Origin of the sequence: Paenibacillus sanfengchensis, assembly GCF_036864765.1 — a bacterium.
Lineage (GTDB): Bacteria > Bacillota > Bacilli > Paenibacillales > Paenibacillaceae > Fontibacillus > Fontibacillus sanfengchensis.
In genome coordinates this window covers 1-115,343 of record NZ_JBAGJC010000006.1, presented here as the reverse complement: position 1 = coordinate 115,343, position 115,343 = coordinate 1, and the positions used below count along the sequence as shown (strand labels likewise).

At 54.7% G+C, this 115,343-nt stretch carries 110 protein-coding genes, 2 pseudogenes and 1 riboswitch (1 of these 113 running past the window's edge); of the genes and pseudogenes, 80 read left to right on the top strand and 32 right to left on the bottom strand.

What is annotated here, in order from left to right; all coding sequences use genetic code 11:
• Positions 1-777 carry the 3' portion of an ABC transporter substrate-binding protein gene (locus tag V4U84_RS14910; protein ID WP_334074775.1) on the top strand. It extends 486 nt beyond the left edge of the window, so only the last 777 of its 1,263 coding nucleotides appear in the window; its start codon lies off the left edge, out of view; the stop codon is at positions 775-777.
• An 894-nt stretch (positions 778-1,671) separates the two neighbouring features.
• Here V4U84_RS14910 and V4U84_RS14905 read toward each other — a convergent pair.
• Positions 1,672-2,793 carry an FAD:protein FMN transferase gene (locus V4U84_RS14905; RefSeq protein ID WP_334074774.1) on the bottom strand — a complete coding sequence of 374 codons (1,122 nt, stop codon included), beginning with the start codon at positions 2,791-2,793 and terminating at the stop codon, positions 1,672-1,674.
• A gap of 236 nt (positions 2,794-3,029) precedes the next feature.
• Between V4U84_RS14905 and V4U84_RS14900 the strand changes: the two genes are divergently transcribed.
• The 8 genes from V4U84_RS14900 (at position 3,030) to V4U84_RS14865 (ending at position 11,170) form a co-directional block, all read left to right on the top strand.
• Positions 3,030-3,422, top strand: a complete 393-nt coding sequence (locus tag V4U84_RS14900) for a NusG domain II-containing protein (RefSeq protein ID WP_334074773.1) — start codon at positions 3,030-3,032, stop codon at positions 3,420-3,422.
• Positions 3,406-3,960 carry a Gx transporter family protein gene (locus V4U84_RS14895; RefSeq protein WP_334074772.1) on the top strand — a complete coding sequence of 185 codons (555 nt, stop codon included), beginning with the start codon at positions 3,406-3,408 and terminating at the stop codon, positions 3,958-3,960. Before V4U84_RS14900 ends, V4U84_RS14895 begins: the two co-directional genes overlap by 17 nt.
• A gap of 40 nt (positions 3,961-4,000) precedes the next feature.
• Positions 4,001-4,837 carry an ATP-binding cassette domain-containing protein gene (locus tag V4U84_RS14890; RefSeq protein WP_334074771.1) on the top strand — a complete coding sequence of 279 codons (837 nt, stop codon included), beginning with the start codon at positions 4,001-4,003 and terminating at the stop codon, positions 4,835-4,837.
• Entirely contained in the window at positions 4,813-5,709 is an 897-nt protein-coding gene (locus V4U84_RS14885; protein ID WP_334074770.1) for an energy-coupling factor transporter ATPase, read from the top strand. Before V4U84_RS14890 ends, V4U84_RS14885 begins: the two co-directional genes overlap by 25 nt.
• Before the next feature lie 2 nt (positions 5,710-5,711).
• On the top strand, positions 5,712-6,512 hold the full coding sequence (locus tag V4U84_RS14880; RefSeq protein WP_334074769.1) for an energy-coupling factor transporter transmembrane component T family protein: 801 nt from the start codon (positions 5,712-5,714) through the stop codon (positions 6,510-6,512).
• A gap of 46 nt (positions 6,513-6,558) precedes the next feature.
• Positions 6,559-8,559, top strand: coding sequence for a peptidase U32 family protein (locus tag V4U84_RS14875; protein WP_334074768.1), 2,001 nt, complete (start codon positions 6,559-6,561; stop codon positions 8,557-8,559).
• A 417-nt stretch (positions 8,560-8,976) separates the two neighbouring features.
• Complete coding sequence (locus V4U84_RS14870; protein ID WP_334074767.1) at positions 8,977-10,314, top strand: aspartate aminotransferase family protein; 1,338 nt, start codon at positions 8,977-8,979, stop codon at positions 10,312-10,314.
• Positions 10,298-11,170, top strand: coding sequence for a UbiA-like polyprenyltransferase (locus tag V4U84_RS14865; RefSeq protein WP_334074766.1), 873 nt, complete (start codon positions 10,298-10,300; stop codon positions 11,168-11,170). Before V4U84_RS14870 ends, V4U84_RS14865 begins: the two co-directional genes overlap by 17 nt.
• Positions 11,171-11,406: 236 nt before the next feature.
• Here the strand turns inward: V4U84_RS14865 and V4U84_RS14860 are convergent, their stop codons facing one another.
• From V4U84_RS14860 to V4U84_RS14840, 5 genes are all read right to left on the bottom strand, one after another.
• A complete protein-coding gene (locus tag V4U84_RS14860; protein ID WP_334074765.1) occupies positions 11,407-12,399 on the bottom strand; it encodes a polyprenyl synthetase family protein in 993 nt (330 codons plus the stop codon).
• Between the two features lie 30 nt (positions 12,400-12,429).
• A complete protein-coding gene (locus V4U84_RS14855) occupies positions 12,430-12,876 on the bottom strand; it encodes a hypothetical protein (RefSeq protein WP_334074764.1) in 447 nt (148 codons plus the stop codon).
• 136 nt (positions 12,877-13,012) lie between these two features.
• On the bottom strand, positions 13,013-14,890 hold the full coding sequence (locus tag V4U84_RS14850) for an FAD-dependent oxidoreductase (RefSeq protein WP_334074763.1): 1,878 nt from the start codon (positions 14,888-14,890) through the stop codon (positions 13,013-13,015).
• 61 nt (positions 14,891-14,951) lie between these two features.
• The gene (locus tag V4U84_RS14845; protein WP_334074762.1) at positions 14,952-15,857 is read right to left on the bottom strand and encodes an FMN-binding protein; all 906 of its coding nucleotides are present in this window, start codon (positions 15,855-15,857) and stop codon (positions 14,952-14,954) included.
• A gap of 282 nt (positions 15,858-16,139) precedes the next feature.
• Positions 16,140-17,681 (bottom strand): potassium/proton antiporter, encoded by a 1,542-nt coding sequence (locus V4U84_RS14840; protein ID WP_334074761.1) that lies wholly within the window; start codon positions 17,679-17,681, stop codon positions 16,140-16,142.
• A 163-nt stretch (positions 17,682-17,844) separates the two neighbouring features.
• Here V4U84_RS14840 and V4U84_RS14835 point away from each other — a divergent pair, with 163 nt between their 5' ends.
• The 5 genes from V4U84_RS14835 to V4U84_RS14815 all read left to right on the top strand — a co-directional run bounded on the left by V4U84_RS14835 (position 17,845) and on the right by V4U84_RS14815 (position 22,059).
• Entirely contained in the window at positions 17,845-19,353 is a 1,509-nt protein-coding gene (locus V4U84_RS14835; protein ID WP_334074760.1) for an HD-GYP domain-containing protein, read from the top strand.
• Between the two features lie 145 nt (positions 19,354-19,498).
• On the top strand, positions 19,499-19,699 hold the full coding sequence (locus tag V4U84_RS14830) for a CsbD family protein (protein WP_334074759.1): 201 nt from the start codon (positions 19,499-19,501) through the stop codon (positions 19,697-19,699).
• Between the two features lie 36 nt (positions 19,700-19,735).
• Complete coding sequence (locus tag V4U84_RS14825; protein WP_334074758.1) at positions 19,736-20,005, top strand: hypothetical protein; 270 nt, start codon at positions 19,736-19,738, stop codon at positions 20,003-20,005.
• A 124-nt stretch (positions 20,006-20,129) separates the two neighbouring features.
• A complete protein-coding gene (locus tag V4U84_RS14820; protein WP_334074757.1) occupies positions 20,130-21,557 on the top strand; it encodes an ATP-binding protein in 1,428 nt (475 codons plus the stop codon).
• 124 nt (positions 21,558-21,681) lie between these two features.
• Complete coding sequence (locus V4U84_RS14815) at positions 21,682-22,059, top strand: RidA family protein (protein WP_334074756.1); 378 nt, start codon at positions 21,682-21,684, stop codon at positions 22,057-22,059.
• Positions 22,060-22,903: 844 nt separating this feature from the next.
• Here V4U84_RS14815 and V4U84_RS14810 read toward each other — a convergent pair.
• Positions 22,904-23,668, bottom strand: coding sequence for a tryptophan-rich sensory protein (locus V4U84_RS14810; protein ID WP_334074755.1), 765 nt, complete (start codon positions 23,666-23,668; stop codon positions 22,904-22,906).
• 228 nt (positions 23,669-23,896) lie between these two features.
• Between V4U84_RS14810 and V4U84_RS14805 the strand changes: the two genes are divergently transcribed.
• On the top strand, positions 23,897-27,037 hold the full coding sequence (locus V4U84_RS14805) for a DEAD/DEAH box helicase (RefSeq protein ID WP_334074754.1): 3,141 nt from the start codon (positions 23,897-23,899) through the stop codon (positions 27,035-27,037).
• Entirely contained in the window at positions 27,034-27,900 is an 867-nt protein-coding gene (locus V4U84_RS14800; RefSeq protein ID WP_334074753.1) for a hypothetical protein, read from the top strand. Before V4U84_RS14805 ends, V4U84_RS14800 begins: the two co-directional genes overlap by 4 nt.
• Before the next feature lie 85 nt (positions 27,901-27,985).
• Here the strand turns inward: V4U84_RS14800 and V4U84_RS14795 are convergent, their stop codons facing one another.
• Both V4U84_RS14795 and V4U84_RS14790 read right to left on the bottom strand, forming a co-directional pair.
• On the bottom strand, positions 27,986-28,690 hold the full coding sequence (locus V4U84_RS14795; RefSeq protein WP_416367250.1) for a GTP pyrophosphokinase: 705 nt from the start codon (positions 28,688-28,690) through the stop codon (positions 27,986-27,988).
• A gap of 146 nt (positions 28,691-28,836) precedes the next feature.
• Positions 28,837-29,208 carry a hypothetical protein gene (locus tag V4U84_RS14790; protein WP_334074751.1) on the bottom strand — a complete coding sequence of 124 codons (372 nt, stop codon included), beginning with the start codon at positions 29,206-29,208 and terminating at the stop codon, positions 28,837-28,839.
• A gap of 215 nt (positions 29,209-29,423) precedes the next feature.
• On the opposite strand from V4U84_RS14790, the gene V4U84_RS14785 reads away from it, so the two are divergent.
• The 4 genes from V4U84_RS14785 to V4U84_RS14770 all read left to right on the top strand — a co-directional run bounded on the left by V4U84_RS14785 (position 29,424) and on the right by V4U84_RS14770 (position 33,067).
• Positions 29,424-30,167 carry a zinc-ribbon domain-containing protein gene (locus V4U84_RS14785; protein WP_334074750.1) on the top strand — a complete coding sequence of 248 codons (744 nt, stop codon included), beginning with the start codon at positions 29,424-29,426 and terminating at the stop codon, positions 30,165-30,167.
• 252 nt (positions 30,168-30,419) lie between these two features.
• Positions 30,420-30,725, top strand: coding sequence for a hypothetical protein (locus tag V4U84_RS14780; protein WP_334074749.1), 306 nt, complete (start codon positions 30,420-30,422; stop codon positions 30,723-30,725).
• Positions 30,726-30,810: 85 nt separating this feature from the next.
• Positions 30,811-30,910: riboswitch (purine riboswitch) on the top strand.
• Positions 30,911-31,083: 173 nt separating this feature from the next.
• Positions 31,084-31,671: a xanthine phosphoribosyltransferase gene (locus V4U84_RS14775; RefSeq protein WP_334074748.1), complete on the top strand. Its 588-nt coding sequence runs from the start codon at positions 31,084-31,086 to the stop codon at positions 31,669-31,671.
• Between the two features lie 67 nt (positions 31,672-31,738).
• Entirely contained in the window at positions 31,739-33,067 is a 1,329-nt protein-coding gene (locus V4U84_RS14770) for a nucleobase:cation symporter-2 family protein (RefSeq protein WP_334074747.1), read from the top strand.
• Positions 33,068-33,161: 94 nt separating this feature from the next.
• Here the strand turns inward: V4U84_RS14770 and V4U84_RS14765 are convergent, their stop codons facing one another.
• Genes V4U84_RS14765 through V4U84_RS14755 form a run of 3 tightly spaced genes read right to left on the bottom strand, consistent with a single transcriptional unit; the run spans position 33,162 to position 35,698 of the window.
• Complete coding sequence (locus tag V4U84_RS14765; RefSeq protein ID WP_334074746.1) at positions 33,162-33,500, bottom strand: DUF4870 domain-containing protein; 339 nt, start codon at positions 33,498-33,500, stop codon at positions 33,162-33,164.
• Between the two features lie 39 nt (positions 33,501-33,539).
• Entirely contained in the window at positions 33,540-34,724 is a 1,185-nt protein-coding gene (locus V4U84_RS14760) for an MGDG synthase family glycosyltransferase (RefSeq protein ID WP_334077437.1), read from the bottom strand.
• Between the two features lie 14 nt (positions 34,725-34,738).
• Positions 34,739-35,698: a serine hydrolase domain-containing protein gene (locus tag V4U84_RS14755; RefSeq protein WP_334074744.1), complete on the bottom strand. Its 960-nt coding sequence runs from the start codon at positions 35,696-35,698 to the stop codon at positions 34,739-34,741.
• Between the two features lie 395 nt (positions 35,699-36,093).
• On the opposite strand from V4U84_RS14755, the gene V4U84_RS14750 reads away from it, so the two are divergent.
• From V4U84_RS14750 to V4U84_RS14655, 20 genes are all read left to right on the top strand, one after another.
• Positions 36,094-36,282 (top strand): hypothetical protein, encoded by a 189-nt coding sequence (locus V4U84_RS14750; RefSeq protein ID WP_148455660.1) that lies wholly within the window; start codon positions 36,094-36,096, stop codon positions 36,280-36,282.
• Positions 36,283-36,443: 161 nt separating this feature from the next.
• Positions 36,444-37,193: a type I methionyl aminopeptidase gene (gene map, locus V4U84_RS14745; protein ID WP_334074743.1), complete on the top strand. Its 750-nt coding sequence runs from the start codon at positions 36,444-36,446 to the stop codon at positions 37,191-37,193.
• A 736-nt stretch (positions 37,194-37,929) separates the two neighbouring features.
• On the top strand, positions 37,930-38,988 hold the full coding sequence (gene coxB / locus V4U84_RS14740) for a cytochrome c oxidase subunit II (RefSeq protein WP_334074742.1): 1,059 nt from the start codon (positions 37,930-37,932) through the stop codon (positions 38,986-38,988).
• Positions 38,989-39,084: 96 nt separating this feature from the next.
• On the top strand, positions 39,085-40,935 hold the full coding sequence (ctaD, locus tag V4U84_RS14735; RefSeq protein WP_334074925.1) for a cytochrome c oxidase subunit I: 1,851 nt from the start codon (positions 39,085-39,087) through the stop codon (positions 40,933-40,935).
• A complete protein-coding gene (locus tag V4U84_RS14730) occupies positions 40,932-41,561 on the top strand; it encodes a cytochrome (ubi)quinol oxidase subunit III (RefSeq protein ID WP_334074741.1) in 630 nt (209 codons plus the stop codon). Before ctaD ends, V4U84_RS14730 begins: the two co-directional genes overlap by 4 nt.
• A 1-nt stretch (position 41,562) precedes the next feature.
• Positions 41,563-41,880: a cytochrome C oxidase subunit IV family protein gene (locus V4U84_RS14725; RefSeq protein WP_334074740.1), complete on the top strand. Its 318-nt coding sequence runs from the start codon at positions 41,563-41,565 to the stop codon at positions 41,878-41,880.
• 108 nt (positions 41,881-41,988) lie between these two features.
• Positions 41,989-42,900 carry a cytochrome c oxidase assembly factor CtaG gene (gene ctaG / locus V4U84_RS14720; RefSeq protein WP_334074739.1) on the top strand — a complete coding sequence of 304 codons (912 nt, stop codon included), beginning with the start codon at positions 41,989-41,991 and terminating at the stop codon, positions 42,898-42,900.
• A 28-nt stretch (positions 42,901-42,928) separates the two neighbouring features.
• Positions 42,929-43,393: a DUF420 domain-containing protein gene (locus tag V4U84_RS14715; RefSeq protein WP_334074738.1), complete on the top strand. Its 465-nt coding sequence runs from the start codon at positions 42,929-42,931 to the stop codon at positions 43,391-43,393.
• A gap of 601 nt (positions 43,394-43,994) precedes the next feature.
• Positions 43,995-44,723 carry a hypothetical protein gene (locus tag V4U84_RS14710; RefSeq protein WP_334074737.1) on the top strand — a complete coding sequence of 243 codons (729 nt, stop codon included), beginning with the start codon at positions 43,995-43,997 and terminating at the stop codon, positions 44,721-44,723.
• Positions 44,724-44,765: 42 nt separating this feature from the next.
• Positions 44,766-45,179 carry a GntR family transcriptional regulator gene (locus V4U84_RS14705; RefSeq protein ID WP_334074924.1) on the top strand — a complete coding sequence of 138 codons (414 nt, stop codon included), beginning with the start codon at positions 44,766-44,768 and terminating at the stop codon, positions 45,177-45,179.
• Positions 45,176-46,096: an ABC transporter ATP-binding protein gene (locus tag V4U84_RS14700; RefSeq protein ID WP_334074736.1), complete on the top strand. Its 921-nt coding sequence runs from the start codon at positions 45,176-45,178 to the stop codon at positions 46,094-46,096. Before V4U84_RS14705 ends, V4U84_RS14700 begins: the two co-directional genes overlap by 4 nt.
• Before the next feature lie 17 nt (positions 46,097-46,113).
• A complete protein-coding gene (locus tag V4U84_RS14695) occupies positions 46,114-47,019 on the top strand; it encodes an ABC transporter ATP-binding protein (RefSeq protein ID WP_334074735.1) in 906 nt (301 codons plus the stop codon).
• Positions 47,012-48,295, top strand: a complete 1,284-nt coding sequence (locus V4U84_RS14690) for an ABC transporter permease (protein ID WP_334074734.1) — start codon at positions 47,012-47,014, stop codon at positions 48,293-48,295. The genes V4U84_RS14695 and V4U84_RS14690 overlap by 8 nt, the downstream gene beginning before the upstream one ends.
• Before the next feature lie 83 nt (positions 48,296-48,378).
• The gene (locus V4U84_RS14685; RefSeq protein WP_334074733.1) at positions 48,379-48,711 is read left to right on the top strand and encodes an antibiotic biosynthesis monooxygenase family protein; all 333 of its coding nucleotides are present in this window, start codon (positions 48,379-48,381) and stop codon (positions 48,709-48,711) included.
• Between the two features lie 297 nt (positions 48,712-49,008).
• On the top strand, positions 49,009-49,593 hold the full coding sequence (locus tag V4U84_RS14680) for an NAD(P)H-dependent oxidoreductase (protein ID WP_334074732.1): 585 nt from the start codon (positions 49,009-49,011) through the stop codon (positions 49,591-49,593).
• Between the two features lie 118 nt (positions 49,594-49,711).
• Complete coding sequence (locus V4U84_RS14675; RefSeq protein ID WP_334074731.1) at positions 49,712-50,191, top strand: low molecular weight protein-tyrosine-phosphatase; 480 nt, start codon at positions 49,712-49,714, stop codon at positions 50,189-50,191.
• Between the two features lie 384 nt (positions 50,192-50,575).
• Positions 50,576-50,836, top strand: a complete 261-nt coding sequence (locus V4U84_RS14670; RefSeq protein ID WP_334074730.1) for a metal-sensitive transcriptional regulator — start codon at positions 50,576-50,578, stop codon at positions 50,834-50,836.
• Positions 50,837-50,869: 33 nt separating this feature from the next.
• Entirely contained in the window at positions 50,870-51,181 is a 312-nt protein-coding gene (locus V4U84_RS14665) for a rhodanese-like domain-containing protein (protein WP_334074729.1), read from the top strand.
• Between the two features lie 3 nt (positions 51,182-51,184).
• Positions 51,185-51,544 carry a rhodanese-like domain-containing protein gene (locus V4U84_RS14660; RefSeq protein WP_334074728.1) on the top strand — a complete coding sequence of 120 codons (360 nt, stop codon included), beginning with the start codon at positions 51,185-51,187 and terminating at the stop codon, positions 51,542-51,544.
• A 163-nt stretch (positions 51,545-51,707) separates the two neighbouring features.
• Positions 51,708-52,847: a phosphodiester glycosidase family protein gene (locus V4U84_RS14655; RefSeq protein ID WP_334077516.1), complete on the top strand. Its 1,140-nt coding sequence runs from the start codon at positions 51,708-51,710 to the stop codon at positions 52,845-52,847.
• A gap of 81 nt (positions 52,848-52,928) precedes the next feature.
• Here V4U84_RS14655 and V4U84_RS14650 read toward each other — a convergent pair whose 3' ends face one another.
• From V4U84_RS14650 to V4U84_RS14635, 4 genes are all read right to left on the bottom strand, one after another.
• Positions 52,929-53,636 carry an AIM24 family protein gene (locus V4U84_RS14650; RefSeq protein WP_334074727.1) on the bottom strand — a complete coding sequence of 236 codons (708 nt, stop codon included), beginning with the start codon at positions 53,634-53,636 and terminating at the stop codon, positions 52,929-52,931.
• A 44-nt stretch (positions 53,637-53,680) separates the two neighbouring features.
• Entirely contained in the window at positions 53,681-54,103 is a 423-nt protein-coding gene (locus V4U84_RS14645) for a hypothetical protein (RefSeq protein ID WP_334077436.1), read from the bottom strand.
• Positions 54,104-54,262: 159 nt separating this feature from the next.
• Positions 54,263-55,126: a DegV family protein gene (locus V4U84_RS14640; protein ID WP_334074725.1), complete on the bottom strand. Its 864-nt coding sequence runs from the start codon at positions 55,124-55,126 to the stop codon at positions 54,263-54,265.
• Between the two features lie 129 nt (positions 55,127-55,255).
• Complete coding sequence (locus tag V4U84_RS14635) at positions 55,256-56,161, bottom strand: AraC family transcriptional regulator (RefSeq protein WP_334074724.1); 906 nt, start codon at positions 56,159-56,161, stop codon at positions 55,256-55,258.
• Positions 56,162-56,320: 159 nt separating this feature from the next.
• Between V4U84_RS14635 and V4U84_RS14630 the strand changes: the two genes are divergently transcribed.
• A complete protein-coding gene (locus V4U84_RS14630) occupies positions 56,321-57,709 on the top strand; it encodes an MATE family efflux transporter (protein WP_334074723.1) in 1,389 nt (462 codons plus the stop codon).
• A gap of 83 nt (positions 57,710-57,792) precedes the next feature.
• On the opposite strand, the gene V4U84_RS14625 is transcribed toward V4U84_RS14630, so the two are convergent.
• A complete protein-coding gene (locus V4U84_RS14625) occupies positions 57,793-59,673 on the bottom strand; it encodes an LTA synthase family protein (RefSeq protein ID WP_334077435.1) in 1,881 nt (626 codons plus the stop codon).
• 605 nt (positions 59,674-60,278) lie between these two features.
• Between V4U84_RS14625 and V4U84_RS14620 the strand changes: the two genes are divergently transcribed.
• Positions 60,279-62,402 carry an endonuclease MutS2 gene (locus V4U84_RS14620; protein WP_334074721.1) on the top strand — a complete coding sequence of 708 codons (2,124 nt, stop codon included), beginning with the start codon at positions 60,279-60,281 and terminating at the stop codon, positions 62,400-62,402.
• A 323-nt stretch (positions 62,403-62,725) separates the two neighbouring features.
• Here the strand turns inward: V4U84_RS14620 and V4U84_RS14615 are convergent, their stop codons facing one another.
• Positions 62,726-63,226, bottom strand: coding sequence for a GAF domain-containing protein (locus tag V4U84_RS14615; protein WP_334074720.1), 501 nt, complete (start codon positions 63,224-63,226; stop codon positions 62,726-62,728).
• A gap of 120 nt (positions 63,227-63,346) precedes the next feature.
• On the opposite strand from V4U84_RS14615, the gene V4U84_RS14610 reads away from it, so the two are divergent.
• Positions 63,347-63,649: a hypothetical protein gene (locus V4U84_RS14610; RefSeq protein WP_334074922.1), complete on the top strand. Its 303-nt coding sequence runs from the start codon at positions 63,347-63,349 to the stop codon at positions 63,647-63,649.
• A 190-nt stretch (positions 63,650-63,839) separates the two neighbouring features.
• The gene (locus V4U84_RS14605; protein WP_334074719.1) at positions 63,840-64,073 is read left to right on the top strand and encodes an aspartyl-phosphate phosphatase Spo0E family protein; all 234 of its coding nucleotides are present in this window, start codon (positions 63,840-63,842) and stop codon (positions 64,071-64,073) included.
• On the opposite strand, the gene V4U84_RS14600 is transcribed toward V4U84_RS14605, so the two are convergent.
• Positions 64,064-65,041: an alpha/beta hydrolase gene (locus tag V4U84_RS14600; RefSeq protein WP_334074718.1), complete on the bottom strand. Its 978-nt coding sequence runs from the start codon at positions 65,039-65,041 to the stop codon at positions 64,064-64,066. The genes V4U84_RS14605 and V4U84_RS14600 overlap by 10 nt on opposite strands.
• Positions 65,042-65,279: 238 nt before the next feature.
• On the opposite strand from V4U84_RS14600, the gene V4U84_RS14595 reads away from it, so the two are divergent.
• From V4U84_RS14595 to V4U84_RS14560, 8 genes and pseudogenes are all read left to right on the top strand, one after another.
• Positions 65,280-65,861, top strand: coding sequence for a GNAT family N-acetyltransferase (locus V4U84_RS14595; RefSeq protein WP_334074717.1), 582 nt, complete (start codon positions 65,280-65,282; stop codon positions 65,859-65,861).
• A 2-nt stretch (positions 65,862-65,863) separates the two neighbouring features.
• Entirely contained in the window at positions 65,864-66,616 is a 753-nt protein-coding gene (locus tag V4U84_RS14590; protein ID WP_334074716.1) for an energy-coupling factor transporter transmembrane component T family protein, read from the top strand.
• A gap of 91 nt (positions 66,617-66,707) precedes the next feature.
• Positions 66,708-67,310: an ECF transporter S component gene (locus V4U84_RS14585; RefSeq protein WP_334074715.1), complete on the top strand. Its 603-nt coding sequence runs from the start codon at positions 66,708-66,710 to the stop codon at positions 67,308-67,310.
• Positions 67,311-67,772, top strand: a pseudogene (locus tag V4U84_RS26930) (ATP-binding cassette domain-containing protein); the annotation flags it as partial.
• Positions 67,773-67,907: 135 nt separating this feature from the next.
• On the top strand, positions 67,908-68,855 hold the full coding sequence (locus tag V4U84_RS14575; RefSeq protein ID WP_334074713.1) for an energy-coupling factor ABC transporter ATP-binding protein: 948 nt from the start codon (positions 67,908-67,910) through the stop codon (positions 68,853-68,855).
• Positions 68,856-68,974: 119 nt separating this feature from the next.
• Positions 68,975-70,462 carry an MDR family MFS transporter gene (locus tag V4U84_RS14570; protein WP_334074712.1) on the top strand — a complete coding sequence of 496 codons (1,488 nt, stop codon included), beginning with the start codon at positions 68,975-68,977 and terminating at the stop codon, positions 70,460-70,462.
• A 46-nt stretch (positions 70,463-70,508) separates the two neighbouring features.
• On the top strand, positions 70,509-70,853 hold the full coding sequence (locus tag V4U84_RS14565; protein WP_334074711.1) for a hypothetical protein: 345 nt from the start codon (positions 70,509-70,511) through the stop codon (positions 70,851-70,853).
• A gap of 18 nt (positions 70,854-70,871) precedes the next feature.
• Positions 70,872-71,045 carry a hypothetical protein gene (locus V4U84_RS14560; RefSeq protein WP_334074710.1) on the top strand — a complete coding sequence of 58 codons (174 nt, stop codon included), beginning with the start codon at positions 70,872-70,874 and terminating at the stop codon, positions 71,043-71,045.
• Between the two features lie 626 nt (positions 71,046-71,671).
• Here the strand turns inward: V4U84_RS14560 and V4U84_RS14555 are convergent.
• Entirely contained in the window at positions 71,672-72,139 is a 468-nt protein-coding gene (locus V4U84_RS14555) for a MarR family winged helix-turn-helix transcriptional regulator (protein WP_334074921.1), read from the bottom strand.
• 271 nt (positions 72,140-72,410) lie between these two features.
• Between V4U84_RS14555 and V4U84_RS14550 the strand changes: the two genes are divergently transcribed.
• The 3 genes from V4U84_RS14550 to V4U84_RS14540 all read left to right on the top strand — a co-directional run bounded on the left by V4U84_RS14550 (position 72,411) and on the right by V4U84_RS14540 (position 75,756).
• On the top strand, positions 72,411-73,703 hold the full coding sequence (locus tag V4U84_RS14550) for an MFS transporter (protein WP_334074709.1): 1,293 nt from the start codon (positions 72,411-72,413) through the stop codon (positions 73,701-73,703).
• Positions 73,704-73,771: 68 nt separating this feature from the next.
• Positions 73,772-74,473 (top strand): ABC transporter ATP-binding protein, encoded by a 702-nt coding sequence (locus V4U84_RS14545; protein ID WP_334074708.1) that lies wholly within the window; start codon positions 73,772-73,774, stop codon positions 74,471-74,473.
• Positions 74,474-74,487: 14 nt separating this feature from the next.
• Positions 74,488-75,756 (top strand): ABC transporter permease, encoded by a 1,269-nt coding sequence (locus V4U84_RS14540; RefSeq protein ID WP_334074707.1) that lies wholly within the window; start codon positions 74,488-74,490, stop codon positions 75,754-75,756.
• On the opposite strand, the gene V4U84_RS14535 is transcribed toward V4U84_RS14540, so the two are convergent.
• A complete protein-coding gene (locus V4U84_RS14535) occupies positions 75,753-77,033 on the bottom strand; it encodes a BaiN/RdsA family NAD(P)/FAD-dependent oxidoreductase (protein WP_334074706.1) in 1,281 nt (426 codons plus the stop codon). The genes V4U84_RS14540 and V4U84_RS14535 overlap by 4 nt on opposite strands.
• Positions 77,034-77,184: 151 nt before the next feature.
• Between V4U84_RS14535 and V4U84_RS14530 the strand changes: the two genes are divergently transcribed.
• The 6 genes from V4U84_RS14530 to V4U84_RS14505 all read left to right on the top strand — a co-directional run bounded on the left by V4U84_RS14530 (position 77,185) and on the right by V4U84_RS14505 (position 83,413).
• Entirely contained in the window at positions 77,185-78,918 is a 1,734-nt protein-coding gene (locus tag V4U84_RS14530) for a two-component system sensor histidine kinase NtrB (RefSeq protein WP_334074705.1), read from the top strand.
• 124 nt (positions 78,919-79,042) lie between these two features.
• Positions 79,043-79,477 carry a BrxA/BrxB family bacilliredoxin gene (locus tag V4U84_RS14525; protein WP_148455736.1) on the top strand — a complete coding sequence of 145 codons (435 nt, stop codon included), beginning with the start codon at positions 79,043-79,045 and terminating at the stop codon, positions 79,475-79,477.
• 320 nt (positions 79,478-79,797) lie between these two features.
• Entirely contained in the window at positions 79,798-80,436 is a 639-nt protein-coding gene (locus tag V4U84_RS14520; protein ID WP_334074704.1) for a YIP1 family protein, read from the top strand.
• 24 nt (positions 80,437-80,460) lie between these two features.
• Positions 80,461-81,528, top strand: coding sequence for an efflux RND transporter periplasmic adaptor subunit (locus V4U84_RS14515; RefSeq protein ID WP_334074703.1), 1,068 nt, complete (start codon positions 80,461-80,463; stop codon positions 81,526-81,528).
• Positions 81,525-82,214, top strand: coding sequence for an ABC transporter ATP-binding protein (locus V4U84_RS14510; RefSeq protein WP_334074702.1), 690 nt, complete (start codon positions 81,525-81,527; stop codon positions 82,212-82,214). The genes V4U84_RS14515 and V4U84_RS14510 overlap by 4 nt, the downstream gene beginning before the upstream one ends.
• A complete protein-coding gene (locus V4U84_RS14505; protein WP_334074701.1) occupies positions 82,211-83,413 on the top strand; it encodes an ABC transporter permease in 1,203 nt (400 codons plus the stop codon). Before V4U84_RS14510 ends, V4U84_RS14505 begins: the two co-directional genes overlap by 4 nt.
• Positions 83,414-83,776: 363 nt before the next feature.
• Here V4U84_RS14505 and V4U84_RS14500 read toward each other — a convergent pair whose 3' ends face one another.
• Together V4U84_RS14500 and V4U84_RS14495 are read right to left on the bottom strand one after the other, a co-directional pair.
• Positions 83,777-84,682 (bottom strand): AraC family transcriptional regulator, encoded by a 906-nt coding sequence (locus tag V4U84_RS14500; RefSeq protein WP_334077434.1) that lies wholly within the window; start codon positions 84,680-84,682, stop codon positions 83,777-83,779.
• Positions 84,683-84,742: 60 nt separating this feature from the next.
• Positions 84,743-85,609 (bottom strand): alpha/beta hydrolase family protein, encoded by an 867-nt coding sequence (locus V4U84_RS14495; RefSeq protein WP_334077433.1) that lies wholly within the window; start codon positions 85,607-85,609, stop codon positions 84,743-84,745.
• A gap of 210 nt (positions 85,610-85,819) precedes the next feature.
• On the opposite strand from V4U84_RS14495, the gene acpS reads away from it, so the two are divergent.
• Both acpS and mutY read left to right on the top strand, forming a co-directional pair.
• Positions 85,820-86,209, top strand: coding sequence for a holo-ACP synthase (gene acpS / locus V4U84_RS14490; protein WP_334077432.1), 390 nt, complete (start codon positions 85,820-85,822; stop codon positions 86,207-86,209).
• Between the two features lie 12 nt (positions 86,210-86,221).
• Entirely contained in the window at positions 86,222-87,499 is a 1,278-nt protein-coding gene (mutY, locus tag V4U84_RS14485) for an A/G-specific adenine glycosylase (RefSeq protein WP_334074697.1), read from the top strand.
• A 666-nt stretch (positions 87,500-88,165) separates the two neighbouring features.
• On the opposite strand, the gene V4U84_RS14480 is transcribed toward mutY, so the two are convergent.
• On the bottom strand, positions 88,166-88,387 hold the full coding sequence (locus tag V4U84_RS14480) for a hypothetical protein (protein ID WP_334074696.1): 222 nt from the start codon (positions 88,385-88,387) through the stop codon (positions 88,166-88,168).
• Between the two features lie 486 nt (positions 88,388-88,873).
• Here V4U84_RS14480 and V4U84_RS14475 point away from each other — a divergent pair, with 486 nt between their 5' ends.
• The 7 genes and pseudogenes from V4U84_RS14475 to folE all read left to right on the top strand — a co-directional run bounded on the left by V4U84_RS14475 (position 88,874) and on the right by folE (position 93,786).
• Positions 88,874-89,317 carry a GNAT family N-acetyltransferase gene (locus V4U84_RS14475; RefSeq protein ID WP_334074920.1) on the top strand — a complete coding sequence of 148 codons (444 nt, stop codon included), beginning with the start codon at positions 88,874-88,876 and terminating at the stop codon, positions 89,315-89,317.
• Between the two features lie 133 nt (positions 89,318-89,450).
• On the top strand, positions 89,451-90,053 hold the full coding sequence (gene lepB, locus V4U84_RS14470; protein ID WP_334074695.1) for a signal peptidase I: 603 nt from the start codon (positions 89,451-89,453) through the stop codon (positions 90,051-90,053).
• 24 nt (positions 90,054-90,077) lie between these two features.
• Entirely contained in the window at positions 90,078-90,521 is a 444-nt protein-coding gene (gene rnhA / locus V4U84_RS14465; protein WP_213508480.1) for a ribonuclease HI, read from the top strand.
• Between the two features lie 55 nt (positions 90,522-90,576).
• Positions 90,577-91,758, top strand: a pseudogene (queG, locus tag V4U84_RS14460) (tRNA epoxyqueuosine(34) reductase QueG); the annotation flags it as partial.
• 28 nt (positions 91,759-91,786) lie between these two features.
• The gene (locus V4U84_RS14455) at positions 91,787-92,821 is read left to right on the top strand and encodes an HD-GYP domain-containing protein (protein ID WP_334074694.1); all 1,035 of its coding nucleotides are present in this window, start codon (positions 91,787-91,789) and stop codon (positions 92,819-92,821) included.
• 88 nt (positions 92,822-92,909) lie between these two features.
• Positions 92,910-93,146, top strand: a complete 237-nt coding sequence (locus tag V4U84_RS14450; RefSeq protein WP_148455762.1) for a YneF family protein — start codon at positions 92,910-92,912, stop codon at positions 93,144-93,146.
• Positions 93,147-93,192: 46 nt separating this feature from the next.
• Positions 93,193-93,786, top strand: coding sequence for a GTP cyclohydrolase I FolE (folE, locus tag V4U84_RS14445; RefSeq protein ID WP_334074693.1), 594 nt, complete (start codon positions 93,193-93,195; stop codon positions 93,784-93,786).
• Between the two features lie 94 nt (positions 93,787-93,880).
• Here the strand turns inward: folE and V4U84_RS14440 are convergent, their stop codons facing one another.
• Entirely contained in the window at positions 93,881-95,158 is a 1,278-nt protein-coding gene (locus V4U84_RS14440; protein WP_334074692.1) for a Fe-Mn family superoxide dismutase, read from the bottom strand.
• A gap of 63 nt (positions 95,159-95,221) precedes the next feature.
• Positions 95,222-96,253 carry an alpha/beta hydrolase gene (locus V4U84_RS14435; protein ID WP_334074691.1) on the bottom strand — a complete coding sequence of 344 codons (1,032 nt, stop codon included), beginning with the start codon at positions 96,251-96,253 and terminating at the stop codon, positions 95,222-95,224.
• A gap of 258 nt (positions 96,254-96,511) precedes the next feature.
• On the opposite strand from V4U84_RS14435, the gene V4U84_RS14430 reads away from it, so the two are divergent.
• The 4 genes from V4U84_RS14430 (at position 96,512) to V4U84_RS14415 (ending at position 99,067) form a co-directional block, all read left to right on the top strand.
• The gene (locus V4U84_RS14430; protein WP_334074690.1) at positions 96,512-97,258 is read left to right on the top strand and encodes an IclR family transcriptional regulator; all 747 of its coding nucleotides are present in this window, start codon (positions 96,512-96,514) and stop codon (positions 97,256-97,258) included.
• A gap of 123 nt (positions 97,259-97,381) precedes the next feature.
• Entirely contained in the window at positions 97,382-97,711 is a 330-nt protein-coding gene (locus tag V4U84_RS14425) for an ArsR/SmtB family transcription factor (RefSeq protein WP_334074689.1), read from the top strand.
• A 39-nt stretch (positions 97,712-97,750) separates the two neighbouring features.
• On the top strand, positions 97,751-98,248 hold the full coding sequence (locus tag V4U84_RS14420; RefSeq protein ID WP_334074688.1) for an SRPBCC family protein: 498 nt from the start codon (positions 97,751-97,753) through the stop codon (positions 98,246-98,248).
• Positions 98,249-98,266: 18 nt separating this feature from the next.
• Positions 98,267-99,067, top strand: a complete 801-nt coding sequence (locus V4U84_RS14415) for an alpha/beta fold hydrolase (protein WP_334074687.1) — start codon at positions 98,267-98,269, stop codon at positions 99,065-99,067.
• Positions 99,068-99,519: 452 nt separating this feature from the next.
• Here the strand turns inward: V4U84_RS14415 and V4U84_RS14410 are convergent, their stop codons facing one another.
• The 3 genes from V4U84_RS14410 to V4U84_RS14400 all read right to left on the bottom strand — a co-directional run bounded on the left by V4U84_RS14410 (position 99,520) and on the right by V4U84_RS14400 (position 102,704).
• Positions 99,520-101,142, bottom strand: a complete 1,623-nt coding sequence (locus tag V4U84_RS14410; RefSeq protein ID WP_334074686.1) for an alpha/beta hydrolase family protein — start codon at positions 101,140-101,142, stop codon at positions 99,520-99,522.
• Positions 101,143-101,205: 63 nt separating this feature from the next.
• Positions 101,206-102,306, bottom strand: a complete 1,101-nt coding sequence (locus V4U84_RS14405; RefSeq protein WP_334074685.1) for a DUF1648 domain-containing protein — start codon at positions 102,304-102,306, stop codon at positions 101,206-101,208.
• 2 nt (positions 102,307-102,308) lie between these two features.
• On the bottom strand, positions 102,309-102,704 hold the full coding sequence (locus V4U84_RS14400) for a GntR family transcriptional regulator (protein WP_334077431.1): 396 nt from the start codon (positions 102,702-102,704) through the stop codon (positions 102,309-102,311).
• A gap of 211 nt (positions 102,705-102,915) precedes the next feature.
• On the opposite strand from V4U84_RS14400, the gene V4U84_RS14395 reads away from it, so the two are divergent.
• The 3 genes from V4U84_RS14395 to V4U84_RS14385 are packed head-to-tail and all read left to right on the top strand — an operon-like array spanning position 102,916 to position 104,533.
• A complete protein-coding gene (locus V4U84_RS14395) occupies positions 102,916-103,419 on the top strand; it encodes a MarR family transcriptional regulator (RefSeq protein WP_334074683.1) in 504 nt (167 codons plus the stop codon).
• Complete coding sequence (locus V4U84_RS14390; RefSeq protein ID WP_334074682.1) at positions 103,416-104,015, top strand: nitroreductase family protein; 600 nt, start codon at positions 103,416-103,418, stop codon at positions 104,013-104,015. The genes V4U84_RS14395 and V4U84_RS14390 overlap by 4 nt, the downstream gene beginning before the upstream one ends.
• A 38-nt stretch (positions 104,016-104,053) precedes the next feature.
• Positions 104,054-104,533 (top strand): nitroreductase family protein, encoded by a 480-nt coding sequence (locus tag V4U84_RS14385; RefSeq protein WP_334074681.1) that lies wholly within the window; start codon positions 104,054-104,056, stop codon positions 104,531-104,533.
• A 75-nt stretch (positions 104,534-104,608) separates the two neighbouring features.
• On the opposite strand, the gene V4U84_RS14380 is transcribed toward V4U84_RS14385, so the two are convergent.
• The 3 genes from V4U84_RS14380 to V4U84_RS14370 all read right to left on the bottom strand — a co-directional run bounded on the left by V4U84_RS14380 (position 104,609) and on the right by V4U84_RS14370 (position 109,657).
• Positions 104,609-106,432: an ABC transporter substrate-binding protein gene (locus tag V4U84_RS14380; RefSeq protein WP_334077430.1), complete on the bottom strand. Its 1,824-nt coding sequence runs from the start codon at positions 106,430-106,432 to the stop codon at positions 104,609-104,611.
• A 296-nt stretch (positions 106,433-106,728) separates the two neighbouring features.
• Positions 106,729-108,210: an ABC transporter permease gene (locus V4U84_RS14375; RefSeq protein WP_334077429.1), complete on the bottom strand. Its 1,482-nt coding sequence runs from the start codon at positions 108,208-108,210 to the stop codon at positions 106,729-106,731.
• A 13-nt stretch (positions 108,211-108,223) separates the two neighbouring features.
• Positions 108,224-109,657 carry an ABC transporter permease gene (locus V4U84_RS14370; RefSeq protein ID WP_334074919.1) on the bottom strand — a complete coding sequence of 478 codons (1,434 nt, stop codon included), beginning with the start codon at positions 109,655-109,657 and terminating at the stop codon, positions 108,224-108,226.
• Positions 109,658-109,816: 159 nt separating this feature from the next.
• On the opposite strand from V4U84_RS14370, the gene V4U84_RS14365 reads away from it, so the two are divergent.
• The 3 genes from V4U84_RS14365 (at position 109,817) to V4U84_RS14355 (ending at position 115,266) form a co-directional block, all read left to right on the top strand.
• Entirely contained in the window at positions 109,817-111,562 is a 1,746-nt protein-coding gene (locus V4U84_RS14365; RefSeq protein WP_334074678.1) for an ABC transporter ATP-binding protein, read from the top strand.
• Between the two features lie 340 nt (positions 111,563-111,902).
• Complete coding sequence (locus V4U84_RS14360) at positions 111,903-113,060, top strand: hypothetical protein (protein WP_334074677.1); 1,158 nt, start codon at positions 111,903-111,905, stop codon at positions 113,058-113,060.
• Between the two features lie 637 nt (positions 113,061-113,697).
• Positions 113,698-115,266, top strand: coding sequence for an IS1182 family transposase (locus tag V4U84_RS14355; RefSeq protein WP_334077428.1), 1,569 nt, complete (start codon positions 113,698-113,700; stop codon positions 115,264-115,266).
• The last annotated feature ends 77 nt before the right edge of the window (positions 115,267-115,343 follow it).

The following is a 115,343-nucleotide window of genomic DNA, read 5'->3' as shown; positions in this document are numbered from 1 at the left end:
CTCAGCGGGCTGCGCGAAGCGGCCGAGAAGCTGAAGGCGGCGGGGATCACGCCGTTCTCCAACGGCTATCAGGAGTGGTTCGTGCTCGGGAACCATAACGTCAACGCCGCCTTTGCGAACCAGAAAGATCCGGCGGATTTCATCCGGGGATTGAACGAAGGCAAGTATAAATTTGCCGATGACCCCGTATTTGAGCAGTGGACAAAATTGCTGGGTATGACGCTGGAATACGGCAACCCGAACCCGCTGACCACGGATTACAACACCCAGGTGACGATGTTCGCCAACGGGGAAGCGGCCATGCTGCAGCAGGGCAACTGGACCCAGGTGCAGCTGGACGGCATCAATCCCGACCTGAATCTCGGCATCCTCCCGATGCCGATCGACGATACGGGAGAGGACAACGACAAGCTGTTCGTCGGTGTCCCGAATAATTGGGTCATTTACAAGGATTCCCCGATGAAGGAAGAGGCGAAGGAGTTTCTGAACTGGCTCGTCACCTCGGAAACGGGCAAACGGTTCATCACGAAGGAGTTTAAATTCATCCCCGCCTTCGACAGCATTCAAGGAACGGAGAAGGACCTCGGCGCCCTTGGGATGGAAGTGCTGAATTATACCGATACCGGGAAGGCGCTAACCTGGAACTGGTTTCGCTTCCCGAACGGAATGCCTTCCGAATTCGCCAGCATTATCCAGGCCTACATCGGAGGCAAAATCGACAAAGCGGGGATGTTCGAACAGTTCCAGCAGAACTGGGACAATCTCAGCGTCGAATAAAAAGGCCGTAAAATGGACGCAAGCGTCAAACGGTTTATTCCAAACCGTCGACGCTTGCTTTTTTGTTTCTTTAATCGTATATTGCAACCCGTACCTTCATGTACACGTGAAGGATGTTGGCGTGTGGTTCCTGCCTAGACTACAACCGTAACTGCAGACGGTTTCCAAAACAACAAAAGCCCTACCTCTCATTTGTCCTTGCGGCTCCGATGACCGCGCCAGTGTGAATCAGAAATCTACGAAAATTCTTACTCGTTGGGTCATTCAAATAGGAATTTCATACCGGATAAGGTATTAGGAGAGTTATAATCTTTTGAGGAACTACTATAGAGGGTTTAACAATCAGTATTAATCTTACAGTAACTTTCATGAAAAGTCAAATTTGGACTTTCAGACCGCCATTGAACTCGAACATCGGCCTCTGACACATGGTGTTGCCCGCCACATTAACGGCCTTTTGGGGCGTTATTTCGATGTCATCGGGAATGAATTCCTGCAAAAGGTCAGGCTTTCCGGCGGGTAAAACGCCTAGGGAAGTCTAACGGCTGTAGCAGCCGTTATTTAACGAAAAGTAGCCCTTTCGAAATTCTAGCGGTCGTGAGCGCCGTTATTTCCCTGGATTCTCGCCCAAACAGCCTGTTTATTCGAAATAAGCGCCGTGGCGACCGTTAGAATGGGAAGTCGGCGTTTTCGGGGCAAATAACGGCTGTGGCAACCGTTAGCGTTAATTTTCGTCTTTCTTGCAAAGCTGCTCATGCGACGGCGGTTAGGGAAATGGGGCACGCCGGATCCAACGTAAGGCCCTTATTCACCTGTCCGCTTACAAATTATGGACCCCATAATCTTCAGAAAAATCCCCGCCTCAATAAAACGGCGGGGATTTTTCTGCGTAAATTAGTTGGCGAACGTGTAGCTGTCGTTGGTTTTCTTCAACATTTGCTTGAATCCGGGGGAAGCGTACAGTTTTTTGTCCTTCGTGATAAAAAGGACTTCCGTGTTTGGCGTATTTTCCGCGAATTTGAGTCCTTCTTCGATCCCCATGATCAGCAGGGAGGTATCCATCGTATCGGCATCCGTGGAACGGTCCGTCACGATCGTGACGCTGCTGATATTGTTATCGACCGGGTAGCCGGAACGCGGATCGATGATATGCTGGTACAGTTTGCCGTCTTCCACGAAGAAGCGCTCGTAAATCCCCGCGGTTACCACGGTTTTGTCTTCGACCCGGACAGTTCCGATCGGGTTGCCCCGTTCCTGGGAGGGATCCTGAATGCCGATGTTCCAGGTGGATCCGCCCGGCTTGCTGCCCATCGCAAAAATATTGCCCCCCAGGTCGATGATCGCGCTGCTGAAGCCCTGCTCCGCCAAGTAATCGTAGATGGCGTCCGCGGCATAACCCTTACCGTAGGAGCCAAGGTCGATCTGCATCCCCTTGTCCCGCAGGTAAATCTCGTGCTTCTCCGGGTTGAGCTCAATCTTGCGGTAATCCGTCAGCTTCCGGGCGGCTTCGATGTCCGCGGCGGGAGGGACATGCGCCCCCTCATGGCCGATGTTCCATAAGCTGACGAGCGGTCCGATCGACGGGTCCAGCAGGCCGTCCGTTTTTTGCGCATAATCGACGGCGAGCTGAACGAGTTCGAACGTATCCGGCGAAACCTCCACGGGGGCAATGCCCGCTTGCGCATTTACCTTATGGATCTCGCTGTCCTCATTCGTCCGGCTGATTTTGCGGTCGATGTCCTTCATCAGGGCTTCCAGCTCTTTAAAGTTCCCGGCGGTAGCCCGGCTATCATATATTTTGATGGTGACGACGGTATCAAATATAAAAAAGGTCTGGACCAAAGGCTTCATGGACGTCCCGGACTTCGACGAATCCTTGGAAGAAGTGGCGGCCCGCGCATCAGCCGGGGAGTCCGCCGCTTTCCCATTCGCGGAATCGCCGCCCGCGCATCCTCCAAGCAGCGCCGTAATCAAGACCAGGGTCAGCAACAGGATTGCCGTTTTTTTCTTCTTCATATGCGTAGCCTCATTTCTCCCGTTATCTCGCCTTGATTTTAGCAGAAATAAAAATGAGCTAAAAGTACTTTCATTCACAAAGTAAGAATTATTCTAATAAACTGCCCTTTAAGTGATGATTTTGTGAAATGGGTCCTAGATTGAGACATTTGTCACACGGGAGTGAGGAAAGTTACAGGTATAATGGGTTCATCTAAGATTTATATAATTAAAAAATAAGATAAAAGGAGTTAGCCATGAAACGTGGAGATATCCTGCTGATCGGGCTGATTGTTGTCATTGCCGCGGCTTTCTTGGTCCCCCGTTGGTTTGATGGGGATTCAAGTGAAAAATATCACAACGAACCCCGTGTAGCTAAAATTTCTGTGAACGGCAAGCCGTTTCGCACGGTGGAGTTAACCGGAGAAGAACAGGAGATTGAGATTAAAACGGAGTACGGCTACAACCTCTTGAAAATTCATGATTATGGCATTGAAATGATCGATGCCGACTGTCCGGATAAAGTGTGTTATACGTTTGGATTTATTGAACGCAACGGCGGGACTATCGTTTGTTTGCCGAACAAGTTGCTTGTAGAAATCGAGGGGGCGTCCGGGGAAGGAGATGAGCTCGATGCCGTCGTTAAATGAACAATCCCATTTGGCCCTAAAAAGAACGGTCATCATCGCTATTTTTGCGGCGGTTGCGGTCGTGCTGAGTCTGGTGGAGAGCGTTATTCCCATCAATATGAGCGTTCCCGGAGCAAAGCTCGGGCTGGCCAACATCATGGTGCTCACATGTCTTTATTTCCTCCGGGCCAGGGACGCCATGATGATGGTGCTATTAAAAACACTGCTGACGGCTTTTATTTTCGGCACTTTTTCCAGTTTTCTATTCAGCATCATGGGGGCGCTGTTCAGCTTCGCGGCGATGTGGTTTCTGCTGCTGGTCGGCCGCAAGCGGCTTAGCGTGATCGGAATCAGCATCGTGGGAGGTATCGCCCATAACATCGGGCAGTTGACCGCCGCAGCTCTGTACTTCAAAACGTCAAATATATTCTATTACTTGCCGATGCTGCTCCTCATGGGGGTATTAACCGGCATTGCGGTCGGCATTGCGGTGCGCTATCTGATTCCTTCCTTGTCCAGACTGGCGCTGTTCGACGGGTTTTTGACCGAATCCGCCTAGCTGAGAAAGGGCCGGGAATCGGCCGGAAAGGAGAATGGCGATGAATGCCACCAGGCTCGCCTATGAACTGCAGCACGTCTCTTTTGCTTACGAGCCGGAACATCCGGTCCTTAACGAATTGTCCTTCTCCATCCCGCAGGGAAGCTGGGTCTCCCTCGTCGGCCCCAACGGCTGCGGCAAATCAACTCTGGCGAAGCTGCTGGGGGGGCTCCTGTCCGTTAATGCCGGCGCCATTATAGTAGAAGGAATCCCTCTGCTCAAGGAGACCGTTCAGCAAATCCGTCCGCGAATCGGGATGGTGTTTCAGAACCCGGATAACCAGTTTATCGGGGCCACCGTCGAGGAGGATATCGCCTTCGGCTTGGAAGGGAGATGTCTGCCGCGCGGGGAGATGGCGAAGCGGGTTCGCCATTACGCCGATAAGCTGGAAATCGGCCATCTGCTGTCCAAACACCCTTCCGAGCTGTCGGGAGGGCAGAAACAGCGGGTCGCCGTCGCGGCGATTTTGGCGATGGAGCCCGGTATTCTTATTTTTGACGAAGCCTCATCCATGCTGGATGAACGGGCGCGGGGAGAACTGCTGGCCATTTTAAAAGAAATGAAGCGTTCCGGGAGGTACACCATGATCTCCATCACGCATGACGCCGGGGAGATCCTGGCTTCGGATCGGGCGATCGTGCTGCATAAGGGAGGGCTGGCGGCGGATTTGCCGCCCCGTGAATTGTTCCGAGACGAAGCTCTGCTGGAATCCTGCCGGCTGATTGCGCCCTATGGCATCCGGCTCTCGTGTGAGCTCCGTAAGCGGGGGATTTGCCTTGCGGCCGAGTCTCCGGAGGAGGTGGCGGACGCGATATGGCAATTGAATTCGAGCATGTAAGCTTCGCCTATGACGACCGCAGCCTGTGGCGTCAAAGCGCGTTGGAGGATATCAGCCTGAGGCTGGAGGAGGGCGGATTTGCCGCGGTTGCCGGAGCCTCGGGATCAGGGAAATCGACGCTGCTGCAGCTTTTCAACGGAATTTTAAGGCCGACCGGGGGAACGGTCCGGGTGCTGGACTGTCTAATTCAAGCCGGAGAGAAACCTCTGCCGCTGCGCGATCTTCGCCGGCGGGTAGGCCTGGTGTTCCAGTTTCCGGAACAGCAGCTGTTCGAGGATACGGTGGAAAAAGATCTCTGCTTCGGTCCGTTAAACTTCGGCATGACGCTGTCCGAAGCGAAGGGACGGGCGAGCAGAGCGCTGGAGATGGTCGGTCTGGACGATTCCCTGCTGGAGCGAAATCCGTTTCACCTCAGCGGCGGGCAGATGCGCAAAGTGGCGATCGCTTCCGTCCTGGCGATGGATCCGGACGTGCTTGTGCTGGATGAGCCGACCGCTACACTCGATCCGCAGAGCCGGGCCGAGCTCGCGCTTCTGTTGTCCCGGCTGCATCGGGAGCAAGGCAAGACGGTGATCGTCGTTACGCACCGTCTGGAGGAAATGCTGCCGTACGCCGACCTGTGGATCGTCATGAAGGAGGGCAAAAAGGCATTCCAAGGGCCCACCGCCGAATTGGTCCGGGAGGCGGGGCGGTTGCAGCGCGAATGCGGCCTGACGGTTCCGGCATGCATCGCCATGTGGAACGAAATCGCGGGCAGGTTTGGCCTGGGCGGCGAGGAGCCGTGCCTGACGCCGGAGGCGCTTGCGGCACGCCTTCACCTCTTGGTGAACGCGCCGCGCGGTCCAGGCAGCCATACGGGGAAAGGGGGATAACCGTGCGCAATAAACTGCTGTTCGGACGCCGGATCGATACCGGCTCATGGATCCATGGCCTGGATCCCAGGGCCAAGCTTACCGGTATGCTGCTGTATCTCGCGGCGATCGTGATCGTCGGCTCATGGCAGGCGCTTGCTTTTGCCGCGGTCTTTTCCCTGGCTTATATGGCGGCGACACGGATCCCGATCAAGTATTATGTCAAGGCCGCCAAGCCGCTGTGGGCGCTGATGGTGTTTATTTTTGCCGTTCAGTGCCTGACGGTGGAGCAGGGCCAAGTGCTGTGGCGCATCGGGTCCTGGGCGCTATATACCGGGGGGATAAGGAGCGGCTTCATTGCCGCCTCGCGCATGGCGCTGCTCGTTTCGTTTACGGCGATTCTGACGTTTACCACCACCCCCGGGCTTCTAAACCAGGGCTTGGCGGGTGTGCTGGCGCCTTTTCAGAAAATCGGACTGCAACCCCAGCGCCTGACGCTGATGATGAGTATCGCACTGCGGTTTATCCCGACGATTTTGGAGGAGACGCAAAAGATTTTGAAGGCTCAGGCCGCCCGGGGCGCGGATTTGAGGGAGCTTCCCTGGCGGGAGAAGGGGAGAATGCTCGTCTCCCTGCTGGTGCCGGTGACGGTCAGTGCTTTTCGCCGCGCCGAAGAGCTGGTTCTGTCGATGGAATCCCGGGGATATACAATCGGCGCGCCGCGCACGGAATACCATCAACTGAGCTGGAGCCGCCGGGATACCTGGTTTGTATTGTCGTATGTTGCACTGATTGCGGCGGTATGGATGCTGCGCCGGATTTAAGAGAAACCGTGCGGATAGACGCGGAATAACGGAGGAGGGGAACGCGGTGGCACGCTATTTTAACAGTAGAGAGGTCGAACTGCTTGCACCGGCGGGAACGTTTGAAATTTTCAGAGAGGTGATCGAGGCGAATTGCGATGCCGTCTATTTTGGCGGTCCAAGCTTGAATATGCGGCTGATGCGCAAAGGCTACAATTTTTCCCGGGAAGAAATTACGGAAGCGGTGAAGATCGCCCATTCCCTGGGCAAAAAAACGTACGTAACGGTCAATAATCTTTTGAACGAAGGGGAGATCGACGAGGCGGCGGAATACTTGCGCTTTCTCGAGCAGGCTGCGCCGGATGCGATCATCGTTCAGGACTTCGCCGTTCTGGCGCTGATCCGGGAATTGAAGCTGACCATTCCGGTGCATTCTTCGGTCATGATGAATGTACATAATGTGGAAATGGTCAAAGCGCTCCAGGAACTCGGCGTCACCCGGGTCGTCACGTCCCGGGAAATGGACCTGCATACGACGCGTTATCTGCAGGCGGTGACGGGGATGGAGCTGGAGTATTTTGTGCATGGGGATATGTGCTCGGTACACGGGGCGAATTGTTATTTCAGCTCGCTGGTATTCGGCATGAGCAGCAACCGGGGCAAGTGCCTCAAGCCGTGCCGCTGGGATTACCGGATCAAAAAAGACGGCAGCATTTACCCTTCGGAGTATCCGCTTGCCGTCAAAGATATGTTCATGTACGAGCATATCCCGGAGTTGATCCACGGGGGAATCACCTCGTTCAAAATCGAGGGGCGCATGCGGGACAAAGCGTTTGTCGTCATGCTGGTCAACGCCTACGGGGATGCGATCGACCGGTACATTAACGATCCGGCGGGTTTTGAGCGCGGCAAGGATACGCAACTGCTCTACGAGAACCGGAAACGCGATTTTTCCACGGCGTATGCTTTCGGGCGTCCGGGCTTATCGAACATCAATAAGCGGTATGAGGGAACTGGGAAATTTTACAGCACGGGAAAAGTGTTCAGCACACCGACCGAAGAACGGGAATTGGGCGTAAAACGGCTGGATGAAATCCGTGGGCAATGGTCCGTCCTGGCTGCCGCCAAAAGCGGGGAAGCCGGGAAATCCACGCCCGAAATCTCGGTGCATGTCAACAACAAGGCGCAGGCGGCCGCCGCGCTGGAAGCGGGAGCGGACCATATCTATTTGTCGGGCGATGTGTTTGAGCCGGATCGTCCGTTCACCCGAGCGGAGATCATGGAGCTGGCGGCGCTAAAGGGCGGGGCGAAACTGTATTTGTGCCTGCCGCGGATGATGACGGAGCTGCATTTTGATATGTACGACGCATTATTATCCGGGGAGCGCCTGCCGATCGACGGGCTGATGGTGACGAATCTCGGAGCGATTCGCCGTTTCGCGGGCAAGGGCTATCCGTTGGTCGGAGACTTCAACTTGAACGTGTATAACCGTTTGTCCGCCGGATTTTACGCCGACCTTGGCATCGGGCGGCTGACGGCTTCGCTGGAATTGCCGCTGCTGGATTTTACCGCGCTGTTGGCCCAAACGCCCGTGCCGCTGGAGGCGATCGTGCACGGCTCTCCGGCCTTGATGTACATGGAGCATGACCTGTACGAAAATGCGGAAGTGTTCGAGCCGATTGGGGAAGAAGACAATCATTTCGTCGACAACAGTGTGCTTGTGCTGAAGACGGACAAAGGAGAGAACCCTGTGTACCGGGACGCATACGGCCGCAATCACTTGACCCTGGCCAAGGAGCTGTGCCTCCTGCCGCTGGTCAAAGAGCTGAAGGAGGCTGGCCTGGCCGTCTTCCGCATCGAGGGGGCGACCTACCGGCCGGAGCGGCTGCGCGAGGTTGTGGCCGCCTACAAAGCCGCGCTGGCGGAGCCGGACACGGCCGCCGAGCGCTTCGCGGGCCTGCCGCCGGTCTACGCCGGCTACACGCTGGGCGCGCTGCAGTTTGACGGCGGCGCAGCCAGTGCGGCCAGCGCACCGGCGGCGGAGCCGGCCGCGGCGGCGCGGGCGTAGGCGAAGCGGCCCCCGCTGCCGCGCGTTGCGGCAGTGCCGTGCGCTGGAAGGCCGCCGCAGCGGCTGTGAGCACCGCGGGGGTGCATGCCGCAGGCTCGCCGGGCCTGCTGGCGGCGGCCAGCGCACCGGTGCCCCACCCTGCCCCGGCCAGCCAGCGGCAATTAGCAGGAAAAACTCCCGCTAATTTCGCACGCAAGCAAACTATTCACCAATTTAACAGGAAAAACTGGAGTTAATTTTGCGATTTTCGCCGACATTTACAGGTTTCCTCTAAAATAACTCCAGTTTTTCCAGTTAATTCGGTTATCACCGGAATGACGGGTGAAATAGCTGGAGTTTTTCCCGCTAATTTTGCCTCAACCGTGTCAAACAAAGAGGCACCAATCAACGAGACCAAAGGAAAGAGGGCGGTTGAAGATGAAGCAAACTTATATCGGACCGGAGGGTGTGTTAGAGAAGCGTCGGCGGTATTTTTACCCTTGTACCAGTCATTTTTACCGGAATCCGCCGCAGCTGGTTAAAGGCGAAATGCAGTATTTGTACGGGCATGACGGCAAATGTTACACGGATTTCTTCGCGGGGGTGTCGGTGGTCGCCGCCGGCCACTGCAATCCGGAAATTACCCGGCGGACCGCGGAGCAGTTGCGAACCCTCCAGCATACGTGCACGATCTATTTGACGCAGCCGAATGTGGAGCTGGCGGAACGGCTGGCGGGCGTGCTGCCCGGAGGGCTCGGCCGCACGTTCTTTGTGAACAGCGGCTCGGAGGCCAATGAAGGCGCGCTGCTGCTCGCCCGTTTGCATACTGGGCGGAAAGGCTTTATCGCGCTGGAGCAGGGCTTGCACGGCCGCACGTATCTGACCATGAGCGTCACGGGGCTGGCGATGTGGCGCTCCGACCCGCAGCTCGACCATCCGCAGGCGCAGGCGGTCGAGGACGTGTCGTTCATCCCGCGCCCGTTCGAACGCGGGATGAGCAGCGAAGCGGCGGCACGCCGCTCCATCGATGCCCTGAAGGCGGTGCTCGCGGAGAAGGGCGGCGACATCGCCGCCATGATCGCGGAGCCGATCCAGGGCAATGGCGGCATCATTGTGCCGCCGGACTGGTATTTCCCTGAAGTGAAGGCGCTGCTGGAGCAGTACGGCGTACTGCTCATCGCCGATGAAATTCAGACCGGCTTCGGCCGCACGGGCCGCATGTTCGCCATGGAGCGCTGGGGTGTCACGCCCGATATCGTGACCATGGCGAAGGCGCTGGGCAGCGGCGTGCCCGTGGCGGCGTTCGCCACGACGGACGAGATCGCCGCCAGCTTCACCCGGCCTTCGGCCTCCACGTTCGGCGGCAATCCGGTCTCGTCCGCGGCCGCGTTGGCGGTGCTCGACTACATCGAGACGCACCGCCTGCCCGAGCGCGCCGAGCGCCTCGGCCGCAGGCTGCTGGACGGCCTGCGGGAGCTGGCCGGCCGGTTCCCGCGGCTCGTCTCCGACGTGCGCGGCGCTGGGCTTATGATCGGCGCCGAGCTGTGCGCCGATGATCCGGGGCGGGGAGCGCAGTTGGTTGACGAGGTGCTGGAGGAAATGAAGGACCTCGGATTCCTCATCGGTAAAAATGGAGTCGACCGCAACGTGCTCGCGTTTCAACCGCCGTTGGTCATTACGGAGGAGGATATCGCCGAGATGCTCGCCGCCCTGGGGTACGCCCTGCACGCAGCCTGTGAGGCAAAGGGGGAGAACGCTTATGGAGTACGCCCGTAGAATCGGCACAAAAATCAGGCTGTACAGCGAACTGGTGATGTTTTCGCATACGCTGTTCTCCCTGCCCTTCGCCATTATCGCAATGGTATGGGCCGCGGAAGGCTTTCCTTCCTGGCGGGTGATGCTGTGGGGGCTGATCGCCCTCATCGGCGCCCGCAACGGAGCCAACGCCTTTAACCGCGTGGTGGACCGGACCTTTGACGCGCAGAATCCGCGCACGGCACACCGCCACCTACCGCGCATGCTGCTCGGGGAAAAAGAAGTATTGCTGTTCGTGGTCGTCAATTACGCCATATTCGTCTTTGCGGCAGGGATGCTGAATCCGCTGTGCCTGGTTTTATCGCCGGTGGCCATTTTTCTGATCTCATCCTATTCTTATACGAAGCGGTTTACGTATTTGAGCCACCTGTATCTCGGCTTCACGATTGCGTCGGCGCCGATCGGCGCCTGGTTCGCCGTGACCGGGCGGTTTGCCTTTACCCCGTTTATCCTGGGAACGATCGTAATGCTGTGGATCGCGGGGTTCGATATTATCTACGGTTCGCAGGACATCGAATTCGATAAAAATCACGGGCTGTGGTCCATTCCCAGTATCTTCGGCCTAAGAAACGGTTTGCGCATCGCGGCCGGTCTTCATCTCATTATGGTGCTGCTGCTGATCGCGCTCATTCCGATTCGGCATCTGGGTTGGCTCTACGTCGCGGGGATCGTGATTTCCTTCTTCCTGTTGATGACGGAACATAAAATCATCAAGCCGTCGAACCGCAAGGTGATGAAGGTGGCGTCCTACAATTTAAACCAGGTGATCAGCATGGTGATCCTGTTCTTTACGCTCGGGGATTTTTTCTTCATGTAAAAAAAGTGCGAGCTGCCAAGTGGTATTTCCACACGGCAGCTTGCACTTTTTTTGTCTAAAGGCGGTGCGACCAGCTTCCCTTGGAACCTGGCAGGTGAATAAGGGCCGAGCCGAATCGGTCCGAAATAGCGCCCCAAATGGCCGCTAATATAGCGGACATTTGGGGAAAACGCAAAACAAGCACCGGCACCGACCTCAAGCAGACGAGGGGGGTGCCGGTGCTCTCTCCGGCGGCATCAGCTTTCCCGGCCGCCAAAATACCACAGTAGGGTCTGCAAATCCCGGTAAGCCGGAAATGGTTTCAGCCGGTTGATGATCGCTTCGGCTTCGTCCAGATATTGACGGTTAAGGCGTTCGCTTTTCTCCAGCGCATCCGATTGCTGAATCGCCGCGATCACCGCATCGGTAACTTCCGCGGGGGTCTCCGGGCCTACGGTCCGGATCGCGGAGGCCAGCCGCTTGTTCCGCAGCGCGAACAGCACAGGCAGCGTAACCTGGCCCTTGCGCAAATCGCTGCCCGCCGGTTTACCCAGCTTTTCCGCGGACTGCGTAAAATCGAGAATATCGTCCTTGATTTGGAAAGCCATGCCCAGCTTTTCCCCAAAGCTGTACAGCAGGTCCGCGGTCTTCTCCTCGGCACCGGCGGATTGCGCGCCTATTTTTAAACAAGCGGCCATTAACTGAGCCGTTTTGTTTCTCGATTTTTCCAGATATTCCTCAATGGTGATGTCGTAATCAAAAAGATGGGTGAGTTGCTGATACTCGCCAAGGCAAAGCTGGGTGGTCGCCAGGGAGGACAAATCGTAGACGTATCGTTCCCGTTCCGCGGAGTACACGGACAGAAGCTCGATTACTCGGGCGGACATATAGTTGCCCACATGAAGGGCTCCGTTTACGCCGAGCTTGATATGCATGGCCTTTTGTCCCCGGCGGACCGGAGAGTCATCGATGATATCGTCATGGATGAGGGAGGCGGCGTGGATAAATTCGGCCGCTGCCGCAAGCCGCCACACTTTGCGCCCGTCCGGCGACGGGCCGAAACGGCTGCCGACGATCACCATGAGCGGGCGGACTCTTTTGCCGCCGGAACGAACCAATTCGACGATGCTCTTGCCAAGGTCGGAAGAACGGGGGACGTCTTTGTCGTACTTTACCATGTTTTCGATTTCCCGGTCCACCGAGCGAAGGGAAATATCGAGTGCTTCGTCAAGCGTAAGTTGTGGCTTCATGCGATGACCCTCCTTATGGTGCTTCTGCGGTTAGATCGCCCGTCGGATGCGGTGACTTTCCAATTGCAAATATAGTTCTAGGCTTTTTAGCAGATGATCGTCGTCCGGTTGGCCTTCCGCGCGTTGGATCTGGATCTGCTTGAGCACGGGAGCGAGTTTGGCGAGCAGGTCGATCTCGCCCCATTTCAGGCAGAGCTGTACATATAAACTGTATAGGTAGTCGCCGTCCAGCACTTTGCGGACAAGGGCTTCCCCGCCGCCGGTGGCTTCACATTCTCCATGGCGCTGAAGGGCGAGCTTGATTGCGATGTAAATGGACAAGAGGCGCTGGCGGCGTACCGCCGGCATCTCGGATTGCTCCAAGAGCAGGGCATAAGGCTGAATGGCTGCGACAGGCAAGTCAAGCTCTATGCCGGTTTCGGGCGACAGTTCGCCCCGTAACAGGTGGCTAGCGTTCTGGATGAGCTCAACATTCATAAGGGCACACTCCTCGCTGTAATACCGCGATAGTTAAAATCTTAGGTAATAGATTAAAAATTAGAGTAATGTGCGGGTACGCACATTACTCTTCACTAAATAGGTTAAAATGCTAATAGTTCAATTCATTACTTGTTTAATCCGTGTACAGGTACCATCTTCGTACGAGCGGAATCTTCTTCCATTGTTTCTTAAGCCAAGGAAGCACGTAGTAGTCGAGGCCGAAGGTGCTGCCGGAGCCGCCGATCAAGGCTACCCCTGCGGTCATATACCAGAGCATCTCGGTCGAAGCCATGCTCGACGACCATATCATAATTCCCAAGCCGACCGTGACAGCCGAGGCAACCGCCGTAAACAAACCGACGATAATCAGAATGCCGAGCGCGATCTCCATGAAGACCATGAAGAATTGGAACACGGTAGCGAGCGCGGTGTAACCCCCATCCGAGGTATAGAAGAAAACTTCCATAAACCAGTTGACGATGGACTTGATGAATCCAGGCACCGGCAGGGCGGTGACCGCGGTAGAAGCGCTCTCGACAGCCGAAGCCGCCGCCTGTGCGTCTACGGTTTCGGTAACTTTGCCGGCCGCTTCACTCGCGGCGGAAACCGCGTCACCCGCATGAGGAGAAGCCGGAATCAGGAAGATGTTGTTCGGATCCTTCAGGATCTTAGGAAGCTTGTCGAGCCCTTCCTCCAACCACTTGTAACCGACGAAGATCCGAAGCGGAACGAGCCAGAAGTTAGGGGAACGTTTGGAAAAATGTCCGCCGACAAAGCTTCTGCGATTGTTCACATGGAAGAATTCATGCATCATATAAGTCCAGACTTTGTTGAATCCGGCGACGGTGAACAAGTAGTACATGTTGATCAAGTGCTTGGAGAACATCGCCATGAAACCGGAAAGCATGAACATTTTATTCGGAAGCCCTACATTCGCTACGCCATAGCGGCTGCCGATGCAGACCATCGTACCGTGGAAGCCCGGCTTGTAGGATTTCTTCGGCTTGTTATGAACATCGGCGTGGATATTATGGGCGATCAGCGGGCCGGCCTGTTCGGCGTTTTCGACCATCTGCGGTACCGGACGGGTCTCGCCTTCCGGAATGTAGAAGATGTTGTCGCCGACGACATAAACATCTTCATGATCGATGCTTTGCAGTTTGTCATTGGTGACGATCCGCTTGCGGCCTTCCTGCTTCACATCCAGCTTGCCGACGAGCTCCGAGCCTTCAACCCCGGCGGTCCATACCACCGTGTCCGCTTCGAGCTCTCTGTCGCCAAGCACGACACCGCCTGGGGTAACCCCGGTAATTTTGGCGCTGGTGACGATTTCGACGTTCATTTTATGCAGGCGTTTTACCGCCTTTGCAATCAGCTTGTCGGGCAGAATCGGCAGGATTTTCGGTGCCATATCCGCCACGACGAGGCGGACTTCGCTCGGTTCGATATAGAATTCCTTGCAGAGTTCGTTGCGGAATTCGGCCAATTCGCCGACCAGTTCGACTCCGGTAAAGCCGGCGCCGACTATGACGAAGGACAACTTCTTCCGGCGTTTGACCGGGTTGGTCTCTTTGGCGGCTTCGCTGAATTTGCGCCGCACCTGTTCTTTCAGACGAACGGCGTCTTCAAAGGACCATAGAGTCAAGGAATGTTCCTCGGCTCCCGGAATTCCGAAGAAAGTAGGTTTACATCCGGTACCGATCACAAGGTAGTCATATTTGTAAGTATTTTTTTCGGAGCGGAGCTCCTTGGAAGCAAAATCAATGTGATCGATGGAATCGAGCACCACATCCACCTTTTGTCCGGCAAAAATCTTCTTAAGTTCGATTTTGACGGAATCCTCCGGCGCGCGGTTGGCGGCGACTTCGTGAAGTTCGGTCAGCAGCGTGTGGTACGGATTGCGGTCGATCAGCTTGATCTCTACATCCTTGTCTTTTTTAAACAGTTTGGCCAGGTGTTTGGAAGTTACCACACCGCCGTAACCACCGCCCAGAACGACAATCTTTTTCAAGGGACTCACCTTCTTGTTATAGAGTGGAAATCATGGAGCAGCAGGCTTGTTATTTCACTTGTTATTTCGCTTGTTCCAGCGCTTTGGTCACCAGATCGAAGTAGGACTTCAAGCTGATCGATACGCCGGAAATCGCGTCGGTTTTGCCTTCTTCGTTAAAAGTAAGGGAAGCCGGATCCTGCTTTTCAACCAGATAAGCTTCGGCTTTGGCCGCTTCTTCATGCCATTCGGCTTGTGCCCCGCCGGCTTTCATGCCGTATTTGCCGTCGATGGAGTTTTGTTTCTTGTCTTCGCCGGCTTCGTTCACACCGCTGAAGTTGACCTTAACGATCTTGCCTGCAGCGATAACCACGTCCGCGGTTTCCTTCCAGCCGCTCTTCTCGTCAAACTTATCGCCTTCGGCGTGGTAGGTCCCGTCTTTATAAGGACCGGCTTCTACCGGACCGGCCGTCAGAGCTTGATCCGCCAGGTTAAAGAAATCGTCAACGTGTACGGAAACTCCGGTAATCGCGTCGGTTTTGCCCTCTTCATTCAACTTGATCGCTTTCGGATCTTGCTTCTCAATCAGGTATTGCTCCGCTTTCTCGGCCTGCTCATGCCATTCGGATTGAGCGCCGCCTGCCTTCATGCCATACTTGCCTTCTTTGGAGTAGGTTACTTTGTCTACGCCGATATTGGCGTTGGTTGCGTTCCACTTGGCTTCCGTAATTTTTCCTCCGGATACCGTCAGCGTAACGTAGGATTGCCAGCCGGTCTTTGCGTCGGCTTCCCCTTGGGCAAAATAAACGCCGTCCTTATATTTGCCTTGCTCGCTTCCGGCATTAGCTTTGTCTGCTCCCGTCTGGGCGCTGCTTTCCGCAGGGGCATTGCCGGCCGGAGCGGCTCCTTTCCCTTCGCCGTTGGATCCGCAACCGGCAAGAACGCCAAGCAGAAGGGCACTGCACAAAAGAATGGAATATTTCTTCATAAATAATGACCTCCGATTTGGAATATATATATTAAAATGTACGGACATTTTAATAACATTGTAGGAGGGCGAACTAGCGCCAATACTGGGTTTCTAGGTCTTTTTGGGGAGTCCTAAAACCTTTGTTCGATGGCATTTTAGCATATATAGTATGGGGTTAATGTGAAAAATATCACTTAGTATGTGACAAAAAACAACCCCGAAAAACGCAGCAGCCAAGGCGCTGCTTGGGGTTTCGGGGTTGGAGGAGGAGCTTACCTTCAAAAATATTTTTTTAAAATTTTATTTATCCGGAGGAAAAGGCTTGTCCATGTTTTTCTCGTCCACATCGCCCGGAATTAAATCCGGAGCGGGCACGATCGGGACATGCGGCATTTCCTGAAAGCTGAAAATTGCTTTAATTTTGTCCCGCTGGGCCTTAGGTCCGAGAATGTAAAGCGTATCCCCCTCCCGGATCACGGTATTTCCCCGGGGGGTGATGATCTGTTCGCCGCGGATGACCGCCGTCACGAGCACCTCTTCCGGCAGGTCGAGCTCCTGCAGTTCCTTGCCGATGATCCTCATTCCCGCATGGATATGGAGATGGTTGATCTCCGATTTCGTTTTTCCCAAAGCGACGAGCTCCAGCAATGAATGCTGGCCGGTGCCGCTTTCGTCGGCCAGGCCGAGCTTCACCGCCAAAGGGGAGATCGTGGCCCCCTGAATGACCGCCGAGGTCAAGATGATAAAGAAGACAACATTAAAGAAAAGGGGGCCGTTCGGCAAACCGCTCATGAGCGGGTAGGTCGCCAGCACGATGGGAACCGCCCCGCGGAGTCCTGCCCAGGAGATCAGGATTTTGTCCTGAAAAGAGAACTTGGAGAACATCGTACTGACAAAAACGCCGACCGGACGGGCTACGAGCATCAGTAGGAGCGACAGCGCCAAACCGGGGAGCATAATTCCCGGCAGTTCTCCGGGAAATACGAGCAGACCGAGCAGCGTAAACATCGTGATTTGCATAATCCAGCCAAAACCTTTGTTGAACTGGAGAATCGACTGGCGGTAGGTCAGGTCCGAATTTCCCAACACGAGCGCCATCACATAAACCGCAAGCAGCCCGCTGCCGTGCAAGGCGGAGACGACGCCGTAGCTCAAAATGGCAAAGGCGATAGCCATAACGGGGTACAATCCCGAGGAATCAAAATTCATGCTATTAATTACTTTAACGGCGAGCCAGCCGAAGGCCAATCCCAACAACAGCCCCAATCCCATTTCCAAAAGGAAAGAAAGCGCCAGGGAAACGAGGTCATGCTCGGGATGCCGAATCCATTCGATAAGGGTGACGGTGAGAAAAACCGCCATCGGGTCATTGCTTCCCGACTCGGCTTCCAGGGTCGCCGTAAGGCGTTCCTTGATATTTTTTCCTCCCAGCACGGAGAAAACGGCGGAAGCGTCCGTACTTCCGACGATGGCTCCGAACAGCAAGCCCTCTTCCAGAGAAATCCCCAATATGTTGGTTGCGCTAATGCCGATAATGACCGTGGTAATCACAACCCCGATCGTGGCCAGTGATAGAGCGCTGGGGATGACGGGCCGAATCGTCGTATATTGGGTCTGCATGCCTCCCTCAAACAAAATGACGATTAAAGCGAAGGTCCCGACCAATTGGGCGAGAAAGGCATTGTCGAAATAAATAAATCGGCTCAGCACCATGCCCGCAGCGATAAAAAAGACGAGGGCCGGAAGCCCGAAACGGCTGGAGAATTTGGTGGCGAATACGCCGATCAAGAGCAAGCTGGCCAGCAATATGATAATCGAATCCGTGAGTGCGGTAAGGTCCATAGCCGGCCTCCCTTCTTATAGTTCTATAATTCATTAATCACCAAATCCGGGTATGAAGCTGCCGCTCCCGTTGCTTGTGAAAACTTTTCTCTTTTCTGCCGATAATGATGTAAGAAGCGTTTTGTTCTGCTAATGCGATACGGAAGGAAGGACGGGCGATTCCTTGACGGTATATAACACTTTTATTTCTCGTTTAAAGCTCAATTATGCAGCCGGTACGCTTTTGGCGATCGTGGCGTCCGGCGGCCTGATGCTGTTTGCCCCTTTGGACATTTCGATCGAGGAGTATTATTGGTTGACGGGGGTACTGTTTTTTTCCATCTGCGTTATGTTCGCGTTGGAATGGCTCGTGTTTACCCTGCAGGTCAGACCTATCCGCAATTGCTTCGCTAAGGAAGGAGGCAGCTATTCCAACCTCCAAACGGTTTATATACGAACCCATCGTTTACCGGTTCTGGCCGTCAAACGCATTCTCGGCCCCCATCTGTTGGGCCTGCTGCTCCCGGCTGCCGGATTAACACTATGGCTCATTTATATCGGAAAATTATCGATTCCTTATTATTATGTCCTGCTTGCTTCCATTGGAGTAATTATCGTGGCCGGGATGCATGGACTCCTCGAGTTTTATTTAACCTCCTATACCATACGTCCGGTTTTAATGGAGCTATCGTCCCGGGCGCTTCGGCAATATGGCAAGGAACTTACCCTTGGCGGCAGGGTGCTTTTATCCATTCGCCGCAAGTTGAGATGGAGTTTTTTTATGATCGGGGCGTTCCCCCTGCTGCTTTTCAGCCTATCCGTGCAATTTCGCCTGGGAGGGAAGTGGATGGCTGTCGACTCTTCCTATTGGCAATGGGCGATATATATTCTCGCGGTCGGCTTTGGCTTCGCCTTTATCGGCTCCAGGCTGCTGACCCGGGAGATCGTGCTGCCGATCCAGCATCTTTACGAAAAGATGGCCGAGGTAAAAATCGGGCAGCTTCGGTCCGGAGCGAGCGATCTGTTCTCCGACGAGTTCTCGCGGCTTGTTTCCGGGTTTAATCATATGCTGCGCGGAATCCAAGTTCAGGCCGAACGCAACAATCAACTGCTGGAGAGCTATTTTGCCACGCTGGCGGCTGCCCTGGATGCCCGCGATCGTTACACGGCCGGCCATTCCCTGCGGGTCGCGGAATATGCGGTCGAAATCGGGAGGCTCGCCGGTCTTTCCGAAGAGGAGCTTCAGGACCTGAGGAAAACGGCGCTTCTTCACGATATCGGAAAAATGGGGATCCCCGATTCGGTTCTATTAAAGGAAGGACAACTGAGCGATGAGGAGTGGGAACGTATCAAGGAGCATCCCGTGCTGGGAGAAGCGATTCTAAAACGGATCGAACCGGCCGATGCGATGGAGCCTTTTTTGCCCGGTGTAAGGTCGCATCATGAGCGTTACGACGGCGCCGGTTACCCGGATGGATTAATGGGGGACGACATTCCGCTGTTCGGCCGGATCATTGCGGTCGCCGATGCTTTTGACGCCATGACTTCCGACCGCCCTTACCGGAAGGGACTGGACGAAGAGAAGGCGGTAGCGATTCTGGAAGAAGGCCGCGGAACCCAGTGGGATCCATATTTTGCTGAGCTTTTTATCGAAGCCTATCGCAACAAGCAAGTAAAGAAACAAGCCCAATAATTTCATTGGGTTTGTTTTGTTTTCAGGGACAAGGGCGGATTGCACGGCGGTTCAAAGGCATGGGCTGAGGGTATTTAGAACATATACGGAAAGTTCCATATGCTCATCTTGCTTTGTTACAAATCGGACAAGGAGTTGACTTGAGATGGACGAGAACGTATTTAAGGGAAAATGGAACCAGATCAAAGGCGAAGCCAAAAAGCAATGGGGCAAGCTGACGGATGACGATCTGGATATTATCGCCGGGGAGAAGGATAAGCTTGTAGGCAAACTTCAGGAGCGTTACGGACACACCAAGGATGCCGCCGAGCGGGAGTACGAAGACTGGGCACGTGCCCGCAAGTAGACTCGCGGCTTAGCCTGAACTATCGGAGGCGAAAGGATGTATGTATCCCGCGTAATCACCGGAAAAATCATCGAGATGCGGGGAGACAGCGTGGTGACGGTCCAAGGGGATACGGTCAACACCTATCATCTCCGTTACTATTCTTTGCGGGAAGTGGAAGTTGAGCCGCTGCCCGAGTCCGAACCCGAGCCTTTGCCCAAACGTGGCGGACTTCGAGGCCTGTGGACCAGCCTGCGGAAGCGAGACGCGGAACGCAGCCCGCTTTCACATCCGCTCTTCTGGAAAAAGGGCGCGAATCGAATCTGATTTGCGCCCTTTTTTTTGTTATATTTATGCAAATATTTGCAAATCGATTCATCTCTTTCCTGCGCCGCCGGATATGTTAAGATGGAAGAGCCTAACAGGAGGAATAGATACCGGGAGTGAGCTTATGGGTTTTGGCAAAATGTTTCTGCTTAATCTGGGGATGCTGATCACATTTGCTTACCTCGTGAATGTGGTCTATAAGTATGCCTTTTCGAAAATCGACCCGAAAATAAACTACGCGTTATCCCTGACGCTCTTTATTTTTTCCGGATGGCTCTGTATGGAGTTCGGATTTCAACTCAGCGAAAACGTGATCTTCGATCTGCGCCTGGTCCCTTTAATTATCGCTTCCGCCGTCTACAAGAGACCCGGGGCGCTGGTGTTGATCGGCCTCGGCATCGGACTGGCCAGACTGTCGCTCGGGGTGAACGAGGCGGCCATGGCCGGGCTGATCAATATGTCGATTATGGGGGTGGTCTGCGCCCTGCTTAATATTTGGATGCGGCGCACCGATTATCGGCTAACGATCAAGGCGATGGTTACCATCCTCGTCACGAACGTCGTCAATACGATCAACATCGGCGTGTTCGGCGTCATTCCCGCCAAGCAGTACCTGCTGGAGATTGCGCCCGTAACCTTCCCGCTGACCGTCGCTATGAGCCTCGCGTTTGCGCTCATTCTCTGGGATTTTCAACTGGAGCGGAGGCATACGATGGAGCTCAGCTACACCAACAATCTGCTGCAAATGCAGACCGAGGAACTGCGGAAGGCGAAGCTGGACCTGGAGGAACGGGCCGAGCAATTGGCGCTGGCCTCGCAGTATAAGTCGGAATTTTTGGCCAATATGTCCCATGAACTGAGAACACCGCTGAACAGCATCATTAATTTGGCTCAAATTCTGGCGGAAACGGAAGAGGGGGAGGAACGGGGAAAGAACGGCGATGAAAACCCTAATTACGGTACGATTATTTACAAATCGGGACAAGATTTGCTCGGCATCATTAATGATATCCTGGATTTGTCCAAGGTGGAGGCGGGACACATGGAAATCGCGCGGGAGACGGTGGTGCTGGCGGAAATAGCCGAGACGCTGGAGATGCATTTCGAACATATCGCCCGGCATAAGGATATCCGGTTCCAGGTCTCCCTTGAAAAGGGCTTGCCCAGCATAATAGTGTCCGATTCCCAGCGGGTGGGGCAAATACTGCGGAATTTGCTGTCCAACGCCTTCAAATTCACCCACCAGGGGCAAGTGAAGCTGGAAATCCGCAAGCTGCCGCCGGACGGTAAGGTGCTGCCGGGGGAGTGGATCGTCTTCGCGGTCACGGACACCGGCATAGGCATCCCGCATCATAAGCAGGAGGCCATCTTCGAAGCCTTCCGCCAGGCGGACGGGTCCATCAGCCGGAAATACGGGGGAACCGGTCTGGGGCTCTCGATCAGCAAAGAACTGGCCCGTCTGCTGGGGGGCTTTATCCGTCTGCAGAGCAAGGAGGGCGTCGGCAGCACGTTTTCTTTGTACCTGCCGCTTGCGCCGGGAGCCGAGAAATAACGGCTATAACAGCCATTAGATTACCGGCCTGGCTGAAACACGGGAAAAAGCCCGTCTCGCCGGTTGCGTTCGGAGCCCAAATCTGGCTACAATATAAGAAATTTTAAAAAAAGAGGGATGAACGATGAGTAAACAAGTGATTTCCACCACAGCGGCGCCGGGAGCCATCGGGCCTTATTCGCAGGCTATTCAGATCGGGGAGCATGTGTTCACTTCCGGCCAACTCGGTCTGAACCCGCAGACGGGCGAGCTTGCCGCGGGGATCGAGGCGCAAACCGAACAGGCGCTGCGGAATCTGGGCGCTATTTTGGAGGCCGCGGGGACAGGGTTGGATAAAGTCGTGAAGACAACGGTGTTCCTGAAGGATATGAACGACTTCGCTACGGTAAATGCCATTTACGGGCGTTTCTTCAGCGAGCCGTATCCTGCCCGCAGCGCCATAGAGGTGGCCCGCCTGCCGAAGGACGGCCTTGTGGAGATCGAAGCGGTCGCTTTCAAATAAGGCGAATGTTGGGGAAACAGAGGCTCCGCCAGTCGAAGAGACTTGGTGGGGCCTCTGTTTCGTTATAAAAATATGCCCGGTTCGCCCGGCTTATTAGAGACAAAATTCTAACGGCTGCCATGGCGCTTATTTCCGTCAGAATCCCGAAAGTGCGGATCTCCGCGAAATAGCGTCTATGATGTCCGTTAGAGCGAGCACGCGGCGTGTAGTTCGTCCGGTCCTAGGCGCTAAGGATCGTCTGGGCGGTGCTGAGCCGACAGTGGGACGGCCCCGGCTTAAGGCCCGGCCGAAAATTTCTAACGGAAGCCATAGCCGCTATTTCGCTCATGAAGGGCACTTTCAGATTCTAACGGACGCAGCAGCCGCTATTTCAGTAAAATGAGATCATTTCGACGGGAAATTGGACAAATAGGCGCTAATATTTCCGTTAGAATCCCAAAAGTGAGGATCTCCACGAAATAGCGTCCATGATGACCGTTAGAGCGAGCACGCGGCGTGTAGTTCGTCCGGTCCTAGGCCAAGGGTCGGCTGGGTGCTGAGTCGACAGTGGGGACGGCCCCGGCTTAAGGCTCGGCCGAAAATTTCTAACGGAAGCCATAGCCGCTATTTCGCTCATGAAGGGCACTTTCAGATTCTAACGGACGCAGCAGCCGCTATTTCAGTAAAATGAGATCATTTCGACGGGAAATTGGACAAATAGGCGCTAATATTTCCGTTAGAATTCCGAAAATGCGGATCTCCGCGAAATAGCGTCTATGATGTCCGTTAGAGCGGGGCATGCGGCGTGTAGTTCGTCCGGCCCAAGGGGGTTATGGCTTGCGGATTCGATCCTTGAGAGACTTCGTCAGTCCCTTTCCCGGGCGCGAAAGAAGAGCAGGGAGGCGGCCAGTAGAAACAGGAGGGCCGCTGCCAAGCCCGCGGTCACAAACACCACCCGTTCTTCGGAATGCTTGTCCGCGATCGCGGCAAATCCCCAGGCCACCGGCAGAGGGAGAACTCCATCGCGGGTGCGGCTGCCGAGCAGGAAAACGACGGCCGTTCCGCCGATGAGCAGCCCCGCTGCCAGCCAAATTGCCGGAAGATCGGGCAAAGAGCGGGAAGGAATAACGTGCTGCACAAGGATCTGCAGATTAACCAGCGTAGCGGTCAGGATCCAGCCCAGATACAGGCTAAAGGGAAAACGGATGAACCAGATTTCCCCCAAAGCCGGCCGAGGAGTGACGCGGGTATGGCGGTGGAGCTGGAAGAGGGACCATAAGAGCAGCAGCGTAGCCCCGAAGGAAAGCGGCAGGTATTCCTGGTGCCATAACAGCAGCCAGCTTATGTTGAATAGACAAGAGAGCCCGAACCATGCCGTATAAGTCCGCATCCATTTGGCCTCGTCGTTTTTTCGCCGAAAGAGATAGACCACCGCACAGCCGATCAGAAGATAGATGACATTCCAGATCATGAAGGCATACCCTTCGGGGGTCAGGTGGGAGGGATAGCGGTCGGACAACTCCCCGGTTTTCGCGCCGCCCAAAGGAAGTGTCTCCGCCATGACATTTACCGCCACCAAGGCGAAAAAGAATAATATGTTCCACCATCGGCAAGCCTTGCTATTGAACATGGATGCGGCCTCCTTTATCCGGTTATAAGTTGCTTCATTGCGTTTACTATATGAATATACCCATTCCCGGAAAAACAATTTCCGCGAGGAACTTCAAAAAATGGGGGACGGAACAAACCGACCGGGAAAAAGTCGGAAAGAAGAGCGGTTTTATATAGGAAAGGTTTCGTATAAGATAGAACTAGTGTGTTTTAAGGGAATGAGAATCGGGAACGACAGGAGATCACCATGAATCAACGCCTTTATGGAATATGGCTTGGGGATGTGTTTTTTTGCTTCTCGGGCGAGATATCGGAGAGCAAAGTGGATGCCTGGACGGCAGCGGTACGGCCTTTGGAGCCGGTTCCGGGATTGCGTCCGTTTCAGCATGCGGCCCTTCGGCTTGCCGAAGTGAGGTATCCCGTCGCCCCGGGGAGAAGGTCCGCGGGCGGCGGAGAACGGAAAGGGCTGATCGGCCGGACGCTGGAAGGTTTGGCGCTGCCGGTGCCGGAAGCCTGGCGGCTTCTTTTGAACTGGGACGAAGGTTATTACGCACCCAGAGGCGTGCGGCCCGGGCCGGAATTCTCCTACTGGAGCACGGCGGCCCGCTTTGCCCTCGACCTGCTGCGCCGGGGGAGAATCGTGCCGGGGTTGCGGGCGGCGGCGGGCCCTCAGGGACGCCGGCGCTTGACCCAAGCTTCGGCCCGAGCCGTCTGGGGACCGCTGCTTGACCGGGAGGAAGACGCCGGACGCTTCCGCCGGCTGGCCGAATCCATGCCCCCGCTTGGTTTGGCCGCCATGCAGCAGCCGGCCGAAGCGGCGGAGAGCGGAACGATCGCCGGCCGTCAGATGGCATTGCTGCATTCCTTTCTGACGGCGATGGTGGATCACGAAGTCCGCAAGGCCGTGCAGGACCTTGGCCGGAAGCTGAATCCCTCGCGGGCCGATTACCGCAGAGGCGCCTCGCCGATCTCCGAGCTTTGGTGGAACGGCCTGCTGACCGCCGGGACGCCGCCTGACCTTACAGGCCATACGGCGGAGATCGAGCAGTTGGCGGAAGATGTTGCCGAAATCGGCGGGGGACGTCCGCGTGCCGAGGAGGAAGAGCCGGGAGGCAGGTCCGCGGGTACGCTCCGGCTGTGCCTGCGGATCGAGCCGCTGCCCTCGGGGAGCGGCGTGCCGGATTCCGGGCTGGCCTGGCGCCTTTCGTTCTGGGGCGAAGGGGCCGAGGATCCGGCCGTACTGCTGCCCGCCGGATTGATCTGGAGCTATCCGCACGCGGAAATGGAGATTCGCGGGCGGAGGTACGGCAAGGTGCAAGAAAGCCTGCTGCTCCGCTTGAAGAAAGCGGCGGAGATGTCGCCGGAGATCGCGGGGGCGTTGGAAGGGCCCCGGCCGGAGGCCGTCACGCTGGAACCCGCGGAGATGGTCGCCTTTTTGGGCCGGTCCGTGGCGCTCCTCCGCAAGCAGGGGGTGACGGTACAGATGCCGTCCCGCTGGACCCGGGAAGGCCGTCGCCCCGCCGGGGTGAGAATCAAGGCCTCGAGCTGGGGGACCACGCCCGAGAGCAAAGACGAGGGGGCCGGACTAGGCGTCCAGCAGTTGATTGCTTTCGAGGCGGGCGCCGTGCTGAACGGGCAGGAACTGACCCGGGAGGAGTTGGCCCGGCTGGCTGCCTTGAAATCCCCGCTCGTCCTGTTCCGCGGGGAATGGATCGAAATCGACGTCAAGGAACTTCGCCAGGTGCTGAAGTTTATGAAGCGGCAGGAAAGCGGCACGTTGACCTTCCGGGACCTGATGTACCTGGCTTCGGGTACCGACGAGGATCACCGGTTTGAAGGGCTGCGGGTCGAGCGGGTGGAGACGGAAGGCCTGCTTGCCGTTCTGATGAGCGGCGAGCTGCTGCGGGACGCCAAGCCACGCCCGGTGCCCGAAGCGCTGAACGGAACACTCCGCCCTTACCAGGAGCGGGGCTTCCAATGGTTGGCGGCGATGCGTCAACTGGGCTTCGGCGCACTGCTGGCCGACGATATGGGGCTGGGCAAAACGGTCCAGGTCATTACGGAGCTGCTGGACGGCCTGGCGGCTTCGCCGGGGACCAGCCTGATCGTGTGCCCGACTTCGCTGCTCGGGAACTGGCAGCGGGAACTGAACCGGTTCGCGCCGCAGCTGCGACTATACATTCATCATGGGAGCGACCGGCTGCACGGGGATCGGCTGGCTATGGAATGCCGGAACAGCGATGTGGTGCTTACGACCTATCAATTGGCGGGACGCGACGGCAAAGAACTGCGGGAGCTGGAATGGAAGACGATTGTACTGGATGAAGCGCAGTACATTAAAAACTTCGGCACCAAGCAGGCTCAGAGCGTGATGAAGCTGAGCGCGCCGCAGCGGATTGCCATGACCGGCACGCCGGTGGAGAATCGGCTGAGCGAACTATGGTCGATTTTTCAGTTCCTCAACCCGGGATATCTGGGAACGCACGCTTCCTTCCGGGCCAAGTACACCGGGGGCGGTGACCCGCAGTCCGCCGAGCTGGGAAGGCTGCGCAAGCTGGTGGCTCCGTTTTTGCTGCGCCGGCTGAAGAGCGACCCGGATATCCGCAAGGATCTGCCGGAGAAGATCGAACTGAAATCGTACTGTTCGCTTACGGCGGAACAGGCCAGGCTGTATGAGGCCGTCACGGCCGATCTCATGGACAGAATCGGAGGCAGCGGCGGCATAGCCCGCAAAGGCCTGGTCTTGTCGTCGCTGACCCGGCTTAAGCAGATTTGCGACCATCCGCGGCTTGGGGCGAGAGGAACTTTTGTCCCAGGGGCAGACCCGGAACGGTCGGGCAAGCTGGAACGGCTGACCGAGCTGCTTGATCTCATCATGGATAACGGGGAGGCCGCCCTTATTTTTACGCAATATGTGCAAATGGGGGAGATTCTTCGGGTGAAGCTGGCCGAACGTTACGGGGATACTCCGTTTTTCCTGCATGGAGCCGTTCCCAAGCCGGAAAGGGACGCGATGGTTCGAGCCTTCCAGGAGGGAACGGGTGCGCCTATATTCGTCCTGTCGCTGAAAGCCGGGGGCGTGGGACTTAATCTGACGAGGGCCAATCATGTCATTCATTATGACCGCTGGTGGAATCCGGCTGTGGAGAATCAGGCCACGGACCGGGTATTCCGGATCGGGCAGCGGAAAAACGTGGAGGTGCATAAGCTCATCTGCCAGGGAACGCTGGAGGAACGGATCGATGAACTGATCGAACGAAAAAAGACGCTTTCCGAGCAGGTCGTCGGGTCGGGAGAGCAATGGCTTACGGAAATGTCCGATGAAGAGCTGCGCGGCCTGGTGATGCTGCAGGGTGCGGGAAATATCATCGAGGAGGATGCGAGATGAGCCGGAGAACGGAGACCCTTGAATCTGTGAAACTGGAGCCGGTGCCGGGGGCGCTGCGCGTGATTTTCCCGGGAGAAGCGCCGCGCGGAAACGGGGCGCGCCGGAGCAAGCGCGCGGCGGAAGGCGCAAGCGGCGTGGAAGCGGCGGCCGACACGGCTCCGCCGCCGCTCTGCGTCGTCGAGCTGCCGGCTCCCGCGCCGGGCGGCGCGGACGGCGACCGCCTGCTGCGGCAGCTCGAGGGCCGGCCGCTGATTCTGGCCGGCCTGCTGGAGGAGGGGGCAGCGGCGCTGTCCGCCCTGCTCCCCGAGCTGCCGCCGTGGCGGCGGGAGCCGGGCCCTGCCGCGGCGCCCGTGTGCGCCTGCGGCGCGGCCCCCGGCGGCGGCCATGTGCCGCAGGCCCTGGCCGCCGCCGACGCCGCTTGGGCGGCCGACCCCGGCCTGCGGCTCGCGCTGCTCGGCTGGACGCCGGAGGCGCTGGCCGCGGCCGTGCTGGAGCGCTGGGCCGCGGCCCAGCCGCTGCCGGCGCCGGAGGAGGCCCTCCGCCAAACGGCGGGCGGGCCGGAGGCGCAGCGCTCCGCGGCGGGCGACGGGCCGAACGTCGCCGAGTGGCTCGCGGAGCTGGCGGCCGAGGGGCGGCTGCACCTGCCCGGGCCGCAGTTCCACGACGTGGAGGCGGAGCTGCGGGAGCTTGCGCCTCCGGACGTGGAACCCGGGCACGGGCCCGGACCTGACGCCGCCTCGTGGGCCCGCCTCTTGCTGCCCGGCGTCCCCGGCGCGGCCCGCGGCCTTTCCCTGGTCGCCGGCCGGGTGATGGAGCGCGCCGCCGATCTTGCGGCGGCGCATTCGCCCAAAAAAACGCGTTAGACCGCCTAGCGTGCGGTGTCAAAAAAGCTGTCCCTCACCGTTTAACACGGCAGGGGACAGCCTTTTTTTTGAAGTGGAGAGTCGTCTATTTCGGCAGGGATTCGGTTTCGGTCCGCCGGGCGGGGATTTCCGAGGCCCCCATGATTTCCCGGCGCAGCCCGTGCATTTTTTTGTCCAGGGCGTCCGCCGCTCTGGCCGCCTCCGTCAACTCGCGGATGACATGCGAAGGCACCTGCTTATCATACTTATAGTAAAGAATGTGCTCCATGCTCGCCCAAAAATCCATCGCCAGCGTACGCATTTGAATTTCCACCTTCATCCACCGCTGACCTTCGAACAGGGTCAAGGGGACCGCCACGATGACATGCAGGCTCTGGTAGCCGTTCGGCTTCGGATGCTCGATGTAATCCTTGATTTCAATGATGTTGATATCCTCGCGCTGCCGAAGGTGGTCCAGCAGGCTGTAAATGTCCTGGGCAAAGGAAAAGACGATCCGCATGCCCGCGATGTCGTGAATCTGATTTACCATATTGTCGACCGTCAACGCGAAGCCTTTGCGTTCCAGTTTTTCCAGAATGCTTCTCGGTTCCTTGATCCGGGTCTTGATGTGTTCAATCGGACTGTATCCGTTATGAATCTTCCACTCCGTCTGGACCAGCTTGATCTTGTTCTTCAGTTCATCCAGAGCGAGCTGGTACAGCGTGGGGAGCTTCTTCCACTCCTCCAACTTGCGCAGTTCGTCATCTTTGATCTCCCATTGATACAGTTCGCGAAGGTCCAACTGGTTCAGCAGGCTGTCCTTGTTACTCGGGTTGGATATACTCAGTCTAATCTACTCCCATTTCTTCTGAAGTTCTTAGGTTTATTTTACCTTGAATAGGCCTGGAATTTCAAAAGAAATGACGGAAAGCCTCCAATTGTCGAAAGCGGCGGCGTTTACTTGTTTAACGGGGTCCCGCCGTTATATCCCGGATGGTTGTAGTCCGTGTTGGATAAATTGCTGAGCACGCCCATCCCCATGATCGCCTCCCGGGTCTTCTCGGTCCCGTTGCGGTACAGCAGCACGTAGATCTCGGTCAGCCGGCGGTTGAACTGATCCGGCGCCTCGTCATGGTCGGCGGATTTATAGGGCACGGGCGCCCGCTTCAAGGTATACTCGTCTTCCTTGGCCAGCTCTTCGAGCTTGTCGCGAAGCACCGAGAGATCTTCCTCGTCGAGCAGAACTTCAAATTCGGCGGAATCGTTCGGCACTTCCTGAACGAGCCGGTGCGTCACGGAAATAAAGTAAGTTTTTTTCGGGGATACCATTCGCCATTTCTCCTCTCCTTTGTGGAACGATCAGATCTACACATTAATACACGGGGGCCATTCCGATGAATCAAAGGGCAGATTTTCACCACAGCCGCAAATCTGGTATGATAACTTCTAGAATTTATCTCATAGGAATGATAAAGAGGTTACAAGCGCATAGAGCTTTCCGGGTTTCTTATTTGGGAAAGTAATGGAATGGGAGGATTGCATTCATGAATTTTTTACAGAGGATTAAAGACGGTGCTGGAAAAGTGACCGACCGCGCGCAAAACGCCGTGGAGATCGGGAGGCTGAACACACAGATTTCGAATATTGAGCGAGAGATGGGGCTCTATTTCCAAAAGATGGGCGAAGTCTTCTATGAGGGTTATTCCCGCAAAGATATGTCCAATGCGGAAAAAGAGATGGTCGAGCTGGCCAAAACCTGCGATCTGTTGTCGGAAGAGCGGGATGAAATCCGCGCGAAAATCGCCGAGCTGAAAAATGAACGGCTGTGCGGCGCTTGCGGCAAAGCGATTGCCGAAGACGCGCTGTTCTGCCAATACTGCGGACGCAAGCTTGATAAGGCGAAGACGGCGGTCGGCAAGAAGAGCCCCGCCAAGGAGGCGGAGGAGGATCGGGACCATGGTCTTCAGGATCCGCTGTCTTTGTTCGCGGAGCCGGTTTCGGACGAAACGATCATCTATAAAGAGCCGGTGGCAACGATGTCCCCGGTAGTCGAAGAGGAACGGGAGCATGACGAATTTCGCCGTAAGCGGGAGCTGGAACGGGAACGGGAGCGTCAGGAAGAGCTGGACCGCCGGATCCGCACCTGGAAGGAAAATGTGGAGCCGCCGAAGAAACAGGTATCCTCCGCGCTGGAAACGGGGATTCCGACCGTAAGCTGTCAGATCTGTTCTTCGGTCCTCGTTAAAGGGACCAAATGGTGCCCTCATTGCGGTTCGGAGCAAATTTAGGATAGGCGTTGACGATTTCACCAATTTGTAAAAAGTGGGGCCCGATATACGGAGGTCATATCCGTAGTAGAAGGAGAGGCACCCGCTGCCGGACGGCACGGATTCCGGGAGGAAGCATCCTCTTGAGCCGTGCCGCTTGCGTTTCATTCAGAGGACTTCAAGTTCGCCGCCCGGATGAAAACGTAGAGCGGGGGGAACGCTTAACATCATCGCGGGATCGTCAATTACATGAATGAAAGGAGCACGAAGACTATGGAGTGCATCGTACATTTTGACGTATATCATAAAAATGAAGTGAAAGAATTAAGGGGTTTAATCTTTTTGAAAAAAGGGGAGATTCCTTCCGAGCAGGACTTCCTATCCATGTTTGATGAGATGGGGTACAAACTGCGCCTGGAGGACAAACAGGATCTGATTTTTAAGCCGACGAACCCGGGAGCGGACTACTCCCAGATTAAAATCCGGCGCCTGGACACGGGGGACAAAAGTTACAAGGAAGATACGGAGCTTCGTTCCCTGTTAAACCATCTCCTCCCCGGAGAGTCCCGACCTCTCTAGGCCGGCCGCCAAGCCGGTCATAAAATTTCCTCTTTATTTCTTCGCCCGGTATGCGTTATACTTCTAACGTTGCATGAAAATCGACATTTTTTTTCATATATTTTCTCGTATATGTGCAGGAATCGGCCTGCATGTCTCTACCCGATCACCGGAATGATCGGACTACGGGGAGAACCGCGGGTTGGCTGGAAGCCGCGCGCTTAGGGCGGGATCCTGAGGCGTGGGGGACTCTCGCCAGTTTACGTCGGTTTTCTCCCTTTGTTTAGTCCATATTCCGGGCGGTCCGGGATATGGGCTTTTTTTTCATGCTTTGCGGGGGACGGAACAAGAAGAATGATGTCTAGGAGGAGACGACGGTATGAAGCTTTTAAAAGATAAAGTCATGGCGGAAGGGATTGTCCTGGGGGAGAACGTCCTTAAGGTGGATTCGTTTCTGAACCATCAGATGGATCCTGTCCTGATGCGGGAAGTGGGGAGCGAATTCGCCCGCAGATTTGCCGGCGAAGGCATTACCAAGGTGCTGACGATCGAGTCGTCCGGCATCGCTCCGGCGATTATGACTTCGCTGGAGTTGGGCGTACCGATGATCTTCGCCCGGAAACACAAATCTCTGACCCTAAAGGACAACATCTTGGTGGAGAAAGTATATTCCTTTACCAAGCGGGAAAGCAATGAGATTACGGTGTCACGGAAGTTTTTGCATCCCGAAGACCGGGTGCTGATCATCGACGACTTTTTGGCGAACGGGGAGGCGGCGTTTGGCTTGGCCCGAATTGTGGAGCAAGTCGGCGCTTCCGTGGTCGGAATCGGCATCGTCATCGAGAAATCGTTCCAGCCCGGCGCAAGATTGCTGGAAGAGGCGGGCTACAGGGTCGAATCGCTCGTCCGGATCGCCTCGTTGGAGAACGGGACGGTTACCTTTGTGGAAGAAGTGCACGAGGCCTGAACGAATGAAATATTGACAGAAAACCGGAACAATTCCGGGCTTATCAGGGAGAGGAGCTTTCATATTCATGGAACGTGAAAGGATTTTTCAAAGGAACCGCCATCCCCTCAAAACGCTGTCGCTCGGCATTCAGCATGTGCTGGCCATGTATGCCGGCGCGGTGATCGTACCGCTCATCGTGGGCGGGGCACTGAACTTGTCGCATGAGGCGTTGACCTATCTGATTTCCATCGACTTGCTGGCCTGCGGGGTGGCGACGCTGTTGCAGGTATGGGGGAACCGCTTCTTCGGGATCGGGCTTCCCGTCATGCTGGGCTGCGCCTTTCAGGCCGTATCTCCGATGATCGCCATCGGGCTTACGGACGGCATGGGTGTCAGTGCGATTTACGGAGCGATCATCGCCTCCGGCCTGTTCGTCTTCCTGTTTTCCGGCTTGTTCGGGAAACTGATCGCTTTATTTCCGCCGGTCGTGACCGGTTCGGTCGTAACGATTATCGGGGTGACCCTGATTCCCGTGGCCTTGACCGACTTGGGCGGCGGCGACGTGTCCAAGCCCGACTTCGGGAGCCCGGCCAACCTGGCGCTCGGGTTCGGCGTACTGTTGTTCGTGGTTTTGATGAATCGCTTTGCCAAAGGCTTTCTGCGCTCCATTTCCGTCCTGATCGGCTTGATTGCCGGCACCCTCGCGGCGGCGCTGCTGGGTAAAGTCGATTTGACGCCTTTAAAGGAAGCCAGCTGGTTTCACATGGTCCAGCCGTTTTACTTCGGTACGCCGACCTTTCACGCATCGGCGATTTTGACGATGATCCTCGTGGCGATCGTCAGTGTTGCGGAATCGACCGGTGTCTTTATGGCGCTCGGCAAAATCGTGGATAAAGACATTACGTCCAAGGATCTGGCGCGCGGCTACCGGGCCGAAGGTCTGGCGATCATGCTGGGCGGTATTTTCAACTCGTTCCCTTATACGACTTATTCGCAAAACGTGGGGCTTGTACAAATGAGCCGGGTCAAAACCCGTGACGTCATCGTGGTTGCCGGCGGCCTGTTGATTCTGATCGGTTTCGTGCCGAAGATCGCGGCGCTGACTCAACTGGTGCCTACCTCCGTGCTTGGGGGAGCGATGATCGCTCTGTTTGGCCTCGTTCTTTCCTCGGGAATTCGGATGTTGGGCGATCAGGTGGATTTGAACCGGCATGAAAATCTGCTGATTATCGCCTGTTCGGTCGGCATGGGGCTCGGCGTGACGGTCGTGCCGGAAATCTTCGACAGCCTGCCGTCCTGGCTGCGCATTTTGGTGGATAACGGCATTGTGGCGGGCAGCTTTACGGCTATTGTCATGAACCTCTTGTTCAACGGTCTCGGCCGGAAAGGCACACCGGTTCCCGCAAAGGAGTAGCTTTGCTCTGCTTGAACTGAACCGGGTGCCCGCTGCCTGCCGGATGAGGCTGGGAATAGGGATGGGAATAGGCGCGCTTTTCTCCTGCTGAAGGCTACATGCGGTTTAACTGTTTTTCCGCTAGCTCTCCGATCCATGGCAGCTTCAGCCATTTCCCTTGGAGGGTGGCCAGCATGAGGACCAGCCACAGAACCAGGCCTACAATAGAGAGGAGCAGGCCGACGACGGTGCCGATGATGGGCAGAAATCCGGCCAGCGCGTGAAAAACCATCAGCCCGCCGAACAGAATGACGGACTGCAAGGCGTGAAACAGCACGAAACGGCTTCTTCGTTCCACGGCCAGAAACACGATCCCGCCTACGAAGGCGAACAGATAGCAGAGAAAACCGGCTACATTTTCATACAGGCCTGTGGATGATTTGAAAGGGGACAAGGGATCACCTGCTTTCTAATACGGATGCCTACCTAGTACTCAATGTATGACGAGCCTGGGGTGGGCAGAACCGATTTGCACAGGCGAGGGCTTGCAGGAAGCGGGCTGAAACCATTGATCCAGGATATCGTTGACTATGACCTCCGCGGCCATCGGCTTGCGGAGGTTTTCCATATTGGCGCTGACGCGGGCCAACTGCCGGCTGTCCTGCAGCAAAGCGTCGATCCCGGCATGCAGGGAGCGCGGGTCGCGGGCGATGCGGGCAATCCCTTTGTTTTCCAGGTAACGGGCGTTGTTCAGCTCCTGTCCGGGAACAGGCCGGTACAGAAAGAGCGGCAGACGGCAGGCGAGCGCTTCCGATAGCGTGATTCCCCCCGGCTTGGTGATGATACAGTCACTTGCCAGCATAAATTCGGCAACCTCATCGACAAAGCCGAACAAGTGGAAGTCAGGGTGGTCGCCGAACTGAAGGGCAAGCTTCTGATACAACTCCTCATTTCGTCCGCATACGGCAAGGACCTGATAGTTTCCTCCGGCAAGCAAAGCCTCGCAAATATCCCGGTTTCCCTGCATTACGCCGGATGCGCCGGCCATGAGCAGAATCGTTTTTTTATTTGGATTTAAAGCGTGGCCGATCCCCGAAACGGCGGGAGAATTTCCGTCGCACCGGAAATCCGGCCGAAGCGGAATCCCGCTTACCAGGACGCGTTCCTCCGGGACGCCGCGTTCGATCATTTCCCGCTTCATATCCTCGGTCGCCACATAGTACCGGTCGACTCCCGCATGCAGCCATCTCGCATGAACGTCAAAATCGGTAATCACGTTGACGAGCGGCAGGGAGAGGGAGGCCCGCTCGATCAAATCCGGCAGGGCCAGCTGGGGGAACGTGTGAATCACCAGGTCCGGCTGGTGCCGACTGATCGCTTTTTTCAAAGTCCCCGAACCGATGGAGTTCACCGCCCGCAGAAAGGTCGCCCCGATCCGCAAATCCTTGGTGACATTGTAAATCCATCCGTACAAGGAGGGCAGAGCCTTGAAGCTGGTCAAGTATATAAATTTTGTGAGTTCGTTCAGTCTGGGGTGGGCTTCCGCCATTAGATCCAGCAATACGACATCGCGGATACCTCTGCTGCGAAAGCCGGCCTCGATGGCTTTGGAGGCCCGGTAATGCCCGTCCCCGTAGCTGGCGTAGAGAATCATGATTTTTGGCGTCTTCGCGTTCAAGGACCTTCCTCCCTTTACATGGATTGAAGTGCGGGCAGAATCTTACGTTCAAGCAAAGCTTTCGGATTTCTATATCGTTTGACCTCGCTCTCCGAGGAGATTGCAACCGCCGCCTCCAGATCGGGTATCACATAAATTTGCTGTCCCCCATGCCCATGGGCGTAGCTGTAACGGATGCCCGCGGCTTCGTCGTTCCACCAGTGGTAGCCGTACCGGCCATAGGCGTAGAACGGAGGGCATTGGGGAGACAGCGCGCGGGCGATCCATTCCGGCGATACGAGGGGGCGGCCTTCCCAAGCGCCGTTTTGAAGGCACACAATGCCTATTTTCAGCATATCCCCAGCGGTCATATGGAGCCCGACATGCCCGCCGGAATGGCCTTCCGGGCTTGCCTTCCAGCGGACGTCAGCGATATTTAACGGTCGAAACAAATGGGTGGTCGCATAGCTTAAAGCGGTGCATCCTGTCCATTTCGACAGCAGCACGGACAATAAATGCGAGCAGGGGCTGCAGTACATAAATGTGCCGCGCTGCTCCGGGACGACCGGGAGCCGCAGGATGAAATTTCTCCAATTCCGGCTGCGGTGGAACCGGTGAATAAACCGTTCTCCCAGCTTCGGACCGGTCTGCCAGTAGAGCCCGCTTGTCATCGTCAGCAGTTCACGCAGGGTTAGCTGGGACCATGCGGGATCGGGCCTTACGGGAGCATGTTCTTTGACGTCCGCCCAAACCGGCTGATCCATTGCGGGGAGCTCGCCCCGGCGATCGGCGATGCCGATCAGTAGACTGAGCACGCTTTTGGTCGCGGACCGAAGATCATGCAAGCTTGAGGCGCCGTATCCGTTGTAGTACGCCTCGAACCTGAGCCTTCCGCTTTGCCATACCAGCAAGCTGCGAATTTTGGAGTAATCCTTTCGAACGGTTTGATCGATAGTGCTCCAATTACGACCGGCGTCAGCGGGCTGTTTTATCATGTATGTCCTCCTGTTAGAGAATACAATAGTATGATTAACGCGGAATTAACGTCCCGAAGCTATAATCGAATCTAACCTTATCTTAACCAGCGGAGCATGATCCCAATAAACAAATCGGCCAATCCAAAAAAATGGGTGTTTGGAAGAAAGCTGTAACTGCCAGCTGAATATGTTACAATAGGGGGACATAAGGTCTTTCCTTGTTTTGCTAAGACCGGTATATATGCAAGACGCTGTTCTCGCGTGCCTGATTCATCGGGAAGAGGTTCGGGTATGTATAGTGTCATGCGCCAGCTGAATAAGTTAAACCGTAAGCTGACTTCATGAAGTACTGCTTGTTACGTATTCTCGAGATCGGAGCATTGAACTAGAAACGTTCTGGGAGGGAATTTGGTATGGCAACGAAAGGTCACAATGAAGTGAAGGAAAGTTTGCGGGAGATGACCCGGATATTCAAGCCGAAAGACCCGAAGAAGTTCGTAAAAGAATATGTCCGCAAATACCGGATTACTGGCGGCTATGAGGAAGAGTTGACCCTTTTGGTAGAGACGGAAATGGGGAAGCTGAATTCGTCGGTTTCCTGAAGTCTGCCGTTCATGAATTTGAACCCAAATACCTATAGGCTAATTACCGTCCCGGCGAGAGCAGGGGCGTTTTTTCTTTGTTTATCACATATAATGTAGCATCCAAGAGGTAATGTTGTTGTTAGGAAAAACAGCTTTGTGCCGCGAAAGGGGATTGCAGATTGAAACCAAACTTGAAGTCAAAAGAAGAGGTCGCCCGAATCCGCGAAGCCGGAGCGATTTTGGCCGAGTGCCACCGGGGGATCGGCAAGCTGATTGCCCCCGGCATCACCACGGCGGAGATCGACGGGTTCGTAGAGTCGTTTCTTGCCAAACGGGGCGCGAAGCCGGAACAGAAAGGTTACCGCGGCTTCCCTTATGCCACCTGCGCTTCTATAAATGAGGTGGTATGTCACGGGTTTCCTGGGCCGCAAAAATTGAAGCAAGGCGATATCGTCACGATTGATATGGTCGTGAACAAGAACGGATGGCTGGCGGACTCGGCGTGGTCTTACCGTGTCGGGGACGTGGATGCGGAAGCGGAACGGCTGCTGCGAACGACGGAAAAAGCGCTGTACGCCGGCATTGACGCGGCGCATCCGGGAAATCGGATCGGAGACATCGGCTATGCCGTACAGCGGGTGGCTATGGAAGCGCGCATCGGCATCGTCAAGCCGTTGATCGGCCACGGCATCGGGCGGCAGATGCATGAAGCGCCCGACGTGCCGAACTTTGGCCGCCCCCGTAGCGGAGTGAAGCTTCTCGCCGGAATGGTCATCACGATCGAGCCGATTTTTACGCTGGGCGAAACGGGCGCGGTGCTGTGGGACAATGACGGCTGGACGATTCGTTCGGCGGACGGAAGCCTGGGCGCGCATTATGAACATACGCTGGCGATCACGGAGGAAGGGCCGGTAATTCTGACGATATAAAAACTCGGAGAGCGAAAGCTCTCTTTTTTTATGCGCTTGGACCGCTTCAATTTTCCGCCAAGCCGGATAGAACGGCGACTCTCCATAACACGGTTACTCCCACGGACATAATAGTCGCTATTTCGCGCAAAGTCGCTCTTCGGGAATTCTAACGGAAGCCACAGCGCTTATTGTGCCTGTTTAGCGTCTGAATGGCCTCGTTTCGCCCAAATAGCCGCTACTGCGACCGTTAGAATCCCGGTTGGCTATAAAAATGTGAAATAGCGGCTATGGCTTCCGTTAGTGGATAAGTTATAGCGGATAAAAGCAGGTTAAGGCGCATTAAGGCACATTAAGGCGTCAGTCAGGTCGGGCGCAATCGGATTTTTTTCGATCGCCGGAGGTCGCTCGGTTTTCTTTTTTATAAATTTCAATATAAAGTTCTGGGAAATGTCAAAAATGAAAAACAGGAAAAGAAGCGCAAACTCTAACATAACCTAGTAAGGTTCAGGGCAGCTTCCGGAGGGTAATCCAAAAGTGAAAACGTTCGCAAATCCCATTGTGGCGCGCCCTCGCGGCTTTTTGAACAATTTGTGAACTCATCTCGGATCATTGACAAAACAAGGGTTCGATCATATATTTAATAGGTGATTGTTGTAATTGACAGAAATGCAGTTTCCGTGATAAGACAGGTAGTTTTGAGTGTGCCGGATGCCTGTACATAACCGGGAAGAAAACGGAAAAGTGGGGTAGATCAATGATGAAACCGTGGAAGGCTGGAAAGCGGCTTGTACCTCTGTTTGCCGGGCTACCGCTTTTGTTGTCCGCATGCGGCCGCGAGGACTTGTCGGTGCTCAGACCACAGGGAACGGTAGCCGAAGGGCAATTGGGCTTGATCAAGCTTTCGGTTACGATCATGGTGGCGGTCATGGTGATCGTGTTTGCGATTGCGGCGTATGTATGGATCAAATACCGCCGGAGACCGGGGCAGAACGAGATTCCGAAACAGGTGGAGGGCAACTTTAAGCTGGAGATTATCTGGACGGCTATTCCGCTCGTACTGGTCTTGATTCTGGCCGTGGCCACCGTTCAAAAGGTATTTGCGTACGGAGAAGACTATGCGAAAGACAAAAACGCTGTAAAGGTGAAGGTGACTTCCCATTTGTTCTGGTGGGAGTTCTCTTACCCGGATTACGGGATTACGACAGCCCAGGATCTGATTATTCCTTCAGGCAAGAAAATCGCTTTGGAACTGAAAACAGCGGATGTGCTTCACTCGTTCTGGGTGCCATCGCTAGCCGGAAAGACCGATACCAACACGGACGGCACGGTGAACAAGGCTTGGCTTGAAGCGGACAAAGAAGGCGTTTACTTGGGGAAATGCGCGGAGCTTTGCGGTCCGTCCCACGCTTTTATGGAATTTAAAGTGAAGGCGGTCAGCGACGATTCCTTCAATAAATGGGTGGATGCCATGAAAGCGCCTGCGGTGCTTCCGGAGGATCCGGCCACTGCCGAGGTCTTCAAGAAACAGTGCTTGACTTGCCATGCGGTCGGAGACCAAGGGGGGCCGAGCGGCCCGAACCTCACCGGCATAGGCGGCCGGGAAACGGTGGCAAGTATTTTGCTGAATGAGGAAGGCTCGGGGAAACCGGTTGACGGCAAGCCTGTAAAGGACAATCTCGTGGAATGGCTTCAGGATCCCCAAAAGGTGAAGCCCGGCAACAAAATGCCGCAGCCGAAAGAAGATTTGGGCCTGAGCGATGAGGAAATCGACGCGATTGCCCAGTATCTGGCCGATTACAAATTATCGTATTGATCTTTGGTGCCTCTGGCGGCATTGAGGTTATAGGAACTCTAAAGGGGGTACAAAACCTTGGCTCACGCTCACAGTGTCAAGCGGTACAAGGGTTTGATGGACTGGTTGACGACGGTCGACCACAAAAAGATCGCTATCCTGTATTTGATAGCGGGCGGTCTGTTCTTTGGCATCGGGGGGATTGAAGCGCTGCTGATCCGCGTTCAGTTGGCCAAACCGATGAATGATTTCGTAACAGCCCAGCAATTTAACGAATTGATTACGATGCACGGAACAACCATGATTTTCCTCGGCGTTATGCCGGTTATTTTTGCGCTGATGAACGCGGTCATTCCGCTGCAAATCGGAGCCCGCGACGTAGCGTTTCCGTTTCTGAACTCGCTCGGGTTCTGGACCTTCCTCTTCGGCGGTCTGCTGCTGAATCTGAGCTGGGTTATGGGCGGGGCGCCGGATGCCGGATGGACCTCTTACACGCCGCTATCCTCCACGGATTACAGTACGACGCACGGAGTCGATTTTTATACGATCGGCTTGCAGATCGCCGGGCTGGGTACGCTTATCGGGGGGATCAACTTCCTGGCCACGATCATTACGATGCGTGCGCCGGGGATGTCATTCATGCGGATGCCGATGTTTACCTGGACGACCTTCGTCACTTCGACGATGATTTTGTTCGCTTTCCCGGCGGTCACGGTAGGCCTGGTGCTTCTGTCTTTCGACCGGATTTTGGGCGCGAATTTCTTTGTACCGTCCATGGGCGGGAACCCGGTGCTCTGGCAGCATATCTTCTGGATCTTCGGGCACCCTGAAGTTTACATTTTGATTTTGCCGGCCTTCGGGATTATTTCCGAGGTGGTCAGCACCTTCTCCCGGAAGCGGTTGTTCGGTTACAGCTCGATGGTGTTCGCGACGATTCTGATCGCCTTCCTCGGCTTCATGGTGTGGGCGCACCACATGTTTACCACAGGGATGGGGCCGGTTGCCAACGCGCTGTTCTCGATTGCGACCATGCTGATCGCCGTTCCGACGGGGATCAAAATCTTCAACTGGCTGTTCACGATGTGGGGCGGTCAAATCCGCTTTACAACGGCCAACCTGTTCGCTTCCGGTTTTATTCCGACCTTTGTTATGGGCGGGGTTACCGGGGTTATGCTGGCCTCCGCTCCGGCGGATTACCAGTATCATGACACTTATTTTGTCGTAGCGCACTTCCACTATGTTATTGTCGGCGGTCTCGTGCTGGGGCTGTTCGCGGGGCTGCATTACTGGTGGCCGAAAATGTTCGGACGCGTGCTGAACGAAAAGCTCGGCAAGCTGGAATTTTGGACGTTTATTATCGGCTTCCATCTGACGTTCTTCGTGCAGCATTTTCTTGGACTCGTGGGGATGCAGCGCCGGGTATTTACGTACCTGCCGAACCAAGGCTTCGATCTGATGAACCTGATCAGTACGGTGGGCGCTTTTCTGATGGGCGTCGGCGTGATTATTTTCCTGATCAATGTGGCGATTTCGTTCAAACAGCCGAAGGGCGTGGAAGCCGACGTATGGGAAGACGGACGGACCCTGGAGTGGGCGATTCCTTCGCCGCCGCCGGAATACAACTTTAAGCAAACTCCGCTCGTGCGCGGGATCGACGCTTTCTGGAAAGAAAAGATGGCCGGGAACAAGGAGATGACGCCTGCCGAGCCGGTTGGGCCGATCCATATGCCTTCGCCGACGATTCTGCCGTTTGTCATGTCGGTCGGCCTGTTTATCGCTGGTCTTGGCTTTATGTTCACGAATGACGACTTTGGCAACGGCCTGCTGAATTTCCTGTTCAGCAACTATATCGTCACGGGAATCGGCCTGGCGATTACGCTGGGGTCCATGCTGCTTCGTTCGCTATTCGACGATCACGGCTGGCATATCGAACCGGATGAATTGAACGACAAGGGGGTAAAAGCATGACGACACCTCATGCACAGCAGGTATCGGGCGAACTTCCCCATGAACCGGAAAAGGCGACGCTGGAAGGCCGCAACAAAGTGCTTGGCTTCTGGCTTTTCCTTGGGGGCGAAGCGGTCCTGTTCGGAACCCTGTTCGCCACCTTCCTGACGCTGCGAAACCAGGTGGCCGATGGCCCGTCCGCCAGCGAGCTGTTCAGTTTGCCGATCACGGCGGCGGCGACGTTTATCCTTTTGGTCAGCAGTTTGACGAGCGTGTTCGCCATTCAGGCGATGCATCGGGGGAACCGCAAATCGTTGGCGAATTGGCTCGCGGTTACGGTTCTGCTCGGTCTGGCGTTCCTGGTGCTAGAAATTTACGAGTTTGCGGAATACATGATCCATGAAGACTACAGGATGACCACCAGCGCCTTCAGTTCGGCTTTCTATACGCTGGTCGGCTTCCATGGAGCGCACGTTTTGTTCGGGATCCTTTGGATTTCGATCCTGATCGGACAGCTGTTCAAAAAAGGATTGAACGTCGTTACAGCTCCGAAGGTTTATGTTGCCGCCATGTACTGGCATTTTATCGACGTCGTGTGGGTGTTTATTTTTACCGTAGTTTACCTGCTCGGAAAGGTGGTAGGTTAACATGACCAGTCACGATTCGAACGGAGAGGCGGTCAAGCACCGTCACCGCCATGAAGGGCCGCAGAAGCATATCGTCGCCTTCGTCTTCTCGATCATTCTGACGCTGATCGCGTTTGCGGCGGTGGCGGCCGGGGGCGTAAACACCGCCTTTACGGTGCTGCTTCTGCTGGTGATGGCTGTGCTGCAAGTTCTTGTTCAACTTGGCTACTGGATGCACATGAAGGATAAAGGCCATATGATTCCGATCGTATTTATGGCCGGCGGATTTTTCGTCGCCGGGACGGCGATCATAGCGGCGCTATACTGGATGTGGTGGTAAAATATAAAGAGGTCGGCTTGAATTCAAGCCGCCTCTTTCATGTTATTGACGGGTATTACGCGTTCACAAAATCGACAGAAAGACGAAGGCGGGAAGGGAGGGTTCAGCGTGCTGGGGTTAGAATATTTTAAATTTGCGGAAGTTTGGAGTCCCGTGTTTTTGGCGGTCATACTGCTCATTACGGCGGGGTACCTTGTGTTGACGGGACCGGTCAACGAGAAACGGGGACAACCCGCTGTAAGCGCAGGCCAAAGAAGTTTGTTTTTATTTGGAATCACCGTGCTGTATTTCGCCCAGGGCGGACCGATCGAACTGCTCGGCCACATGATGTTCAGCTTTCACATGGTCAGTATGGCGCTATCCTATCTTGTGGCTCCGCCGCTTTTGATGCTGGGCCTTCCCGCCTGGGTGTGGCGGTCGGCCGCGCCGTTCCTTGGCCGCGGTCCGCTGCGCCGGCTCCGGTTCCTGACGCATCCGGTGGTGGCGGCGGTGGTGTTCAACGGGCTGTTTTCCATCTACCATCTTCCGGTTGTTCACGACTATGTCATGCTTCATTTCGGTGTTCACCGCCTGTATTATCTTATTCTGTTCCTCGCTTCGGTGCTGATGTGGTGGACGCTGGTCAAACCGCTGCCAGAACAGGCGGGAGCGCACGGCTTGAAGAAGATGGGCTTCATCTTCCTTAACATGGTGCTGCTGACGCCGGCATGCGGTCTGATTATTTTTGCGCCGGAGCCGCTGTATGCGACCTACAGCGATCCCGAAGTATGGGCCAAAGCGATGGGGTATTGCGTGCCGGGAGATCCGGCCACGCTGCTTAGCCAATTCGGTGGGCCGGAATACTTCGGTTATCTCGAACCTCGGGTGGACCAGCAGGTTGGAGGCATACTAATGAAATTTTTTCAGGAGATCATCTTCGCCTCGATGCTCGCTTACGTATTCTTCCAATGGTACCGGCAGGAAAATCGGGAGGACAAGGAGGATGCCCGGGCGGAGGATTTCAAGCTGAATCGGGTTTAGAGATTGACGCGTGGACAGGAGGATTCTCATGGATTTGTTTACCTTGTTCCCTACGATCAGTACATCGTTTATCGTAATCAGCGCCGTGCTGGTGGCGATCGGTTGGAACCTGATCATCAAGGGGAAACGGGAAGCGCACAAGAAGACGATGATTGCCGCGGCCGTGGCCGCGTTGCTCTTCTTCATCATCTACATGTCGCGGACCGTATTTATCGGCAATACGTCTTGGGGCGGGCCGGATGATTTGAAGATCTACTACCAGATCTTCCTGATCTTCCACATCGTGCTGGCCACGGTGGCCGCCGTCTTCGGCATCACTACGCTCTTTCTGGGCTTCAAGGAGAAGTACGCGAAGCACCGGAAGTGGGGGCGTACGACTTCCGTGATCTGGTTTTTCACGGCGGTCACGGGTGTGGCGGTTTATGTCCTTCTGTATTTGTTGTATCCCGGCGGACATACGAAACCGGTGTGGGAAGTGATTTTTGGGCTGTAATGGAAATGATGACGGCGACCGCCGGAGCTCGATGGCTCCGGCGGTTTTTTTGCGCGGTTTTGTATGGGGGGGGCGAGGAGAGACAGAGAAACTTGTCGCCTCGGTGTGGCGAGTTGGATCCGGCGCGCCCCATTACCCTAACTGCCGTCGCATGAGCAGCCTTGCAAGAAAGGCAAAGATTAGGCTAACGGTCGCCACAGCCGTTATTTGCCTCGAAAACGCCGACTTCCCATTCTAACGGTCGCCACGGCGCTTATTTCGCATAAACAGGCTGTTAGGGCGAGAATCCAGGGGAAATAACGGCGCTCACGACCGCTAGAATTACGAAAGGGTTACTTTTCGTTAAATAGCGGCTGCTACGGCCGTTAGACTTCCCTCCGGCTGCCCTTTTTGACCGCTTGATCCCCACGAGTCCGAATCAGGCCGGAATAGCGCCCCAAAAGGCCGATAATGTGGCGGGCAGCACCATGTGTCGGGTTTGATGCAACGTCAGTGCTGCAGGCAGGAAGGATACAAACCTGAGTTGACGTCATTATGAGCACAGTATATACTGTGTATAAAGATATAAACAGTAAGCACAGTTAAGTTGGGAGGATCCGAATTGAAAACCTGGAAGGATGCCTGGTTTATTTTTAGGAAAGACCTGCGGGCAGACCGCCTGTATTTGATCTGGAACGTGATTTTTATGGTGTATTCCGGCGTGATGATCAGCTTTCTGTTCCAGTCCAGTGAAAAGGCCGAGGTGGAGAGGGTACTCACGCCGATGGCGGATTTTATGGCGTTGTTGCTCATCCCCATGATCGGCTTCTACTTTTCGCGGCGGTCCTTTAATTACTTAAAGGAGGATTCCTACACGCAGATGCTGCTATATTACAGAACCCTGCCGATTCCGGGCCGGACGATTATGAGAAGCCGCCTGATCCAGTTGGCAACGGCCGTGGTGTTTAATGGGGCAATATTCTTCGCGGCATTGTACACGATGCTTTATTTCATGGGTGAGGGGATCGGGTTCGTCCAATACATCTCCTTTGCGCTGACCTGGATGGGATATGCCCTGGCTATGAACGGTCCCTATATATTTTTGGAGTTTTTGACGAGAGGCCGCACCTATCTGTGGATGACTTTTGCCTTAATGTTCGCGGTGGGCGCTCTGGCCTTCATCATAGCCTGGTTTGACGGCAGCCTGCTTGATTTTACTTTACACCAATCCGGACGGTTCGGTTTGCTGTCTCCCGTGATGTGGGGATGTCTGGCGGGAGGCGCGATTCTTCTGATCTTGTTCAGCAGGATCACGCTGCGGCGATTGGGCGGGAGGGATCTGGCAAGATGATGAACTTCAATGGTCTGCCTGGAATCGGAGGTGAACCGGAAGGTGTGGATTCCTATTCAGATCAACGAAAATAGCGCCGAACCCCTGTATCACCAAATCGAGACTCAACTCAGGTCCCTGATCGTCAGCGGGCAAATTGAGGAAGGCACGCTGCTTCCGTCGATCCGCGAGTTCGCGGGCAGTTTAAACTGCAGTGTCATCACAGTGCGGAGGGTGTATCAGGATTTGGAGAACGAGGGGCTGCTTCGCACGAAGCAGGGGACTGGCACGTTTGTGGCCAGCGTCGGGGCCGGGGAGCGCGATGCCTACCGGAGGACCGTGGTCCAGGAAGCGGTGGAGGCGGCCGTGGATACCGGGATTTCGGTACAGTACAAGGAAGATGAGCTGAAGAACTTGTTTTTGCAAATTTTGAAAAAGAAGTACGGCGAAGCGAAAAGCAAGGGGGAACCGAAGTGACGGAGACTGCGGAACAAAAAATCGCTATCGAAATGAAAGGCGTGGTTAAAGAGGGGCGAAGAAAGCCGATCGGACCGCTAGATCTTCGCATTCCGAAGGGCTACGTGGTCGCCTTGGTCGGCCCTAACGGGTCCGGGAAGAGCACGATCATGAATCTCCTGCTGCAGACGATCCATCCCGACGCGGGGGAGATTGCCTGGTACGGGGGACCGGCCAATCAGATGCTGCCGCTGGCTTTAAAGCAGCGCATCGGGTATGTCCCCGAAAATCCGGCCCTGGAAGAGAATTTTCTGACGGCCCGGGATGCGGCGGAATTCCGCTCGCATTGGTATCCAACCTGGGATCAGAAACGGTTTGAGACCTTGGTGGACCGTTTTGAAATTCCTTGCGGGGAACGCTTAAACCGATTGTCCAAAGGAGAGCGGCGAAAATTCGAAATCGCGGCGGTGCTGGCGGCCAGGCCCAAGCTGCTGCTGCTGGATGAACCGTCCTCGGGTCTGGATCCCTTCGCCTGGAAAGATATGATCGAGCAGCTTCGCTCCTGCCTGGACGAGGAGGATGTCACGATTGTCATCTCCACCCATGTCGTGGAGGAAGTTAAGCGTCTCGCCGACTTTATCGTTCTGGTTCATCAGGGGCGGATACAGGGCATGGCCGAGAAAGATGCCTTGTTCAACACCTGGAAAGAGGTCTGGGTACGGGGAGCGGAGCCGGAGGAACTTGCCGAAGTACCGGGTGTCCTCAGCTGCGTCCCGGACGGACCTTCCGTTTTCCGCATCCTGGCTAGGAACGCCGCGGGGCTGGAAATGGAAGAAAGCGCAGGTACGATTCAAATTCTCAAAAGCCGGAGTCTGGAGCTCGATGATATTTTGGAATTGTGGATACAGGGGCATCCGCCCGAAGAACTCATCACATAAGAAAAGAGGGAGCACTGATGTCAAAACCATTGGTACTGGATAAGGTAGTCAAGCAATTCGGCAATAAAACCGCCGTGAGCGAAATTTCACTGCAAGTCGAGGAAGGGGAAATTTACGGTTTGCTCGGGGCTAACGGGGCCGGCAAAACGACGACCATGCGGATGGTACTGGGGCTGATTTATCCGGACGGGGGACGGATTTTATATAACGGCAAGCCTTACGGATCGGAGCTTCAGCATATGATGGGGTATTTGCCGGAAGAGCGCGGGTTGTACCCCAAGGTCAAGGTTAGCGACCAGATTATCTATCTGGCCCGCCTGCGGGGCATGTCCGCTTCCGAGGCCGACAAGAGTTTGAAATATTGGCTGGACCGGTTCGAGGTTCCGGAGTATTACGACAAGAAAATCGAGGAGCTGTCCAAAGGGAACCAGCAAAAGATGGGCTTCATCGCCGCCGTCGTCCACAAGCCGAAGATCGTCATTATGGACGAAGCTTTCAGCGGTCTGGACCCGGTTAACGTCGAACTGCTCAAAGCGACGGTCAAGGAGCTGCGGGACAGCGGAACCAGCATTCTTTTCTCGACGCACCGGATGGAGCATGTAGAGGAGCTGTGCCGCAACATCACGATCCTGCACCGCTCCAAAACCGTGCTTCAGGGCAGCTTGCGCGAGATCAAGAAACAATACCCGAGAGAGGAAATTCTGCTCCACACCACTTCGGAAGTCTCGGGACTGGAAGGGATCGCGGGGGTAACCGGGGTGGAACGGAAGGAACGGGGATACCTGATCCGCATTTCCGACGTGGGAGCGGCCAAAGCTGTCTTGCGCACGGCGATGGAACAGAGCGAAGTGGAGCATTTTGAAATCAAAGAACCGACTCTGAATCAAATATTCATTAAAGAAGTGGGTGAATCGCATGAATAAAATGACCACCGTTATCGGGTTTACGTTTCTTAATAAGGTCAAAGCCAAATCGTTTTTGATCACGACGCTGGTGTTGGCGCTGCTTGTGACCATCGGCATGAACGTGCCTTATTTTATCGCCAAATTTACGGGCGGGGATGACGCACCGGCGTCGATCGGGTTGGTTCGGAGCAGTCAGCCGGAAATCGTTCAATCGTTCAGGGCTTATCATGATAAACAGGAGTCTCCCGGCTTTACTTTAACGGAGTACGAGCAAGCGGACGAAGCGGTGCTGAAGAAGGATCTCGAAGACGAAAAAATTGACGGCTACCTCCAATTTGGCGAAAGTACCGCCGGGGAATTTCCGGGCGTAACCTATGTGTCCAAGAAAGACAGCATTCCCCAAGACATTCAAGCCTCCTTGCAGGCGGTGCTGCAAAGCGTCAAGGCCGAATATATCACCAAGGGGACGCTCAACGAGGAGCAAATCGCTTCATTGACGGCTCCGGTTCAGATCGAAGCGCAGAAGCAGGCGGCGCCGGGAGCGGCAGGAGCCGGGGAAGGAAAGACGGAAAAACCCGCACTTATTAATTATGTGATCGTGTACGTTTTGGTCATTCTCTTCTTTATGACGATTATGATGACGGGCAATATGATCGCCGCGGAAGTGACGGCGGAAAAGAGCTCGCGCATCATGGAAATTCTGATTACGAGCGTATCGCCGCTCGCGCAAATGTTCGGGAAGATCATTGGCATGTTCCTGATCGGGCTGTTCCAGATCTTCATTTTTGCGGCCGTGATTGCCATTAACGTAACGCTTCCGCACAACCGGCCGATCCTGTCCGAATTGAATCTGGATTTGTCCCAGATCAGCGTAGAAGTCATTGTGTTTGGCTTCATTCTGTACATTCTCGGGTATTTCCTGTACGCCACTTTGTTCGCGGCCATCGGATCGCTCGTAAGCCGTACGGAAGAGCTGGGGCAGGCGATCATGCCGATTACGATGCTGTCTCTCGCCGCTTTCTATATCGGGATTTTCAGCCTCTCCGCCCCTAATTCGACGTTGTTGAAGGTAAGCACGTATATTCCGTTTTTCTCGCCGGTTTCGATGATCGTCCGGATCGGTCTGGGGGACACGCCGATGTGGGAAATCCTCGCTTCGCTGGCCGTACTGCTTATCGCTATCTTCCTGTTCGGTTGGCTTTCCGCGAAAATTTACCGCACCGGCGTGCTGCTTTACGGCAAGCGGCCGACCCTTAAAGAATTGCAAAAGGCGATGCGGGCGTATAAAATTTAAAGAAGCCAGTGTAGATCCACTCCATCCGGGGTGGATTTAATCATTTCAAGCGGTAATAAAGCGATCGAGGGAGGGGAATTCCAATGAAAGAACACAAGCGCCTGTCCGAAACTCCGTATTACGCCGTTATCTTTTCGAGCAAAAGAACGGCCGGGGATCAAGGATATGCGGAAATGGACCAAAAGCTGGATGAGCTTGTGGTGAATCAGCCGGGCTATCTGGGAGCGGAAAGCGTCCGCAACGAGGCGGGGAAAGGCATTACCATTTCGTATTGGGCCAGCCTTGAAGACATCAAGAACTGGAAGCAAAACGAGCTGCACAAAACGGCGCAGCAGCAGGGGCGGGAGGTTTGGTACGAAAATTACACCGTCCGGATTTGCAAGGTGGAGAAGGAGTATTCGTTTGGCGAGATTTGATCCGGGCGGGTGAATAAGGGCCCTACGCGGCGCTATTTTGCCGAATTTTGCTGGGCGGTGTGGAATAGTGGCTTTTTAGGAGCTTATTTTTGGAAAAAGCAGGCAAAACCCTGATTTCGGGGTCCGCAACAGGGGAATAGGACCCTTTTGGGCCGCTATTATCCCTGCGGAACCAAATTGGGCCGAGATAGCGCCGCAAAACGCCGCTACTGTGGCGGCCAGGTTTGAAATTATAAAAATAGCGCATAATACGGATGATTTTAAGCCGAAGCCATGGCGATTAGGAGGTTGCAAGGCATGAATCATCTGATAGTGTACGCCCACCCCAACGAGGACAGCTTTAATCACAAAATCCTGCAAACGGCGGTGGATGCGCTGAATTCGGGCGGTCACGAGGTCGTAGTCCGCGATCTTTACAAAATGGGCTTCAACCCCGTATTATCCCTGGAGGATACAAAAGCTTTGAAGGAAGGAAACCTGCTGGAGGACATCCGAACGGAGCAAAACCACTTGACCGGGGCGGACGTCATTACTTTGATTTACCCGATTTGGTGGGCGGGTCTTCCCGCGATTCTTAAGGGATATATCGACCGGGTTTTCGCATACAAGTTTGCGTATACTTATAACGGTGAAGGTACTGTGGACAAGCTGTTAACGGGAAAAAAAGGGGTCATTATCAGCACCTACGGAACGTCTGAGGACTATTACGAAGCGATCGGCATGGAAGATGCGCTGAAGCAAACTTCCGGCGAGGGCATCTTTGACTTCTGCGGCATCGAAGTCGCGGAACAACTGCTGTTCGGCGGGGTCAACCAGTCCGTGACGGATCAGGAGCGCCGGGACATGCTCGAGCGGGTAAGAAGCCTGTTCAGTGCTTTCTAGAATTTCTCTTGGCAAAAGCTGCGGAAAACGCGGCTTTTTTCTTGCCGTAAAGCACTCAAACGGAAAGGCTTGTTCGATGGCGGGACTTATAGTACGATCTGACAAGAGGTGAATGAACATGAGCGAAAACCGCAAAGTCGGCGTGCTGTTCGTCTGTCTGGGGAATATTTGCCGTTCCCCGATGGCCGAGGCCGTCTTCCGGCATCTCGTCGCCGAGGAGAAACTTACGGAGCAATTTCTGATCGATTCCGCCGGAACCGGCAACTGGCATATCGGCAAGCCGCCGCATGAGGGGACTCGGGCAATCCTGGAACAGTACGGCATCTCGTATGAAGGGCTGCTGGCGCGGCAGGTCGGGTCGGACGATTTTACCCGGTTCGACTATATCGTCGCGATGGACAATCAGAATGAACGCGACCTGAAGGCTTTGGCCCGGCAGGCGGATGCCCGAATCGTCAAGCTGCTCGACCTGGTGCCCGATTCCACAGTGAAGGAAGTGCCGGACCCTTATTTTACCGGTAACTTTGAGGAAGTTTATGAAATGGTCGTAAAAGGATGCGGCGCCCTGCTGGAGAAGATCAAGCGGGAAGCGTTGTAACTGTCGTGATTGTAACTGCGAAGCCTGTCCCATGTATGGGGCGGGTTGTTTTTTGCCATCCTAGTGCCCCATCAACAACCTTGATAACATTGAATTCCTGCGTATCTGCATGTTTTTTTCTTGTATGGAACAAGAATTTCAAAATTCCTGCAAATCTGCAGGAATTTTCGACGAAACCGGCTCGTTTCTCTAAAACCGCTAGAAATGCCTGCAGATTTGCATCCTTTTTCGCATCCCCTCGTGAATGAGCCTAAATACCTGCAGATTTGCATCTTTTGGAGCCGGAAGGGTTGGAAAGTGCACATACGTTTGACATACGGGGAAGGCTTCACTATTATTATACCCATAGGGGTATATGCTTCCCCTGAAGATGGAGGGATTCCGATGGAAACTTATTCGGAAGATTTAAAACGGCGCCTGAAGCGGATCGAAGGTCAGGTTCGCGGCGTTCTCCGGCTGATGGACGAAGGCAAGTCCTGCAAGGAAGTCGTCAGCCAACTGTCCGCCGTGCGCAATGCCTCGGATAAAGCGATCGCCCAGATCGTGGCGGATCATCTGCAGCACTGCCTGCTGCAGGGTACCGACGGAATAAGCGCGGATCAACGCGTCAAGGAGGCCGTAGAGCTGCTGGTCAAGAGCCGCTAGACGGCGATGAAGATAAGGAGATGAGGATGAAGGATGAGTTTCCAAGCGAATAAGGAGATTACGGCCGATGAGCTGGCGAAGCGGCTGGAGCGTGGAGAGGATTTGAATATTGTGGACGTGCGCGAGCCCGTCGAATGGGAGGAAGCTCACATCCCGGGCTCCAAGCATATCCCGCTGGGGCAACTGCCGGAAAGATTCGAGGAACTGGACCGGGAGAAGGAATGGTTTATCGTCTGCCGCAGCGGAGGCCGCAGCGGACTTGCCTGTGAACTACTGGCGGAGAAGGGGTATGATGCGGTGAACATGACCGGCGGGCTTTTGGCCTGGCGAGGCGAGCTGGTTTAAGCGATGATGATTGTTATAGCGATCGTTTTCCTGGCCGTGGCCGGCTGGATGGTTCACCGTCTAAGGCCGGTGAAGGGGCTTGCATTTGTGGATGCCAGCCAGCTCCGCGAAACGGCGGCTCTAAAGGGGCCGGCCAAGCTGGTGGACATCCGTGATGCCGTTTATTACGAACAAGGCCATGTGCAGGGCGCGATTAATATTTCCCTTGGCCGGCTGCCGTTCGTCTGGAGTAAGGAATTGTCGCCGGAGGAGCCGGTCGTTCTTCTTTCCTGCAGCTTGCATCAGAGCAAACGGGCCGCCCGGATGCTGAAAAACCGCGGATTTTGCCAAATCTACGCGGTTCGCGGCAGATTTTGCGCCTGAATTTTTTCTACCGGTTTAAAGCACGGGTTCGCGATATGCGGGCCGGTGCTTTTTTTTCTATCCATAAATTATTCCGGGTTGAATGAAACTTTCTATCTCCGGGAGACGTTTTACTTGGAGAGTATGAAAACCAAGGAGTCAGGAGAAGAAAACTATGCAAACCATGCAGCCTTCATCGCTGCCTAGCCGGTCGTCCGTTCGGCGGGGAAAAGGCACGCCTACGCGAAAAAAGTCGAAAAAGAAGAAAAAAAGAGGCTTTTTCCGCTTTATCGGCAGATTGATTATAGTCATGATGTTTTTGGGTGCGGTCGCCGGGATCTGGCTGTTTTTTACGCCCTCGGGGAACAATGTCCGTTATTTGATGGCGGACACCTTGATCACGACGCAGCACCGCCATTGGGCCAAGTATATAATCGGACAAGCCGAACTGGATAAACGGGTGGCCGCTTATCAGGAGAAGTTTGAGCAGATGGGGGAGGAAAGAGATACCCATACCATCGATTTGCCTTCGGACAAGGACCAAACCGAGGCCAAGAAGCCGTTAATCGAGACAGAGGAAATTTCGGGCGACGGTTATCGCGGTTATGTGCTGACCGTCAACGATCCGACGAAAATTCGGCTGGGGGTTCCGGCCAAGCGGGGCCGAGGGGAGAAGGTATCCAGCATGGTCGACCGAACCGGGGCTCTCGCCGGCGTGAACGGCGGCGGTTTTGCCGATCCGAATTGGAAAGGGAACGGCTTCAAGCCGATCGGCGTCGTTATTTCACGAGGCAAACTGTATTACAACGGCATCGGCTCCAAGGCATCGACCCAAATCGTGGGGATCGATAAGAAAGGAAAGATGATTGCCGGGAGATATACGCTCAAAGAGCTTGATGACCTGGGCATTCAGGAGGCTGTAACGTTCCAGCCGCGGATTATCGTCAACGGCAAAGGACAGATCCGCAGCCAGAAGGATGGCTGGGGGATCGCCCCGCGGACCGCGATGGGGCAGAGGGAGGACGGTGCGATCCTCTTCGTCGTCATCGACGGCCGCCAGCCGGGATACAGTATCGGAGCGAGCCTCTATGATGTTCAGAATATCCTGCTGGAACGCGGCGCGGTCATTGCGGCCAATCTGGACGGCGGTTCCTCCACGGTACTGGTCTCGAAGGGCGGGGAGATTATGAACAAGCCTTCGTCCCAACACGGAGAGCGCTACCTGCCGACGGCGTTCCTCGTATTCGATGATCCGGATCAGGTGGACATTCCGAACATTTGGGAAGGTCTGCGGCCGAAGGATATCGATCCGGGCAAAAAATAGCGTGTTGCGTTTCAAACGAAAAAAGCGCACTGTCCTCAAACCGTCTTTCGGGTGACATGAGGGCAGGGCGCCTTTTTTTATTCATTTGATGAATACGCCGCCGAACGGAATCGCCTCGCGCAGAAATCGTTTGACGATGCCGTCGTTATTGTCGAGGTCGCGCTCGAGCTCCCGGCCTCCGCCGCCGGCCTGGATCAGCACCGTGCCGTGTCCGGTAATTTTCCACTGGTATTTCATATGTTGGCTGGCCAGATGGTTGCCGTATACGGACAACTCCAGTTTAGCGTTCTCGGGGTAGGCGATGACACAGCCGGCCTCTACATATAGCGGCTCGTCCGGCAACAGCGGCAGTTCCAGAACCTGACCTTGCGTCAGGATGCCGATTTGCCCCTCGCCGGAAAATTTCATCTTAATGGCGTCGCGGGTAATCATCATATTCTTCATGCTTAGCATCCGCGTTTCCATACGGACGCCCTCCGTATAATAAAACAAATGCTTGAAGTCGTACAGCAGGTCGCTTCCGTCGGACAGTTTAATCGATTTCAGGGTTACGGAAGGGGGCATGGCGGCTACAAATTCGCAAGGACCGGCGAGATCGGCACGAATGAGCTTTCTCTTACGGTAGATGCCCTTCATGTTCATCAGCCGGTCCGTTCGGCTCCCGGCTTGCCCGCGAAACGCGATAATCTGCGCCGGATGCAGCACATGGAGCAATTCCCCCTCCCCAATCCTGAAGGTGACGGCTTGTCCGCCAAAGCCGGACGGGTCGCTTTCGTAATCCAGTTTCATCGTCATGTTCTCCTCGTCAGCCCAAAGTCAGGAACTTTATCTATTCACCGCCGCAGCAACAACCGGATGACCCGCAGCAAAATAAAATAACCGGCAAGCAGAGCGACCCCCGTCAAAATCAGGATGCGGGTCTTCCGGGCGCTGGCCTCGCGGTTTTGTTGGGCTTCGGTCAAAGCCGTTACCGAGGCGGCCAATTCGCGGTTTTGTTCCATCAGGGCCTCGTTCTGCGCGCGGTAGGCTTCCAGGGTCGATTCCGCTTCCGCCAGCTTCTCCTGCGTCATTTCGTAGTTCGCCTTCAGTTCATTCACTTCCCCGGGAAGCTCGGATATTTCCTTGGCCCCTTTGTAAAAGTCGCTGAAAAAACCGGCATGCGCGCGGGATTCCCCAGGCAGAAACGGGCCGAATATCAACGATACGCCGATCGGCAGGGCCAGTGCGGTCTTTTTTAAAACGGAGCGCAGTCGCATTCTTCTCCACCTCCGTAAATACAAGTTCTCCTTCAGTATTACGATCTCGCCCGTTAAAAAGTTTCCATACCTTTTATTTACACGCTTGAATCGATACGTTAAGCATGATCAAAAGAGACCCGTTCTCAAAGCGGAACGAGCCTTCCTAAAGCGGTCCGGCTACATGGTGTATCCCGGCCGGCGCAAATACATGATCGCCACGGTCCGGGGACCGCAGTGGCAGGAAATCGCGCAGCCCCCTTCGATAATGGCCACGTCGCGGACATCGGTTCTCTCAAGCAAGGTTGTCTTGATGTAATCGGCAGCTTTTTCCGCAAGCGTTTGGGCCACGATGATGAGGTCCCGGTCGATCTTGTGGATATTTTCCGCGAAATGGTGAACCATTCGCTCCACGGCTTTTTCGGTCTTGCCTCTATATTTATCGGCGGAAATGACAAGCCCTTCCTTAATGCGAAGGACGGGGCGGATCTTCAGCAGGCTTCCGATCATATGTTGCACGCTGGATACCCGGCCGCCCTTGTGAAGATAATCCAGGCTGTCGACGAGCACTTCGATCTCCACGCGGTCGCGGAGTTCCTCCAGCATGGCAGCAATATCCGGGGCGTTTGCTCCGGCTTGGGCCGCTTGGGCGGCTTTCAGCGCCAGGAGGGCGATTCCGCCCGACACATTCAGTGAATCCACGACGATGACGCGGCCTTCCGGCAGTTCCTCCGCGGCAATCAAAGCGTTTTGGCAGGTAGAAGAGAGCCGGGAAGACATGCTGAGGAATACAATCGTGTCGCCCTGCTCGATCCAGGGTGTGAAGGCCGCGATAAAATCGGCGGGAGACGGTGCCGACGTCCGGGGCAATTCCCCGGTTTCATCGACCCGCCGGTAAATATCGGTTGTGGTGATTTCGAGTTTGTCTTTGTAGGCCTTTTCACCGAACACGACATAGAGCGGAACGATCCCGATCCCGTACCGGGTCATCCAGGACTCGGGGATATCGGAGATGCTGTCCGCGAATATTTTCACTTGTGTCAACGCATTTCCTCCAATTGGTATTTATTTGATAAGAAGAATCATAGCTTTCTTTGATTATAGGGGGCCGGGATACATAAAGCAAAGAAGTTCACTTAGGTAATCTTTTGTATGGCCTCGCTACGACAAACGTCAGCTTTTGGTATAGGCGAAACGTTGCCGGTATTTGCGCGGAGACATTCCTTCAAAACGCGAAAAGCTCGCCGTAAAGTAGGCGGCCTGGTTGAAACCGACCTCCTCCGCGATCCGCTCGATCGGCAAATCGGTTTGCAGCAGAAGCAGCTTCGATTGGTCGACCCGCAGCCGCAGCAGATAAGCTGAAGGCGAGCAGCCGAATACTTTCTGCATACAGCGAGCGATATAAACGGGGTGAAAATTGATCGCTTCTCCCAGTTTCCGGGCGGAGAACGGATCGCGGAAATGCTCCCGCAAGTAAGAGGCGGCCCGCTCCGCGCATAGGGATTGCGGGGTGGGGTGCTCCGTTTCCAGCGAAGCGGACAATAGCAGAATGACCTCCTGAAACAGGGCCTGCTGCTTTAAGCGGACGCTCGACAGATGGATGTGACGGTTCATCGCCGTAAGCTCGCTGATGATTTCCGCCATTTTTTGCGGTTGCGCAAGCTTGATGAACTGCGGCAAGGCCATCGTGTAAGCGGTAGCCGTAAAGGGAGGCAGCGACAAGTACCCTTGCGGATCGCTTTCATGGCTTCGCCCGCGGTTGAGCCAGTACTCCTCTTCGTCCACGACCCGCCAGTCCCCGAGGATTTGAAAGTGGAGCCAATGGTGCAGGGATTCTGCCCGGCAGCCCTCGTAAGCGTAATGGTAGCTGTCCGGACGCAGGATCAAGGCATGCCCTTCGGTGACCTCGTATTCCCGTTCCTCCTCGCCGATATAGAGGCATCCCCGGACCGCGACGAGAAGGTCAAAGGCGCCGATATTTTTACGGCTGGGATGCTTGCCTCCCACAGGAAGAGCCGCCAACCCGCTGACGATATAGTGGGGCAACGGCGGTGCGGTAAACTCGATAATTGGCGGCATATCACACCTCCAGAATATTGATGATTCAGGTTTGAATATTGAAAGATTGAGTTGATTTTCTGATACATCGCTACAACTATACCATCTATAATGTGTTTCATGTTAAAAAGTTTGTGGTGACACCAAGAAACGTCCCCCATACAACAGGAGGTTTTAATAGTGAAGAAAAAAAAGGGGAGCGAGAAGAATAAATTCTCTTTGTGGCTTTTGGCTTGGCCGATATTTATCGAACAATTTCTGCAGTTTTTGCTCGGGTCGGTCGATACGTTGATGGTCAGCCGGATATCGGATCACGCGGTAGCGGTCGTCGGTTTCTCCAACCAGCTGTTTAACGCGCTGACGACGTTGTTTGCCACCGTGGCGAGCGGCGCCGGGATCGTTATCGCGCAAAAAATCGGCTCCCGCAAGGAAGAAGACGCGCGCACGGTAGGGATTATCGCGTTTAACGCGACCGGTGCGATCGGCCTGGCCCTCAGCATATTGTTGATCGCGGTTCCCCGGCCAATCGCCCGGGTTCTGCAATTGCCGGAGGAACTGCTGCCCTTGGCCGAGATTTACATTTCCATCGTCGGCGGCGGCATGATCTTGACGGCCTTGATGGCCGTACTGAGCACGGCGATCCGGAATACCGGCAACACCAAGGGGCCGATGGTGACGGCGATCGGGATGAACGTCATTCATATTGTAATGAACTACGGATTTATTTTCGGGGCAATCGGCTTCCCTCAATGGGGGCTGACCGGCGTAGCGATCTCCACGGTCATCAGCCGGCTGCTCGCCACTATCGTGCTGTTCGTGATTTTCCTGGGCGCTTTCCACCGGAAAATCGAGCGCAGGGACTTCGCCTTGTTCGATCGCAAGCTGTTCAAGGAAATTTTGGTCATCGGCTGGCCGCTCGGCGTCAACTCGGCGAGTTGGGTGTTCTCCCAATTGGCGATTTTCTCGTTCCTGGCGGTGCTGGGATCGACGGAATTGGCGGCCCGGACGTATATGAATACGCTGGAATCTTTCTGCTTCCTGCTGGGATTCTCGCTCGCGCTGGCCGCCCAGATTCAGATCGCCCATCTGTACGGCGCGGGCAAAACGAAGGAGGCTTATCATGCCGTTTTCAAAGTGCTGGCGATCGGATTGCCGCTCGTGATCGTCAATGCCTTTATCCTGGTGGTTTTCGGCCGCAATGTGCTGGAATTGTTTACGAAGGATCAGGACATTCTGGCGCTTTGCGGCGCGCTGCTGTGGCTGAATCTGCTGCTGCAGCCCGGCAAAATGGTCAACATGGCCATCGGCAACTCTCTGAATGCGGTGGGGGATACTCGCTATACCATGAACATTTCATTGATTTTCATGTGGATTGTTGCAACCGGCTGCTCCTATTTGCTCGGCGTTTCGCTCGGTTACGGCATCATCGCGATTTACTCCTGTATGATCGCCGATGAATATCTACGCGGTGTGCTCTCCTTTATTCGCTGGAGGGAACGCAAATTCCTGAGAATGAAGGAAGCGGATATGGAAAGGGTGCAGGGCGGTGATCCGGCGATTTGCGTGTAAAGTAGAGACAGCGGCAGTGTTGGAAACATATAAAAACGGCGAAAAGGCGCTCCGAATTCGGGGCGCCTTTTCACTGCAACGTCTTATTCCGCTTTCTCCGCCTGAACACGGTCCGGAAGCTGTTGTACATAACTGTCGGAGAGCCGGAGCAGTTCCAGCGCCCGGTTGTATTCCTTCTCCGTGGTGAGCGCCTGGCTCACGCCGTCTTCGGCGACCGGATATTGGGTGCCGTCGTTGTACCATACCCCCGGCATGAACAGGGCTTTATCGTTCAGGAATGAGCCGGACGGCAAGTAATACCGCTGCGGAAGCAGGTTGTAGGTTTGGTTCAATATATCCTGGCCAAAGTGGATATGCCGGTCCAGCGAAATCCCCATCAGGTTGGCTACCGTAGGAAGAATATCCGCCTGCCCGCCTACATTTTCGAACAGGTTCGGCGCGGAGACCCCGGGTGCCGAAATGATGAGCGGAATGTTAATCATATCGATATAGCCGTAGTCCCGGCCGTAGATCTCATGCATCAGCTCAAGTCCATGTTTATCGAGCGAGTGCATCGGCAGGCCCAGATGATCGCCGTAAATGACGACGACGCTGTTGTCCCAGATGCCCCTCCGCTTCAGGTCTTCGATAAATTGACCCAGGGCGTAGTCCGCGTAATTTTGCGAGCGAAGGTAATCGCCGACCATGTTGTCCCGATAACGTTCAGGAAGCGTAATCCGGTCCTTCTCGTGCGGCATGGTGAACGGATGATGCGCCGTCATGGAAATGACCTGGGTGTAGAACGGCTTGCCTGCCTGCCGCATTTTGTCCAGTTCTTCCGTCGTTTTCTTGTAAAGCACTTCATCGGACGGACCAAAGAAGACGGTATCTTCCTGGCCGAAAAACTCCTGATCATAGTAACGGTCGAAGCCGATCGCCTTATACAACTCGCCGCGGTTCCAGAAATCCACCACATTCGTGTGGAACGTAGCGGTATCGTATCCGGCCGATTTCATCAGCTTCGGCAGGCTGGGCAGCTCCTTGTCCGGATAATTTTGGGTGGCCGCCTCATTATAAGGAATATAGAAGGATGTGTTGACGACAAACTCGGCGTCCGAGGTGTTCCCTTGGCCCACCATCTGGTAAAAATGCTTGAAGTACATATTTTCCTTGGCCAGCTTGTTCATGACCGGCGTGATTTCCTGGCCGTCAATCTTCAGATCGATCAGGAAATTCTGAAAAGATTCCAACTGGATAATGATCAGGTTCTTTCCTTTGGTCTGTCCGAAGTATTTCGGATGCGCCGGCGGGGTAATTCCCTTCAATTGATCGATTTTCGTTTGGTTGATCTGGTTTTTGTCGACCAGTTCTTCCTTCTTGCTGCCGGAAAAAATCACGTAAGTTTCGTAATTGAGAATCCCCATTTTTTCCGCCTGCTTGATTTCATTCATGCTCGCCCGGTTTGGCCAGACATTGAAGATACAAAGCGCGATCGAAACTCCGAACACCGTGGCGATGATGCCGGTCCGCAAGCTCTTCAGGTTAAAGAAGGCTTTCAGTTTCTCGGCCTTCTTCTTGCGGAACAACCAGACTCCGATCACGACAATGTCGAGAAAGATCAGCAGGTAGTACGGAGCTAGCAGGGAAAATACGCTGTTGCTGACCGCCGTGACCTGCTTCACCTGCCGGAGCGCGTGATAGGTCACCATTACGCCGTAATATTTATGGTACATGATCGCGGCGAAGAAGATCCCCGTGACGATCAAGTTGACGGTAAGATAAACGACGATCTTGCGTTTGGACGAGAACCATTCGATAAGACAGAACAGGGCCCAAATGAACGGAAGTTCCTTGAGCAGAGGTTCCCAGGGCGGCATCTCCTCAAAGATGGCAATCCAGGCGAGATAAGTTTTAAGTATCAAAATGAAGGTGAAAAAGACGAACGGCTTAATATTGCCCAGCCTGATACGATTTAAAGCAGGCACGGTATGATCCATCCTTTCGTTGCGATTAAATCAAGAGAAAGTTTAAACTGCCTTTACATTTTAAATACCCTTAATATAATACATGAAAAGAGTTGCGGAACAAAATAATTCAATTCACACTTTTAACAAGATATCCCAAGTGGATGCAGCGATACGAGCCTTACAACAACGCTTTGTTGACACTTGACTTACTTTTTTGGTAAATTGAAGTCATCCGCAAAGCGTAGGAGAGATTTTGATGTCGGTGAAGGTTCTTAACTAATCAATTTCATAGCGACCGGAAGAAATGCAGGTTTGGTTCATTGTGTTTTTTGAAGCACAGGGAACCCTTGATTTTCTGCGCCTCTTTTCGGTCTGTGAATTTAGTTAAGAACACACGAACACAAATCATTCAGCGCTTTGACCGCTGTCTGTTTCTTCGGATTTTCAATCCCGAAGCCGTGCTGTTTCCAGCATGGCTTTTTTTGCGGCCGTAAAATCCGATTAAGAACAAGACATTTGCATTTGCGGATAAAAAAGGGCAATGGATGGCATTTTCGTGCTGTCCATTGCCCTTTTTCTGTATTCACCCATCACCATTCATTTGCAGGAGGGATCCATAGGTCATGGAGAATTTTACGTTAAATATGTTGGAATACGAAAGCATGAAGCAGGATTTGGCGGCGTTCGCCGTATCTTATGAGGGGCGGGCCCGCATCGCCCGGCTGGCTCCGATGGAAGAGCTCAGGCCAATCGAACGCGCGATAGCCGAAACGGCCGAGGCGCTGGAACTGATCGGCCGAGGCTCAAGCGTTCCGCTGCCGTCCCTGGAAGGCATCGAGCTCGTCGCTTCCCTGCTCGGAACAGGGTATTTGTTCACGGAGCAGGATCTGATGGCGGTGCAAACCTTCCTGCATAGCTGCGGGCAGTTGAAGAAGTATATCGAATCCAAGGGCGACGCCGCCTGGCAGATTGGTATTTATGCCGCATCGCTGCGGGATTTGCCCGCGCTACGTCAGGAAATTATGCGCTGCATCCGTCACGGAGTCATTACGAATGAGGCGAGCCGCGATCTGGAGAGAATTCGCCGGAAAATCGACATGCTTAAAGAGAAAATAAACAAGAAGATGCAATCCGTCATGTCCCGCCACGCGGCGATTTTACAGGAGAGCATCGTCAGCGTGCGCGGAGGGCGCTATGTCATACCGGTGAAAAAGGAATTTTACAGGCAGGTCAAAGGCCGGATGCTGGATCAATCGACCAGCGGGCAGACGGTGTTTATTGAACCGGATGAAATCTCGGCTTTGCAGGGGGAGCTGGAGCTGCTGCAGGGCGAGGAAGCCCGGGAGGAAGCGAAGATCCTCGGTTACTTGACCGATTTGGTGGAAAAAGAGGCCGAAAGCATCACAGGGAATATCGATATCACCGGCATGTATGATTTTATCTTCGCCAAGGCGAAATACGCCGCTTCGATAGACGCCGCAGCCGTGCGCGTAAATGACGATGGCAGAACGGTATTGCGCGGGGCGAAGCACCCGAAGCTGCTCAGCAGCATGGTGCCGCTGGATTTGGAGATCGGCGCGGATTATAAAACCTTGATCATCACCGGACCGAACACCGGGGGAAAAACGGTGGTGCTCAAAACCTTCGGCTTGCTGTCCTTGATGGTGCAATCCGGATTGCTGGTTCCTGTAGCCCCCGGGAGCCAGTTTGCCGTATACCGCGGCATCATGGCGGTGATCGGGGACGGTCAGAACCTGGAGCAATCGCTCAGCACCTTCTCGGCGCAAATTCAAAGCCTGGTTGCGATGCTGAAAGCCGCCGGCCCGTCGTCGCTGCTGCTGATCGACGAACTGGCGGCAGGAACGGACCCGGGGGAAGGAATCGCATTGTCGATCGCGATCCTGGAGGAGTTCAGCCGAAAAAAAGCGACCGTCCTGGTAACGACGCACTTCAATGAGCTGAAGACTTTTGCCTCCCGGGCCGAGGGCTTTGAGAATGCGCGGATGGAATTCGACCCGGACACCCTGCGCCCGCTGTATAAGCTGACCATCGGCCGGGCCGGACAGAGCTACGCCATCGAAATCGCCAGAAAATTGGGGATTACGCCGGACATTATCGCCAGATCGCAGCATATCGTCAGCCGCCAGATCGGGGACGGGGGCAAAGTGTCGTTGTGGGATGAGATCGTGCCGGCAAGGGCCGGTTCCGAGGGAACTCGGATCTCCGGCCAGCCGCTGCAGCCGCATACAGGAGCGGCGCCCGAATTGGGGAGCGGGGCGGCGCGAACAGAGGCGAAAGGGCAACCTGAGGCAAGAACGAGGCCAGGGGAGGGACCGCGGCCACAGGAGGAGCGGGGAGCTTCCAGCCGAAGTGATGAACCCGGTACCTCCGTCAAAGATAGTGCGGCCGGGAGCACTGATCGGGAAGAGCAGGAAGACGAGGTAAAGCTGGCTCCTCACCGGTTTGAAGTCGGGGATGCCGTCTACGTGACGGCCCTCGGAAAAATCGGCATCGTCAGCGAGCCCGAGGACTCGCGCGGGATTGTCGGTGTCCTGATCCAAAAGCAGCGCATCAAGGTGAACCGGAAGCGGCTGAAACCTTATCTTAAAAAGGATCAGTTGTATCCCGAGGATTACGATCTTGACATCGTGCTGGATACGAAGGAAAACCGCAAAAAACGCAAGCTGATGTCCAAACGGCACGTCGAGGGCTTGGAGATTATCCGCAAGCCTGACGAAACCTACTAGTCCCCATCAGACATCCAAATCCGTTTAAGCCCACGGCTATCAAGGTGCCGGGCGCACTATCAACTCCAACTCCAAAAGATGCAAATCTGCAGGTATTTCTGGCGATTTTAGAGAATCGAGCCTATTTCGTCGAAAATTCCTGCAGAATTGCAGGAATCTTGAAATTTTTGTTCCGAACAGGAAAAAAACTTGCAGATATGCAGGAATTCTATGTTAATCAAGGCTGACTGACGGGGCACTAGAAGGCGGATGCCGGAGCAAAAAAAGCCCAACGACCGGGAAGCCCGGCTCGATTGGGCTTTTTTACATTGGAACAAGGCAACTTAAACCAGGGATAACGGGAGCACAAGGCCTTCTTTCAGGACGTCCACAAAGCGTTCCAGGAAAGCTTGGTCCTGCTCGTCAAACCGCCCTTTGAGCGGACTATCGATATCGAGGACCCCGAGAAGTTCTCCGTCCTTGACGATCGGAACGACGATCTCGCTGTTGGAAGCCGCGTCGCAGGCAATATGTCCGGGAAAAGCATGAACATCTTCAATACGCAGGGTCTCCCGGCGCTCCGCACTCGTTCCGCATACGCCCTTGCCGAGCGGAATGCGGATGCAGGCGGGCAGCCCTTGAAACGGGCCGAGCACGAGCTCCCGTCCGTCAAACAGGTAGAAGCCTACCCAATTAATATCCCGCAAAAAGATATGGAGCAGAGCCGAAGCATTGGCCAAATTGGCGGCTGCGCTGCGCTCCCCCGCAATAAGCGCTTGAAGCTGGGACAGAACCGCCCGCCGCTGCTCTTCGCGGGTACCTGTCAGTTGGTCGGCTTGAAACATGTATGGAACCCCTCCTTTGCATATAGTCCCTATTATACCTGATTCCCCGTTGTTTCCGCGCAGTTTTGCGGGGGTATATAAAAATTGAACGATTTAACGCCGGAAAGGGGAGTTCTTACCATGCGCGCCGACGTGCAGAATTTGTTCATACGCATACAGATGCTCCATGAAGCCACACAGGGAGACCTTACGGTCAACGAGACGCTTACGCAGCTGGAAACACAGGGGTACAGGGTGGGAGAACGCGAAGTGAAGCAGGAGCTGGACCGCCTGACGGAAGACAACTTTCTGACCGCCCACAATGATTTGTATTCCATCACCGGCTCAGGTAGGGATGAGATAAAGGAAATACGTACGGTGCTCAAGCACCTGTGCGATGCGGTTCATCGGACGGAAAGCAAGGCGAGAGCCGATTCCGCCTGAGCAGTCAAGAACCGTCCGGACCTAATCCGGGCGGTTCTTTTGATGTGTCCGCGAAAATAAGGGCTTTTGGATGCGGTGTTTTAAGCCTGAATAATCTGACAAAGTATGATAAAATTTTTCAAAATTTTGAAAAAAATGTTTTTGGCATCATAGGCTACAATGACGGGAAGAAGCCAAAGAAGGTGAACTTATGCCCACCCCCTCCTCGAACGGCTCCAACCCAAACTTGCGCCGCCCAAGAGTCAGCGCTGAATTGCTGGACAAGATCGAGCATCTGCGCGCCGAATTGATGCATGTCGCCGATCAGACAAATTTCAGCAGTGAAGCCGTCGTGGAACTTAGCCAGCGTCTGGACCACTACATTGTGCTGGCCCAGACGCAGATGCTGGGGAGAATAAACGATCCGGGCATCCCTCAGGAATAGGCTGCCGATTGCCGGGATTCCTCCACCTGGGAAGCCGCCGCCGGGTGGACTTCCTCCCCCAGGGCGTCCTGGATCAAGGCATGCACCTCTTCGGCATACCGGACCGGATTCACGCCGTAAGCATTGGCATGGACGGCTCCCTCGACGAGCAGCAGCCGCTTGGGCTCAGGCTTGCGCTCATATAATTCCTCGCTCATGTAGGTCGGCACATAGTTGTCGCGGGTACCATGCACGAACAAGACCGGAATCCGGCTGTGCTCCACTGCTTTCAGCGGGCTAACCTGCTCCATGCGAAATCCGGCGACGCGCTCCATCCGTCTGTTGACCAGACGTAAAAGCGGGAAGGCCGGAAGTTTGTTCAGCACGCTCACTTGATGGCGCATCAACCGGGTCAGATCGGAATAGGGACAGTCGGCGACCACGAATTTTACATGCGGATCCGCAATGGCCAGATACTCCAGCACGGTTCCCCCGCCCAGCGATTGCCCGTGCATACCGATGACGCAATCGTCCCCATATTGCTCGAGAAGCCAGTTGACCCAGCATTCCACATCGTATTTTTCATAATAACCGTAGGTGGTGTATTGGCCTTGGCTGTTTCCGTGCCTGCGCTGGTCGATCAGCAGCAGGTTGAACCCCTCCTGTTCAAACATGTCGATATATTGGGTGGAGACATGCAGTGAAACGGTATACCCGTGGATGATAATCACCCAATTGTTTACGCCGGGATGGGGCTCCAGGATGAAGCCGCTCAATTTTAAGCCGTCTTTCGATTTGATGAAAACGTCTTTTTTCTCGAGTAGATTGAAACGGTCCCGGGTAAACACGCCCGAGGCTTCCAGGTAATCGAAAATGCCCTCGAACGTTTGGAGTTTCATTTGGGTAATCTGCCGGAAAGCAAACCGCGTAATGCCGCTAACCGCCAGCAGCAGAAGCAGTACCGCAAGGATCAGAATCGAGTACATCATAAGAAGAGGCGACCTCCTATCCCATTCCGTCTATTTTTGTGCTGCCGCAATATAGGTCTTTTGTAAATAGTATCACCGAAAGTATGCGAAGAAAATCGCGGAAACTGTATTTTTTATGTGAAAAGGGCTTGGAATTACAAATTTTGACGTTGGCGGGTTGGGTATGGTTAGATAGGATTGGACTATAGGGATTAGGGTTAAATGAATATTCAGTATTCGGGAAGTGAGGGAATTCAGCATGTATAAGTGCGGCGGTAAAATACCGGTGCTGGAGAGCGAAAGGTTGCGACTAAGGAGGATGGAGCGGGAGGATAGCCCGGCATTGCACAAGTTTTGGAGTGACCCCGAGGTGGTCCGGTATATGAATATTCCCCCGTTTGCCTCGATCGAAGACACCTACCAGATGATCCAACTGTTGAACGGTCTTGCCGAGAGCGAGGATGCGATGCGCTGGGCGATCGAATTGAAGGAGGACGGGCGGGTCATCGGAAGCTGCGGGTTTAATTCCTGGGAGCTGGCGGGGGCCTATCGCGGGGAAATCGGCTACGACTTGGGCAAAGAATACTGGGGCAGCGGCTACATGTCCGAAACCCTGCGCACAGTCATCCGGTACGGCTACGAAACGATGGGACTGAACCGGATTGAAGGGCTGGTAGATCCGCGGAACGAAGCTTCGCGCAAGCTGCTTGGCGCGCTGGGCTTTCAGGAGGAAGGGCTGCTGCGCGAGTATCAGAAGACCGAGGAAGGCTTCGTCGACCTGATCATGTTCTCATTGCTGGAAAAAGATTACGACCGCATTCAGGGAGCAGGGGGCGCATAGGGATGATCGCAACGGCCAAAGAATACCCGCTTCAGCGCTTGGACCCGCTCAGCAAGCTGGTTTCCTTGTTCTCCATCGCCATTTTGGCCATGCATTGGGACAGGCCGCTCCCGTTAATCATCATGCTGCCGGTACTACTGGCGGCCGGCCGTTATGGCGCGGGAATGACCTGGCGGCGCCTCGCCAAACGGATGGCCTATATCGCCGCGTTCGGCTTGCCGTTGCTGCTGCTCACGGCGTTGGCGGCCCCTCCGGAAGGGACGGCCTTCGAACTGGGACCGATCCGTTTATACGAGGGTCCTGTTGCTTACGCCGGGGCCATTACGCTGCGGATGTTTTGCCTGTTTCTGTCTTCCCTGATTTACATTGAGTCGACCGATCCGCAGGATTTCGTGGTGATGATGACGACCCGGCTGAAGCTGCCGTACCGCTTTGCCTTTGGGGTCTCGATGGCGCTGACCTTCCTGCCGATGCTGGAGGCGGAGGGCAGAAGCGCGGCGGAGGCTCGCAAGATCCGGTACGGAAGGAGGCCGCGGGGATTTGGGGAGCGTCTGGAGGTTTGGCGCGGCAATGTGACCGCGGTTTTCGCCGGAGCGGTCCGCAGAATCGAGCAGACGGCCGGCTCCATGGAGGCGAAGGGCTTTGGGGCGTATCGCAACCGGACTTTTTTGCGGGAGGCCCGCGTATCGGCAGGAGGATATGCGGTCATGTTGCTGAGCGTGACTAGCATGGCGCTGCTGATGTGGACCTCCTGAGAAGAACCTAAAAGGGCCTTGACGAATTCTAATTGTCAACCTATATTCTAACAATAGGGTTGACAATTAGAATGGAGAGGAAGGAACTGGAATGAAAGAGGCTGAAAAAAAAGAAGGTGTCCGCTGGTTTGCGTTCACTACGCTGGATATCGTGCTGATGGCGATGCTGGCCGCGGCCAACGCCGTGTTAACGGTTTACATATCGCCGGTGAATCAGGCGCTGAACGGGATCGGGGGGCCGATCGCAACCTCGACGATTACAGGTCTGTACATGGTCTACGGGCTTCTCGCCTGTTACATCATTCGTAAACCCGGGACGGCGGTGATTACTTTCGGGATCGGAGCGGCGGTGCAGGCGTTTATGGGGACGGCTTACGGGATCGCCTCGTGTTTTGTGGCGGCCGGCTGTTATATGGTCGTAGCGGAAACGATCTTTGCGGTTTTTCGGTACCGGAAGTGGAATCTCCCGGTCATGCTGCTGGTTGGAGGGGCGATGGTGCCGATCTGGTTTTTCTTTGCGGCCCGGATGTTCGGCTATATGAAATGGGGCACGGATATTCTTCTTATCGCGCTCGTCGTGCGGATCCTTAGCGGTATGATCCTGTGCGGTCTGCTGTCCAAACTTCTGGGTGACACCCTCGCCCGCAGCGGTCTGCTGCGCAGGTTTGCGGTACAGCGGGGAGCGGAAGGTTAAATGAACTCCGCAACCGCCATCTTGCTAGAGAACGTGACCTATGCCTATGAGCGCGGGTCACGGCGGATTATCGACGGCCTTTCCCTGACGGTCGAAGCGGGGGAATGGATCACGGTCAGCGGGGCGAGCGGCAGCGGCAAGTCAGCCTTGGCCGGCCTGCTGAGCGGATATTTGCCGCGGTCCGGCGGCGGCTATCGGGAAGGCCGGGTCGAGGTCAACGGGGTGGACCCGGCAACGGCGGCAATCGCGGACTTAGCGAGCCGGATCGGCCTGGTGTTCCAGGACCCGGATGCGCAGCTTGTCCAAGGCCTGGTCGAGGACGAAGCGGCCTTCGGCCCGGAAAATCTGTGTCTGCCTCCCGACGTGATCCGGTGGCGGGTGGACGAAGCCCTGCGTGACGTGGAGCTGCTGGAGCGCCGCCGGGACAAGGTGCATGAGCTGTCCGGCGGAGGGCGCCAGCGCGCGGCGATCGCGTCCGTGCTGGCGCTTGCGCCGCCGATCCTCGTGCTGGACGAGGCGGCGGCGAATCTGGACGCCGGGGTGCGGCGGCGTCTGCTGGCGCTGCTGCGCCGCCTTCACCAGGAGGGCCGGACCCTGGTGACGGTGACGGGGCGGCTCGACGAGCTCGCCCTGGCCGCGCCGCGGCTGGTTGTGCTCGATGCCGGGCGCGTCGCGCTCGACGGGCCGGCCGCGCCGCTGCTGCGCGAGCACCGGGGGCGGCTCGCGGAGCTGGGCCTGCTGCCGGCGGAGACGCGGGTCTCCGCGGCGGCCGCGCCCGGCGGCGGGCCCGATGCCGCGGCCTTGCACGCGGCATGTGCAGCCGGCGGCCCGCCGCTGCTCGAGATCCGCGGCCTTTCCTTCGCCTATGGCGAAGGAAAAAGGGCCGCCCGGCGGCGGCGCGGCGCTCTCCCTGCAGGGCCTTGCGTCCTGCGGGACATTTCAATGCGGATATGCCCGGGGGAATGGCATATCCTGCGGGGGAAGAACGGGTCCGGCAAGACCACGTTATCCCGGATTATTCTGGGACTGCTCCCGGCTCCCGCCGGAGCCGTCTTTTGGCAAGGGCGGGATGCTTCCCGCTTGTCCGTCTACGATCTGGCCGCCGAAATCGGCTATGTGTTCCAGCATCCGGAGCAGCAGTTCGTCGCCGCGACGGTGCTGGACGAGCTGCTGTACGGACCGCGCCGCGCGCTAAGGCTCCGGACGAAGGAGCCTACGCCCGAGCCGCTCCTGCGGCAGGCGGCCAAGCTGCTGCGGCAGGTCGGCCTTGAAGGCCGGGAAAGCGAGTCGCCGTATGTGCTGAGCGGCGGGGAGAAGCGCCTGCTCAGCGCGGCCGCGGGGTTGATGTCCGGCAAGCGGCTGATCGTTCTGGACGAGCCGACGGCAGGGACCGATTACGCCGGGGCCCGGCTGCTTTCGCGTTTGTGCAGGGAGGCGGTGGCCCAGGGAACGGCGATTTTGATGATCACCCATGAGCCGGAGTTTTTTGCCGGGGAACCGACCTGCATTTGGACGATGGAGCAGGGGCGTTTGCGGGAATATTAATGAAGCGGGCGGCAGAACCGGAGCGTTTGTCCGGGACATGCTGCCTTTCTTTTTATTAAGGCTTCCTTTATAATAGTACTCTTGTGAAAACCCGAACGGGAGAGAAAGGAAGTTTTGTTGTGGTTACCGACTTAAAAAGAAAGTATATTTTGATCGGATTGCTGCTGTCCACGTTTTTGGCCGCGATCGAAGGGACGGTCATCGGCCCGGCCGGCCCCCGGATCGTCGGCGATCTGGGCGGGGTCGAACTGCTCAGTTGGGTATTTACCGCTTACCTGCTGACGATGGCCGTATCGACGCCGATCTTCGGCAAAATCAGCGACCTGTACGGACGAAAACCGGTATTTGTGATCGGATCGGTGCTGTTTTTGCTGGGTTCCGTGCTGTCCGGCATTTCCCAAAGCATGGAGCAGCTGATTTTTTACCGGGCGATCCAGGGGATCGGGGCCGGCGCTTTGACGCCGGTGACCTTTACGATTATCGGCGATATTTACTCGATGGAAGAGCGGGCCAAGGTGCAGGGCTGGATTAGCTCGGTGTGGGGCATCTCGTCGCTCGTCGGGCCGCTCCTGGGCGGTTATTTCGTCGATTCCCTGAATTGGCGCTGGGTGTTCGGATTTAATGTTCCGTTCGGTCTGGTGTCTGTAATTTTTATCATTAAATATTTGAAGGAACAGCGGGAGCCGCGCAAAGTCAAAATCGACTATGCGGGCGCGCTTACGTTTACGGTCGGGGTCACGGCGCTCTTGTTCAGCCTGGCCACGGGCGGCCAGCAATTTGCCTGGAACTCGCCGCTTCTGATCGGACTGCTGGTCGTGGCGGGGATTTCGCTGATTCTCTTTTTCATCATTGAAAAACGCGCTGAAGAGCCGCTAGTTCCTTTAAAGCTGTTTCGGATCCGGGATATTGCCTATTCCAATGTAGCGAGCTTTCTGGCCAGCGCTCTGCTGATCGGGTTGACCTCTTACCTGCCTTTGTGGGTACAGGGGGTTCTCGGGGAAAACGCCACGATCTCGGGGCTGGTGCTGGCGCCGATGTCGATCAGCTGGATGTTGGGTTCCGTGCTCGGCTCCCGTTGGATCATCAGCCGGGGCTCGCGGATGACCTCGTTGATCGGCATGTTCATTATCGCCCTGGGGGCCGTAGGGATGGCTTTGATCCACGACAACACGCCGATTTACGTCATGTTGATATTCAACGCACTGTATGGGCTCGGCTTCGGATTCTCGTTTTCCGTATTTACCATTATTGCGCAATCATCCGTCAACTACGATCTGCGGGGAGCCTCCAATGCGCTCAACTCGTTCGTTCGCTCGATCGGCCAGACGATCGCCGTTACGGTGTTCGGAACGCTGATCAACCTCGGCATCGTGGCGAGAACTTCAGGCGGGACGGCCTCGGGGATCCCGGTGAGCCAGGAGGACATCAACAACCTGCTGTCGCCGGAAAAAGTTCATCTGCTGCCCAAAGATCTGTGGAGCGAGCTGAAGCATGTTCTTGGCGGGAGCTTGCATGTGCTTTTCATCATCATGGCCATCATCGCCGTGTTCGGCGTGGTCTCGACCCTCGGATTGCGGAGCAAAGCGCCGGAACCCGAAGAGGTATAAAACCCTGCCCTCCTCCGCACCATAACGGGAAAGGGGAGGTGTTAGCATGAATGAGGAATTGACCCTGGACCAAAGCTCGCTTGTCCATGCCTGGCGGCGGCAACTGCCGGAATATTTGAACCCGGGAGATTCGGCCCGGGTGGAGGCGGACCTCGGGAACCCGCAAGGGCTGCGGATTCATATCGATGCGGCGGGACGGCAGTTTTACTCTTTTGATTTTGAATGTTCTTACATGGACCAACGTGAGGTCCGCGTGGAATTGGTCGATGTGGAGAAGGACGGGCAGACCGTCAATGAGCGGAACGAAAAAATCCAGGAGATGACTTCGGACTATGTCCGTCATCTTCATGAATGTGCGCAAGCTCTCCAACGGCTCACCAAATCGACATAGGAAAGCGAGGACAGCCGAATGACGCGTGTCAAAGGATCCGCCGACAAGAATTTGAGCAATGTCGTTCAGGATTTGGACCGCTCCCCGGTCAACAGCCAGGAAGCGCAGCAGATGCAGCAGGATATTAACGACCAGAAGCATGCGGATGCCCGCCATCATCACAAGGCCAAAGATATGGATCCTACTCACTAAGCGGATATCGGATTACAACACAGGCTGCCCCAAGGGGCGGCCTGTTTTTTGTCCGCAGCTGCACTATATAAGATGAACTATTGATTTGCATGTAAGGCAGCCGTGTGAAATGTTCTTCCGATCGCTGTTGCTCCCAGATTTCTTAATTAAATTTATTAAGGTAGAAATCCAGTCACAAAGGCAAGCGCTACGCTTCTCCAGAATCATTTCACACTCTTGCCGATTGCTAATTCTTTAGTTCAACTTATATAGCGTTGTATTAAGCAATTTAATCAGAAGCAAGTTTGTCAGCGGCCAGCTCCTCTTTAAAAGTAGGGCAAGTGAATAAGGGCCTTAAACGGCGCAGCTGTGAATTCCTGCAAAACTGCAGGCTTTTTCGCCGGATAAGGCCGATAGTTAAAAATTCCTGCAAAACTGCAGGTTTTTATTCCTAAAATCCCCTTACCCCCTGAATCCGAGAAAATTCCTGCACTTTCGCATCTTTTTTAAATCATGTCCCTCCGACTGGCCGAAATTCCTGCAGATTTGCATCTTTCCTACAGCCCTGCCCGCTTGACGCCAGGCACAAAAAAATTGCGCCCCAACAAGGAGTGTTCTCCTCGGTTGAAGCGCAATTGTCGATTTCCTTACTTGCGGGGGAGCGGGGCTAATTTTTCCGCTTCGCGGCCCATTTTTTTCAACAATTCGATCATGATCTGCTTCTCTTCTTCATTCAAACCGCTGAGCGCATGGTCGATCCGTTCCGAAAACTCCGGATACAGCTGGTCCATCATTTCCCGACCTTTCGGCGTCAGCTCCGCGAATATAACGCGGCGGTCCCGCGGGCAAGGCGTGCGGTGCAAGTACCCGGCCGACTCGAGCTTGTCGATGACGTAAGTGACATTTCCGCTTTGCAGGAGCAGCTTGGCGCCGATTTGCTGAATCGGCTGGGCTCCTTTGTAATAAAGCACTTCCAGTACGGCAAAAGCCGTCGGATTAAACCCTTGGATTTTACTTCCCGTTACGGCATGTTCATTGACGCTTTTGAACGATTTGGCAAAGACCCGGTAGAGATGCAAAGACAAATCGGTTCCGCGTTCCTCGGTTTTCAACATGTTCATCCCGCCTTATTCTATTTTTTCGAAATATCGAAGTGATTTGAAGTCAGTGTCACTGCTATCTTAGAACACCCGCCGGAATGAAAAAAATATAATTTATCACAATTTGCAGATTTAATTTTTTGTCTAACTGAAGCAAGTCTCCGTCCCGGGACCGAGTAAAATTCATTCCCCAAGAACACCCGTAAATCCGGCGGTCGGAGGAGGGAATATCGCGTCTGTTCTTATATGATAAATCTCGTAAATAAAAGAACAGGTGGGATATGTTATGAAACAACCGCAAGCGCAAACGGGGGCCAAGGGTGGACTCCTGCAAAACAGGGCGTACCTGGCCTTAATGGGATCTCAGCTGATCTCCAATCTGGGGGACTGGCTGCATATTTTGGCCTTGCTGACGATGATCGGATTAAAATGGGAGGCCACGCCGTGGCAAATTACGGCCACCATGCTCTGCATGCTGCTGCCGATGCTCTTGGGAGGCCCGGCCGCCGGCGTGCTGGCCGACCGCCTGGAACGCAAGAAACTGATGATCGTTTCGGACATCGCCCGCTTCTTTGTCGTCCTAGGCCTTGTGTTTGTGACGGAACTCTGGCAGGCCTGGATATTGTTGATCGCCAAGAGCGTATTCGATGTGCTTTTTTCGCCGGCCAAAAACGGAAAGATCAAGGAAGTGGTGGCCCCGGAACATATGGAAAAAGCCGTCTCCTACAGCGCCATCATCGAGCAGGGGAGCAAAATCATCGGGCCCGCGCTCGGCGGTATGCTGACCGCTGCCTTTGGCATCGTCTCCTGTTTTCTGATCGATGCGGCTTCCTTCCTCTTGTCCGCCTTGATTTTGCTCGCCGTTCCCGGTAAAAGGGCGGTAACCGGCACCGCCGCGGGAATGGAAAATCCGGGGGAGAAGCCCGGCTTCTGGGGAGAACTGGCCGAAGGCTTGAAGGCCATCGCCCGCATCCCGCTGGTCGCTTTTGGTCTGCTGATGCTGGCGATGGCCCTCCTGATCCTCCAGGTCGCGGATTCTCAGACGGTCGTATTGTTCCGGGAAATTCCGGGAATGCCGGAAGAAATGCTGGGCTGGTGCATTGCGCTCAGCGGGTTTGGAACCCTGGCGGCCGCAGGCATAAACGGCCTGCTGCGCCGCTGCACGCCCCTTGCGAAGATGGGGACGGGCGGCGTACTGCTCGGGGCTGTTTTTGCCGGAGCGGGATACCTTGCCACAAGCGGCTTGCTCGTCACTGCCGGCCATGCCTGGATGCTGGCCCTATATTTCCTCGCCGGGACCGGAGCCGGTTTAGTCTTCATCCCGTTTCAGGTGACGCTCCAGCAGCGGACGCCGGAATCGCTGACCGGACGGGTGTTCGGGACCGTAACGAGCGTGACTTCCGCCGCCGCTGTCGTGGGGCCGATGTTTGGAGGCTACATCGTTACCGCTTTTGGCCCCGCTCCCGCCTTTATTTTGTCGGGAGGGCTTATGGTCTTGCTGGCCCTTCTTCTTCTCCTCTTCAAATCTCTGATTATGAAGCGGGATCGGACTTCCGCGCAGCAGGCTGCCGGGGCTTGATGATGAAACCTGGCTTCTCCCCGGACGTATAAGTAAAGACATTACATGAAGAAAGAGCGGGGAAAAGCATGGAGCCATTGTTGCGGGTAGAAATTGAGGAAGCCGGTTACGAGGCGGGCAACCCAAAAATCGAGCAAGTGTCCCTGGAGGTACGGCCCGGGAAATTGACCGGGCTGATCGGGCCGAACGGGGCGGGAAAAAGTACGACGTTGAAAGCGATCCTCGGTCTGATCCCCGAGATTAAGGCTAATGTACAGTTTGCCGCCGGACACGGCAAATACGCTTATGTGCCGGAGCATCCGGTTTTTTATGACACGTTGACACTCTGGGAACATCTGAGCCTGGCGGCCGCGGTTTACGGGATGGATAAAGCGGAATTCGAGCGAAGCGGCAGCGAACTGCTTGAGAAATTCAGGATGACCGGTGTGCGGAACCAATTGCCGGGGGGATTTTCCAAAGGGATGCGGCAGAAGATGATGCTGATGATCGGTTTTTTGCTGAAACCGGAGGTTTATATCGTCGATGAACCCTTTATCGGGCTGGATCCAAGAGCGACGAAGGATTTTCTCGGCCTGCTGGAGGAGGAGCGGAGCAGAGGGGCCGGAGTATTGATGTGCACGCATGTTCTCGATACGGCCGAACGGATCTGCGACGACTTCATCCTGATGTCCGAGGGCAGAGTGGCCGCCAAGGGGATGCTGCAGGATATCCGCCTTGCCGCCGGACTGCCGGACGCTCCTTTATTCGACTGCTTCGATGTGCTGACGTGAGGGGGAAGGCGCCGATGATTGAGATTACTTCACAAATGACGGTAAGGCGCTTGTTTCTTCGCAGGTGGGCGGATCATTGGAGGAAACAGATCGCCATGCTTTGGTCCGTGTTTGACGGCATCGTCCTGCTGTATATCGGAATCCCGGGTTTGCTTCTGTTCGGGCGGGTTTATTACGGCCTATGGCGTGAAGCGCTGCCCGCCTGGCTCCTCCAGCTTCCTTTTAACGTATTGCCTGCTTATTTGCTGCTGGTCATCTATGCAACGGGAGGCCTGGTTCTTTTCATTGAAGCGGCGGATGTGCTCTTCCTGAAGCAGCGCCCGGAATGGATCCGCGGAGTGATGCGGAGAGGCGCCTGGGCCGGATTGATTGTCCATTTCGCGACGATCGGGGCGGCGCTGGCCTTGATCGCTCCCGTACTCGTCCGGGTCCATGGCCTGGAGACGCGGGAGATCTTCCATATTTTTGCCGTCGCCTGCGGGGTAAAAGCCGTTCATTTGTTCCTGCAGAACCTGATTCAGATAAAATGGACAGGTTGGCGGCGCATCGTCTGCAGCTCGGCTGCGTTTACTCTGCTCGGCGCAGGCTTTGCTTCTTGGCTGGTTATGGGGGCGGGGAACGCGTTTGTCTCTGCTGCGGTGCTCGCCTCCTGCGTTCTGCTGACCGTTCTTCTTGCCGAAACGCGCTTTCGCCTCCATGGCAGATTCGAGGCGGAGGTGCGGGAGGATGAGCGCCGGAGAACGGTGCTCACAGGTCTGCTGCTGGCGGGAGCCATGGACAGGCCGCCCGCGGTCCGTTCCCGGCCTTGGCTGTTCCGCCGGGGAGGGCGGTTGCTGCGCAAGAACCGGCCGGAAGCCGTGATCGCCGAATCGATCTTCAAAGCCTTTTTCCGGGGGCCGGAATGGAGGCTGTATGCGCAATTCGTCTTGTACGGCAGCGCGGCGGTCTGGTTTCCGTCCTACCCGGTCAACCTGATCGTATACGGCGCTCTGCTGCTGCTGTTCGCCTATTGGCTGAACGGCCACCGGCAGGCGTTCTTCGCCAAGGGGCTGATGCCTTTGCTGCCGCTGCCCGAAGAAACGGAGTACAAGGCTGCTCCGCTCTCCCTGCGGCTGCTTCTTTATCCTGGGACGGTGCTGCTTACTTGCGTGCTGTGCGCCTCTCTGTTTCACGACTGGTGGGGCGTCATCGCCGGGATTCCGGCAGCCCTGATCCTGGCCCGGGCCGCCGCCTCGTTGTCGGCGCTGTTCACGCTCGGCCGGCGGCGGAGGTCCGGCAGCTAATCCTGCCGCTCTCCAAGTGCGGACAAGCCGGCATGGTGGCCGGCCGTATAGCCGGTGGCAAAGGCCGCGGTGATATTATACCCCCCGGTGTACCCGTGGATGTCCAATACCTCGCCGCAAAAAAACAGCCCCGGCATCAGTTTCGATTCCATCGATTTCGGATGAATCTCCTTCAGGTGTACGCCCCCGCCGGTGACGAACGCTTCTTCAAACGGACGGGTCCCCGTCACCCGGATCTGAAAGTTCAGCGCCGTCGCCACAAACGCCGTCCAAGGTTCCCTAGGGAGATGTTCATACGTCGTATCGCCGGCGAGTCCGGCCCTTTCGAACAATAGCGGAAGCAGGCGCTCGGGGATTGTGCTTTTCAGCACGTTCTTCAGCGCCTTTTTCGGCTCGGCCGCGGCCAGCCGGCGCAGATGCTCATCCAGACTTCCCGCGGATTTGTCGGGAAAAAGGTTCAGCGCCATCGTTACTTCAGCGACGCCGTGTTTCTTTTTGACGCCGCGGATAAACCCGCTGCATCTGAGAGCGATCGGGCCCGATAGCCCGAAGTGGGTGAAGATCATATCCCCCCGGTGAGACACGACGGTTTTGCCTTTCGGGTCAAGCACGGACAGTTTGACATCGCGAAGGGAAAGTCCCTGCAGCTCCCGGCTGGCGATGAACGGCTCCTTGGATACCAGAGGCACCTCGGTCGGGTACAGCTCGGTAATCGTGTGGCCGGCCGCCTGGGCCCAAGGGTATCCGTCCCCGGTGGAACCCGTATGCGGCACCGATTTGCCACCGGTCGCCACGATAACTGATTTGGCGCCGAACCGCTCTCCGTTTGCCAGCTTCACGCCCTCGACTCCTTCCGGTCCGTACACCAGTTCCTGAACGGGATGATGCGTCAACAATTGAACGCCCATTGTTCTGGCCTTGCCGACCAGGGCGTCGACGACCGTTTTGGCTTTGTCGGACACCGGAAACATTCTTCCGTTATCCTCCTCTTTTAAAGCGATCCCAAGTTTTTCGAAAAAAACGATAATATCCCGGTTGCTGAACATAGAGAATGCGCTATGAAGAAATCGGCCTCCGCCGGGGATATAGGTGATCAGATCATCGATCTCTTTGGCGTTGGTCACATTGCAGCGTCCTCCGCCGGATATCCCCAGCTTCCGCCCCAGCTTGTCCCCTTTATCGAGCAAAGCCGTCCGAGCTCCTTGCTCCGCGGCGGCAATCGAGGCCATAAGGCCCGAAGGTCCGCCTCCGATCACGATCACATCGTAACTTTTCATGGTTGTAAACTCCTTCGCGTGGATAATTATTTGTACTTTTTCTACAAAAAAGAACTTTATAAGCTCTCTAAAACAAGAAATATTGTAAAACTTTGTCGCCTGTGATTTAATCGAGAATGAGAACGATTTCTTCCGCCAGAGGAGGGAGAAGATGGGGGAGATAAAGGAAATTTTGCTGCAGATGCTGATCGCCGGTTTGCCGGCCTTTTTGTTCCCGCTGACCTATGGGATGAAAGGCACGTCCCCGGGCGATGCGGAGGGAGAAATCCGCAAGTATCCCTATGCCGCCGAACTTCTGTTCACTTGTACGTTAAGTATGCTGCTATGCCTGATTTTTTCCACCCGATTATGGGGCGATATACCGCTCAACTATGGAATTCTTCCGTTGTTCGCCTTGATGTTTTACGGCAGGCTGCGCGACGGGGTGGCTTTGGGATTGCTTCAGTTGATTCTGTATCCTTTATTTGCATTAAACTTCGCTTTACCGGATTTAATTTTAGAGACAGGCGTCCTTCTCTACCCTTTGGTTCTCTTAAGCTCGAATCGCTTTAACAAGACCGACCGACGCGGAAAGATCGCTATGCTCTCCTTTTTTTTCGTCGCCGGCGAAGTGATGATCACATCGTCGCCGTTCATCAGCGGAGCGGAGACGTTTCCGACCGATCCGTTTTCCTTGTCGGCTGCCTTGATGAACATCCTGGCAACGCTGTTGATCGGGGTTTTATTTGTATACATGATCGAACATACGCTTGAAAAAGAAAAGCTGCGTCTTCAGGTTCTCCAGTTGTCCCGCAGTTATTTCAGCGAAGCGGAAAAGCTGCAGCAAAGCCTGGATGCCGCTCCGCTCAGCATTATTCTGCTCGACCGCCAGGGAGATATTATGGCGGTCAATGAATCTTTCCTTCAATTGTACCGTTGGCGCCATCCCGGCATAAGCCGCGAAAACCTCGTCAAGCACAAGCTGGACAAGGTGCTGTCCGACATCCGGTTTGAGATGCTGCTTCCCCGGGCGGTCCAGACCTTGAAGGGAAACGAGAAGTCCAGCGAACTGCTGCAAAGCGGGGATCAAATCTATTTTACCAGTACGGCCCCGATCAAAAAAGGCAGTACCAATGAAACGATCGGAGCCGTTTTGATCATTCAGGACATTACGGAGCTCGAGACGTTTCGCAAGGAACTGAATCATGTCGAGCGGTTAAGCCTTGTCGGACAGATGGCGGCGGGAATCACCCATGAAATCCGCAATCCCATGGCTGTGGTCCGCGGATTTCTGCAGTTGATGCGGGAGAAGAGCCCTTCGTCGCTGGACCATTATTACCGGATCGTGATGGAGGAGCTGGATCGGGCCAACAGTATTATTAACGACTTTTTGGCGCTCGCCCAGAACCGCCCGGTACAGATGGAGCTCTGCGATCTTCACGATATTATCCGGGAATTGACCCCGCTGCTTTGGGCGGACGCCAATCTCAGGGGGCAAAGCATCGAAGTCAAGCTGGATGAAGCCGTGCCCCGGCTTATGCTGAATCCGAAGGAGATCAAGCAGCTCATTCTGAATTTGGGACGGAACGGAATGGAAGCAATGCCGGAGAAGGGCCAGCTTATGCTCGAAACCCGGTGTGTCGCCGATGGCGTCGCTCTGTATGTCAGAGATACGGGGCCGGGCATCCCGCCGGCTCAGCAGGAACGGCTGTTTGAGCCGTTCTTCACCACCAAGGCGCAGGGAACGGGGCTCGGCCTTTCCTTATGCCTAAGCATCATGGAACGCCACAGCGGCAAAATCAGCGTGCAGTCGGAGGAAGGGAAAGGGACGACGTTTACCGTCCTGTTTCCTTTTAACGAACGTTTGCACGAATCCCAAGGCGAAATTCCGGTTGCCGCGGAATAATGAAATTCCCGATTCATTTGCTTTCTTTTTTCTTATGAATGTATAATTGAAGATAGTGTGAACGCCGAGACATAACCGTTTCCGCCGCAAGCCAAGTTTCTAAACATAAGGAGTGAGACAACCGATGTCCATGTCATTTGATCAATATATGAGAGACATGATTCAACCGATGCGCGATGAGTTAACTTCCCTCGGGATTCAGGAACTGCGCACGCCCGAGGAAGTGGAGAACGCTCTGCCGACGGCTAAAGGCACGGCGCTTGTCGTTGTCAATTCAGTATGCGGATGCGCCGCAGGCCAATGCCGTCCTGGCGTTGCCAAAGCACTGCAGCACGATTTGACGCCGGATCATCTTTATACCGTCTTTGCCGGTCAGGATAAGGAAGCTACGGCCAAGGCACGCGAGTATTTTGCGCCTTATCCGCCCTCCTCGCCGTCGATCGCCCTGATGAAGGACGGAGAGCTCGTTCATTTTATTGAGCGTCATCAAATTGAGGATCGTTCCGCCGAGGAAATCGCCGCGGATTTGACCAGCGCTTTTGACCGCTTTTGCCGTTAATTCTTGATGAAGCTAATTTAGTTTGTGACCAAACGTCCCTGCCGGTTCGAGATATTCATACCGGCAGGGGCGTTTTACATATTTACTTTAGGTAAGAGGTTCATAAGCGCAGTCTCATCCCGGGGAATCGGACAGGCTACAACATGAATGGGCAGCCCTTGGAGGCAGTCCTTTTTTTGTAGCCGAATGCCTGGAATTCGGGAATACGACAAAAGTTTAGTGAATCTTTCCACATGTAAAGGCGTATAAATAGTGACTGCTTGTTTTTTTACATAGTTGCAGAGAGGGTTTAAGATTGAAAAATTGGGAGGGAGATCAGTTTGAAAAACTTGTTCACCATTTTTGTAGCTCCGGAGGCTACATTCCAGAGGGCCCGGGAGAGTAAAACGGCCTGGATTCTTCCGTTTGTCCTGCTGGTTGTTTTATCGGCAGTGGTGATTTATTTGCAGCTTCCGGCGATGGAGGCCACGATGTATGAAAGTCTGCGCAAGACTACGCAATTGGACCCGAGTACATACGATGCTTTTATTGCGGGCACCAAAGTCACGTCGCTGATCATGGCTCCGATTAGCGCGGCCGCGAGCGTATTTATCATTGCGCTGTTGTTTATGTTGTTGAATCTGATCGTTCGCGGAGAGGCCAAATTTATGCAGTTGGTAACGGCCGCCTCCTTTTCGGTTCTGCCGGGCTTGCTGGGCGGATTGATTACGGGAATCATGTTGATGGCGACGGGCGCACAGTCGACCACGGCGTTCAGCCTCAGTCTCGCCGTTTTTGTTACGGATAAAACGAGCAAGCTGTACTATCTTTTGTCACTGGCGAACCCGTTCGTTATCTGGGGACTTTTCCTTTACGTCGTCGGGGCTTCGGTCATGATGAAACGTCCGCGGAAAAAGGTGGGTATCTGGATTGTCGCCGCTTGGCTGGTATTTTCGCTAGGTTCGCTGCTGCTCGTTTAATCGACCAAGATAACAGGATAGGTGATGGAAGTGTCGAAAAGAAAATGGATCATCGGAGTATTGCTGGGGATTGTCGTCATAGGTCTGGTCGGTGTAAATCTCGTAAATATGAACCGCGCGCTCGTCGTTAAAACCGCGGAGGTCACCGAAGGGGAAATCATCGAGGAGATTTACACGAACGGCAAGCTGGAACCGGAGAAGACGACCAAGCTCTACTCCCCGGTGAGCGGTATTGTCGGGGAACTTCGAATCAAGGCGGGGGATACCGTGAGCAAAGGGCAGGTGCTGCTGACGCTCAAGCAGGACGGCATTCGGGAGCAATTGGCCAAGGAGCGCCTAAGTCTGGAACAAGCCGAATCGGAGCGGCTTCAGGCTAAGAAACAGCACTTCGAAGCTTTCAAGAAATCGGTGAGCGAAGATCCCAACCAAGACGTTGAGGAGTTGGATCTCACCTCGTTCGATTTGCGCATCAAGAGCAGCAAGCTGACGATCGCTTCCCTGGAGGACAAGCTGGCGAACAGCGCAGTTTATGCTCCGGCGGACGGCGTGATCACCACCCTGACGGCGGATGCCGGGCAAATGATCGCGGAGGGGGGCGAGATCGCCCAAATCTCGGATCTCTCCGGCTTCAAGGTCCGTGCCAATTTGAACGAACTGGATGCCGGAAAAGCGGCGGTGGGCATGAAGGCGGTTGTTACCGGCGAATCGATATCCGGCACTTATGAGGGCGTCGTGGACTATTTGGCGCCGACCGCCAAAATCGTGGAAGCGACGTCCAAGGACGCCACCGTGGAGATGACGGTGCGTTTATCGAGCAAAGCCGCCGAACTCCGGCCCGGGTATGGCGTGACGGTGGCGATGAAAATTCCGGACAAGCCCCGGCTGCTCGCCCAGATCAGCGCGGTGCAACACGAAGGCGACCAGGCTTACGTCTTCACAGTGCAGGGCGGCAAGGCGGTGAAGGTTCCCGTTCAGACCGGCAAGGAAGGCGATGAGCAGATCGAGATCACAAAGGGCGTAGCCAAGGGAGATCCGGTGGTCGTGGAAGGCTTGGAATCGCTGAAGGACGGCGATAAGGTGACTGTACAATGATTACGCTCAAGGATATCACCAAAGTTTATAAGAATGGACCGCTGGAAGTCGAAGCACTGAGCAAGATCAGTCTGCAGGTGGACCGCGGGGACTTCGTAGCGATCATGGGGACCTCCGGCTCGGGGAAATCGACCTTGATGAACATTATCGGCTGTCTCGATGTGCCGACCTCGGGCAGCTATATTTTGGACGGAGAAGAGGTACATACCCTGAATGAGGATGACTTGGCCCGGGTCCGGAACAGGAAGATCGGTTTCGTATTTCAGAGCTTTAACCTTCTCGGGAGGCAAACGGTGCTGCAAAATGTGACGCTGCCGATGATGTACGCCGGCATTCCCCGGGAGAAGCGCCAGGTACGGGCGCTGGAGCTGCTGGAAAAGGTCGGCCTGAAGGAAAGGGTCAAACACCGTCCGACCGAGCTGTCCGGGGGACAAAAGCAGCGGGTGGCCATTGCCAGAGCGCTGACGATGGAAGCCCCGATCCTGCTGGCGGACGAGCCGACCGGGAATCTGGATACGAAATCTTCCCACGAGATTATGGCTTTGTTCAAGGAGATCCACCGGGAAGGGACGACGATCGTCCTTGTCACGCACGAGCCGGATATTGCGGAGCACGCGGATCGCGTGCTGCTGTTCGGAGACGGCAAACTGCTGAAGGATACCCGTAAAGGAAGTGACCGCCCGTGAGCATTTGGGAGAGCATCCTGGTCGCTCTGGATAATCTGCGAATGAACAAGCTTCGCTCTTTTCTGACGATGATCGGGATTGTGTTCGGGGTTGCCGCGGTGGTGACCGTCGTCTCAATCGGCCAGGCGGGGCAGACTTCCATTATCTCAATGGTATCCAACTATGAGGAAGGGTACTTTTCCATCTATCCGAATTACAGCGACGAGAGCAATCTGGAGAAAGCGGAGTTCCGTCAGCGCGATATGGCGGAAATCCGCAAACTCTCGGGGATTCGCTACGTTTCGTCTTCGCTGGGCTACGGTTCGACGACCAAGCTGAAGCAGGAGAAGTTCCAGTTCAATGTCACGATGACGACTTCGGTCATGCCGAAAATAACAAAGATTGAACTGGAGGCCGGGAGATTCTTTAACGCACAGGAAGAAAGAGGCCGCCAGAAAGTGATGGTGGTTGACTTGAAGTTTGCGGAGAAGGCGTTTGGTTCGGCGAAAGGGGCCGTCGGCCGCAGATTTGTTCTGGGGAATGACAGGTTTCGCATTGTCGGCGTCTACAAGGCGGAGGAGAGTATCATGAGCGGGATGCAGGGAGAAAGCTACTCCGGTTATGCGCCGATTACGGCGATCACTTTCGGCGACGAGAAGACGGATAGCGACCACCTTGGATCGCTGGATATCGTCGCTTCGTCGCCAGACCATATAGATGAAACCATCGACATGCTCAAAAAATGGCTGGCCGACCGTAAAAATGTGGAGCCTGATTCGTACCTGGCCCAAACGGGCAAGGATGCGGAAAAGATGGTGTCCAGCACCTTCTCCATCCTGCAGACGATCATCGGATCAATTGCCGGCATTTCCTTGCTGGTCGGAGGGATCGGCGTCATGAACATCATGCTCGTCTCGGTGACCGAGCGCACGAGGGAAATCGGGATCCGGAAGGCCATTGGGGCCACCCCGGGCACGATCATGCTTCAATTCATGATTGAAGCCGTCATACTTTCATTTTTGGGCGGCACAGTGGGGGCGCTGCTCGGTTTGCTCGCGGCATACGCGTTCGCACTCATATCCGGTTGGCCCTTTGTGGTATCGATTTGGGCGATTTTGCTCGCCTTCGGCTTTTCGGCCGCGGTCGGCATCTTTTTCGGACTTTACCCGGCGAACAAAGCGTCCAAGCTGCACCCGATCGAATCGCTTCGTTACGAATAATAAAACGGAGGGCTTCTTCCGAGGCAGACAGGACTGCTTTCGGGAGAAGCCCTTCTTTGGTTTGTTGAGGGGAGAGGTCGGTGGTATGGGGCGCACCGCGCCGCCCGCGGATCGATTAACGGGAAAAACTCCAGGTAATTGGCCGGTTCGGCCGGTAAATTGAGAATTACCTGGAAAACCTCCAGCTAAAATTGGGCAAAAGGACGGAAACGCGGAGAATCGCCCGGATTAGCAGGAGGAATTCCAGGTAAATGAGACCACGAGGGCCGAACGAGAGGATTTACCTGGAGGAAATCCCGTTAATTTTCGTAAAAAGAAAACCCGCCCCCTTTTATCACGAGGGTCGGGCTTTTCAGAAGCTTTTTAAGCGGATGCGGCGGGCTGAACGGGGATGTAGATGTCGATCCGCTTGCCTTCCTTCGGCCAGCAGCGTTGATCGTACCATTCAAAGTCCGGGCCGTACGCCTGCTCGTAGCCTGAACTTTGGAACCATTCGGCAAAAATTTTGTTCCAGGTTTGCTGAATGGATTCGATGAACTCTTCTTCGTTGGCCGGCGGGGTGGTGAAGATGGCGTACTGGGCTTCGGGCACTCTGTACTCGAACATCCCATCGGGTAGTTGGGTCGTTTCCTCCACTTCAAATCCTATAATATAGTGGAAGGATCCATCCTCCTCATACGCGGTGCAGAGGCCAAGCTCGACATCCGGACGTTTTTTGCCGGGCACGCGCTCCCCTAAACGTTCTTCCATATACTTTTGCCAAAATGCCGGAATATCACGGCTGTTTTCTCCGTCCACGGTGTTTGTTTTAATCGAGTAACCGATAATTCTCATTTCAGGGCAAGTCTCAATCCGATATTCCATAGCATAATCTCCCCATTTCCCATAATTTTGGGCATCGCTACAAAGATCGGCGAACTCGGCTTTGGGATACAAAAACGGAGGCTGACCATGACGTCGGCAGGCTGTCGGTAAAATGCCATACATTCTCCGGAATGCCCTCGTAAAGGCCGCGTGCGAATGAAACCCGCACTCCAGGGCGATATCGAGCAGTTTCGAATCGCTGCCGGCCAACAGCTCGGCGGCTTTGGACAGGCGGCGTTTGCGGATATACGAGGTCACCGTTTCACCGACCACATAGAGAAAGGTACGATGAAAATGGTATTCCGAGTAATGCATGGCCGAAGCCACTCCTTTTAAGGTCAAATCCGCATCGAGCCGCGCCTCGATATATTCGATGCTTTTGCGAATAACATCCATTTGGTTCATGAACTTCCTCCAGACCGGTCTATGGGTTAAGTATAGAGGATAGGAATTTATTAAATTTGATCATTCTTGCTTTCCGGTTAACGGAGTAATGGAGCGTCCCGCGTTCGTCTCCGCAATGAAATCGAGCGTAACCCGCAAAGCGGCTTCCAAGGGTCCAGTTATACCGGTGAAAGGATGCACCGTCCCGAAGGTGTGGTTTCCCCCGGGAATCTGCATCCATGGAATATCGGAGCGGAGCTTGACCAGTTCGGCCGAGCCCTTTCGCAAATGAGCGCCATCCTCCGTGCCTTGAATCAGGATGGGCTTGAATTCCGTGCCGTCCGCCTTGGCCATCCGGCCCAAAAGATCGTAGCGCTCCCGCTGCCGCTCCAAGTCCTCCAAAATGATCATATCGAGAGGCATGCGCTGCCCCGTGCGGCCGTTTACCACATAGCTGCGTCCGTGCTCCCGCATCTCTTTCTTTTGCTCTTCACTGAAAAGGTCGAGGTTCGTGATTCCGTTCCAGGAAATGACGCCGCGAACCTGCCCCGGATGATCCAGCGCATGGATCAGACAAACGCCGGCTCCCCGGCTGTGCCCCAGAAAATATAGCGGGAGTCCGGCGAACATAGGATCAGCCGTCATTGCCGCCGCAAGTGCCTTCAAATCCTTCAATTCCCGGTCATAAGTATTGACGGCAAACTTGCCCAACTCCGTAAACTCGTCCTTGACGTCTCCGATCCCATTATGTGAAAAGTTGAAGGTCACGACTTCATGGAAGCGGCTGAGATACTCGGCTGCGGGAGGAAACATCCCCCAATCCTTAAAACCTTTATAGCCGTGGGCCATGATGACCAGCGAAGTGTCCTCGTTTCGCTCCTGTGCCGGGAACCGGGTACACTGCAGTACATGACCGTCTTCCAGCGGAATTTGAAAATCGGTTGGCATCGCTATCCGTCCTTTCATCCAAAATGTACCTTTCCTGATTATACCATAGGCGAACCGGCGAAGGCCCGAAGTGGCCGCAGAGCGGCGCACGGGGCAGGCACGGGACTGTATGGAAGCCGGGAGAGGACTCGCATCCCGGGAGCTTCCCTGTTACAATGTGATTGGCATACAGATTATTGAATCCATGATGGTGGAAGCGAGGAACTGGCCTTGATTTATGGCATTGGTCATGATGTAGTGGAAATCGGACGCGTGCAGCGCATGCTTGCGGGCACGGCCGGCGAGAAGCTGAAGAGCCGCATTCTCACGCCCGGGGAACTTGCGCTTCCCGGATGCGCGGCGCGGCCCGCGGAGTTTTTGTCCGGGCGGTTCGCGGCGAAAGAAGCGGTGAGTAAAGCGTTCGGCTGCGGCATCGGGAAGGTGCTGGGCTTTGGAGATATGGAAATCCTGCCGGATGCCGGCGGAAAACCGGCTGTGAGGCTTTCGGACGAGGCCTGGCTGCGGCTAGGGTTGTCCGCGGCGGAATACGCCGTCCATCTTAGCATTACGCATGAGCGGCAGCTCGCTTCCGCCTTTGCCGTAGTGGAACGTTTGACTTAAAAGGAGATCATAATGCAAGAAAACATAGAACACACAGAAAGTATAGAAGGCGTGGAAAACAAACAATATTTCGGCACGGAGCTTTTGGGGTGGTACGAACGGTCCAAAAGGGATTTGCCTTGGCGCAGGCATCGGGACCCGTACTATATTTGGGTATCGGAAATCATGCTGCAGCAAACCAGAGTGGATACCGTGATCCCCTATTTTCAGCGGTTTATCGAACGGTTTCCGACGCTCAAGGATTTGGCTGAAGCGCCGGAGGAAGATGTCCTGAAATGCTGGGAAGGGCTCGGCTACTACTCCCGGGCCCGCAATCTGCAGGCGGCCGCTCGCCAGGTCATGGAGCGGCACGGCGGCACGGTGCCGTCCGTCAAGGCGGAGGTCGCCGCCCTTAAAGGCGTCGGACCGTACACGACCGGTGCGATTTTGAGTATCGCCTTCAACCAGCCGGAGCCGGCGGTCGACGGGAATGTGATGCGGGTGCTGTCGCGGTATTTCCTGATCCGGGAGGATATCATGAAGACGGGGACCCGCACGCGGATGGAGGAGCTGGCCGCGAGCCTGATCCCGCGCGGGCGGGCCGCGGATTTCAACCAGGCGCTCATGGAGCTCGGCGCGTTGATCTGCACGCCGAAGTCGCCCCAATGCCTGGTGTGCCCGGTCATGGCCCGCTGTGCCGCGCGCCTGGAAGGCGCGGAGGACGCCTTGCCGGTGAAGAGCAAGGCGAAGCCGCCGCGGCCGGAGTACCGGCTCGTCGCCCTCGTCGAGGGCGACGGGGAGCACGCCGGCCGCGTGCTCGTCCGCCGGCGCCCGGCGTCGGGGCTGCTTGCGCGGATGTGGGAGCTGCCCCACATCCCCGCCGCCGCGGACGCCGGTGAAGGCGCCGGCCTGCCGGACGGGCCGGCGATGGACCGGCTCGCCGTGGCCCTGGCGGCGGCGGGCTTCCCCGCGCAGCCGGAAGGGTTCCTGATGAACGCGGAACATACGTTCAGTCACATCCATTGGAATCTGCGCGTATACCGGTTCTCGGCCGCGGCAGATTCGCCTTTCGGGGCCGCGTATCCGCCGCCCGCATCCGCCGCCAAGGCTGCCGACCTGCCGTTCGTTGCCGAAGCGGGGGCGGCGGTGGAGGATGGGGTGATGTTTCTTCCGCTTGTGCGGACACCACCGACATCCCCGCTCTCATCGCCCGGCGAGCTTGAAGAATATCGCTGGATCAGTAAGGCGGATATGGAAGACCTGGCTTTTCCCAATGTATTTTTGCGGATATTAAGCGGCGTTTTTAACTAAGTAACTTGGCCTCGAAGGTGATTTGGTATGACGTATAATGCCGATTTTACAAGCATAAAACCGCGGTGTGTCGCGGTTTTTTTCTTAGTGTGAGCGTAGCAAGCTTTATGGGATACCTAAAGAGAAAGAACGGCTTAATGTTCTTTCGACAAGCATGTAGACTTGAAGTGTGCTGGTCAGCTCCGTAAATTCGGCCAAGCCCGCGGTCTTTTGGACCCCGGAAGTCCGTTAGAGTTGTCCGGGGGAGCGCTTTGCCCAAGCACGCGGCCTAGCGGGAATTTCTACCGTAAGTTCTACCGTAAGTTCTACCGGACGCTATAGCGGCTATTTCGTCCTTTGAAGGGGAATTGGAAATCTAACGGACGTAGGGGCGGCTATTTTGGCAAAATGAGTCCGTTTTGGCGGGAAGATGCCCCAATAGGCGCTACTGTTTCCGTTAGAATTCTGTAAGAGCTATTTTTCGCGAAATAGCAGCTATTACGTCCTTTAGAGTAACCGTCGAGAGCAACGTACCCAAGCCCGGGCGGGGCCCTAGCGGAACTTCTACCGTAAGTTCTACCGGACGCTATAGCGGCTATTTCGTCCTAATTGGAAATGGGGCGGCGCTCGAATACTCATGATAAGAAAAAAAGCCTGCAGGTTCGCAGGCATTCGCACTCCTTAAGATTACATCATCCGGTTTTCCGTATCTTTCATATGGTTCTGCTGATCGGGCTCATGATGGCTGTCCGCCGAAACTTGCCCTTGGTCGGCTGGAGTATCGCCGCTGACGTTGCGGGCGAAGTTGGTAAATTGTTGCTTCTGCTTGTCCGCCGTATGCTTAGCTTTGAGCAGTTCCTGCGGATCGTTGGTTAACCCGTTTTGCTTGTCGCTGGACTTGTCGGACATGAAGAATCCCTCCTGATCCTGATGGTTTCGCCAGTTCACCTACTAAATGCCAATCAACGAAAAAAAGGTGTTTTGGACGCTGTGTACGGATGGGTATCCCTAGGTATTATGGTGCCAATTGCGGGGAATATGCATCGCGAACAGCAAAGCGTCCTTTTTCCTTCCTTTTCTAACCACTTACCCTTTCCCGGTAAATACAAACGAATTGTAAAATTCAAAACAACATTTTCACATTTGGCATTCAATGTCATTGATAGTATTTTCATTTCCATTAATAGAAAAATATAATTAAAAAAATAATGTAAACGCTTAATATAAAGCGCTTTCAGAAGAAAAATGATGTATTTCGTAGATTTATATGGTTTAATGGACAAGGAAGCAGTATTTTCTCGTTTTTTGTCTTGTTTTAATTATTTGGTTGATGTAAAAATGCATCGCTCTTTTTTACATGAATCTATCATATGCAGAGAAAAGGGAGATCATTGCATGCGTATTCGTTCCTTCCAGTTGAGTGATGTTAATCAGGTGATGGAGCTTTTGCAGGTGGCTTTAATGGAAGACTGCTATGAGGACACGAAGCGGGCGTTTGCCAGACAATTGTCCTGGGATTCGGATTTGATCATGATCGCGGAAGTGGATGGGGAAATTGTAGGCACGCTGATTGGGACAATTGATCAAAATACGGGCTTCATTTACCGGACTGCCGTTCATCCGGATTATCGCCGTCAAGGCGTGGGCAAAAATCTAGTCACAGCGATGGAACAAAAGTTCCAACAACGCAACGTACGTCAAATCATGATCGCTGGAGATCCTCACAATAAAGCGATCGCACCTCTTTATGAGGCTATGGGTTATGGCGCAAGCAAATTCCTGGAAGCATTTCAAAAACTGGGTATTGCTGCGGTAAGCTCCCTGTCGGGAACCAGATAAAGAAGATCATTTATCGTTCTGTTATATTTTGCAGAAATTCAGCATATCTCCCACCCGTTGCAAAAGGGTGCGCGATATGCTTTTCTATTATGTAAGGGATAATACCCGCTATCATGAAACTCGAGGTGTACCCATGAAACCTAGCCATCAGGATACAAACCGTCCGAAAGCAGGCGCGGGACTGTTTTCCGGCAAAGAAAAACCCGCGCAGGGCTGGATTGCCGAGCTTTGGGATTGGACGAAAACCGTGCTGATTGCCTTTGTGGTCATGGTGATTTTGAATATATTCGTGTTTAATCTGTCTATGGTTCGGGGGCAGTCGATGGAACCTACGCTGGGGGAACGTGAACGGCTCTTCGTCGATAAAATCGTCTACCGCTTCACGGACCCGAGGCCCGGTGATGTGGTTGTGCTGAAAGATCCGAGTTCCGATCCGGACAAAAAACCATTTCTGGTCAAACGGGTCGTGGCCGGACCGGGGCAAACGGTGGAAATTCGCGAACGGCGTCTGTACGTTGACGGACAGGTGCAGGATGAGCCTTATACCGATACGGTGATCGAAGGCGAGGGGATGTCTCCGGTTAGCTTGGGAGAGGAAGAATATTTCGTGTTGGGTGATAACCGTCATGCCGGAGAGAGCAAGGATAGCCGGTATTTCGGGAGCGTGCGGAAAAGCTGGATCGTCGGCCGGGCGGAATTTGTGTTCTGGCCGATCACCAAAATACGCGGTTTATAGTCCGAAACGTTGGAGGTTGTGGGATTGAAGGAAATTATGATTTATACCGATGGGGCCTGTTCGGGCAACCCCGGTCCCGGCGGTTGGGGAGCGGTTCTCCTGTACAACGGGCATCGGAAGGAAATGTCGGGAGGAGAACCGATGACCACCAACAATCGGATGGAGATCCAGGCGGTCATTTCGGCGCTCAGCCAATTGAAGGAGCCTTGCCGGGTCAAGGTGTACAGCGATTCGGCCTATGTGGTCAATTGCTTTCAGCAGGGCTGGATTCGCGGCTGGCTGAAGAACGGCTGGAAGAACAGCAAGAACCAGCCGGTGGAGAATAAGGAGCTGTGGCAGGAACTGTGGCGCCTCATGGGAATTCATGAGGTGGAATATGTCAAAGTCAAGGGCCATAGCGACAACGAACTCAATAACCATTGCGATCTGTTGGCGAGAGAAGCGATCAAGCGACTAGCCTCGAAATGACAAGCAAAATGTGGAATTGCAAATACAGCATGATTTAAGCAGAAGGAGGCTGGAGATGGCGATGACCGAAAATAGGACAAGCGCCGGCGGTGCCGGAGCGGGCTATGCCCGCTGGGATGCGTTGAAGCGCGAGATTCAGGAGGCCGCGCCATCGCTGGGGATCGACACAATCGGGTTTGCGTCGGCAGACCCTTTTTTGTCGCTGAAATCGATCCTGCTGGACCGGCGCGAAAAAGGATATGAATCCGGCTTTGAGGAACCGGATATCGACAAGCGCATTTATCCGGAGCTCTCGCTGGAGCAGCCGGCTTCGCTGATTGCGATCGCGGTGGCTTATCCGTCCAAGATGGAAAACCCGCCGAAGTCGGAGCCGGGGCAACGCCGGGGGATCCTGGCCCGATCGGCCTGGGGACAGGATTATCACCAGGTTCTGAGACAGGCGATGGCCAAATTGCAGACGTTCATCACCGAGCGGGTTCCGGACGCGCGGATCGAAAGCATGGTCGATACCGGGGCGCTCTCGGACCGGGCTGTGGCCCAGCGGGCAGGGATCGGATTTCATGGTAAAAACTGCGCGATTATTTCGCCGAAATACGGCTCCTGGATTTACTTGGGGGAGCTGATCACTAATATCCCGTTCCGCCCGGATACCCCGGTTACGGAGGACTGCGGCGAATGCACCAAATGTCTGGATGCGTGCCCGACAGGCGCGCTGGTGGGGCCTGGTGAGCTTAATGCGCAGCGGTGTATTTCATTTTTGACGCAGACCAAAGGGTTTTTGGAAGAGGAATTTATGGTCAAGATCGGGAACCGCCTGTATGGCTGCGATACTTGTCAGGTGGTCTGCCCAAAAAATAAAGGGAAGTCTTGGAACCACCGCCCCGAGCTGCAGCCCGATCCGGAAACGGTAAAACCGCTGCTGCTGCCCCTGCTCGATATAAGCAACCGGGAATTCAAGGAGCGGTTCGGCAATAGCGCCGCCGCCTGGCGCGGCAAGAAGCCGATTCAGCGGAACGCGGTGATTGCGCTCGGGAACTTCAAAGATAGCACCTCCGTGCCGAAATTAATAGATATCATGATGCACGATCCGAGACCGGTTCTGCGCGGAACCGCCGCCTGGGCGTTAAGCCGGATTGGCGGGGATGAGGCGCTGACGGGGATCAAACGCGCGGCCGAAAAGGAAACCGACCCTGATGTGCTGGAGCGGTTGGAGTCCGCTCGCGCCAAACTCGAGGAGTCGTGATCTAGGCCTGGGAGGACAAGACATGAGGTTTATCAGCGTAGAGGATATCGAACCGGGTCAACTGTTGGGGAAAACCGTATATTCGGCCAACGGGACCGTACTTTTATCCGCGGGAATTCAATTGACGGTTTATATGATTAACACGCTGAAAAGAATCGGCGTTACGATGCTGTACATTAAGGATTCCGCCTTTGAGGATATCGAGATCGAGGATGTGCTCAGCGAAGCGACGAAGCAGGCGGTGTTCAAGGATATGAGCGAGACGCTGCAGGCGGTTCGGTCAGGCAAGGAATGGAACCCGCGGAAGATCAGCGTTTCCGTGGAGCAGCTTCTCCGGGATATTTTGAATCATAAGGATGTGCTGCTTCAGTTAACGGAAATTCGCACGGCGGACAATGCGGCATATCTGCATGCGGTGAACGTATGTCTGGTTTCGGCGATGATCGGGCTTAACCTCGGTCTGAATCAAGGGCAGCTAAAAGATCTGGCGATCGGTGCGCTTCTGCATGATATCGGCAAAGGAACACCGCTTCCGGACAACGCCGATCCCCGGGATCCCAAGAATCATCACACCTGGCTGGGCTATGAAATTTTGAAGCAAAAACGCGAGTTCAATCTGCTCATCGCCCATACGGCGCTTCAGCACCATGAACGCCTGAACGGGACGGGGACCCCGAGAGGCCTGGAGCGGGATGAGATTCATCTGTTCGCCAAAATCGTCGCCGCTGCCAATATGTACGACAACCTGATCGGCGGCGGGGGCGCGAAAGGGCGGGTCATGCTGCCCCACGAGGCCTGCGAGGAGTTAATGGCCTGTTCCGAGCAGGTGTTGGATCGAGATGTGCTTGTGGAGTTTACTCGCATCGTATCGGTCTATCCGACCGGTACTTCGGTTCGTCTATCCACGAAGGAAACCGGCGTCGTGGTGCGTCAGCACCGTGGTCTTCCCGGGCGGCCGGCCGTCCGGATCGTCAGGGGAACCGGAGACGAGATGGAGGTCAAGGAAGTGGATCTGGCCACGGAAACGACCGTGTTTATCGAGGCGGTTCTTGCTTGAATAGCCTGGCCTTGAATGCTATGATATGTTGAGTGTGCTAGCCGAATGGCTTGGCGCATGATTTTTTGATACAGGGGTGGCTAACAATATGGATATCGTAATTCCTATTATTACGCTTATCGTCGGTTTGGTCGGCGGTTTTCTCATCGGAGTCTTTTATTTGCGGAGACAGCTGACGAAGATGCAGAGCGATCCGGAGATGCTGCAGAAAATGGCGAAGCAGATGGGATATAATTTGAACAGCAAGCAGATGCAGCGTGCCCAGCAAATGATGAAGAATCAAGGCCAAATGCCGCCTGCTGGCGGGAAACGCAGAAAGAAGTAAGCGGGCCATTCTGGAAATCAGCTGGACGGAAAGGAGGAGGCGCTAAATGTCAGGAATTAAAGATTACGTCAATACCCGGGTGGACAGCAACCGGGAGCAGATTGAACATCATGTTCGCGAAATTCTCAAGCTCATCGGAGAGGACGTCGAACGGGAGGGGCTGCAGGAAACACCGGCCCGGGTGACCCGGATGTACGAGGAGATTTTTGGCGGTTATGAGGTGGATCCCCGCGATGTGCTGGGAGTGACGTTCGATGAGAATCATGAAGAGCTCGTGATTGTCAAAGATATCGTCTATTACAGCCAATGCGAGCACCATATGGCGCCTTTCTTCGGCAAAGTGCATATTGGATACATTCCGAGCGGCAAAATCGCCGGGCTCAGCAAGCTGGCCCGTTTGGTGGAGGCGGTTACCCGCCGTTTGCAGGTACAGGAGCGGATCACTTCGCAGATCGCCGACATTATGGACGAGGTGCTGAAGCCGCAGGGGGTCATGGTCGTCGTGGAAGGCGAGCATCTTTGCATGTGCGCCCGGGGCGTGAAGAAGCCGGGAAGCAAAACGGTATCTTCGGCCGTGCGCGGTACATTTCGGAGTGATGCCGCTTCAAGAGCGGAGTTTCTGTCCTTAATCAAAGAGTAGTTCCATTCGTTTATAAAAAGGGTTGTTCCCAGATGGCATGCGCCGTGGGGGACAACCCTTTTTTGCCAGAATTCGGAGGATAAACGACACGGGATCAGTAAGGCGGCCACATCAAGGTTTTGGCCTGTTCGTAGCGGTCCGCCACAGCGGGCCAGTAGACGACGTTCCACCAATCGGTAATGTAGTCTTTGCGCCGGTTTTGATGTTTCAGATAATAGGCGTGTTCCCAGACATCCAGCGGGAGGAGCGGGACGATATCCCACTGCGACAGGTTCTGGTGCTTCTCCGCGGTCAGAATCTCCAGGCGGTGACTGCGTGGGCTCCAAACTAAGATGGCCCAACCTCCGCCTTCGACCTTTTCGGCCGCGTTGGAGAATTGCTTGTGGAAGGCGTCATAGCTGCCGAAGTCGCGCTTGATCTGTTCCAGCAGCGGGCCTTCCGGCCGACCGCCGCCCTGCGGATTCATCGTATCCCAAAAAATCGTGTGGAGATAGTGTCCGGCTCCGTTAAACGCCAGCTCGCGTTCCCAATGTTTAACCAGATCAAAATTGCCGGTTTTACGGGCTTCCTGGAGCTTCAGCTCCGCCTTGTTCAGATCGTCGACATAGGTTTTGTGGTGTTTGTCATGATGGATTCGCATCGTGGCTTCATCGATATAAGGCTCGAGCGCATTGTACGGGTACGGGAGCGGGGGGAGGGTGTGTTTGCCGATCGGGACGGGATTGGCCGTCGGGCGCAGCGTCCCTTCAACGTCACCCGCGTCTCCCGCCGGCTCGCTGCGGTCGGCCGGTTCGTCCGGAGCCACCGGGGACAGGGAAGAAAGGCCGGCTCCGGACGATAGGGAAGCACTGGCTGCCGAAAGGGCCCCAGTAGAAGTCTGTGCGGATTCTTCCTGGCGATAAGGGTCGAGAAACGGCGGAGCGCCGGCCATGCTGCTGGCGATTTGTCCCGGGCGGTTGAGCGTCTCCAATACGCCGAGGAAATACTCCGATTCGCGGATAATGTGCAGCAGTACCGTTTTGGCCAGAGGGACGACTTTGGCGGCTGCGCTTTGATCGAGAAGATAGTACAGTTGCCGGATAAATTCCCGGGACTGGCGGAAGGACACCTCCAGAATCCGCTCCGTTTCCCGGATCAACCGGGGATCGCATGCCGCCTCCTTGGAGGAGAGCGCATATTGCAGCAGGCGGTCCGCCCCTTCCTGGGTAGCCGCGAAAACCTGTTTCCACTCGTCCAGCAGCTTGACGAAAATGGGCTCCAGACCGGGAATGATGGCTTTGATGACATCGGTATGCTCGTTTTCCTGCTCCTTCCAAAACCGGATCTCTTCGAGAATCCGGACAGGCAAATAAGGCCCGTATACGAACAGCATCAGGGTAAACCTCCTCGGAAAATATCATGGTAACAGTCTATTCCGCAGGAGGTTTGGCCTATGCTAATTCGTAACGGGCCCGGTTTTGGCCGGGCTTTGCTCCTTGCCTACCCGGCTAAGGAAGGTGGATACAAGGCGCAAGTATTCTTTGGGATGCTCACGGAAAATCAGCTCATGATGCGAACCTTTTACGATCCATACGCCGGACGCGGGGTTGGACTGGTTTTCCGCCAGTTTTTCCGCAATCGGATAAGGGGCCTTCTCATCCTCGGTTCCGTGTATAAACAGCGTAGGGAACGGGTAATCCGCCGACTTGACGTCCGTATACGGAATTTGATGCAAGCTCGTGCCGTTCAGCACGGGCAACAGCAGCCCGATGATCTCCAGCGAAGGATGGCGGGGCAGGTCGATATGCTGACGGATATTGTGATACATGGTGTCCGGTTCCAGAAGGAAGGTGCTGTCCAGGATCATGCCGTCGATGTCCTTGCTGGTCAAGGCCGCCTGCAGGGCGGTCCCGGCCCCCATCGAGAAGCCCCAGACGATAATCTCCTGATTGCCGCGCTGCTTCACGAACTGAACGGCCCCAAGCAGCTGCTGGGCTTCCTTTTTGCCTCCCGTGGCGACTTCCCGGTTGCTCTGGGCGGCAAAGCCGTAGTCGAACATCAGCACATTGAAGTTCAGACTATGGGCGTAATGGGCCAGATCATACATTGGAATCCACGCTTCCTCCCGGTTCGCGCCATAGCCGTGGCTGAACACGATCGTTTTGGCGGAGTCCCCGGCGGGAATGTACCAGCCCTGCACTATTCGGCTGCCATCGGCGGCGGGGAAGGCCACGTCCACATACTCCAGATTTTTGGAGAGCTTCGGGTTGGAATATAAAGGGGCCACGGTCGGATTCGACAGCACCCAGGCGATATAGCCGTGCAGGGAAACGAAGCAGAATATCAGGAAAAATAAAACCGATAGGAGCAGGGCGACGATCACATGCTTTAATCGAATATGTTTGATTTCGAGCGCAGGGGCCGCTTTTTTCTTGTTTTCTTTAAAGCCTGCACGCACGGGAAGGTCGCTGCGGCTGCTTGGGCTCATGGTCTCCCCTCCTCGTCGAATCGCATTTTTTTATTCTATGCAGCGGAAACCTCAATAAAATACATAACCCTATGTCTGCTCGGACAATCGGAAAATGTCGAATACGAACGAATTACATAAAAATATCGTAAGTCGTGTTGTTCTTTGTGTCAATGAGACGGGGATATTTGGCTGCGGACGCGTTGACGGATTCCCGTGCCCTTCATTATAATTTATGTAACCGTGTTTCACGGAGTGAAACGTAAGGAGGGGGTCCTGATGGAGGACCGTAAATTGACGGTTCGCGCCGTGGAGAGGGCGCTTGATATATTAATGTGCTTTACGAAGGACAGCGATCTGGGCTTAAGCGAAATTGCCGGAGCGATCGGGCTGCATAAAAGCACGGTGCACCGGCTGCTCACGACTTTGGAGGAGAGAGGCTTCGTCATCCGCAACCCGGCGACGGACAAATACCGGCTCGGCCTGAAAATCTGGGAGCTGTCCGCGCATTTGTCCCACAATGACGATCCCGCGATCCTGCTGCTGCCGCAAATGGAACGGCTGCGCGACCGGCTCGGGGAGACGGTCAGCCTGTATTTGCGGGACGGCACCGACCGACTGCGGATCCAGGCGGTGCAGAGCAATCAGGCCATCCGCAGGGTCGCCCAGGTCGGCGCCCGGCTGCCGCTCTTCGTCGGCGCCTCCAGCAAGGTGCTGGTCGCCTACGCCGAGGACGCAGTTGTGCGCGCCGTGCTGGACAGCCCGGACTGGCCGGCCGCGGTCGACCGCGAGGCGTATATGTCCCAGCTGGAGGAGATTCGACGCGCCGGGTATGCGACCAGCTACGAGGAGCGCGAACCTGGGGCTGCCGCGGTCGCTGCGCCGATTTTTGACCGAAACGGCCGGGTAGCGGCCGCTTTATCGGTTTCGGGACCGGTCAGCCGCCTTTCCCCCCAAACCCTGGAGGAGATGGCTCCGGTTCTGATTGAAGCGGCCCGGGAGATGGGCATGATGATTCATACTTAAATTTCATAGAAGATTTAATTGCGGTATTCCGCTTCGATAGCATGGTTAGCACTGTCGAAGGGGGATATTTTTTAGAAAATATATATATTTACATGTATATATTTTCTGGTGTATATTCGTGTTATGAATACTTCTACAATGCAACTTACTTTGATGACTCTTGCCGAGCCTAACCGTTTTAACATCATAGAGCTGCTGAAGAACGGCCCGTGTTCGGTTACCGACATCGTAGAGGAGCTAAAGATGGGCCAGCCTCAGGTATCCCGCCATTTGCGGATTTTAAGCGAAGCGGGCCTCGTAAGTGTCCGTCGGCAGGCGCAGCAGCGGATTTATAGTCTGGAAGCGCAGCCGTTTAAGGAGCTGGACACTTGGCTCGATTCGTATCGCAGCTTGTGGGAAGAACGTCTCGACCATCTAGAGGATTACTTAACCCGAATTCAAGGAAAGGAGTAGCGTGATTTTTGCTCAACAACCTTTAAGGAGGAAGTGTACTTGAGAAGTAGAAAGACCGTGGTCATTAAAGACAAGAAGCGAAGGAGGCTGATTATCGAACGTTTTTTGCCCGTGAAGCGGGAGTTGGTTTGGCTGGGCTGGACTAGGCCCGAGCATATCGTCCATTGGTGGGGCCCCGGCAACTTCGCTGCCCGGGTTTATGAAATGGATGTAAGGCCGGGAGGGGTATGGCGTTATAGTCTTTCTCCCGTAGACGGAAACGGGGATACGGCTTATTGTCTGGCTACATATAGCGAAATAAGCGAACCGATCCGGCTTGCCTATATCGATTCCTTCACCGACCGGGAATGGAATGTCGTGAAGGGGAGCGAAATGCCTACCCTCGTTACGTTTGAAGAAGAGACCGGGGGAACGCGGCTTACGATAACTACGCAATTTTCAAAAGCCGAGGAACTGGAGAAGGCGGAAGCCATGGGCATGATCGAAGGTTACCAAGAGACGATAAACCGTCTCGAGGATCATTTTAGCGAAAAGTAAATAAGGAGGAATTTATATATGAACCATGTTATTTCCAAAGACGGCATCCAAATCGCCTATGACAAGCAAGGGAAAGGACCGGCTCTGATCCTGGTGGCCGCCGCAGCCGCGGATCACCGGGATGCGGGACAGCTGGCGGAACGGCTGGGAGAACACTTTACGGTTTACAACTATGATCGGAGGGGAAGAGGCGGCAGTACGGATGCGGCTTCCTATGCGGTCGAACGTGAAGTGGAGGACATTCAGGCATTAATTGCGGAGTCGGGCGGATCGGCCCTGCTTTTCGGCAGCTCGTCAGGCGCCGTATTGGCCCTTGAGGCGGCAAGCCGATTGAAGGAGGGGATCGACGGAGTCTGTTTATACGAACCGCCGTTTATTGTCGATGACGGCCGAACTCCGGTGCCTAGCGACTATGTGCAGCACCTGAACCGATTGGCGGATGCCGGTGATCGGAGCGAGGCGGTGGAGTATTTTTTAACACAGGCGGTAGGCGTGCCGGGCGAATTTGTGGAGTATATGAAAGCCGACCCTTCCTGGAAGGGCATGGAACAACTTGCCCATACGCTGGCTTATGATGGAATGGTCATGGGCAATACTCAATCGGGGCAGCCTTTGCCTAAGGGACGCTGGAACGTGGATGTTCCCGTTCATGTGCTTTGCGGTGAAAATTCCCCTTCGTTTTTGCACAGTTCTGCCAAAGCGCTCGTCGAACTGCTGGCGAACGCGCAGTATCGCGTATTGGCCGGTCAGGACCACTCGGCCGTCGTGATGGCCCCGGCGGTTCTGGCTGAGGAGATTGCGGTTTGCTTCAAGGCTTAACTGCCATAAAAACCTTCTATATAGGTTGAACTAAAGAATTGGCGTTGGGCAAGGAGGTAATAGGGTTTCGGATATACGTTGCCAACATCCACAACTATAGATATAAAGTCCCGCCGTCGGAGTTTGCATCATTAACGGTAAAATTTCCCGTTAATGTACCGCTTCTTGGCCCCTCGATCGGATTTAGCTGGAAAAGCTCCATCTATTTCGCGGCCCTATTGCCGATATACACAATTTCAGGCGAATTAACGGGAGGTTGTCCAGCTAATTCGCCTCTTCAGCCGCATATGTACCAAATTAACGGGAAGAATTCCCTTTAATTCGAACCAAACCATTAGTTACAGGTCAAGAGTGTGAAAAGAACTCTTTACACCGCTGGCTAATATGCAAATCAATAGCTCAACCTATATAACAAGGCTGCCGTACGGCAGCCTTGTTATATTTTACGCCATCTATTTGGTTTTCTTGATCCAACCCGCCATATCGTCGATGATAACTTTCGCTACATTGTTAGGTTGGACATATTCCGCTCCCGTGGAAATCCCGTCAAACTCGGCCAACAGGTGATTGACCTTCGGGTAGGATTTGTACTCGACACCGCTGCGGTTTTTGAGCGCTTGTTTCCAGCCTTCCAGCTGGCTGACCGGAACTTGCCAGTCGTTCTCCCCTTGAAGAATCAGCAAAGGTCCGGTCTGTTTTTTCGCCAGTTCGGCCGGAACGTAGTTCTTCTGCTCGAACCACCAGTAAGCCGGCTGCAGCGGGAATTGGCTGGGCAGGTTGTCGACCGTATATTTCGGGTCGTTCACCATGTCGGCAATCGCGGTGTATTGGGCCGCTTGCTGTTCGTAAGGTGCGGCGTCCATGCCGGATTGCTTCACGCGGGAGACCAACTCCTTTTGCTGCAGCGCAAGCAGATCGGCGAACTTGCCGCTTGGCCCGGACAAAAGGATCGCGCCGGCGATGCTGCCGTCCTTGTCCGCGTCTACGATCATCGGCATCGCGAACGCCCCTTGGCTATGTCCGGCCACATAGATGCGCGAGGCATCGACGCCGGCGGTGTTCTTCAGCAGCTTAACCGCGGAAATGGCGTCATCCACGGTCTCCCGCTTCAGAGTGAATTTCGCATCCGTCGACACTTTGGCGGTATGCTCATAGGTCACTTTGTCGTACCGCAGGACAGCGATGCCCTGTGCAGCCAGCCCTACGGCCAGGTCGCGGAAAGGCTTGGCCCCGCCCATCGTGGAGTCGCGGTCGTGGGGACCGGAGCCGTGCACCAGCACCACGGCCGGGAACGGGCCTTCGCCGCCGGCCGGAAGCGTCAGCGTGCCGGGAAGGGCCATGGCGCCTTCGCCGATTTTGACTTCCCGCTCGGTATATAGCGCGGCGTTGTCATAGGCCGGCTTCCGGTAGGTGGAAGGCGTCACGCCCGCTACATAGAAGTCGTCGACCTGCCCCGCCTCGTTCAAACGGACCGTGAAACTGAACGGAACGGTCGCCTGGAAGGTATAGGCGACATTGCGATGCACCGCGTTGGAGCTTGCGGAGCGGGAGGGGTTCGGCTTCACCGCTCCGAACAATTTTTCATAGCTGCCCCACACCTGGCCCAGCAGCTCGGCCGGAAGAGCCGGAGCCAGGGTGGGACTGAGCAGCTTGGCGGCTTCGGCGCCTTGGCCGGCTTGGAGCTTCGCGATGAAAGCGTCGGCCGGATCCTCGCTCGTTGCCTTCGCGTCCTGGAACGCCTCGGCAAGGGCGGCGGCGTCGACCAGTGTGTGCCCGGAGACTACACGGACGGATTCACGCAACGCGATCGGCTTACCGTCAAGCAAGGCCTCTTTCTGGCCGATCCGGAAAGTCAAAGTATGGCCTCCCTTGGTGACCGTTACGGTTTGCTCGGCCTGGTTCCAATCGACTGCCGCACCGAGGCGGACCGCCGTCTCTCTCACGGGAACCAGAGCGGTCCCGCTCCGGGAAGCGCTTGCCGGGGCGTCGGCTAAGGCCGAAGCCGCAGGCAGGGACAAACTAAGCGCCAAAGTGATGGTAGTCGCCGTTTTTAGTGAGTTGTTTTTTTTCGACATGGATCGTTTCTCCTCCTTATGACTGTACATAGTGAAACTCTATAAAAGTGAATCCGTAAAGGATTAACCCGAAATTATGGCGGCCACGGCTATGACGATGAGCACGCCTCCGAGAATAATCCACCCTACCGGGTGGGCGAAATTGAGCGTCCAGCCGATGCCCATTCTTTTTTCCACAAAGATGGAAGGGTCCTGCGGGTTGTAATATAAACCGCCCAGCTTCCAGTAGCGGTCGTCATTGGCCGGCTGCACCGCGGAAGGCCCCTGTTTTCGTCCGAGGCGGCTGCCGCCTTGCCCCGTGATAAAGGAGAGGATGGCTGCAAACAGAACGATAAAGACAGGAACCGCCAAACTGACCAGCATGATGAGATCCGTGTCCATCGGATACAGCATATTAAGCTGGATGAACGAGAACAACAGGACCATAGCCAGCCCGGAAATCAGGGTGTACAACGACCAGTTGCGGCGAAACAACGTGCTTTGGCGTACGGATCGCTCCGGATCCCCGGCATAGGTTTGCTGCTTGCTATGGTTAATGCTCCAATTGATGAACAGGAACAGAAGCGTCATAACCACTTGCATGAAATTCGGAAAAAGGGCGGTCAGCATCGTTTTGTCGGCAAACCGGGTCACATTCCCCGCAAAATCGAATTTCATGGCGATTTGGTCGGGAATGGCATCGTAATTGGCCAATGTGAGCAGGACGCATCCCGCAATGATCGCGGCGTGGACGAGAAACCAGGCGTTGGACCAGGTCAATTTGTTCCGGCGGAACCCCGTGTCGATCACGACTTTGCTTTTTTCAGCCGGCGTGGAAGGCAGGGACGGAAGCCGCTTTTTCATATTTAAGTGAAAAACGATGTTGAGCACGATCGAAATCACGACCATAATGCCTATGCCGATCGCGAAGATCGTGAATTGGGCCTCGGCTCCGCCGAATCGGAGCACGCCCAGGAGACAGGCGAGGAACAGGACGGCGTACAGGCTTAGACTAAGCGTAGCGTAAGCCCGGCGCATCCGGCGCAGCGGTTCGCTGCGATAGGTTTCTTCATTGACAGTAACGCCGAAGCTGATCGTCTCTCGGGTTAAATAAGGCATAAAGGAGAGAGAAAATACAACCGGCAGCAACATGAGTACGAGCAGCATGACGGACAGAGTTTGCATGATTAATTCACCTCATCGGGTTGTTTGATTTCGTGATACAGGGTGCTGACGAGCTGGAGCAGGTCCTCCCGCTGGATCCCCCGGCAGATGGCTTCGGCAACGATGGGCCGCAGTGCGCTTTGCTGCTTCTCCGCAAATTCAGGCGTGACGGGGGGCATGCCTTCCGGATGAATGACGACGCCGCGCTGACGGTGAACCTGGATATAGCCGTCCTGTTTGAGCAGCGTATAGGCTTTGTTGACGGTATGGAGATTGATCCCGATATCGGAGGCCAGATTCCGAACGGACGGCAGCGGTTCTCCCGGCTGCAGTTGCCCGCTGGCGATTCCCTCGATAATCCGGTTTACCAATTGAGTATAAATGGGGATCTCCGATTGTAAATCAAGCTCAATGATCAAGAGAATCCTCCTTCCTTCGTTGTTATAACTGTTATACAAATAATATAACAGATAGATGAGCAATAGTAAAGAGAGATGGTTGAAAAAATGAAAAGGATAATTTATTATTGTTAACGTATAAACAATATTATTGATTTAACCGGAATTCACTTTTTATATGGTGTATTTATAAGTAAATCAAATTATTACATTGATACGAAAGGGGATGCCTGTGGAATCGACCCTTAGCATTAAATCACAACTCCACGAAGGTTATTTAAAGTTTCTTCACCAACATGAGCGCTTCTCGGAAACGGAAATCGTCGATTTCCAAAAGCTTTGCCAGTTGGAAAATATCGAGTCATTTGCTCTGAACATCACCGCCGTTCATGTCCTGGATTGCATTGGCCGCCATGAACCGATAAACAGCACGGCGATTTCGGAGAAGATGGAGTTGTCCAAGGCAAGCATCACCAAAATAACCGGCAAACTGCTGGAAGAGAGGTTGGTGACGCGAACCCAACTGAAGGACAACAAAAAAGAGGCTTATTTTCGGCTGACTCCGGCCGGGAAGGAGATCTATCGCCTGCACTTGCGGCTGCATGAAGAGGAGAAGGCGCGTTTTTTCCGATTCCTGGACCAGTATACCGAGGGGGAACTGAGAACCATACAGCGCTTCTTACTGGATTACAGTATGGAATTGGGTCAAAGAATGGCGGAGGGAGCGAACCCATGACGGAGGAGAAGAAGCATTCCGTTCCGGCAGGCATTGCCCGATTTGTTCGGGAACGGAGAAGCATCCGTAAGTTTAACAGCGAACCGGTATCCGGAGAATTGATCCTGGAACTGCTGGAGACAGCGGCGAGGTGGAATCCGTTGGGAATCCCGGTTTCCTGGCGCTGCCAGCTCGCCGATAATCCGGCTTCCAACATGCGTCTCGCCGACGCTATGTTGGAGCAAGCGACGGGAACCGGGTGGGGGAAACTGCTCCCCGCCCGTTTGAAGGAAGGCATGAAAAAGCGGTTCGTCTCGATTCCGGCCCATTTGGTGGTGATATTTAAAGTCGATCCCGCAGACAAACTCGGCAGTGAACGCAATTACGCCGCGGTTTGCGGAATCATGCAGACCTTCCAGCTGTTAGGCTGGGAGAAGCGGTTGGGCATGCTTTGGGATACGGAGCCGATAATCCAAAATGAGACTTTCTTTCGCAGGATCGGCCTCGGGGAAGACGAGCGGGTGGCGGGGATCCTGCATATCGGATATTTCGATAAACCCCCGAAAGCACGGCCTCGTACACCTGCCGAACAAAAATGGACCATATATGAAGGATAAATACTGCACGCTCTATAGAGGGCGAAAGGAGGGACGGGATGGAACGGTATCCGTCGCCGGTAACACAACATTTGTATAAAGATGGAGAGGTCTCCAGTGAACGGGTGCTGGAGTTGCTGAATGACGCGGTCTGGGCTCCCAATGACGGGCTTCGGGAGCCTTGGAGATTTATCTATGCGGACCGTGAGCAGGGCAGACTGAATCGGGGATTGCAGAATCCGGCTTTCGCGTATCTTCTTGTGGTCATGAAGGAGGATGCGGATCCGCATAAACGGAAGGAAGACTTTGCCGCAGTGTGTTGTCTGGTGCAAAATTTTGTTTTGCTTGCCGCAGAGAAGGGGCTCGGCGTCAAATGGACCATGCACGAATGGTTTTACGACGCGGAGTTAAACCGGGGTTTCGGCGTGGGGGAGAAAGAGCGCCTCGCCGCTGTCCTGGAACTGGGATACGCCGACCCTGAGTTGGGGAAAGCTTTCGTTACCGGGGACCCGCCGGCATTAAGAGTGGACAGAATATAGATTTTTCCGTCAAAAAAGACTGCCCCCCATCAACGCTGATGGAGGAGCAGTCTTTATAGTCCCAGATAATCCCCGCTATTTGCCCGCTTTGTATTTGCCCAGGAATTCCTTGACTTTCGCCGGATCGGCGGTCACTTCGTTTCCGGTTTTCACGAGCGGGCTAACGGTCGAAACGGCCTTGATTTTATTGCCGTTGTAAAAGGCCAGAATTTCGTCCTGATTAATGGAGTACAGCACCGCTTTTCTCAAGTCCTCGTTTTTGGCAACCTCCCGGTTCCCCGTATTAAAGAGCAAATAGGTGACGCCATTGCTTTCTATCGTTTGCAGTTTGAGCTTGCCGTCGCCTTTGACCAAATCATATTTGGTTTCCGGCACACCGTAGTAGAGGTGGATTTCGCTGCTCCGCAACGCGGACAAAGCGCTGTCGGCATCCGCGATAAAGCGGACTTTCACCGTCGAAATTTTCGGTTCGTATTCGCTTCCCTTGCGGTATCCCGGGTTTTTGTAAAATACGCCTTCATAATCGTTCTTGGAAGACAGGATGTAGGGGCCGCTCGCGTACAGCTTGTTGTTGTACTGGCTTCCTTCTGTGACCGTATTCTGATCCCCGTAAGGAATATCCTTATTTATGTCAAACGTTGCCACATCATACGTGTTGATGCTTTCCACTTGTTTCTTCGACACGATCCCCGCGGACTGGTGAGCCAGATAGTTCAGCACCTGTGGGAACGGCTCGGTGGTGGTTAATTTGACTACCTGATATTTCCCGGCCTTGTTGTCGGCTTCCCGTTTGTCCGTGACGAGCTGTTTGATTTTCGTCCCCAGCCCCGCTTCCAGCGCTTCTTTGACGGTCCCGCCGCCCGCGGCCGGCTTGGTGCTTTCCAAAGCCGCCAGATCCGTGACAGGCTCCACGGTTTTAATATGTTCATGCAAGCTGTACGTGCGGTGATCCGGAACGGAATTTTTGTCCTTGGCCCGGTTGAGGGAGAAGATCACATCGTCCGCCCCCACGCGTTCGCCGGTGTCGACGGCTTTTTTGTTGTTGATTTTGGCGAAATTGATATCGTCCCGCAGCAGGAAATAGTACTCGGAATTCCCCTCGGCGATGCTGTAGTTATGGGACAGCGATCCGTCGGAGGTGATCTTGTCGTCATCGGTCAGATTGATTAACCGGACATACATGTTGGTGTTTAACTGGTTAATCGAACCGTCGTTCCCCTTGATCGGGTCGAGGGATGTCAAGACCGAAGCCGATTGGGTCAGGATGAGGGGCTCCTTATCCCGTTTGGACGTATCGTTAAAATCAATGCTCTCCCAAGCCAATGCCCGGGATTTGGACAATCTGACGGTATCGGGATTCAAGATGTCCTTGTTCACGGCCTGGCTTTTCAAAGAAATATAGAGTGGAGCGATATAGGCTTTGTCGAAAACGAGGCGCTGCTCCAGCTGTTTATAGGTTTCTTTAAACTGCTCCGGCGTTTCCGTGGCGGCCTTGTCGATGAGCTGATCGATTTCGGGATCGGATAAAATGCTGTAGTCTCCCCCAGTTTTGAACAGGGACCTGACCGCATAGTCGGGATTCCCGGTCACCGTCGTCCAGCTGGAATGGGCGATATCGTAATTTCCGGCGTCCTGCTGAGCCTTATAACTGCCGTAGTCCGGCTGAATGTTGAGTTTGACGTTAAACCCGTTCTTGCTTAACTGATCCCGGATGATATTCAGATCCGATTCATTGGAGCTCATGCCCAACAGCTCGATGTCAATGGGGGAAGGATCGGTCACCGTCTCCGTTTCGGCGTCTTTCGGTTTGTCCGCGACCTCGGACTTGGTTTGGACCGAGCACCCGCCGGCGATCAGGGCGACGGCCATCAATAAGGTTAATATCACATTTTTTTTCATAGGTTGGTTCCTCCTCACACTTCTATATAATATGAACTATTGATTTGCATGTAAGGCAGCCGTGTGAAATGTTCTTCCGATCGCTGTTGCTCCCAGATTTCTTAATTAAATTTATTAAGGTAGAAATCCAGTCACAAAGGCGAGCGCTACGCTTCTCCAGAATCGTTTCACACTCTTGCCGATTGCTAATTCTTTAGTTCAACTTATATGAATTTATATATGAATTCATTTTTCATGGGGAAAAATGAAAAGCATCCGGACGGATCAAGCTAAATCAAGCGGTCGATAACCCGGCTTTAGCCAAGTTTCGGATCCAGAGCGTCCCTGAGGCCGTCTCCGAAAAAGTTGAATGCCAGAACCAGGCCGATGATCGCCAGCCCGGGATAAACCGCCAGGTAGGAGTGGGACTCCAGATAGGTGCTGCCGAGCTTCAGGATGTGGCCCCATTCCGGAATATGCGGTTCAACGCCCAGCCCCAGAAAGCTGAGACTGCTGGTCGAAATGACGGCGGTGCCGATGGTCAGGGTCGCCTTAACGATCATGGGGGCCAGGGAGTTGGGAACGATATGCTTAAAAATGATCACCCGGTCACCGGTGCCCAAGGCCCTTGCCGCTTCGACATATTCCAAGGTGGATACGATCATGACGTTGGCGCGCATCGTTCTTGCATAGGTCGGAATCGAGCCGATGCTCAGCGCCAGGATCAGGTTGACCGTATTGGCGCCAAAAGCGGCGATAATCGCAATGGCCAGCAGGATGCCGGGAATAGCGTACAGCACATCCAGACAGCGCATGATGATATTGTCCGTATGCCGCCCGTAATACCCGGAAACGGCTCCTAAAATCCCGCCAACCACGACGGGAATGGCGGTGGAAATCAGGCCGACGATCAAGGAGATTCTCGCCCCGAATACGATCCGGGAGAAGAGGCACCGGCCGAAATTGTCCGTCCCGAGCGGGTAGGCCAAGCTCGGATGCTGCAGAATCGCGGCGTAATTGTTCTCCGTCGCCATCGCATAGTCAAAAGTAAAATAACTGCAAACCGACAAGGAGAACAAAAAGACGATAAAGAACATCCCGAGCATCGCGGTAGAATTGGCGGTGAGCTTTTCCCGGATTTCCTCCCATTTGCCCCGGGAGAATCTTCCCGCGCCGCGGACTCGGCTCAGGAGTTGGACCCCGAGCAGCAGAGCGAACAAATTGCCCGTCAGGGAGCTGAGGATAAGCAGGACGGCGGGCCATACAAGCCATCGAGGCGCTTGCTCGCCGCCGGCGTACTTGGCGACAATCAGCAGGCTAGCCAAGTGAATCAGCGACACCGCAACCAAACCGAACATGGCGGGAAGGAAGGTGTCAGAAACGTAGGGCTTAAACAGGTTCAGAGCGGAAATCGCGATCACGAAGACACCGGTCAAAAAGGAATAGACGGCCAGCGTGTACTCCGTGCTTTTGCGCACCTTCACCATATGAAAGGCTGCTACGGCGGTAAACAAATTCCCCGAAAACAGGCTGAATAGCTGAATGAATCCGAGCACTCTCGTCAATCGCTGCAGGCTCCCCCGCCGCAGCAGATCTCTGCGAACACCTAAAATGATGACGGCCTGCAGCAAAGTGAAGAAAAAGTAGGTCAGAAATAGGATAAATCCCGGAGATTTAAGGCTCCGGTTAGAGAAATCAAAGCTGTTTACCAGCAAAATCACCGTCAAGATCAAGGACGCAATGCCGGAGAAGACCGCATCCCTGTAATCCGCAGAAGATTTCAAGCTTGTTTTGGTCATGGTTTCACCTGCTTTACTGTTGTTTCATCTTGGTTCGGATCCGCGGATCGGTAAAGGCGTACAAAATATCGACGATGACATTGACCAGTGAAATTGTAATGGCCGTATAGATAACGCCGCCCAAGATACTGGGGATGTCGGGAATGAACTGTTTATCCACGATATAGCTGCCGATCCCGCTGATATTGAACACTTTTTCCGTCACGGCCGAGCCGCCCAGCATCCCGCCAAACTGCAAGCCGATGACGGTGACGACGGGGATGACGGCATTGCGCGCCGCGTGTTTTAACAGAACTTGCCGCCTGCCGAGTCCCTTCGCCTTGGCGGTAAGGATATAGTCCTCGTGAATGACCTCGAGCATGGAGGAGCGGGTCATTCGGGCGACAGCGGCGGTAAGCCCCGTTCCAAGCACAATCGTCGGCATGATGTATGACAGCGCGTTTTGCGGATTGAAGGTGGCCGGGAGCCAATCGAGCTTGATCGAAAAATTCAAGATAAAAATGAGCCCCTGCCAGAAATTCGGAATGGACAAGCCGATCAACGCGATAAACATGAAGGAATAATCCCAGAAAGAGTTTCGTTTGGCCGCCGCCAGGATCCCGGCCGGTACGGCGATCAACACGGCGAAGACCAGCGATATGAGTGTCAGCGTCAGCGTAACGGGAAACTTGCGTGCGATGGTTGCCGTGACCTGCTCGTTGCCCGAGAACGATTTGCCGAGATCGAAGGTAACGATGCCTTTCAAGGTGTTCCAAAGTTGGGCAAGGTACGGTTGATCCAGGCCGTATATCTGGTTAAAGTGCCGAATTTGCTCGTCCGTGGCCGTTTCTCCGAGAATATTCGCGGCGGGGTCCATGGGCGAAAGGTGAAGCAGCGTGAACACGAGCACCGAAACCCCCAGGATGACGAACAGACTCATCACCAACCGGTCAAATACGAATTTAAGATAAGGCTGACTGTGCAAAAAGATCCATATGTACATCAGAATTCCGGGGATAAACGTCAGCACCAGAAATAGCGGGTCACCCAGCAGACTTTGAAAAGTTTGAAAATAATTCACTCGTGTCAGGTTTTTCCGCGCAAGTCTGACTTCGGTTTCTTCCCGGACCTGCTGGAGAAACAGCTCTAGGGAAATTTTCTCGGCTTCCCGTTCCGTTCGATCCCGGCTGACCGTTCGTCCGAAGAAATGATGTTTCCGTTCCAATTGGCCGACGGCTTCCATTTTCAGTTTTGCTTTGAGACCCGAAGCAAGCAGTTCGGTTTCGACCTCTTTCCGCAGCAAGTTATAGGGATCGCTTCGCCTGCGGTATAGGAATAAGCCGAGCACAAAAAGAGCAACCGGAGCGCCCAGCACAAGCAGCAGATACTTGGACGCGGGGGTCAAGAGCATTTTTTCGAAGGTTGTGCCGATCCGGCGTGATAACCTGGGATTTTTTTGAATATGCATTTGGGGATCTTTCGCGATTTCCACGGCTCGCAAGCCTCCTTGTCTGTCAAAAATTGCATTATTCCGATCGATATAGTATATATTATTTTAGGGTGTTTTTTATGTCAATTACTAAATTTGTTTCAAAATTTTAGAATTGTAGAATTGGCAGGTGTGACAATGGAACCGTTATTGCAAGTTCGCAGTTTATCCGTATCCTTCTTAAACCGGCATCAAGAGACGCAGGCTGTCCGGGGTGTCAGTTTTGAAGTGGGGAAGGGAGAAACGCTGGGAATCGTGGGGGAATCGGGAAGCGGAAAGAGCGTGACCGCCCGCGCCATTATGCGTTTGTTATCTTCCGCAAACTCGGAAATCAAAGAGGGCCGGATCCTGTTTATGGGCAAAGATTTGGCCGGCTACTCGGAAAAAGAGATGGAAAGCATCCGGGGACGGGAGATGGGCATGATTTTTCAGGACCCGATGTCTTCGCTAAACCCGACGATGAAAATCGGAGAACAGATTTCCGAGAGTCTGATGAAACACCGAAATCTATCGGCAAAGGAAGCCAAAGGGCAGGCGCTCGAAATGCTGAATTGGGTGGGAATCCGGGACAGCGAAACAAGATATGATCAATATCCCCATGAATTCTCCGGAGGCATGCGCCAGCGCGTTATGATTGCGATCGCGTTGGCCTGCCGCCCGGCTTTGCTGATCGCGGATGAACCGACCACCGCCCTCGATGTGACAATCCAAGCGCAAATCCTCGACCTGATGAAGAGTATGCAGCGGCGTTTGGGGACCTCGATTCTTCTGATTACCCATGATTTCGGGGTGGTTGCCGGGATGTGCGATCGCATCGTGGTCATGAAGGATGGGGAAGTGGTCGAGACGGGAACAACGGAGCAAATTTTTGCGCATCCGTCCCATCCGTACACCCGGAAGCTGCTGCATGCTTTGCCTCGCCTGCATGAGCCGAAGAAGGCGAAGGCTGCGCCTCTTCGCCGGGAAACCGCTGATTCCGACTTACCGCTGATCGAGGTGAAATCGCTAAGGCAACACTTCGATCTGGGACGCGGCAGAGTGCTGAAGGCGGTCGACGATATCAGCTTTTCGATCCGCGAGGGGGAAACCTTGGGCGTAGTCGGCGAATCGGGGAGCGGCAAATCCACGACCGGGCGCGCGATCCTCCGTCTTCACCAGCCGACCGGCGGGGAGATTCTATATCGCGGCATGTCGGTAAATCGGATGACGCGGGCGGAGATGAAGACGCTGCGCCGTCATATGCAGATCATCTTTCAAGACCCGTACGCCTCCTTGAATCCCCGGCTTAAAGTTCTGGATATTATCGGGGAAGCGCTGGACGTACATAAGCTGACCGGGAGCCGGGGAGAACGGAGAAAACGGGTGGAGGAGCTTCTGGATCAGGTCGGCCTGGATCCTTCCAGCGCGGAACGGTATCCCCACGAATTCTCCGGGGGCCAGCGCCAAAGGATTGGAATCGCTCGGGCGCTGGCCGTGGATCCCAAGTTTATCGTCTGCGACGAACCTCTCTCCGCGCTCGACGTGTCGATCCAGTCGCAAATCGTACAGCTGCTGGAGGAGCTTCAGCAGCGGCTTGGGCTCACGTATTTGTTCATCGCGCACGATCTGTCCATGGTCAAGCATATCAGCGACCGCGTTGCCGTGATGTACCGGGGCAGAATCGTGGAACTGGCGGAGAGCGGGGAGCTGTACTCCAATCCGCTGCATGCCTATACGAAGTCGCTGCTTTCGGCGATTCCGCTTCCCGATCCCAAATCCGAGGCTCAAAAAAGGAGGGACCCGCTGCGGGAGTTTTCGGGAGAAGACCTCTACAATGTGGAGCGTGCCCGATTGCGAGAGATCGTTCCCGGACATTGGGTGGCCATTGCGGAGCCTGGAGCATGAGGGAGCGTTTTATAGTTTAAAGCAAAGCGTAACGCGTCCCGACGAAAATATTCTAAGGGAAATAATAGCCGCTATTCCCGCACAAAAGGCCAATTTCAAGATCTAACGGAAATAGCAGCCGCTATTTAAGCGGTTATCGACCATTTTGATGGAGATGGAGGGAAATAGGCGCTAATACGTCCGTTAGATTTCGGAAAGAGCGTTTTTTGCCGATATAGCGGCTATGGCGTCCGTTAGATTCCTGGTTTCATGGCTCGTTTAGAAACTTTCCCCAGGTTAAAGCCGTCTATATGAAGTAGGCTGTAAAAAATTCACAAGGGAAAGTAAGGGATGAGAGTCAATGCAAAAAAAACTGTTTTTAAAATGTTTGCTACTGTTTGGGCTGGTCCTGTCTTCGGCCGCCAGCTTATTTACGGTTTCCGCTTCCGCGGCGTCCGATGAAGGATGGCAGATTGAGCCGGTCTTTACCGATAAACAAACGGGACGGGACTACTATAACGCAAGAACCTGGAGAAACGGTCCGATGGAAGGCCGGGTGCTGTTTGTTGATAAGGAAGGAAGCTGGCACGCTTTGCCTGAAAAGTACGGGGATATTTTTCCCGATGAGCAATCCGGCAAGTTTTATTTGGGACAAAATCAGGTGCAAAAGGGTTTGATAACTACTGTGTATGACCCTTCTACCGATCGGGTGACCGGTCAGCGTTTATACGAATCTTCCCCGGACGGCAAGTTCGGTATTTCTTTGGAGAAGTCCTACCTCAGCAGCCAGCTAAGAAATAACTACACGCTTTATATCAAAAATATGAAAACCGGAGAATCGCGAAAATGGCATGAAACTTGGAAGTCCATGTGGCACCAATGGCTTCCGGATAACCGATTGTTGGTGCAGTGGTACAGTGAATCGGAGAAGCAAAGCGAAATCGTGATCCTCAATCCGGCCAAGAACAAGGTGGAGCGGATCGCCTTGGCCAAGCTGGAGGATTACGACGCCAAAGGAAACCGGCTGCTTATTTCCTATAACGAGCCTATGCGGAAATCCTATGTATTGAATTTGGCCAACCGACGCGTACACAAGGCAGGGCAAGCGGAAATCGAATCGTTTTACAAGAATACGGAACCTCTTCCTGTGATGAAGACGGTCGTCCCGCCAAAACGTGAACCGAATATCGATCCCGCAGAGATTCCGGCTATTGAGGTACAAGAAGAAACGGTTTATGAAGCGAGCATAACGGTTAATGGCCGCGCCATTTCGCTCCCTTACGCTTACACCGACGTGAATAATGACACCTGGCTTCCGTTGACTCCGCTAGCGGAGGCTTTGGGGGGGAAGGTAGAGAAGGAGAAGTCCGGATTTCAACTTGCTGTCGATGGGAAAAAATATACGCTTAACGAAAGCAACAGTGAGGTCGTATTCGACCGACTTCATGTAAGCATTAAAGGGCTGCGCCAGTTCGGATTGTCGGTGGAGCAATTCCGGTGGATTACGCCTAAACGTTAAAAGACAGCCTAACGTCCGTGAGGAGCCCTCTATCATGTCGAAGAATTCCATGCTGATGGAGGTCTCTTCTCTCTGGGACATAGAATGGTCGTGTAAGGTCACGGGGGAGAAGCTCTCATTGCGTGGAATTGGATGGAATGACTGAGCAGAGCGGAGTCAATCCTCTGAGCGTGCCGGCCCGCTGGACTCAGAGGATCGGCTTGCTAACTGCGACCGTCTTTTAACTGTCGAGCCTTCTAACGGACGCAGTAAACGCTATTTAATGAAAAGTGGCGGTTTGGAAATTCTAACGGTCGTAGGAGCCGCTATTTCCGTAAAGTCATCCATAATTTACCAAATAGTTGCAAATAAGGTCGCTCACTTCCGTTAGAACTCAGAAAAGGCGATTTCCCGCAAAATAGCGGCTATGGTAGCCGTTAGATTTTTCTGGGGGGATATCTTGAGCGGGCGGGGGGATGCCGTATTAGTATGACATCCTGCCATTTACATAAGCTCTTCAAAGTAAAAGAAAGAGGCTGTCCCAAAAGTCATCATAGATGACTGAGGGGCAACCTCTTTTAGTTTGTCAAACAAAAAGAAACCACTCTTTGGTAAAATGGAAGTACCACCAACCATTACCCAAAAGGAGAGGTTTCTTTTGTACATTCAATATACCATGGATCAACTCTGTTTACCAATGGATTTAGAAGAGGATATCCCCGAAAATCATCTCGTTCGCGTGGTTAACGCCGCCGTAAATCGTCTCGACGACGCTATCTTCGACCCGTCTTACCCTGGAGGCGGACGAGACAGCTACCATCCTAAAATGCTCACCAAAGTTATCATTTACGCCTACACACAGCGCATCTATTCCTCTCGCCAGATCGCCAAAGCTGTCCGCGAAAACATCATGTTTATGTGGATCGCGGGTCGTCAGCGCCCAGACTTCCGTACCATCAACCGATTTCGATCAGAACGAATGAAAAGCACACTGGAGACTGTGTTTACTGCCGTTCTTCAGTTTCTGGCAGAGGAGAACTACATACAGTTGGAGCATTATTTTGTAGACGGCACTAAGATTGAAGCGAATGCCAACCGATATACGTTTGTTTGGGGGAAGGCTATGGTGAAGCATAAAGCCAAGCTTCAGGAGAAAGTCCAGACCCTATTTGAAGCCATTGAGGAAGCGGAGAAGCAAGAAGAAGGAATTCACGAAGGTCGGGATCTTCTCGAGCTGGGTGAGTCCTCTACTATGACCAGTGAGAAGCTGGAGCAAGCAGTCAAGCAATTGGAAGAGCGCCTGCGGGAGAAACCGAAAGACAAGCCGCTCAAGAAGGCGGTGCGCACCCTCCGTAAGGACTTGCTTCCGCGTCTTCAAAAGTACGAAACACAACAAGCAATTTTAGGTACTAGAAACAGCTACAGCAAAACGGACCCTGACGCTACATTTATGCGAATGAAAGAAGACCACATGCGAAATGGTCAACTCAAGCCGGGATACAATGTGCAGATCGGCACCGAAAATCAATTTATTGTCGGTTACAGTTTACACCAGCGCCCGACCGATACGCGCTGCCTCATCCCGCATCTTGAAAAGTTAAAATCGCAGTTAGGAAAGCTCCCGGGCACCGTCATCGCCGATGCGGGCTATGGTGGTGAAGAGAATTATGACTACCTGGAGCAAAATGAAGTCGAAGCCATCGTCAAATACAGCACCTATCACCGCGAAAAGAGTAAGGCATGGCAAAAGGATATTAGTAAAATCGACAATTGGACCTATAACAGCGAACAAGATACATGGACATGCACGGCTGGGCAAACGCTCCATTTCCGGAGAGGGAGTAAGGAGAAAACAGAAAGTGGGTATGAAATCGAATACCGACATTACCGAAGCTCCGGCTGCGAGGGTTGTCCGTTAAAGCCGCAGTGTACACAAGCCCAGGGTGATCGTGAGATCAAAGTTAGTATGAAGTATTTGCGGTTAAAGAGCCAGGCAAGGCAAAAACTCCGCAGTGAAGAAGGTTATGCCTTGGCCGTAAGGCGCATGATCGAGCCGGAACCTGTGTTTGGCGATATGAAGAACAACCGAGGCTTTAAAAGGTTTCTGCTTCGAGGCTTACAAAAAGTAAGTCTGGAGGTCGGCTGGCTTTCCCTTGCCCACAATTTGCTTAAGAAAGCCGCCGTAGACTCCAAAAAAGAAGGAGCTAAGCGAAAACAGCCCGCTTAGCTCCTTCTTTTTTTACAAATATCATCCTATTTTGTTGGAGAGGGTGTTCCAAAGTTTACTTTTGGGACAGCCTCTTT

Excerpts from the sequence above, each read along its gene's own strand:
- V4U84_RS14500 (WP_334077434.1), bottom strand. The coding sequence starts at position 84,682 with ATGAACCAAATGGATGTTATTCGCAAAAGCATCGAATATATCGAGGCG.
- V4U84_RS14750 (WP_148455660.1), top strand. The coding sequence starts at position 36,094 with ATGGCAACGAAAGGTCACAATGAAGTGAAGGAAAGTTTGCGGGAGATG.
- V4U84_RS14425 (WP_334074689.1), top strand. The coding sequence starts at position 97,382 with ATGAATACTTCTACAATGCAACTTACTTTGATGACTCTTGCCGAGCCT.
- V4U84_RS14560 (WP_334074710.1), top strand. The coding sequence starts at position 70,872 with ATGACGCGTGTCAAAGGATCCGCCGACAAGAATTTGAGCAATGTCGTT.
- V4U84_RS14360 (WP_334074677.1), top strand. The coding sequence starts at position 111,903 with ATGCAAAAAAAACTGTTTTTAAAATGTTTGCTACTGTTTGGGCTGGTC.
- V4U84_RS14855 (WP_334074764.1), bottom strand. The coding sequence starts at position 12,876 with ATGAATGTTGAGCTCATCCAGAACGCTAGCCACCTGTTACGGGGCGAA.
- V4U84_RS14770 (WP_334074747.1), top strand. The coding sequence starts at position 31,739 with ATGGAACGTGAAAGGATTTTTCAAAGGAACCGCCATCCCCTCAAAACG.
- V4U84_RS14655 (WP_334077516.1), top strand. The coding sequence starts at position 51,708 with ATGCAGCCTTCATCGCTGCCTAGCCGGTCGTCCGTTCGGCGGGGAAAA.
- V4U84_RS14725 (WP_334074740.1), top strand. The coding sequence starts at position 41,563 with ATGACCAGTCACGATTCGAACGGAGAGGCGGTCAAGCACCGTCACCGC.
- V4U84_RS14670 (WP_334074730.1), top strand. The coding sequence starts at position 50,576 with ATGGAAACTTATTCGGAAGATTTAAAACGGCGCCTGAAGCGGATCGAA.
- V4U84_RS14840 (WP_334074761.1), bottom strand. The coding sequence starts at position 17,681 with ATGGACCTTACCGCACTCACGGATTCGATTATCATATTGCTGGCCAGC.
- V4U84_RS14650 (WP_334074727.1), bottom strand. The coding sequence starts at position 53,636 with ATGAAACTGGATTACGAAAGCGACCCGTCCGGCTTTGGCGGACAAGCC.
- mutY (WP_334074697.1), top strand. The coding sequence starts at position 86,222 with ATGCAAGAAAACATAGAACACACAGAAAGTATAGAAGGCGTGGAAAAC.
- V4U84_RS14390 (WP_334074682.1), top strand. The coding sequence starts at position 103,416 with ATGACGGAGGAGAAGAAGCATTCCGTTCCGGCAGGCATTGCCCGATTT.
- V4U84_RS14635 (WP_334074724.1), bottom strand. The coding sequence starts at position 56,161 with ATGCCGCCAATTATCGAGTTTACCGCACCGCCGTTGCCCCACTATATC.
- V4U84_RS14845 (WP_334074762.1), bottom strand. The coding sequence starts at position 15,857 with ATGAAGAAATATTCCATTCTTTTGTGCAGTGCCCTTCTGCTTGGCGTT.
- V4U84_RS14495 (WP_334077433.1), bottom strand. The coding sequence starts at position 85,609 with ATGCCAACCGATTTTCAAATTCCGCTGGAAGACGGTCATGTACTGCAG.
- V4U84_RS14610 (WP_334074922.1), top strand. The coding sequence starts at position 63,347 with ATGCGCGCCGACGTGCAGAATTTGTTCATACGCATACAGATGCTCCAT.
- V4U84_RS14900 (WP_334074773.1), top strand. The coding sequence starts at position 3,030 with ATGAAACGTGGAGATATCCTGCTGATCGGGCTGATTGTTGTCATTGCC.
- V4U84_RS14620 (WP_334074721.1), top strand. The coding sequence starts at position 60,279 with ATGGAGAATTTTACGTTAAATATGTTGGAATACGAAAGCATGAAGCAG.
- V4U84_RS14645 (WP_334077436.1), bottom strand. The coding sequence starts at position 54,103 with ATGCGACTGCGCTCCGTTTTAAAAAAGACCGCACTGGCCCTGCCGATC.
- V4U84_RS14545 (WP_334074708.1), top strand. The coding sequence starts at position 73,772 with ATGGAGCCATTGTTGCGGGTAGAAATTGAGGAAGCCGGTTACGAGGCG.
- V4U84_RS14870 (WP_334074767.1), top strand. The coding sequence starts at position 8,977 with ATGAAGCAAACTTATATCGGACCGGAGGGTGTGTTAGAGAAGCGTCGG.
- V4U84_RS14540 (WP_334074707.1), top strand. The coding sequence starts at position 74,488 with ATGATTGAGATTACTTCACAAATGACGGTAAGGCGCTTGTTTCTTCGC.
- V4U84_RS14595 (WP_334074717.1), top strand. The coding sequence starts at position 65,280 with ATGTATAAGTGCGGCGGTAAAATACCGGTGCTGGAGAGCGAAAGGTTG.
- V4U84_RS14730 (WP_334074741.1), top strand. The coding sequence starts at position 40,932 with ATGACGACACCTCATGCACAGCAGGTATCGGGCGAACTTCCCCATGAA.
- V4U84_RS14800 (WP_334074753.1), top strand. The coding sequence starts at position 27,034 with ATGAGCCGGAGAACGGAGACCCTTGAATCTGTGAAACTGGAGCCGGTG.
- V4U84_RS14615 (WP_334074720.1), bottom strand. The coding sequence starts at position 63,226 with ATGTTTCAAGCCGACCAACTGACAGGTACCCGCGAAGAGCAGCGGCGG.
- coxB (WP_334074742.1), top strand. The coding sequence starts at position 37,930 with ATGATGAAACCGTGGAAGGCTGGAAAGCGGCTTGTACCTCTGTTTGCC.
- V4U84_RS14565 (WP_334074711.1), top strand. The coding sequence starts at position 70,509 with ATGAATGAGGAATTGACCCTGGACCAAAGCTCGCTTGTCCATGCCTGG.
- V4U84_RS14440 (WP_334074692.1), bottom strand. The coding sequence starts at position 95,158 with ATGCTGTTCGTATACGGGCCTTATTTGCCTGTCCGGATTCTCGAAGAG.
- V4U84_RS14820 (WP_334074757.1), top strand. The coding sequence starts at position 20,130 with ATGGGTTTTGGCAAAATGTTTCTGCTTAATCTGGGGATGCTGATCACA.
- V4U84_RS14665 (WP_334074729.1), top strand. The coding sequence starts at position 50,870 with ATGAGTTTCCAAGCGAATAAGGAGATTACGGCCGATGAGCTGGCGAAG.
- V4U84_RS14475 (WP_334074920.1), top strand. The coding sequence starts at position 88,874 with ATGCGTATTCGTTCCTTCCAGTTGAGTGATGTTAATCAGGTGATGGAG.
- V4U84_RS14455 (WP_334074694.1), top strand. The coding sequence starts at position 91,787 with ATGAGGTTTATCAGCGTAGAGGATATCGAACCGGGTCAACTGTTGGGG.
- lepB (WP_334074695.1), top strand. The coding sequence starts at position 89,451 with ATGAAACCTAGCCATCAGGATACAAACCGTCCGAAAGCAGGCGCGGGA.
- V4U84_RS14890 (WP_334074771.1), top strand. The coding sequence starts at position 4,001 with ATGAATGCCACCAGGCTCGCCTATGAACTGCAGCACGTCTCTTTTGCT.
- V4U84_RS14525 (WP_148455736.1), top strand. The coding sequence starts at position 79,043 with ATGTCCATGTCATTTGATCAATATATGAGAGACATGATTCAACCGATG.
- V4U84_RS14825 (WP_334074758.1), top strand. The coding sequence starts at position 19,736 with ATGTATGTATCCCGCGTAATCACCGGAAAAATCATCGAGATGCGGGGA.
- V4U84_RS14755 (WP_334074744.1), bottom strand. The coding sequence starts at position 35,698 with ATGATAAAACAGCCCGCTGACGCCGGTCGTAATTGGAGCACTATCGAT.
- V4U84_RS14780 (WP_334074749.1), top strand. The coding sequence starts at position 30,420 with ATGGAGTGCATCGTACATTTTGACGTATATCATAAAAATGAAGTGAAA.
- V4U84_RS14605 (WP_334074719.1), top strand. The coding sequence starts at position 63,840 with ATGCCCACCCCCTCCTCGAACGGCTCCAACCCAAACTTGCGCCGCCCA.
- V4U84_RS14535 (WP_334074706.1), bottom strand. The coding sequence starts at position 77,033 with ATGAAAAGTTACGATGTGATCGTGATCGGAGGCGGACCTTCGGGCCTT.
- V4U84_RS14510 (WP_334074702.1), top strand. The coding sequence starts at position 81,525 with ATGATTACGCTCAAGGATATCACCAAAGTTTATAAGAATGGACCGCTG.
- V4U84_RS14430 (WP_334074690.1), top strand. The coding sequence starts at position 96,512 with ATGGAGGACCGTAAATTGACGGTTCGCGCCGTGGAGAGGGCGCTTGAT.
- V4U84_RS14715 (WP_334074738.1), top strand. The coding sequence starts at position 42,929 with ATGGATTTGTTTACCTTGTTCCCTACGATCAGTACATCGTTTATCGTA.
- V4U84_RS14600 (WP_334074718.1), bottom strand. The coding sequence starts at position 65,041 with ATGATGTACTCGATTCTGATCCTTGCGGTACTGCTTCTGCTGCTGGCG.
- V4U84_RS14895 (WP_334074772.1), top strand. The coding sequence starts at position 3,406 with ATGCCGTCGTTAAATGAACAATCCCATTTGGCCCTAAAAAGAACGGTC.
- V4U84_RS14375 (WP_334077429.1), bottom strand. The coding sequence starts at position 108,210 with ATGACCAAAACAAGCTTGAAATCTTCTGCGGATTACAGGGATGCGGTC.
- V4U84_RS14905 (WP_334074774.1), bottom strand. The coding sequence starts at position 2,793 with ATGAAGAAGAAAAAAACGGCAATCCTGTTGCTGACCCTGGTCTTGATT.
- V4U84_RS14585 (WP_334074715.1), top strand. The coding sequence starts at position 66,708 with ATGAAAGAGGCTGAAAAAAAAGAAGGTGTCCGCTGGTTTGCGTTCACT.
- V4U84_RS14775 (WP_334074748.1), top strand. The coding sequence starts at position 31,084 with ATGAAGCTTTTAAAAGATAAAGTCATGGCGGAAGGGATTGTCCTGGGG.
- V4U84_RS14885 (WP_334074770.1), top strand. The coding sequence starts at position 4,813 with ATGGCAATTGAATTCGAGCATGTAAGCTTCGCCTATGACGACCGCAGC.
- V4U84_RS14370 (WP_334074919.1), bottom strand. The coding sequence starts at position 109,657 with ATGCATATTCAAAAAAATCCCAGGTTATCACGCCGGATCGGCACAACC.
- V4U84_RS14530 (WP_334074705.1), top strand. The coding sequence starts at position 77,185 with ATGGGGGAGATAAAGGAAATTTTGCTGCAGATGCTGATCGCCGGTTTG.
- V4U84_RS14415 (WP_334074687.1), top strand. The coding sequence starts at position 98,267 with ATGAACCATGTTATTTCCAAAGACGGCATCCAAATCGCCTATGACAAG.
- V4U84_RS14550 (WP_334074709.1), top strand. The coding sequence starts at position 72,411 with ATGAAACAACCGCAAGCGCAAACGGGGGCCAAGGGTGGACTCCTGCAA.
- V4U84_RS14515 (WP_334074703.1), top strand. The coding sequence starts at position 80,461 with ATGGAAGTGTCGAAAAGAAAATGGATCATCGGAGTATTGCTGGGGATT.
- V4U84_RS14405 (WP_334074685.1), bottom strand. The coding sequence starts at position 102,306 with ATGCAAACTCTGTCCGTCATGCTGCTCGTACTCATGTTGCTGCCGGTT.
- V4U84_RS14860 (WP_334074765.1), bottom strand. The coding sequence starts at position 12,399 with ATGAAGCCACAACTTACGCTTGACGAAGCACTCGATATTTCCCTTCGC.
- V4U84_RS14380 (WP_334077430.1), bottom strand. The coding sequence starts at position 106,432 with ATGAAAAAAAATGTGATATTAACCTTATTGATGGCCGTCGCCCTGATC.
- V4U84_RS14680 (WP_334074732.1), top strand. The coding sequence starts at position 49,009 with ATGAATCATCTGATAGTGTACGCCCACCCCAACGAGGACAGCTTTAAT.
- folE (WP_334074693.1), top strand. The coding sequence starts at position 93,193 with ATGTCAGGAATTAAAGATTACGTCAATACCCGGGTGGACAGCAACCGG.
- V4U84_RS14410 (WP_334074686.1), bottom strand. The coding sequence starts at position 101,142 with ATGTCGAAAAAAAACAACTCACTAAAAACGGCGACTACCATCACTTTG.
- V4U84_RS14365 (WP_334074678.1), top strand. The coding sequence starts at position 109,817 with ATGGAACCGTTATTGCAAGTTCGCAGTTTATCCGTATCCTTCTTAAAC.
- V4U84_RS14385 (WP_334074681.1), top strand. The coding sequence starts at position 104,054 with ATGGAACGGTATCCGTCGCCGGTAACACAACATTTGTATAAAGATGGA.
- ctaD (WP_334074925.1), top strand. The coding sequence starts at position 39,085 with ATGGACTGGTTGACGACGGTCGACCACAAAAAGATCGCTATCCTGTAT.
- V4U84_RS14675 (WP_334074731.1), top strand. The coding sequence starts at position 49,712 with ATGAGCGAAAACCGCAAAGTCGGCGTGCTGTTCGTCTGTCTGGGGAAT.
- V4U84_RS14555 (WP_334074921.1), bottom strand. The coding sequence starts at position 72,139 with ATGTTGAAAACCGAGGAACGCGGAACCGATTTGTCTTTGCATCTCTAC.
- V4U84_RS14450 (WP_148455762.1), top strand. The coding sequence starts at position 92,910 with ATGGATATCGTAATTCCTATTATTACGCTTATCGTCGGTTTGGTCGGC.
- V4U84_RS14590 (WP_334074716.1), top strand. The coding sequence starts at position 65,864 with ATGATCGCAACGGCCAAAGAATACCCGCTTCAGCGCTTGGACCCGCTC.
- V4U84_RS14865 (WP_334074766.1), top strand. The coding sequence starts at position 10,298 with ATGGAGTACGCCCGTAGAATCGGCACAAAAATCAGGCTGTACAGCGAA.
- V4U84_RS14690 (WP_334074734.1), top strand. The coding sequence starts at position 47,012 with ATGAATAAAATGACCACCGTTATCGGGTTTACGTTTCTTAATAAGGTC.
- V4U84_RS14815 (WP_334074756.1), top strand. The coding sequence starts at position 21,682 with ATGAGTAAACAAGTGATTTCCACCACAGCGGCGCCGGGAGCCATCGGG.
- V4U84_RS14790 (WP_334074751.1), bottom strand. The coding sequence starts at position 29,208 with ATGGTATCCCCGAAAAAAACTTACTTTATTTCCGTGACGCACCGGCTC.
- V4U84_RS14830 (WP_334074759.1), top strand. The coding sequence starts at position 19,499 with ATGGACGAGAACGTATTTAAGGGAAAATGGAACCAGATCAAAGGCGAA.
- V4U84_RS14480 (WP_334074696.1), bottom strand. The coding sequence starts at position 88,387 with ATGTCCGACAAGTCCAGCGACAAGCAAAACGGGTTAACCAACGATCCG.
- V4U84_RS14695 (WP_334074735.1), top strand. The coding sequence starts at position 46,114 with ATGTCAAAACCATTGGTACTGGATAAGGTAGTCAAGCAATTCGGCAAT.
- V4U84_RS14685 (WP_334074733.1), top strand. The coding sequence starts at position 48,379 with ATGAAAGAACACAAGCGCCTGTCCGAAACTCCGTATTACGCCGTTATC.
- V4U84_RS14785 (WP_334074750.1), top strand. The coding sequence starts at position 29,424 with ATGAATTTTTTACAGAGGATTAAAGACGGTGCTGGAAAAGTGACCGAC.
- V4U84_RS14805 (WP_334074754.1), top strand. The coding sequence starts at position 23,897 with ATGAATCAACGCCTTTATGGAATATGGCTTGGGGATGTGTTTTTTTGC.
- V4U84_RS14660 (WP_334074728.1), top strand. The coding sequence starts at position 51,185 with ATGATGATTGTTATAGCGATCGTTTTCCTGGCCGTGGCCGGCTGGATG.
- V4U84_RS14810 (WP_334074755.1), bottom strand. The coding sequence starts at position 23,668 with ATGTTCAATAGCAAGGCTTGCCGATGGTGGAACATATTATTCTTTTTC.
- V4U84_RS14435 (WP_334074691.1), bottom strand. The coding sequence starts at position 96,253 with ATGAGCCCAAGCAGCCGCAGCGACCTTCCCGTGCGTGCAGGCTTTAAA.